The sequence below is a fragment of the Methylobacterium gregans genome (genome assembly GCF_022179245.1).
Classification (GTDB): domain Bacteria; phylum Pseudomonadota; class Alphaproteobacteria; order Rhizobiales; family Beijerinckiaceae; genus Methylobacterium; species Methylobacterium gregans.
In genome coordinates this window covers 1-82,266 of record NZ_BPQM01000008.1, presented here as the reverse complement: position 1 = coordinate 82,266, position 82,266 = coordinate 1, and the positions used below count along the sequence as shown (strand labels likewise).

Here is an 82,266-nt window from a genome sequence, read left to right as displayed (position 1 = left end):
GCAGCGGCGGCCGAGGCGGCGGGGACGCTGGCACAGGAGGCCAAGACCTTCCAGTTCCAGCTCGCCCGCGCCTTCCACCGCCGCAGCGCGCAGAACCTCGGCGCGCGCCTCGACAACGCGGCGGCACAGTACGATGCGGTGTTCACGACGCTGGATCGTGCGCTGGCTTGAAGGTCCTCCTGTGCGGTGCGGACCCCCTTTCCCCGCACGCGGGGAAGGGGGGCTCCACCCGAGCCGAACAGATCGCTTGGGGCACCCGGTGGTCGACCGCTACCGCATCCCGCGTTCGCTGACCGGGTCATCCGATCGAACCCGCTCCGAGATCCAGCATGGCCCGCATCCGCGCCGTCGACGGCGTCCCGCCGCTGCCCGTCGGCGGCCCCTGGCAGCTCGCGACCACCCCGTCCGGCACCTGCGCGGGGCCGGACGACCTCGCCGGGCTCGACGGCTGGATCCCCGCCCGGGTCCCCGGCACCGTCGCGGCGGCTTTGCGCGAGGCGGGCCTGTGGTCCGAGACCGAGCCGGCCCCGATCCATGACCGCGACGTCTGGTACCGCACCACCTTTCCGGGTACCGGCCGTGCGCGCCTCGCCTTCGAGGGATTGGCGACGCTCTGCGAGGTCTGGCTCAACGGCGCACCGATTCTTGCCAGCCGCTCGATGTTCCGCGCCCACGCGATCGCGGTGGATCTCGCTGGAGCGAACGACCTCGTCCTCTGCTTCCGCGCGCTGAAGGCCGAGCTCGACCGGCCGGCCAAGCGCGGGCGCTGGCGTCCCCGTCTCGCGACGCCCGGCTCGCTCCGCCACGCGCGCACGAGCCTCCTCGGCTTCATGCCGGGCTGGTGCCCGGGGATCGATCTCGCCGGTCCGTACCGTCCGATCACCCTGACGCCGCTGCCCGCGGACGCGCCGGAGCTCGCGGCAGCCGACCTCCGTGCCAGCCTCGACGGCGAGACCGGGCGGCTCGTCGCGCGGCTCCGCGTCGAAGGCCCGGTGGAGCGGGCCACGCTCCGCTGCGACGGCCGCGCCGTGGCGCTCGCGCGGACCGCGCCGGATCTCTTCGAGGGCGAACTCCTCCTCCCCGGCATCGCCCCCTGGTGGCCCCACACCCACGGCGAGCCGCGTCTGCACGCGGTCGCGGTCGATCTCGACGGCCGCACCCACGATCTCGGCCGCACGGGCTTCCGCAGCCTCACCCTGACCCGCCCGTTCGCGGAGGGGTTGGGCCTCGCGGTGAACGGCGTGCCGGTCTTCTGCCGCGGCGCCAACTGGATGCCGCCGGACCTCGTCGGCCTCGGCTGCGGCGCGGAGGACGCCCGCCCGCTCCTTGATCTCGCCCGCGAGGCCGGGATGAACATGCTGCGGATTTCCGGCATCACGCTCTACGAATCTCTCGCCTTCCACGATCTCTGCGACCAGATGGGCATCCTGGTCTTCCAGGACCTGATGCTCGCCAACTTCGACTATCCGCACGACGATCCCGCTTTCCGCGAGGAGTTGGAGGCCGAGATCGCGGCCCTCCTCGACCGGACCCAGCTCTCGCCTGCGCTCTGCGTGCTCTCCGGGGGCAGCGAGGTCTGGCAGCAGGCCGCGATGCTGGGCGCGCCGCAGGCGGTCTGGGCGGATTCCTTCGCGGGCGAGCGACTTCCGATGCTGGCCGGGGCGGTCCGGCCGGACCTTGCGGTGGTGCCGAACTCGCCCTCGGGAGGGGATCTGCCCTTCTCCACGATGGCCGGCGTGACGCATTATTACGGCGTCGGCGCCTACCGCCGGCCCCTGGAGGATGCGCGCCGGGCCGAAGTCGGCTTCGCCACGGAGTGCCTCGCCTTCGCGAACCTGCCCGAAGAGCCGAGTCTCGCCGCGATGAGCCTCGGCGACATGGAAGCGCAGCGCTGGAGCAACGGCATCCCGCGCGACCGGGGAGCGGACTGGGATTTCGAGCAGGTGCGCGACCATTATGTCGGCCTGCTGTTCGGGGTGGATCCGGCGGCCCTGCGCCGCGCCGATCCGGAGCGCTACCGTGACCTCGGGCGGGCCGCGGTCGCCGAGGTGGTGGAGGCGACCTTCGCCGAGTGGCGCCGGGCGCGCTCCGCGACCCGGGGCGGCCTCGTCTGGTTCCTGCGCGACCTCGCCCCCGGGACGGGCTGGGGGATCGTGGACGCGCGGGGCCAGCCGAAATCGGGTTGGTACGCCCTGAAGCGGGCCCTCCGTCCGGTGCAGGTCACGCTCTCCGACGAGGGGCTGAACGGGCTCCACGTGCACCTGCACAACGAGACCGCAGCCGCGCGCGACCTCACCCTGCGCCTCGCCTTCACGGATGCGGCGGGCCGCGCGGTCGCCAAGGCCGAGCGCGCCGTCACCCTTCCGGGTCGTTCATCCCAGACCCTCTCGTCCGCGGAACTCCTCGGCCGCTTCTTCGACGCCACCGACAGCTACCGGTTCGGGCCGCCGGCCCACACGCTCGGACATGCGAGCCTCTGCGAGCCGGCCGGCGCGGTCATGGCCGAGGCCTTCCATTTCCCGGGGGGGCGCCGGATCGAGCCGGCCGAGACCGGCCTCGCGGTGACCGCGGAGGGGGCTGCGATCCGCATCCGAGCGGAGCGCCACGCGCTCGGCGTACAGGTGGAAGCGGAGAGCGCGCGACCCGACGACACGGGGTTCCATCTCGCCCCCGGCACGGAGCGGCTGATCGCCTTCCCAGGGGTGATGCACCTGCCGCGCGGCCGGGTGCGGGCGCTCAATGCCCGCGAGACGGTGGGGTTCGGACACGGCGACTGAAGTCGCGGGATCCCGGAGGGCCGTCAAGGCCCGCGGGCGGGTTCTCAGGGCAGCGCCCCGAGGCCCCGCGGCTCAGGCTGCGGCAGGGTGCGGGCGGCGAGACAGGCGAGTGTCGCCAGCGCGAAGATCAGGCCGAAACAGATCCCGGTCGCCTCCGCGCCCGTCCGGAGCGCCGCGGTGAGCGGCGCGGCGACCAGAAGCCAGCGCTCACAGGCGCGCAGACCGCCGGCCTGCCGGGCCGCGACCACGAGCAGCACCGTGGCGGGCACGAGCGGCGCGAGGTCGTAGACCGGCACGTAGGGCGAGAGCATCGGCGCGGCGGCGAGCAGGGTCGCGGCGCGTAGGAGCGGGTCGGGGCAGGTCGTCCAGACCCGCCAGGCCAGAGCCAGGGCGCCGAGGCTCGCCGCGATCTGGACCGTCCAGGCCAGGGCGAAGGGACCGCCGGCCAGCCGCACCGCCCCGTAGGCGCTGGCGTTGAGGTCGAGGCCCGCCGCCGCCTGGCGCAGGATGATGCGGTCGGTCTCACCGAGCGTTCCGAGAAAGCCGAGCCACGGCGCGGTGCCGAAGGCCAGGAGCGCGGCGAGGCAGAGCGCCAGGACCGTACCGATGCAGGCGCCGAGGCAGCGCCAGCGCCCGGTAGCGAGGAGCAGCAGGGGGGGCAGCGCCGCGAGCTGCGGCTTGTAGGCGACGAGGCCGAAGCACAGCCCCGCCACCAGCGGGCGCCGGTCGACGAGAAGCGCCCCGAGGGTCAGGAGCCCCGCCGTGAAGAGCCCGTTCTGCCCGTAGGCGAGATTGCAGAAGACCAGTGGGTGGGCGAGCCCGATGATGATCGCCGCCCGGCCACCGGCGAACCGGAGGGCGAGGGCGAAGAGAGCCGTCCCCGCGAGCGTCCAGGCCAGGAAGGCGCTTGGCGGTGGCAGGGCCGCCACCGCGGCGGCGGGCAGCAGGAAGACCGGCGGGTAATGCCAAGCGAAGCGGCACTCCGGTCCGAAGGCCTCGCGCAGGTTCTGGAGATGGCGCGGCAGGTCGTAGGGCTCGGCCGCCGCGCCGCGCAAAGCCGCCTGACCGGCCGCCCAGACCTGCGTGAAGTCGACGCCCATCACGTTGCCGGTGCAGTCGCGCCCCGGCACCGGCCCCATCTCGAAGCCGAGGAGGACGATGCCCAGCATGACGGGCAGGAGCCAGAGGCTCGCCCGCAGCGCGAGCCGGTAGAGCCGCGTGTCGCTGCGCGCGAGGTCGCGCAGATCCGCGATCGCGGCGTGAAGACTCGCCTGAAGATTCGAGGGCGCGCGCAATCCCCACTCCCGCGGACGGTCCCGATTGCGCGTAGAATGCGCCCGGCCGGTTCCGGCGCGGTTAACGCGGACGGGGCTTCAGCCCGCCCGCAGCTCGTCCTCTAGGAAGGCGCGGACCTCGGCACGGTCGATGCCCGGCGCGATGAAGCTCCGGCCGATGCCGCGGGCGAGGATGAAGGTGAGGGCACCGTCGCGCACCTTCTTGTCCTGGGCCATGGCGTCGAGGAGGGCGTCGGCGTCGCCGCATCCGCCCGGCACCTGGGCGAGGCGGGTCGGCAGGCCGGCGAGCGCGAGGTGGTTGGCGACCCGGCCCGCCTCCTGGCCCGAGCAGAGCCCGAGCCGGGCCGAGAACCGGAAGGCCAGGGCCAGCCCGATCGCCACGCCCTCGCCGTGGACGAGGCGGGCGGAATCGTAGCCGGTCAGGCGCTCCAGGGCGTGGCCGAAGGTGTGGCCGAGGTTGAGCAGGGCGCGCTCGCCGTCCTCGCGCTCGTCGCGCACGACGACGCCGGCTTTGGCGCGGCAGCAGATCGCCACCGCCTCGTCGCGCTCGGGCCCGCCGGAGAAGATGCCGCGCCAGTTCGTCTCGCACCAGCCGAAGAAGTCGGCGTCGCCGATGAGGCCGTACTTCGCGACTTCCGCGTAGCCCGCCCGCATCTCGCGCTCGGAGAGCGTGTCGAGGGTGGCGGTGTCGGCGAGCACGAGGCGCGGCTGGTGGAAGGCGCCGACGAGGTTCTTGCCGAGCGGCGAATTGATCCCGGTCTTGCCGCCGACCGAGGAATCGACCTGGGCCAGCAGCGTCGTCGGCACCTGCACGAAGCGCACGCCGCGCCGGAGCGTGGCGGCCGCGAAGCCCGCCAGATCCCCCACCACGCCGCCGCCGAGCGCCACCACGAGGTCGCCGCGCTCGATCTTCAGGGCGAGCAGCCCGTCGCAGACAGCCGCGTAGCCCGCGTAGGATTTCGAGGCCTCGCCCGGCGCCACCACGATCAGCCCGGCGCGCAGGCCCGCCGCCTCCAGGCTCTCGCGGATCCGCGCTCCGTAGAGTTCGGCCACGGTCTCGTCGGTGACGATGCCGGCCGCCCGCGCCCCCAGCGCGGCGGCGCGCGCACCGGCTTCCGCGACGAGGCCGCGCCCGATCAGGATGTCGTAGGCGCGGCCCCCGTCGAGGGGCACGTGCACGGCGAGAGGAGCGTCGGACATGGGGGCGGACATGGCTTGAATGACTGTCTACTGCGCGGCGACCGCGGGGCGCGCCGATGGGTCGAGATGGGCCACGAGGGCTTCGAGCACGTCGTCGACCACCCGGTCGTGGGAGACGTCGCGGGAGAGCACCTCCACGTCGGCCTCGGCATAGACCGGGTGGCGCGCCTCCATCAGGGCCCGCATCGTCGCCTCGGGATCCTCGGTCTCGAGGAGCGGGCGGTTGCCGCGCTTGCGCACCCGGCGCATCAGCACGTCGAGCTCGGCCTTCAGCCAGACCGAGACCCCGGACTCGCCGACCCGCGCCCGCGTCGCGTCGCGCATGAAGGCGCCGCCGCCGGTGGCGAGCACGAGCGGGCCGGCGCGCAGCAGGCGTGCGATCACCCGCTCCTCGCCATCGCGAAAACTCGGCTCGCCGTAGATCGCGAAGATGTCCGGGATGGTAAGGCCGGCCGCAGCCTCGATCTCGTGGTCCGCGTCCTTGAAGATCAGGCCGAGGCGCTGGGCCAGCCGCCGGCCGACGGTGCTCTTGCCCGCCCCCATCAGACCGACGAGCACGATCGACCGGGTCCCCAGGGCCCGGCGCAGGCGCGCCTCGATCGGTTCTCCGCCCGGCTGAGCAGGCTCGTTCATCGCAGCAGACTTCGCATGGAACGGCGGGTCTTAGCGCGTTTGCCGGGGACAGGGAACGGCCGGAGACCCATCACGGCCGCGCTTCGCTCGGAAGCTGTGGCCTCGGGTGTGGTACACGGGCCCTTGCCATCGGGGCGGGCGCGTGGTGCAACGCGGGAGCCCCGGGTTGCTCGACCCCCCGGCCTGCCGGCGCCGCTCCCGCTCGACCGAGATTGTCCCGACGTGCCGACCCTGTTCCGTTTCTTCGCGACGCTGGCGATCCTCGCCGGTCTGGTCTTCGCCGGGATGTTCGCCCTGGCGACCTTCGTGAAGCCGACCCCGCGCGAGATGAGCGTGACGATCCCGCCGGCGAAGCTGCAGCCGCCGGCCAACCGGTGAGCCCGCCCGATCCGGAGATCGGCGCCTATCTCGACATGCTGGCAGCCGAGCGGGGAGCCGCCATCAACACGCTGTCCGCCTACCGGCGCGACCTCGACGATTATCGGGCTTGGCTCGCGGGGGGCGGGACCGATCTCGACGCGGTCGAGGCCGCGACGCTGCGGGCCTATCTGGCCGAACTGGAAACGCGCGGCCTCAAGGCCTCGTCGGCAGCGCGCAAACTGTCCTGCATCCGCGGCTTCCACAAATTCCTCTACGCAGAAGGTCTGGCGGAGACCGATCCGTCCGCGCCCGTTTCCGGCCCGCGGCGGCCGCAGGGCCTGCCGAAGGTGCTGGGCGTCGCCGAGGTCGACCGCCTGCTGGACGCGGCGCGTGCGCGGGTCGGTGCGTCGGAGCACCCGGGCGAGGCAGCCCGCGCGCGCCGGATGCTCTGCCTGCTCGAACTCCTCTACGCCACCGGCCTGCGCGTCTCGGAGCTGATCAGCCTGCCGCGCTCGGCCGCGACCACCCGGGAGCGCTACCTCGTGGTGCGGGGCAAGGGCGGGCGCGAGCGCCTCGTACCACTGACCGACCTCGCCCGCGCGGCGATGCGCGAGCATCTCGCCGGCCTGACGGGCGAGGGGCCCTGGCTGTTCCCCTCCGACAGCGAGAGCGGCCATCTCACCCGGCAGGCTTTCGCCCGCGACCTGAAGGTGGCGGGCGGAGCCGCCGGGATCCGCGCCGACCGGATCAGCCCGCACGTCCTGCGCCACGCCTTCGCCAGCCACCTGCTCCAGAACGGCGCGGATCTGCGCATCGTGCAGGAACTGCTCGGCCACGCCGACATCTCGACCACGCAGATCTACACCCACGTCCTCGACGAGCGCCTGAAGGGCATGGTGCGCGACCTGCACCCGCTGATGGACGAGTGAGGCGACGACCGAAGGCTGTCCCGGCGCCCACACGAAACGGTCACGATCGCCTGACATGACCCGCCCCGGCAGGACCGTCCTGCCCCGCTTGCGGTGCGCCGGTTCCTGGCGCATCAGGGTCGCCATTCCGGGGACGTGAGTGCCATGAAGAAGATCAGCGAGTTCATCTGGCCGCTCGTCGGCCTCGCGGCCGTCGTCGTCTCCGGCTACTTTCTCTACCAGGAACTGAAGACGACCTCGCTCTCGGCGATCTGGGGTGCGATCCTGGCGATCCCGCCGCACCGGATCCTGCTGGCCCTGGTCTCGACCCTCGTCGCCTACGCGGCACTTGCCTGGTACGACCGGATCGCGCTGCTGCATCTGGGCGTGCGCCACATCTCGTGGCTGTTCGTCTCGCTCTGCTCCTTCACCACCTACGCGCTCTCGCACAATATCGGTGCCTCGGTCTTCTCGGGCGCGCTGGTGCGCTACCGGGCCTACACCGCCAAGGGGCTCTCGGCCGCGCAGGTCGCGGTGCTGGTGGCGCTCTGCTCGTTCACCTTCTTCCTCGGCACGGTCTCGCTCGGCGGCCTGACCCTCGTCCTCGACCCGCACCTGCTCTCGCGGCTTGAGGGCAAGCTCCCGGCCGTCTTCACCGACCCGAAGACCGCCCTCATCGTCGGCATCGGCATGCTGGCCTTCGTGGCGCTCTACGTCGCCGGCTCGATCCTGCGTCTGCCGCCGCTGCACATCCGCTCGTTCAAGCTGGAATATCCGCGCCCCGGCATCATGGGCCGCCAGCTGATCGCCGCGCCGCTGGAGTTGTTGGGCGCTGCCGGCATCATCTACTTCGCGCTGCCCCAGTCGATGGGCGTCGACTTCCTCACCGTGCTGGCGATCTTCCTGGCCTCGTTCTCGCTGGCACTGGCCTCGCACGCGCCCGGCGGTCTGGGGGTGTTCGAGCTGGTCTTCATCACGGCGATGCAGATCACCGACAACGCGCAGAAGGACGCCGTGATCGCCGCGGTGATCATCTTCCGCGTGTTCTACCTCTGGCTGCCGTTGCTCGCCTCGATCGTCATCGTGCTGATGTTCGAGCGCTCGCGCCTCGCCGCCGCGGTCGGCAAGAGCGAGACGCCCGCCGTGCCCGAGCCGCCGGTGACCGCGCCGGGCCTCGATGCCCACGAGATCGAGCACAAGCTCAAGGAGAAGGCGGTCTGAGGGGGGGGCGGCCTGTCGTCGATTCGTCGCCTTGCAAGCGCGGGTCGGCGCCGCTACCGCAGGCCGGAAGATCATTCGATCAGCAGCCGATCAGCAGCGGAGCCAGTCACGACATGATCACGCGGCGCGACGCTTTGAAACTCACCGGGCTCGCCGTGGGCGCGGCCGTCATCCTGCCGAAGCTCGGCTTGCCCGCGCTGGCGCAGGGCCTGGACGCCGCCGCGCTGATGCAGCCGGGCCCCCTCGGCGACGTCTGGCTCGGACCGAAGGACGCGAAGGTCACGATCATCGAGTACGCATCGATGACCTGCTCGCACTGCGCCGCCTTCCACCGCACGACCTGGCCGGCGCTCAAGGAGCGCTACATCGACACCGGCAAGGTACGCTTCACCCTGCGCGAGTTCCCGCTCGACCCGCTGGCCACCGCCGCCTTCATGCTGGCCCGCTGCGACGGCGACGCGAAGTACTACCCCATCACCGACCTGCTCTTCGACCAGCAGGCCGCCTGGGCCTTCCAGCAGAAGCCCGTGGACGCCCTGGAGCAGATGCTGCGCCAAGCCGGCATCAGCAAGGAGAAGTTCGAGGCCTGTCTCAAGGACCAGAAGCTTTACGACGGCGTCAACGCCACCAAGCAGCGCGGCCTCGACACCTTCAAGGTCGATTCCACCCCGACCTTCTTCATCAACGGCGAGCGCTACAAGGGCGAGATGACGATCGACGGCATGGAGAAGGTGATCAAGCCGATCCTCGGCGCCTGATCCACGCGGCTGAGCTTATCCGCGGGCGAGCCGTCGATGCGGACCTCGGAAAACGCCAAAACATCAAATTTCGCAAGAACTTGATTGATGTCTTCCGCGCCTTGACACGCCATAGGGGCGAAACTATGGTGCGCCGCGCTTGAAGGGGGCAAGCCTAGTTTTCGGGTCCTCTCGACACTGTGAGGTCGCGCCGTGAGCGGCAACGACAGCAAGGACGAGGGGCAGGGAGACCGGGCGCCCAACGACAGCGAACTCTCCGCGAGGCTCAGACGTCTCGAGACGCAGATCGACCGGAAGCGGCCTTCCGCTGCTCCCGATCCTTCGCCGCGTCCAGGGCCGTCCGCGCACTCCTCCCTCGGGCAGGCGATGACGCTCTCCACAGAGTTCATCGCCGCCATCATCGCGGGCGGAATCCTCGGCTGGCTGTGCGACCATTTCCTCGGGACGAAACCCTGGGGGATGATCGTCCTTGTGCTGCTGGGCTTCGTGACGGGCGTCTACAACATCATGCGCCTGTCCGGCTTCTCGGGGACGAACGACCCTGGAGGCCCAAAAGATCGCAAAGGCCCTTGAGGGTCGACACGGATTCGGGTTAGCCGCCCGGGGCCGGCCGCTGAGGCCGCCCGAGCGCGCGAGGGAGCAGAAGCAAGAGCATGGCGGCCAGCATCGACCCGATCCACCAGTTCGAGCTGAAGCCGCTCGTCTCCCTGGGCCATATCGGCAACCAGGAAATCGCCTTCACGCAGTCGGCGCTCTACATGTTCGCCGCCGTCGGCGTCATCGCCTTCATCACCATCGTGGCCACTGCCGGCCGCTCGGTGGTGCCGGGCCGGATGCAGGCTCTGGCCGAAGTCTTCTACGAGTTCATCGCCGACACGGTGCACCAGGCGACCGGCGACAAGGAGCAGCGCTTCCTGCCGCTTGTCTTCTCGCTGTTCATGTTCGTTCTCGTCCTGAACCTGTTCGGGATGATCCCCTACGCCTTCGCGGTGACCAGCCACCTGATCATCACCTTCGGCCTCGCCTTCCTGGTGATCTCGACGGTCGTGATCTACGGCGTGATGAAGCACGGCAGCCACTTCCTCGGCCTGTTCATCCCGGCGGGCGTGCCCAAGCCGCTTCTGCTGATCATGGTGCCGATCGAGATTGTCTCCTTCATCTCGCGCCCGATCAGCCTCTCGGTCCGTCTCTTCGCCAACATCCTGGCGGGCCACATCGCGCTGAAGATCTTCGCCTTCTTCGTCGCGCAGCTCCTGCTCGCGGGCGCCTGGAGCATCCTCTCGCCGCTCCCGCTCTTCCTCACGATCGCGCTGACCGCACTGGAATTCCTGGTGGCGGCCCTGCAGGCCTACGTCTTCGCGACGCTGACGGCGGTCTACCTCGCCGACGCACTTCACCCCGGCCACTGATTTCCTCGGCCGGCCTCCCTCCGCGCAACGAAAATCGTTCGAAACCTCAGGAGTTACTCATGGATCCCGTCGCTGCGAAGTACATCGGCGCCGGTCTCGCCTGCCTCGGCATGGCGGGCGCGGGCATCGGCCTCGGCAACCTGTTCGGCCAGTTCTACGCCGGCGCGCTTCGCAACCCCTCGGCCGCCGACAGCCAGCGCACCAACCTGCTCCTCGGCTTCGCGCTGACCGAGGCGCTCGGCATCTTCTCGCTGCTCGTCGCGCTGCTCCTCCTCTTCGCCGTCTGAGGCAGGATCGCTCCGTCGCCGCGGGTCCGCCGCGGCGACGGGCACGGTTCAGGTGTTCCCCGCAAAGCTCCCGATCCCGCAAGCGGATCCTCCTCCGGCCACGGTGACGCGGCGGGAGCTTCGCGAGAGACACCGAGCGCTCCGGCGGTATCCCGCGGGCGCTCGTTTGTTTTGACATTCCTTTCAGGACGGGACCATGGCGCAGCCGAACCCTCTCACGACCCCGCCGCCCGGGACTGACACCTACGCGGGTAAAGGCGAGATCCTGCACCCGGCCGAGCAGCACGCCTTCCCGCCCTTCGAGACCCACACCTTCCTGGCGCAGATCGTCTGGCTCGCGCTGGCCTTCGGCCTGCTCTACTACCTGATGTCGAAGATCGCGCTGCCGCGCATCCAGGGCATCCTGCACGACCGCGCCACCCGGCTCTCGGCGGACCTCGACGAGGCCCAGCGCATGAAGGCCGAGGCCGATGCCGCGGGCGCGGCCTACGAGAAGTCGCTCAACGAAGCGCAGGGCAAGGCCCGCGAGATCGCCCAGGAGACCCGCAACGCGCTCTCGGCCGAGGCCGAGACCAAGCGGAAATCCCTCGAGGCCGAGCTGAACCAGCGGCTGGCCGCCTCCGAGACCACCATCCGCGGCCGCACCGAGCAGGCGATGGGCAACGTCCGCACCATCGCGGGCGAGACCGCAACCGCGATCGTCGAGCGCCTCACCGGCCAGGCCCCTGACCAGGCCAGCGTCGAGCGCGCCCTCAACGCCACCGCGCACTGAGTCGGAGACCCACAACCATGCTGCTCACCGCGGAATTCTGGGTCCTCGTCGCCTTCGTGGTCTTCCTGGCGCTCGCCGCCAAGGCCGGGGCGTTCAGTGCGATGACCAAGGGGCTCGACAGCCGCGCCAAGCGCGTGCGCCACGAGCTCGACGAGGCCAAGCGCCTGCGCGAGGAGGCTGCCGCCGTGCTGGCCGACTACAAGCGCCGCCGCACCGAGGCCGAGAAGGAGGCCGAGGCGATCGTGGCCAGCGCCCGCCAGGAGGCCGAGCGCGCCGCCGCCGAGGGTCACCAGCGCCTGAACGAGTTCGTGGCCCGCCGCACCAAGGCCGCCGAGTCGAAGATCGCCCAGGCCGAGGCCCAGGCCGAGGCCCAGGTCCGCGCCGCCGCGGCGGACGCCGCCGTGAAGGTCTCCGAGACCATCCTGCGCGAGCGCATGCAGGGCGATGCCGCGCAGAACCTGATCCGCGCGAGCCTCGGCGAGGTCCGGACCCGTCTGCGGGCCTGAAGGCCTGGACAACACATCGAAAAAAGGGCCGCCCCGCCGGGCGGCCCTTTCTCGTTTCAGAACGCCGCGTCAGCGCGGCGCCGATCCGGGCGCCCGACCCACAGGGTGCTCCGGCGCTCCGCCGACCAGGTCGGTCGTCTTCGGCAGCCCGCCCGTCGCGGGCGCGCTCGGATCGCCCAGGCCGCCGCCCGCCGCGCCCGCGGCGCTGGCCGTGCCCAGCCCGCTCGCGCTGCTGGACGCCGTCCCGTCGGTCGCACCGCCACCGGTCCAGCCCTCGGCGCGCCAGCCCTGCGCGCGCTCGTCGAGGTCGATCGAGCCGTGCTTGTCGAGAATCGCCAGTGCCCGGTCGGCGAGCCCGTCGTCCACGCGCGCGGTGACCAGCGTGCCGCCGCGCCGCACGCCCTCCGCGTAGGTCTCGGCCTCGTGCTGGCTGAGGCCGGCGCCGGTGAGGCCGCCGATCAGGCCGCCCGCCGCCGCGCCGACACCCGCGCCCGTCACCGTGGCGACGAGCCAGCCCGCCGCAACGACCGGGCCGACGCCCGGGATGGCGAGCAGGCCGAGTCCTGCGAGCAGGCCCGCTCCGCCGCCCAGCACCGTGCCGAGCGTCGCACCCGTGCCGGCGCCGTCGGCCGCGTCCGATTCCTCGGCGGGGGAGCGGGCCGCGGGCGCGCGCCCGCCGATCCGGTTGTCGGGATCGCTCGCGACGATGCTGATAGCGCCGTGCGGGATGCCCTCGGCCTCCAGCTTGTCGACGGCGCGGGCCGCCGCCTCGTAGTCGTCGAACAGGGCCGTGACGGCGCGTGTGGCCATGGGATGTCTCCGGTTCTATGTGGGGGCCGGCCGCTACTGGGCGGCGACGTGGCCGCGGTAATCCATCCCGATCCGGACCTGCTTGCCCGCGTGGGTCGCGGTGCCCTGCCAGATGCCCTGATCGGTCTTCTTGAGGTCGGTGATCTCAGCAAACCCCATCTTGCCGAAGCGCTCGCGCACCTGGGCCTCGGTGAAGCTGTTGGCCCCGGGCTGGAGCGGCTCGCCGACCGCGCCCTGTCCGTGCGGCGCCTCCGGTGCCGCCTGCGGTCTGGTCTGGGGCTCCTGTGCCGCCGCGCCGGTGACAGCGAGGGCCAGAAGGGCGGCGGGCAGGAGCAGGCTGCGCATCGGAGGCGTTCCTCGGGGTGGCGATCCTTTTGCGGCCGCCGGGCCTCGATCCCGCAACGGCCTGTCCTGTCTCAAGCCCCGGGCGCGTGCCGGGGTTCCGGTTAACGGACCGCTAACCATGCGCCCGGCAAATCTTGCCGGGTCCGTCCGATGCGGGCGCGGGCGTGCGGGACGACGGGCATGAGCGAGACGGCGGCGGTGCCGGCGAAGGGGGGGATGGGCGGCCTCGGGGGTGCGCTCTCCGGCTTCACGCTGCCCAATCGCGGAGACCTCCAGGCGCTGTCGAAGCGCTCGGACCTGTTCTTCGCCACCGCCGTGATGGGCATCCTGGCGGTGCTGATCTTCCCGCTGCCTGCGGTGCTGCTCGACCTCCTGCTCGCCGTCTCGATCATCATGTCGGTGCTGATCATGATGACGGGCCTGTTCATCGACAACCCGCTCGAATTCACCGTCTTCCCGACGCTGCTGCTCATCGCCACCATGCTGCGGCTGGCGCTGAACCTCGCCTCGACGCGCCTCATCCTCAGCCACGGCCACGAGGGCACGGCGGCGGCCGGCCACGTCATCGAGGCCTTCGGCAACTTCGTGATGGGAGGCAACTTCGTCATCGGGATCATCGTGTTCGCGATCCTGATCATCGTGAACTTCGTCGTCATCACGAAGGGCTCGGGCCGCATCGCCGAGGTCGCGGCGCGCTTCACCCTCGACGCGATGCCCGGCAAGCAGATGGCCATCGACGCCGACCTCTCGGCCGGGCTGATCGACGAGAAGGCCGCCAAGGCCCGCCGCGCGGCGCTGGAGGAGGAATCCTCGTTCTTCGGCGCGATGGACGGCGCCTCGAAATTCGTGCGCGGCGACGCGGTGGCGGCGCTGCTGATCACCTTCATCAACGTGATCGGCGGCATCATCATCGGCGTGGCCCAGCAGGGCATGCCCTTCGGCGCGGCGGCCAAGAGCTACACGCTGCTCACCATCGGCGACGGCCTCGCCTCCCAGGTCCCGGCGCTCATCGTCTCGACGGCCGCCGGCATCCTGGTCTCGAAGGCCGGCGTGAAGGGCTCGGCCGACAAGGCGCTCGGCAAGCAGCTCGCCCATTATCCGAAGGCGCTCGGCATGTCGGCGGGCGTGATGGTGCTGATCGGCTTCCTGCCCGGCATGCCGATCCTGCCCTTCCTTCTGCTCGCGGGCGGCGCCGGCTACGCCGCGTGGCGCATCGCCAAGACCGCCAAGGAGGCGCCGCCCCTCGACGCGGACGGAAAGCCCGCCGACCCGGCCGCCGCGGCCACCGCCAAGGAGGAGACGGTCACCGACCTCCTCAAGCTCGACGATCTCAAGCTGGAGATGGGCTACGCGCTGCTGGCGCTCGTCAACGGCGAGGCCGGCGACCGGCTCACCGATCAGATCAAGGCGCTGCGCCGCCAGCTCGCGGCCGAGCTCGGCTTCGTGATGCCCTCGGTGCGCATCCTCGACAATGTCCAGCTCGAGGCCAACGCCTACGTGGTTCGGGTCAAGGAGATCGAGGCCGGGACCGGCAAGATCTTCCCCGGCCAGTTCATGGCGATGGACCCGATGGGCGGCCAGGTGCAGCTGCCCGGCCAGCACATGCTGGAGCCGACCTTCGGCCTGCCCGCTACCTGGATCGACGCGGGGCTGCGCGACCAGGCCCAGCTCAAGGGCTACACGGTGGTGGATGCGGCGACCGTGGTCTCGACGCACCTCACCGAGATCATCAAGGCGCACGTCTCCGAACTCCTGAACCATGTCGAGGTGCAGAAGCTGCTGCGCGAGCTGCCCAAGGAGCACGGCGAGCTGCTGAAAGAGGTGGTCCCGGCGCAGATCTCGACCACCGGCATCCAGCGGGTACTGCAGTTCCTGCTCGCCGAGCGGGTCTCGATCCGCGATCTCGGGGCAATCGTCGAGGGCGTCGCCGAGGTGGCGGGCGCGGTGAAGAACCCGCGCGACATCGTGGAGCACGTGCGCGCCCGCCTCGGCCGGCAGATCTGCGCGCAGTACCAGGGGCCGGACGGCATGCTGCCGATCATCACCCTGTCGCCGGCCTGGGAGCAGGCCTTCCTCGATTCCATCGTGGGCGAGCGGGAGGAGCGCTACCTCGCGATGCAGCCGTCGAAGCTCTCCGAATTCGTCAACACGGTGCGCGACCGCTTCGAGCAGGCGGCGCGGCTCGGCGAGATGCCGGTGCTCGTCACCTCGGCCCAGTCGCGGCCCTTCGTGCGCTCGATCATCGAGCGCTTCCGTCGCGAGACCCCGGTGATGAGCCAGGCCGAGATCCACCCGCGGGCGCGGCTGCGCACCGTGGGATCGATCTGAGATCCATCACTCCGCCAAGGTCGTCACTCCGCCAAGGCCATCACTCCGCCAAGTCCAAAAAATGCCGGCCAGCCCGGTCGTCGATCTCGATGATCCAGAGGTCGGCGTCGAACCGCACCTCCTTCGTCAAGCGCTCCTCGACATCGAGCGGCGTCGCACCCTGCAGGAGCGGACTGAAGCGGCGCTCGCCCGGCCCGTCCTCGTCGAACAGGGCCTGGGGGGCGGGGCCGTAGAGGTCGGCGCTGCCGTCGAGGCGGTCGACCTTCACGAAGATCGCGCCGGCCTCCGCGGCGCCGCGGCGGCGCAGAGCGGCCGGGATGGCCGCCACGTCGAGGCGGCGCAGATGGGCGGAGACGAAGAAGTCGGAGCGCAGGCGCGGCATCGGGAAACCCTCGGGACGCGCCGGGATGCGCGCCGCCGGGCGGCGATGCAAGTCAGCGCCGTCCGCTGGAGCCTCAGCCCTGTCCGGCCTTCTGGGACAGCTCGCGGAGCGTCCGACCAGCCGGTTCCCCCTTCACGGGCAGCTTGGCGGCCCGCTCGAACTTCTCGATCGCCGCCCGGGTCCCCGGACCCATCAGGCCGTCGGCCTTGAGGGGGCCGTAGCCGAGCTTGTTCAGAGCCCGCTGAGCCTGGATCACGGCGCTGTCCTTCGGGCTCACCGAGGCCGTGGTCTCGTCGGAGCGGATCAGCGCGGCGATCGGGTCGGGCTTCGCGGCATCCTTGCGCGGTTCCGGCCTCGCCTCGGCGGTGCGGATGGGCTCGGGGCTGCGCGTGGCTTCCGCGGGGCGCTCGGGCGCCGGTTTCGCGGCCTCCCGCGCGAGCGGCGGCCGCGCCGCCCCCTCCTGGCGTGCTTCCTGCCGAAGCGCCGGCTTCGGCAGGATAGGAGCCGGGTGGCGGCCCGCCTGGGAGCCCAGCGCGTTCACGCAGACCGCTGTGACGGCGCCCAGCACTGCGAGGGAGCCCAGCACGCTGCCGGGCTGAGTCCGGCAGAGGCGCACCGTTCCGCCGATCCCGGAAAGAGCGAGCCCCCGCCAGTCGGTCGAGGCCGGGCGCCGCCGCGGCGCGGGGCGCCTCGGGGCCGCACCCGCATCCCGCCCGTCCTGCCGGAACGGGCGCTCGTCGCCCGCCACGCTGATCTCGCGATACTCGCGCATCCTCACTCCTCAATGGCACGGCCCCGGTCCCTGAACGGGACCGGGGCCTCTCGCGTGGATCCACCCTCAGCCGGCGCGTCTCAGGGGGAGGGGGGCCTCGGTTCCGGCAGGCGTGGTCTCGAAGAGGCCGAGCGGCAGGCGCACCACCGGGCCGACCGGCCGGGGCACGAGCCGGCGCACCGAGGTGGAGACCGGCGCGGGGGACGCCGGAGCGCCGACCGGGCGGCAGAGGCTGGGCAGCGTCACGGTGACGCTCGTGCCGATCTCCGGCGCGCTCTCGATGGCGATCGAGCCGCCGTGCAGGCCGACGAGGCCCTGCACCACCGAGAGGCCGAGGCCCGTGCCCTCGTGCGCCCGCTTGTAGTCGCTGCCGCCGCCCTGGAAGAACGGTGTGCCGAGACGGGGCAGGTCGGCCTCGCGGATGCCGGTGCCGGTATCCGACACGGCGATCTCGAGGCCCGCGCCCGTGCGCCGCAGCGCCAACTCGACGCGGCCGCCGCGGGCGGTGAACTTCACGGCGTTCGACAGGAGGTTGATCAGTATCTGGCGGCAGGCGCGCGGGTCGGCGGTGATCTCGACGGGGCCGCCCGCGGCCGGGGGCACCAGGGTGATTCCGGCGGCGTCCGCGCGCAGCCGCATCAGGTCGCAGCAGCTGCGCACCAGGTCGGCGGCGTCGACCGGCTCCGGGGCGTAGTCGAAATTGCCGCTCTGGATCCGGCTCATGTCGAGGAGCGAGTTCACCACGTCGAGGAGGTGGCGGCCGGAGGTCGCGATGATGCCCGCGTATTCCCGCGCCTGATCGGGCCCGAGCGTGCCCGCACCCGCGCCACCCAGAACCTCCGAGAAGCCGATGATGGCGTTGAGCGGCGTGCGCAGCTCGTGCGTGACGTTGGCGAGGAACCGGCTCTTGATCTCGTCGGCCCGCTCCGCCTCGGCGCGGGCGCGCTCCAGCTCCTCCGCGTGGCGACGATGCTCGGTGACGTCGCGGGTGACGGCCACGACGCCGACCGGCCCCTCGCCGATCCGCGCGATCCGGTGGGCGCGCATCTCGGCGTGGATCAGGCGGGCGCCGTCGGACCGGTCCGCGGCGGGCTCGACGTGGAGGCGGAACGGTACGGTCGCGGGCCGGCCAGTCGCTGCGACGTCGCTGAGCGCCTGCAGGAAGGCCGGGCGGTCGGCCACGTGCACGCGCTCCAGGAGCCCGTGGGCGCGCAGCGCGCCGGCCTCGACGCCGAGAAAGCGCGAGGCCGAGGCGCCCGCCTCGATGACGCGGCCGTTGGCGTCGTGCCAGGTGACGAGGTCGTCGATCGCCGAGAGCAGCAGGCGGTCGCGCGCCTCGTTGTCCTGCAGGCGCTGGCGCACGCGGTTCTCGTGGCGCAGGTGGCCGACGAGCTGCGCCGCGACATGGCCGATCGCCGTGATCACGAAGACCGGCATGGCGATGGAGGCCGAGAGGTCGAGCACGGGGGCGGCGGGCATCCAGCTGCCCGCGCAGGCCACGACCAGCGCGCCGAGCGCCGCGATCGCCGCCGCCGAGATCGCCGAGCGCTTCGAGCCCGAGATCGCGGCCTCCAGCGGGATGGCCACCAGCCAGACCGCGGCGGCCGAGCCGGCGCCGCCCGTGAGACCCGCGAGGCAGACGACGAGGCCGGTCAGCCCCGCCGAGGAGATCGCGTGCGCCATCCAGAGATGACCGGTGCGCGCGAGGATCACGGCGGCCAGCACCGGCAGGAGCAGGCTCGCCACGGCGAGACCCTCGATCACCGAGGGCACACCGCGCCAGACGAGATAGGGCGGCAGGGCCGCCATCATCACGGCGCCGGTCGCCAGCCGTGAGATCAGGAAGCGCTCGTGGCGGAAGCGCACGGCCTCGTCCTGCACGGAATCGTGCACGAGGCCCGCGAGGCGCGCGTCGATCAGCGAGGGCAGAACATCTTTGATACGCAAGACTGACACGCAAAACGCTGGGCCTCTCGGCCCCGGCGTCCCCGGCTCGACTTCGAACGACGGGCCGACCGTCGCAGGGGGCGCTTAAACGAGTGTTGCCCGGGTCCGCCGATCGCCCGGGATGCTTTCCGGCAGGTAACCAGGCCCGTGCCGATTGGACGGCCGCGTATTCACCATGTCGAAGGATTCGGGCGCCGCGTTGAGAGGTGTTTCAGATCCGGCGCGGCAGGATCGCGCGACTTGGCTCAGGATTTTCGCGAGGACGTGCCCATGTCCTTCCTGCTGCGCGCCGTGCTGGTGATCGGCGCGCTCTCCTATTTCGCGCTGAAGCGCGGCGAGCCGGGCTCGCTCTCCCACGCGATACCCTCCACGGAGGCGGTCGCGGCGGTGCTGGCCGGTGCGGCCCCGGCCGCGATCCAGGCCGGCACCGCCGCGCTGCCGCCCGAGACCCGCGAGCGCGTGGCCCGCGAGGCGCTGGCCGGGCTGATCCGGCGGGCCGGGCAGCCGGTCCCGGAGATCCCGGAGCCCACCTCGCGCGACACCCTCTCGCCCACCGATCGAGCCCCGGCTTGGCGTGGGATTGAGGCGCGCTGAGCGCGGCTTTGCTATAGGGCGCCGAGGGCTCCCGGGCGGGAGCGGCGGGTGGGAGCCTTGCTGATGGTCGGGGGATGCGGGGGGCGGGGGCTTCTCGCCGCACTGATGATCGCGCTGCCCCTCGGGCTCTCCCTCGGGCTTTCCGGACCAGCCGGCGCTCAGGACCTGCTGCCGGCCTCTGTCCCCTACGCCCGCAGCCCCGGCTGCCCGGACGTGCGCATCGCGATGCCGCCGGCCACCCACGCCCTGCCCGGTGGGGTGCAGCTCTCGCCGCGGCCCGCCGACATTCCGGTGGGGCAGGGGGAGAGCGCGATCTGCTTCGCCTACGCCACCGCCGACATGATCTCCCAGCGGGTCGGGCGCGCTGTCTCGCCGCTGGACGTCGCCACCAAGTTCTACTTCGCCGATCCCGAGCGCCTCGCCGCACTCCCCGATCCGCGCATCGCCCAGCACCTGCGGGCGCATCCGCGCTTCCGCGAGGACATCGCCTGGAGCCGCAACGCGGTCGATATCGACCCGACCCGCAACCCGCGCCACGAGCCCTATTTCGACAAGCTGGAGGGCGGCGAGGAGGACGCGGCAGCGCTGCTCTACAACCTCGACGGTCTCTGCGACGAGCGCGACCTGCCCTCGCACGAGGGCTACGCGCACCATACCCGCTTCTTCCTGGCGCAGCGCTACGGCTCCCATGTGCGGGCGCCGAACCAGTGCTTCCGGGCGACCGGCGCGACCGTGGACCGGCTGCGGAGCCGCCGGGCCGACGCCTTCAACGCCGCCTGGATGCGGCGGGTCGCGTCCCTCTGTCGGCGCCGGCCGTCGCCGGTGCCGCTGCTGCCGGTCTCCTACCGGGTCGCCTCGAACCAGCTTGAGTTCATGGAGATGCTGGAGACCGGCAAGGTCCCGTCGCGCGCCCGGATCGACCGGATGCTCGCGATGGTCGACTACGCCCTCGACCACCGCCGGGCGCCCACCATCGGCTACAGCTGGTACATCCTGGAGGCGCGCGACCCGAAGGACCCGGACCTCGCCGCCGACCATTCGAGTACCGTGGTGGGCCGCCGCCGGGTCGGCGGGCGCTGCCAGTACCGGGTTCAGGACAATACCGGTGCTTACTGCGCCCACATGCGCCCCGGCATCCGCGAGCGCTGCGAGGACGGCCGGATCTGGCTGTGGGAGGAGGAACTGCGGCACACGCTCTACAGCGTGATCTACCTGCGCTGAGGAGCGGAGCTGCCGCACGATCGGGCCGGTTGCCTCGGCGACCGCAAGCGGCTGAAGCTACGGCCCTTTCCGGGACGCCTGGAACGCAGTGGAAGGTGACCCAGGATCCAGACAATCAGGTCCCGCACAGCGGCATCCTTCAGGAGCGCTGCAGCAGACGGACGCTTCGCGCCTTCCCGCGCTGGATCTCGGATCACCCTCCGCTGACGCTCCGGGCGTCCGGGAAAGGGTCCTCCCGAGATCCGACCCCGCCCGGAAGCGGCCTCCTTCAGATCGCCGCGCGGGCCATCTCGCGGCGGCGCGTGGCGCCCGAGGCCTCGCGCAGGGCGGCGACCGTCTCCTGCGCGCCCGCATCGGACGCCTCCGCCGCGGCGGCCTGAGCCAGGCGATCCAAGGTGGGGGCGGGCAGGCGCACCAGTACGATCGTGCCCTGATCGACCTCGGAGCGGATCCGCAGGGAGCCGCCGTGCAGCTCTGCCATCGAGCGCGCGATGGCGAGGCCGAGCCCCGAGCCCTTGTGGCTGCGGGTCATGTTGGTCTCGACCTGCACAAAGGGCTGGCCGAGTCGCGGCAGAATGGTGCGCGGGATGCCGATGCCCGTATCCTCCACGAAGATGTGCGTGCAGTCGCCGGCCCGGCGCGCCCGCACCACGACGCTGCCCTCCGCGGGCGTGAACTTCACGGCGTTCTGCAGGAGGTTGGTCAGGATCTGGTGCAGGGCGCGCTCGTCGGCGAGCACGGTCAGGTCCGGCGCGATGTCGAGGCCGACATGGAGCGATTTCGCCCGCGCCGCCTCGGCGACCAGCTTCAGCGCGGCGCCCACCGCCTGCTCCGCCGGGATCTCGCGGGGGGCGAGGCGGACGCGGTGCCCCTCGATGCGGGACATGTTGAGGATGTCGTCGATGACCGAGAGCAGGTAGTGCCCGCTTTCGCCGATGTCGCGGCAGTACTCGGTGTAGCGCGGCGAGCCCAGGGGGCCGAACACCTCGCTGGCCATCACGTCCGCGAAGCCGATGATCGCGTTGAGCGGCGTGCGCAACTCGTGGCTCATGTTGGCGAGGAAATCGGATTTCGCCTGACTGGCGGTCTCGGCGGTGGCCTTCTGGTCGAGGTAGCGCTCGGCGAGGTCGGCGAGCTGCTGGGTCTGGACCTCGAGGGTGCGGCGGGAGCGCTTGAGGTCCTTGACCGTCTCGATCAGCTCGCGCTCGGAGGCGACGAGCTGCTCCTGGTGGCGCTTGAGACTGGTGATGTCGGTGCCGACCGAGACGTAGCCGCCGTCCTTGGTGCGGCGCTCGCTGATCTGGAGCCAGCGCCCGTCCGTCAGCTCGGCCTCGAAGGTGCGGGCCGTGGCCGCGCCCGATTCCGGTAACTCGCGCCGGATCTGGGGCAGCATGCCCCGGCTCATCACCTCGGCGTAGCGGCGCCCGGGCTGTGCGTCTTCCGGGTTGAGGGCGTGCAGGTGGCGGAATTTCGAATTGCACAGGACCAGCTTGTTCCCGGTGTCCCAGAGCACGAAGGCCTCGGAGATCGCCTCGATCGCGTCGCGCAGGCGCATGTCGGCGGTGGCGCTGGTTTCGGCGAGCTGGTGCTGCTCGCTCACGTCAATGGCAATGCCCACGAGGTGGCTGCCGCCGTCGGCGGCGTCCGGCACCACCTCGGCGCGGGTGCGCAGCCAGACATAGGCACCGTCGGCGCCCCGCATCCGGAAGGCATGGTCCACGGTGGTCTGGTTGGCGGCCAGCCCCCGGGCGAGGCTGTAGAGGTCGCCGTCGTCCGGGTGGACGAGGGCGTTCACCGTGCCGAAGGAAAGGTACTCGTGCTCGCGCCGGTAGCCGAGGAGCGCGTACATCGAGTTCGACCAGTAGATCCGCCCGCGCGGGATGTCCCAGTCCCAGAGGCCGCAGCCGCCGCGCCCGAGGGCGATGTCGAGGCGCTGGCGGATCTGCTCGCAGACCCGGTCGGCCGATTGCGCCCGGCGGCTCTGGAGCCCGTAGGCCACGGCAACGCCGAGGATGACGAGGATCGCGGCTCCGACCAGCACCGCTTGGTCGCGGGCGCGCTCGCGCCAGCCGGCCAGCAGCGGCGCGAGGGGTTGGACCACGGCGAGGCGCTGCCCGTCCGGCAGGCGCCGCATCGCGGCGAGCGCCGTCTCGCCCCCTGGGATCGTCAGGGTGAGGGTTCCGGCGCGCTGTCCGAGGGCGGTCAGCGCCTCCGCGTCTCCAAGCACCTGCGCGAGCCGGTCCGTGCCGGCCGGCAGCGGCGGCTGTGCCACGACGACGCGCTCGTCATGGGAGACCAGCAGCAGGCGCCGCTCGATCCGGGCCTGACCCGCCGCGAGAGCCTCAAGGTCGAGAGAGCCGCCCGGCAGCGCGGCGGCAAGCCGGAGCGTCGTGGCGATCTCGCTCGCGGCGGCTGCCACGATCTCCTCGCGCTCGCCGCGGACATGGACGACGGTGAGGCCGACGAGGCAGGCCAGGAAGCAAGAGAGCAGAGCAGGGATGGCGTAGCGCAGGCCCGCTTCGACCCGGGCGAGGCGACCGCTCCTGGCGCGGGCCGGCCAGCGGACGCCCAGGATCGTGTCCGCACGCGCGGAGAGGGAAGCGGAAGCCGCCTCCGGCATGTCCGGACCTCGTCCCAGGGGGGAAATCGGGATGTCGGGAGGCGCTCCGCGCCGTCCCGAATCTGGATTCAATATGCCCCGCCGCGGTCGCGATTGTCCACGGATTTTTGCGGTCTCAGCTTGACACGGAGAGGCTGTGGCCGAATCGCCCCACCGCCCTTTTCGATATGGTTTACAGATGGTTAACTGGTGCCAGACTCCGGGCCGCGATGTCGGCGACGTCCCGCGACAGGCTAGGGATCGCCTTGATCCGCTTGAGGATTTCCTCTGCCTGACAACCACGCGATTTTTTTAGCCGACGCCAGGATCCGAAGGCCGTGAGCAGCTTGGCGGCGACCTGCGGATTGGTCGTATCGAGCGCCGCCACGGTGTCGGCGACGAGGGTGAAGCCGGCCCCGTCCGCCCGGGCGAACTGGGTCGGGTTGCCGAAGGCGAACGAGCCGATCAGCGCCCGGACGCGGTTGGGATTCGTCATCGCGAAGGCCGGGTGCGCCTTCAGGCGCTCAATGCGCGCGAGGGTGCCGTCCTCCGGAATCATCGCCTGGACGGCGAACCACTTGTCGAGGACGAGCGGCTCGCTCGCGTAGCGCTCGGCGAAGGCGGCGAGCGCGGCCTCCCGGGGCTCGCCGGGAATCAGCGCCAGCGTGCCGAGCGCCGCCAGGCGGTCGGTCATGTTGGTGGCCGCCGCGAGCTGCGACGCGGCGCGGACCGCACCGGTCTCCGGGTCGCCCGCCGCCACGAGGTCGAGGGCGGCGTTGCGGAGCGCACGCCGCCCGGCCGCCGCGGCGTCGGGGCTGTAGGGCGTGCCCGGCGCATCCGCGAGCGCGTCCCAGAGCGCGTCGAGCCGCGGGCGGAGCGCACGGCCGAGATCGCGGCGGAGCGCGGTGCGCGCGGCGTGGATCGCGTCCGGATCGACCTCCGCCCGCATCTCGTTGGCGACCTCGCCCTCGCTCGGGATTGCGAGCGCCAGGGCCGCGAAGGCCGGATCGCGTGCGCCCTCGCGGTCGAGGAGCAGGCCAAGCGCCTCCGCGAAGGCGGTCGCCAGGCCGCCGCCGCGCATCAGCCCGTGCGCCACGCTCTGGGCAGCCTGCCAGCGGTTGAACGGGTCGGTGTCGTGGGCGAGCAGCCGCAGGTGGTCGGCCTCGGAGAGATCGGCCTGGAGCCGGACCGGGGCCGAGAAGCCGCGCAGCAGCGAGGGCACCGGCGGCTCCGGCACCTCCGCGAAGCGGATCGTCGCCTCCCGGGCGCCCAGCACGTAGACCCCGTCCCGCACCTCCGGGCAGACCGCACCGTCGAGGGCGCCGCCCGCGCCGACGAGGCCGAGCGCCACGGGGATCACGAGAGGTTCGCCGTCGTCGAAGCTCTGCTTCAGCGTCAGGTCGTAGCGCCGCGCCGCCGCGTCGTAGCGGCCCGAGGCCGTCAGGAGCGGCGTGCCGGGCCGGGCGTACCATTGCGCGAAAGCCGCTAGGTCGCGCCCGCTCACCGCCTCGAACGCCGCCAGGAAATCCTCGACCGTGGCCGCGCGCCCGTCGTTCTCCGCGTAGTAGCGGTCCATGCCGGCCCGGAAGGCCTCGGAGCCCAGCAGGGTCTTGAGCATGCGCACGATCTCGGCGCCCTTCTCGTAGACGGTCGCCGTGTAGAAGTTGTTGATCTCGGCGTAGGCCGTCGGGCGCACGGGGTGGCGCAGCGGCCCGGCATCCTCGGGAAACTGCCGGGCGCGCAGGGCCCGCACCTCGCCGATCCGATGCACCGCGCGCGAGCGCATGTCGGAGGAGAATTCCTGGTCGCGGAAGACCGTGAGGCCCTCCTTCAGGCAGAGCTGGAACCAGTCGCGGCAGGTGACGCGGTTGCCCGACCAGTTGTGGAAATACTCGTGCGCGATGATGGCCTCGATCGCCGCGTAGTCGGCGTCGGTGGCGGTCTCGGGCGACGCAAGCACGTACTTGTCGTTGAAGATGTTGAGGCCCTTGTTCTCCATCGCCCCCATGTTGAAGTCGGAGACGGCGACGACGTTGAACACGTCGAGGTCGTAGGGGCGGCCGAACGCCTCCTCGTCCCAGCGCATCGAGCGGATCACCGCGTCGAGGGCGTAGGCGGCGCGCTCCTCCTTGCCGGGCTCGACGAGGACGGCGACCCGCACGTCCCGCCCCTCCATCGTGCGGAAGGTGGTCTCGACGGATCCGAGCCGTCCGCCGACCAGCGCGAACAGGTAGGCGGGCTTCGGGTGCGGATCGTGCCAGACGGCGTAGTGCCGGTCGGTGCCGGGGACCGAGCCGCTCTCGACCGGGTTGCCGTTGCCGAGGAGCACGGGCGCCGCGTCCCGCTCGGCCTCGATCCGGGTGGTGTAGACCGAGAGCACGTCCGGCCGGTCGAGGAAGTAGGTGATGCGGCGGAACCCGTCCGCCTCGCACTGGGTGCAGTAGACGCCGCTCGAGCGATAGAGCCCCATCAGCTTGGTGTTGGCGGTGGGGTCGATCTCGGTGACGACCGTCAGGGTGAAGGGGCGCTGCGGCGGCTCGGCGATCTCCAGCCCCTGCGGTCCCGCCGTGACGCTGCCGGGCGCCGGCGGTGCGCCGTCGAGGTCGAGCGCGACGAGGCGGAGGTCGTCCCCGTCGAGCCGCAGAGGCGCCCCGGCCGCGCCCGCCGGGTTCGGGCGCAGGCTCAGCACCGCCGTGATCCGGGTGCGGTGCGGGTCGAGCTGAACGTCGAGATCGACCCGGTCGATCAGGTGGTCGCTCGGCCGGTAATCCGCGAGGTGGATCAGCGGGGGCGTCTCGGTGCGCATCGTCTCGGGTCTCCGCTCGGGCCGGTCTGGTGGAACTTCTAGGCGGCTCCGGCGCCCCTGTCGCGCAGCGTCCCGTCCGCCATGCACCGCTGCCGCGCGGCGGCTTGCTTGATTTCCCGGGCGGGATCGCGGAAAGGGTCTCACGGCAACGGGTTACCCGCGCACAGCCGGCTTATCGTCCGCTGGCACAACACACGGATCGAAGGCACGCATGGCGAACGTCGTCGTCGTAGGCGCCCAGTGGGGCGACGAGGGGAAGGGCAAGATCGTCGACTGGCTCTCGGAGCAGGCCGACATCGTGGTGCGCTTCCAGGGCGGGCACAACGCGGGCCACACCCTCGTCATCGACGGCGTCACCTACAAGCTGGCGCTGCTGCCCTCCGGCGTGGTGCGCGGCGGCAAGCTCTCGGTCATCGGCAACGGCGTCGTGGTCGATCCCTGGCACCTTGTGGACGAGATCGCCCGGATCCAGCAGCAGGGCGTCGAGGTCTCGCCGCGCTCCCTGCGCATCGCCGACAACGCCACGCTGATCCTGCCGCTCCACCGCGAGCTCGATCATTTCCGCGAGACCGCGAATGCCGGGCTCAAGATTGGCACGACCAAGCGCGGCATCGGCCCGGCCTACGAGGACAAGGTCGGCCGGCGCGCGATCCGCGTCGTCGACCTCGCCGATCCCGAGACGCTGCCCGCCAAGATCGAGCGCCTGCTCGCCCACCACAACGCGCTGCGCCGCGGTCTCGGCATCGACGAGGTCGATGCGGGGGCGCTGCTCGGCGAGCTCAAGGCGATCGCGCCGACCATCCTGCCCTACGTTGCGCCGGTCTGGTCGCTGCTCGACGAGGAGCGCCGCCACGGCAAGCGCATCCTGTTCGAGGGCGCGCAGGGCGCGCTCCTCGACGTGGACCACGGCACCTACCCGTTCGTCACCTCGTCCAACATCGTCGCCGCCCAGGCCGCGACCGGTTCGGGCCTCGGGCCCGGCGCGATCGGCTACGTGCTGGGCATCGCCAAGGCCTACACGACCCGCGTCGGCGAGGGGCCGTTCCCGACGGAGCTGTTCGACGAGATCGGCGAGACGATCGGCGCGAAGGGCCGCGAGTTCGGCGTCAACACGGGCCGCAAGCGCCGCTGCGGCTGGTTCGACGCGGTGCTGGTGCGCCAGACCGTGCGGACGTCGGGCATCCACGGCATCGCGCTGACCAAGCTCGACATCCTCGACGGCTTCGAGACCATCCGGATCTGCACCGGCTACCGCCTCGACGGCCAGACCATCGACCACCTGCCGGCGAGCCAGGCGGCTCAGGCGCGCGTCGAGCCGATCTACGAGGAGATCCCGGGCTGGGCCGAGACGACGGCGGGCGCCCGCTCCTGGGCGGAGCTGCCGGCTCAGGCAATCAAGTACGTGCGCCGGATCGAGGAACTGATCGGGGCGCCGGTCGCCCTGCTCTCGACCTCGCCGGAGCGCGACGACACCATCCTGATGCACAACCCCTTCGAGGACTAGGCAGCGCGAGCTTCGGGCGCGGCGCGTCCGAAGCCAGCCCGTAGGGGACCGGACCGGGGACGATGGCCGATTACTACCCGCTGCTGGCGCGCGCCCTCGACGCGCTGCCCGACCGGACGCCCGCGATGCGCCGGGCCGTCTACGACCGGGCGCGCAACGCCCTGGTCGCCCAACTCCGCTCGATCGACCCGCCCCTGAGCGAGGACGACATCGACACCGAGCGTCGGGCGCTCGACACGGCGATCACCCGCCTGGAAGCGACCTACGACGTCCCGGCCGCGGCCAACGATCCGGCTCCGAAGCCGGCCGCCGCCGGACCTTCAGGCATCGGGCCCATCCCGCCGGCGGCCCCGTCGAAGCCGCCGGAGCCGTCTCCGCGGACGCCGGAGCCCATGCCCGCACCGGCGGATCCGGCGCCGCTTCCGGCGCCTCCGCCCGCTGTGCCGCAGCCGGCCGCGCCCGCCTTCGCGGAAGCTGCCCCGCCCGAGCACCCGGCCGAGCCCTTCCTGCCGCCCGCGCCGCCGCCCCATTTCGTCCCGACGCCGGCCGAGCCCCCGCGGGAGCCGGCGATCCCGATCGCGCCGCCACGGCCGGCCGCCGAGGGGACGCCCGCGCCGGAGCCCGTCTCGGAGCCGATCCCGCAGCCCGAGCCGACGACCGCTCCGGAGCCGGCGGTCTCGCCCGAGGTCGCGAACGGACGCCAGCGCCCGCGCATCGACGTAGTGGCGCCGCGCAACCGCTCGCGCCTGTTGCGCAACGCCTTCGTGGGCGTGGTGCTCACCTGCGTGATCGGCGCGATCGCAGTCGCGGCCTACCTGCTGCGCGACCGGCCCACCGAGTTGCAGGCTACCGGACCGAGTAGCGCGGAGACGCAGCCCGAGGGTGGGGACGCGAAGTTCGCGGACCGGGTCGGCGGCGAGTCGGCGCCGGCCGAGCGCGTGGCGCCCGCCGAGACGCGTGCTCCGGCCCAGGGGGCCAACCAGGGGGCGGCTCCGGTGCCAGCCCAGCCCGATCTGGCCGTGGCGCAGCGCGCCACGCTGTTGGAGGAGGGCGTCGGCGGACCCGACGCGCAGCCGGTGACGAACCAGGGCCGCGTCCTGTGGCGGCTTGAGTCGGTGAGCGGCGAGCAGGGTCAGCCCCTGCAGACCGCGATCGTCGCGACGATCACGATCCCGGACGCGCTCACGCTGACAATGACGATCCAGCGCAACCTCGACGCCACCTTGCCGGCCTCGCACACCGTGAGCCTCGCCTTCAGCCCCGCGGGGCCGGAGGCAGCCAAGCGCACGGTTCAGGATGTCGGCCTGCTGCAGGCCAAGGACGAGGAGGGCGCGCGGGGCTCGCCCCTATCCGGCCTGCCGGTGCGGGTGCGGGAGAATCTGTTCCTGATCGGCCTCTCGTCCCTGCGCAACGACGTCGACCGGAACACGGACCTCCTGCTTCACCGCAACTGGTTCGATCTGGGTCTGCGCTACGCCAATGGGCAGCGTGCGGTGGTCACCTTCGAGAAGGGCAATACCGGCGCGCAGGTGATGCAGCGCGCCTTCGAGCAGTGGCGCTGAGCACAAGCGGGCGCTGGGGCAAGCCGGAGGCCACCTTCCGGCCTCCGACGCGTTGACGTACGGTAGGCCGGCTCCGACCCGTCGAGGTCCGCATGAAGAACCCAGCTCTGAGCGTCTGGCTCTCGGCCGCCAACCGCGCGGCCGGGTGGTGGATCGGCACCGCCACATCCATTGCGCGGCGTCAGCAACAGCTGGCGCTCGCGGAGATGACCAAGGCTGCCACAGGCAGGAAGCCCCCGCGGAAGCGCTCGACCAAGCCGAAGCGCCGGACGTAGAGCGGAATTCGCCCCCGCCCCTGCAGCATGCACGGCGAGCGTGGGACGGCGCCCCGTCAGAGCCCGACCCGACCGGAGGCGGGATCAGCGGCCGCCGCTCGAACCACCCTTCGCGCCCGGCGTCGCGCCCGAGCCCGCATCGTTCGCGCCGGTGCTGTTGGCCGTACCGGACCGGCTCAGGCCGCCGGTCGAGGGGCCGCTTCCGGCCGCGCCCGGCGACGACCCGGAGCCCGCATCGTTCGGGCCCGTACTGTTCATGGTACCCGAACGGGTCTGCCCGGAGCCCGTCGCGGGACTGCCCTCGGCGGCATAGGCGGCGGTCCCGAGCACCAGCGTGACGACGATGGCGCGTATCATGGCCCTCATGGCGGCCTCCCTGTCTCTGCTTGTCTCAGCCAACCGCCCGCTGGATCGGGCGTTCCGGGGTAGGTCCTCTGCACCCCCGGGGGGTCGCCAGGCGCGTTGCCGGACGTGGTGTCATGGGACCCAACGAACACCCTGTGGCACTTGCCCGAAAACGGCCGGGTTCTGCGGCCGATATCGGCGCCGAAGCGGTCCTCTGGGCAGAGACGCGCCCGGGATGGAAGGCCAGATGCCCCATCTCGCTCGAACGAGCGTACCGCCACGCTGAAACCGAACTCGCGTCCCTCCGTTTTCAGGCGATGAACGCGCATCTGCCCGCCCCATCTCCCGTCGTGCTGGTCGTCGAGGATGAATCCCTCGTCCGCATGGTTGCCGTCGATATCCTGGAGGACGAGGGCTTCACGATCTTGGAGGCGGCCAACGCCGATGAGGCGTGGGCCATCCTGGAAGGCCGTGCCGATATCGGCGTGCTGTTCACCGATGTGAACATGCCTGGGATGATGGACGGGCTCGCTCTCGCCACGCTGGTCGCGGAGCGTTGGCCGCATATCCGCCTGGTGATCACCTCTGGCAGGCGCGGGTTCGGCAATTCCGAGATGCCCGACAACGGGCAGTTCGTTCAGAAGCCCTACCGTCAGATCGACCTGATGAGCGCGATCGCGCACGCCGCCTGAGAAACGGTTCTCGGCAGGCTGGACCGGGTAGGACGACTTCAAGGTTCCGGACGCGCGTGACCGGGGGCTCGATCCCTCGTTGCAGGCCGCTTCGGGGTGGGAGACCGCCTCGCCGAGAACGCGCCGCATTTGCGGTCGCGGGCGGTAACGCCCGTGGAGTGGAGACTGGATCCCGGGCAGCCAAGCGCCGGACATGCCCGCCCGAACCGGGATGCCGGCCTCCCCTTGTCGGAATTGCTTCGAGGCCGCAATGGCCCCGCCGAACGCATGGCCGGCTGTCAACCACCGGGCGTCCAGTCGATCGCTGGCGTCTGTGAGAGGATGCGCCACGACAGGCTTCGCCCCCAGCACCGTTCGAATTTGCACCTCGCATTCTCCGAGCGAGGTGCAACCGCCAGAAAGGCGACCTTCGCCTCATGCAGGTCCAGGGGAGTCGTCGGTGCGGGCTTTCGTCGCTGATGAACTGCAATCTCACGATCAGATTGGATCGCGTTGATCGTGACGCCGCATAGCTCAAGGCCAGTAGGTCGAGATCCCATGGATCATCAGAAATATTGACGTCTTCGATCGATCTTTGCTCACTGTGCAGACATTTGCCAATAATATGCGCAACGCAATGGCCGCCCTGCAGCGCCTTTCGTCTTTGCCTCCGCATGCCGCCGCTCGACAATTGCCCCGTCTCTCCGTGGGAGTTCGTGAACGATGGGCCATCTTACGCGGCGCGGCTTCGTCGGATCTGCGGCGCTGCTTGCAGCCCCCGCGATCGTGCGGTCCGCCTTTGCGGCCGACACCGTGAAGCTCGGCTGCCTGTTCTCGTCGTCGGGCACGATGGCGAATATCGAGGGCCGGCTGAACCACGTCGTCCGCATGGCCGCCGACGAGATCAACGGCCGCGGCGGCGTCAACGGGCGCCGCATCGAGGTGCTGACCTCCGATCCCGCCTCCGACTGGCCGCTCTACGCGCAGATCGGCCGGCAGATGCTGCAGCAGGAGCGGGTGGCGGCCCTGTTCGGCTGCTGGACCTCAGTGTCGCGCAAGTCCGTCCTGCCGGTGGTCGAGCAGAACGACGGGCTGCTGTTCTACCCCCTGCATTTCGAGGGCGACGAGAACTCGAAGAACGTCGTCTACGTGAACTCGCCGCCCGCCAGTTCGGTGCTGCCGGCAGTCGATTACCTGATGGGCCCGGACGGCGTCGGCGCCAAGCGCTTCTTCATGATCGGCTCGGACTACGTCTGGCCGCGCACGATCAACAAGCAGCTCAAGGGCTACTGGAAGAGCAAGGGCATCCCCGAGAGCGCGTGGCGCGAGGAATACGTGCCCTTCGGCTTCTCGAACTTCCAGACCCTCGTGAACCAGGTGCGCAGCTTCGCCAGCCAGCCGGGCGGCCAGCCGATCGTCGTGCTCACCGTCGTCGGCTCGTCCATCCCGGACTTCCTGCGCGAGTTCGCCAACCAGGGGATCGCCGCCACCGACGTGCCGATCCTCGGCCTCGACATGGTGGAGGCCGATCTCGAAGGGCTCGATACGGGACAGCTCGTCGGCCACCTCAATTGCTGGGCCTATCTTCAGGCCGCCAAGGGCGAGCGGAACCAGAGATTCCTCGCCGACTGGGCCGCCTACGTAAAGGCGAAGGGCGTCCCCTTCAGCGCCGACACCGTGATCGACCCGATGGTCTCGGCCTATGACAGCGTCCATCTCTGGGCGCTGGCTGCCGCCAAGGCCGGCTCCTTCGCGGTGCCGGAGGTGCGCAAAGCCTTCGCGGGGCTCAGCTTCGCCGACCCTTCCGGCTACACCCTGACCATGACGGGGGAGAACAACTACGTCTCCCGCGGCGTCTTCATCGGCTCGGTCAACGAGCGGCGCGGCTTCGACGTGCTCTGGCAATCGCCCGACGCCCCGAAGCCGGTCCCGTTCAGCCCCTACGGCTGAGTGCGGGGCCCTGCGATGAATCGGGTCCGTGCCGTCCTCGCGGCGCTCGCGATGCTGGCGCTGCCGGCGCTGCCGGCCGCCGCCGCCCCCCTCGAACGGGCGGCGCTGGCGGCGGATCTCTGCGGCGACGCGGCCGCCCAGGCGCGCGGGGCGGAGGGCGTGGTGCGCGCCGCCGCCGACGCCTCGGCCGAGGATCTGAGAGCGGCCGGCCATCTGCTGGCGGCGCTCGCCGAGCGGCGCCTCGCCTGCGGGAGCGCGGGCGCCCTGCTGCTCGACCGCGCGGGCGCCCCGGACGGGCAGGACGCGCTCACCGGCGCGACACGGCCCGCCGCCGAGGCGCGCGCGCCGGTGCTCGGCCTGCGCCAGCGCGCCCTCGTGGAGACCGCGCGCGCCGCCGTCGCGCTCCTCACGGCCGAAAGCGTCGCCGCGCGCGCTGCCGGGCTTACCACCCTGGAGCGGCGCGCCGGCGCGGTTCCCGACGCGGTCCTGGAGCGGGCGCGGGACGCCGAGAGCGATCCCGGGTTGCGGGCCTCGATTGCGGGCGCGGCCCAGGCCGCCGCCCTGTCATCGGCCGATCCGGAGAAGCGCCGCACCGCGGTCGCGGCGGTGGCAGCCGCCCCCTCTGGGGCCTCCCTCGCGCGGCTCCGGGCCCTGCGGGGCGAGCCCGCCGCCGCGTCCGACCCGGCCTTCGCCCGGGCGCTCGACGCCGGCATCGCCTCGGTGGAGCGGGCGGTGCGGATCGGGGACGGCCTCGCGATTCTCTACAACGCCTTGAGCTTCGCCAGCATCCTGTTCATGGCCGCCGTGGGCCTCGCGATCATCTTCGGCCTGATGGGGGTGATCAACCTCGCCCAGGGCGAGTTCATCATGCTGGGCGCCTACGCCACCTGGGGCGTGCAGGAGGCCTTCCGGCACGTCGCGCCCGGCCTCCTCGATCTCTACCTCATCGCGGCGATCCCGGTGGCCTTCGGGGCGACGGCCCTCGTCGGCATCGCGGTCGAGGCCCTCGTCCTGCGCCACCTCTACCGGCGCCCGCTGATGAGCCTGCTCGCCACATGGGCGGTCAGCCTGTTCTTGGTGAACCTCGTGCGCGTCGCGGTCGGCACCCAGAACCTGCAATTCGCGATGCCGCCCTACGTCAGCGGTGGCGTGCCGCTCTACGCCGACTTCGTCGTCACCTGGAACCGGCTCTTCGCCATCCTGTTCGCGGCCGCGACCCTCGCCCTGACCCTGGTCGTCCTACGGCGCACGCCGCTCGGCCTCGACATCCGCGCCGTGACGCAGAACCGCGACATGGCGGCCTGCCTGGGACTGCCCACCCGCCGGATCGACCGCCTCGCCTTCGGCCTGGGCTCCGGGCTTGCCGGCCTCGCGGGCGTGGCGCTCTGCCCGATCTACAGTGTCAATCCCGGCATGGGCTCCGGCTTCGTCATCGACGCCTTCATGGTGGTGGTGCTCGGCGGTGTCGGCAGCCTTGCTGGCACGCTGGTGGCCGCCCTCGGGATCGGCGGCGCCAACGTGCTGATCGAGCCGCTCTCGGGCGCGGTCGCCGCGAAGGTCATCGTGCTCGTCGGCATCATCCTGTTCCTGCAGCGCCGGCCGGAAGGCCTGTTCGCGGCGAGGCGGCGGCGATGAGCGGCGCGGTGCAGACGGGTCTCGCCGCCTCCGCCCGCGTGCGGCGCGCGCCGCGCGATCCCCTAATCGCGGTCCTCGTCGGCCTCTGCCTCGCCGCCGCGATCGGCCTCGTGCTCGGCCGGCCCGCCCCCTACCTCGTCAACGCGGTGGGCCAGCTCGCCGCCTTCGCGATCCTGGCGGTCTCCCTCGATCTAATCTGGGGCTATCTCGGCATCCTGAGCCTGGGGCACGGGCTCTTCTTCGCGATCGGCGGCTACGTCTGCGCCATGCATCTCCTGGCGCACGGGACCGTCGTGACCGGCACGCTGCCGGATTTCGTGCAGTTCATGAGCTGGAAGGGCCTGCCGGCCTACTGGGCGGGCCTGGAGCACGCGCCCTACGCCCTCCTCCTGGCGCTCGGGCTCGCAGGGCTCGTCGCCTTCCTGTTCGGGCTCGTCGCGTTCCGCTCGCGCGTCAACGGCGTCTACTTCTCGATCATCAGCCAGGCGCTCGTCTACGTCGCGATGCTGCTGATGTACCGCAACGACACCGGGCTCGGCGGCAACAACGGCATGACGGGCTTCCCGCTGCTCTTCGGCTGGCCGATGGGCTCGGCCGGCGCGGTCACCGGCCTCGCGGTGGCGGCGCTCCTCGCCCTGGCGGCGGTGCTCGCGGGCACGCGCCTACTCGTCGGCAGCGCGCTCGGGCGCCGGATGCTCGCCTGCCGCGACGACGAGACCCGGCTGCGCACGCTCGGCTACGCCACCACCCGGCTGAAGCTCCAGGTCTGGTGCCTTTCGGCGATGATCGCCGCGCTCGCCGGCATCCTCTACGTGCCGCAGGTCGGCATCATCAACCCGCGGGTGCTCGCGCCAGATCTCTCGATCGAGATCGCCGTCTGGGTGGCGATCGGCGGGATGGGCCGGCTCGGCGGCGCGGTGATCGGCGCCGTCCTCGTCAACGCGCTGAAGTTCTGGCTGAGCGCCGCGATGCCGGAGGCGTGGCCCTTCCTCCTCTCGGGCCTCGTCCTCCTCGTCGTACTGGTCCTGCCGAACGGGCTCCTCGACCTCGCGGGCCTGCGCCTGCGGCCGACCTGGGCGCGGGGCGCCCGATGAGCGCTCTCGTCGTCGATGGGCTGACCGTCGCCTTCGGCCGCTTCCGGGCGCTCGACGCGCTCTCGCTCGCCGTCGATCCCGGCGAGGTCCGCGCCGTGATCGGCCCGAACGGGGCCGGAAAGACCACGCTGCTCGACGTGATCTCCGGCATCACCAAGCCGGTCTCGGGCCGGGTGATGCTCGGCGACCGGCTCGACCTCACGCGGATCTCGGAGGCCGCGATCGCGCGGGCCGGGGTGCGGCGCAAGTTCCAGAAGCCCAGCGTCTTCCCCGCGCTCACCGTGCGCGAGAACCTCGCGATCGGCTGCGGGCCGGAGCTCGCCCCGGGCCTGCGCGCGGAGCGGATCGCGGCGGTGCTCGGCGAGGTCGGCCTCAATCCTCGCGCCGCAGTGCCGGCTGGCGCGCTCGCCCACGGCGAGAAGCAGTGGCTGGAGATCGGCATGGTGCTGGCCGCCGAGCCCAGGCTCCTGCTCCTCGACGAGCCGGTGGCCGGGCTCTCCGACGCCGAGACCCGGCGCACCGCCGAGCTGATCGGGCGCCTGCGCCGGCCCGACCGCGCGATCCTGGTGATCGAGCACGACATGGGCTTCGTGGAGGCCATCGCCGACAAGGTGACGGTGCTGCACGAGGGCCGCACCCTCTACGAGGGTGGGATGCGGGGCGCCCGGGAGGATGCCCGCGTGATCGAGGTCTTCCTCGGCCGATGATGAACGCGACCGCACCCGCCGCCCTCGCCGTCGAGGGCCTCGACCAGCATTACGGCAGCGCCCAGGTGCTGCGCGGCGTCGGCCTCGCGATCGAGCCCGGGGCCTGCCTCGCCGTGCTCGGCCGCAACGGCGCCGGCAAGACCACCCTGCTGCGCTGCCTCGCCGGCCTGATCCCGGCGAGCCGCGGCGCGGTCCGCCTCGACGGGACCGACGTGACGCGCTTTGCCCCCGACCGGCGCGCGCGCGCAGGGCTCGCCTACGTCCCGCAGGGGCGCGAGATCTTCCCCGACCTCTCGGTCGCCGAGAACCTGCGGGTCGCCGCCCGCGCGCACGGGCTGGAGCGGACCGACGCGGTGGACGAGGCCGCCGCCCTGTTCCCGGCTCTCCGCGGCCTCTGGGGGCGGCCCGGCGGCAACCTCTCGGGCGGGCAGCAGCAGCAGCTCGCCATCGCCCGCGCGCTGGCGACCCGCCCCCGCGCGCTCCTCCTCGACGAGCCGACGGAGGGGATCCAGCCCTCGATCGTCGCGGCGATCGAGACTGTGATCGCCGGGCTGAAGGGCCGGATCACCGTGCTCCTGGTCGAGCAGTATCTCGATTTCGCGCTCTCGGTCGCCGACGCCGTGGTGGTCCTCTCCCGCGGCAGCGTCGTCGAGCGCGGCGCGCGCGGGACCCTGAGCCACGCCGACCTCTCGCGCCACATCGCCGTCTAGCTTCCCCCGAGGAGACCCCCGTGCCCACGCATCACGAGATCCCCGCCACGCCCGAGACGATGGTGCTCGGCTATTTCGACGCCGCGCTCGCGCCCGTGCTCACCGTCGAGTCCGGCGACACCGTCACCCTGCACTCGCACCCGGCGGGCGGGCGCGAGTCGCTCCACCCCGACCCGGCCCGGGTGCCGGCCGACCTCACGGTGGCGCTCGACAGGCTGAAGCCCGGGCCCGGCCCGCACTTCGTCACCGGCCCGGTCCGCGTGCGCGGCGCGGAACCGGGCGACATGCTGCAGGTCGACATCCTCGACCTCAAGTTCCGCCTCGACTGGGGCTTCGTGGCGATCCTGCCGCTGCTCGGCACCCTGCCGGACGAGTTCACCGACTACGAGACGGTGCACGCCGACATCGACGTCGCGCGCGGGGTCTGCCGCTTGCCCTGGGGCACGGAACTGCCGCTCGACCCGTTCTTCGGCATCCTCGGCACCGCCCCGCCCGCCGCCTGGGGCCGGGTCGGCACGCCGGTGCCGCGGGCCTTCGGCGGCAACATGGACAACAAGGAGATGCGGGTCGGCACCAGCCTCTTCCTCCCGGTGTTCAACCCCGGGGCCGGCTTCTACGCGGGCGACGGGCACGGCGTGCAGGGCGACGGCGAGGTCTGCATCACCGCGCTGGAGACCGGGCTGACCGGCACCTTCCGGCTCACCGTGCGCAAGGATCTCCCGGGCGCGTGGCCCTTCGCCGAGACCCCGACCGACCTGATGTCGATCGGCCTGCACGAGAGCCTTGACGAGGCGATGCGCCAAGCCGTGCGCGAGATGGTGCGCCTCGTCTGCGCGCGCACGAACCTCACCCGCAACCAAGCCTACATGCTCTGCTCACTCGCCGGGAACCTGCGCATCACGCAGACGGTGGACGGCAACAAGGGCGTGCACATGCTGATGCCGAAGGCGGCGCTCGCGCCGAAGGGTTGAGCCGAGGGCGGTGTCGGGGCCTCCCCTGGAGGAGGTCCCGCGCCGCGTCCGGTGTCGTTGGCCGCCACACATCCTCAGTTCGCCGTCCGCACGAACGCGAAGCGGCCCACGCAGGCCTCGGCCCCGCGATGGCGCGGGCCGGGCCGCGGCGGCGCCGTCCGGTCGGACGGGACGGACCGCGCCGCCAGAGCCGCGCGCAGCCGCTGCACCTCTGCCCGCAGGGCCGCGTTCTCCCGCTCCGCCCGGTCGAGCCGGGCGACCCCCGCGGGCTTGAGCCCGCCGAGCCGCCGCCGCCAGCGGTAGAACGTCCCGAGCGAGACATGGGCGCTCGCGCAGATCTCGGCGATCGGTATACCGCGCTCGGCCTCGCCCAGCAGGAAGGCGATCTCCTCGTCCGTGTGCAGGGATCGACGCATACAGGACCTCCCGGTTCGACAGTCGCGAGTGCACCCCTCGGTTGTGGGCGAGCAAGAAGCGGACCGCCCGATCCGGCAATTTTGACGTTTAGCGGCGGCGGCGCCCGCCGGACGGGCCGGCGGGCGCCGATTTGCGCAAGGGCCGGCCGGCCTGCAGCCCATTTCACCTTGGGATTTCAAACACCACGCCGGACAATCCTCGGGCGAGCGACGCCGCCTGAGGAGTTCCGATGGACCCCACGCCGACACCCGACAGCTCCGCCGATCCGAAGACTGCCCCCGTGCAGCTCGCGCTGCGCGGGATCCGCAAGAGCTTCCAGGCCAAGGCCGGCCCGGTCCCGGTTCTCGACGGTCTGAGCTTCGACATCCACGAGCGCGACTTCGTCAGCATTATCGGCCCGTCGGGCTGCGGCAAGACCACGGTCTTCAACGTCATCGCGGGGCTGCTCGAACCGGATGCCGGCACGATGCTGTTCCGCGGGCGGCCTGTGCCGGGCCTGCGCGGCCGGGTCGGCTACATGATGCAGAAGGATCTGCTGTTCCCCTGGCGCACGGTGCTGCAGAACGTGATGCTGGGCCTGGAGATGAAGGGCACGGACCCGCGCGAGGCCACCGACACCGCCCGCCGCTACCTCGCCCAGTTCGGCCTCGGCGGCTTCGAGAACGCCTATCCGAAGACCCTCTCGGGCGGCATGCGCCAGCGCGCGGCGCTGATCCGGACGCTCATCATGGATCCGGACATCCTGCTCCTCGACGAGCCGTTCTCGGCGCTCGACTACCAGACCCGCCTCTATCTTGAGGGCGTGCTGCTCGACGCGGTGGAGCGCTTCGGCAAGACGGTGGTCCTCGTCACCCACGACATCGACGAGGCGGTGGCGCTGTCGAAGCGCGTCGTGGTGCTGGGCGGGCGGCCCTCGCGGGTGAAGAACGTGCACGCGATCGAACTCGGCGACCGCTCGCCGATCGGCGCGCGCAGCGACCCGCGCTTCTCCGAGTATTTCCACACCCTGTGCGGCGAGCTGGACATCCAGACCCGCGCGGGATCCGCCTCCACCGCCCGCGCCGAGGCCGCCTGATGACGACGCACGCCCTGAAATCCGCCGCGGCGCCCGAGGCCGAGCGCCCCGCCGCGCTCCGCCGCGGCCCCGGCCCGCTCGCCCGGGCGGTCGACACCACCCTCGGCCGCGGCCTGATCCAGGCCGCCGCGGTGGCCGTGTTCTTCGCCGCCTGGGAGATCGCGGTCGATGCCGGCTGGCTCACCGAGTTCCTGGTCGGCGCACCGTCCGGAATCTGGCGCGTCTTCCGTGCGAGCCTGATGGACGGCAGCCTCGCGGTCGACACCTGGTACACCCTGGTCGAGGCTATCCTGGGCTTCGTCATTGGCACGGCTCTCGGCTCTCTGGCGGGCCTCGGGCTCTGGTACTCGGTCCTCGTCGCCCGGGTGGTCGAGCCCTTCATCGTGGCGATCAACTCGGTGCCCAAGATCGCGCTCGCGCCGATCGTGATCCTGTGGTTCGGCACCGGCTTCGTCTCGAAGGTGGCGCTCGCGGTCTCGCTCACCGCGCTGGTCGCGCTCATCGCCGCCTATCAGGCCGCGCGCGACGCCGACCCGGATCTGCAGGCGCTGATGGCCTCGATGGGCGCTACGAAGAATCGGATCTTCCGCTCGGTCATCGTGCCGTCCACGCTGCCGGCGATCATCGGGATGTTCCGGATCAATATCGGCTTCGCGCTGGTCGGCGCGGTGGTGGGCGAGTTCATCTCGTCCCAGCGCGGCCTCGGGCACCTGATCTACAACGCCTCGTCCCTCTACGACCTCAATACGGTCTGGGTCGGGCTGTTCGTGCTGATGTTCGTCGGCTTCGTCCTCTACCACGTCATCGACGTCGTCGAGCGCCGGATCCTGCCCTGGCGCCAGGTCTCGACCGCGGGCGGCATCCAGGTCTGACGCCTCTCCTCCCCTTCGTCCCCTCAGCCCAGGATCTGTCCCGATGAAGCCGCTGCGTCCCGCCCTGCTCGCCGCATTCCTCGCCTGCGCGAGCCCGCTGCCCGCGCTCGCCGCCAACCTGAAGGCCACGGTCTCCCAGGCCTTCCAGTCGATGCTCTACCTGCCGCTCTACGTCGCCATGGACGAGGGGCTGTTCGAGAAGGCCGGCATCGACGTCACCAAGGAGACCGCGGGCGCGCCGAGCGTCGCGCTCTCCGCCGTGATCTCGAAAAGCGCGCAGTTCTCGATCCACGGGCCCGAATGGACCGCGGTCGCGGCCTCCAAGGGCGCGCCCGTCAACGTGGTCGCCAACGTCGTCAACGGCGCCGCGGTCTGGATCGCCACGGCGCCGGACTTCCCCTGGACCGACGTGAAGAGCCTGAAGGGCCAGACCATCGTCACCGGCCTGATGCCGACCACCAGCACCTCGCTCTTCCTGAAGCTCCTGAAGGAGAACGGGATGAGCAAGGACGACGTGACGCTCACGCAGGTCGCGCTCGGCACCGAGCCGGGGCCGTTCCTGGCCGGCCAGGCCAAGGTCGCGGTGATGTACGAGCCCGGCCTCGATCAGGTCGTCGCCAAGGGCATGAAGGTGGTGCTGGGCTTTCCCGAGAAGTACGGGCCCTACGCCTTCTCGGCGGTGAGCGCCCGCAGGGACGTCGACCCGGCCGTCGCCCAGGCCTTCGTCAACGGCATGCAGGCGGCGATCCGGCTGATGCACGCCGAGCCTGCAAAAGCCGTGGCGGTCGCCAAGAAGCAGTTCCCGACCCTCGATCCGGCCGTGGTCGAGGCGGCGGTGAAGCGCATGATGAACGAGAAGGTCTATCCCGACAGCGTGGACATCACCCAGGAGGCGATGACCCTGGGCCTGGACACGCAGATTGCGCTGGGCAACCTCGCGGCCCAGCCCGATTACGCCACCTTCGTGCGGCGCGACTTCATCACGAAGGCGACGGCCGGCAATTGAGGAGCTGACGCGACCGTGTCGATGCACGAAATCGGCCTCGTCGAGGCGGTCCTGGCGATCCGCGCCGGCCGCCTCGACCCGGAGGCCTACGCCGCCGCCCTCCGTACGCGGGCACGGCAACTCGATCCCATCCTGCGCGCCTTCACCGTCCTGGCCGAGCCCGGCGCGCCGGCGGAGGGGCCGCTCGGGGGCATCCCGGTCGCCGTGAAGGACATCGTGGCGACCCGCGACCTGCCGACCGCGAACGGCTCGGCGATCGACGCGGATCACGTCCCGGAGGCGGATGCCTGGGTGGTGGCGCGCCTGCGCGATCTCGGCGCCGCGGTCCTGGGCAAGACCGTCACCACGGAGTTCGCGTGGCGCCATCCCGGCCCGACCCACAACCCCTGGCGGCTGGGGCACACGCCGGGCGGCTCGTCGAGCGGCTCGGCCGCCGCCGTCGCGGCGGGGCTCGCGCCGCTGGCGCTCGGCAGCCAGACCTTCGGCTCGGTGATCCGGCCGGCCGCCTTCTGCGGCGTCGTCGGGCTGAAGCCGAGCTACGGCGCGATCCCCCGGACCGGCGTGCATCCGCTCGCCGGATCCCTCGATCATGTCGGCCTGTTCACCCGCTCGGTCACCGACGCGGCCTTCGCCCTCGCGCTGCTCGCGGGCGCGAGCGACGCGGACCCGCACGGGCAGCCCCTGCCGCCGTTCCGCATCGACCCGGAGCAGGGCGTCGAGCCGCTTGCGGCCCCCCGCCTCGCCCTGGTCCGGATCGGACCCTGGGATCAGGCCGAGCCGGCGGCGCTCGCCTGCCTGGAGGCCGCCGCGGAACGGTTCCGGGCGGCCGGCGGTCGCGTCGAGAGCCTCGCCCTGCCCGCCTCCTTCGACGGGGCGGCCGAGGCGGCGCGCACGATTCTGGCCTGCGAGGCTTCCGCCATCTACGCGCCGCTGGTCTCCGGCCACCCGGACAAGGTCAGCGCACCGCTGCGGGACCTCGTGGACGAGGGCGCCGGCATCCCGGCCGGCCGCTACATCGCGGCGCGGCAGCTCCAGGCGGAGCTGCGCACCGGGTTCGGTGCGGCGGTCGCCGGCTTCGACGCGCTGCTCACGCTTCCGGCGCCCGGTGCCGCGCCGGAGGGTCTCGCCTACACGGGCGACCCCTCCTTCTGCGTGCCCTTCACCTATCTCGGCGTGCCCTGCCTCACCCTCCCGGCGGGCGATGCGCGGGGCCTGCCGCTTGGCATCCAGCTCGTCGCGCCCTACCGCAACGATCTGCGCCTGCTGCGGATCGCGCGCTGGTGCGAGACGGTCCTCGACCGCCCTCGGCGCTTCCCCGCTCTCTGATTTCCTGTCCGATACCCCGGCGCGCGGCTGCGCAGCCAGAAGGTTGTTCCATGCTCTCCCTGCTGTCCCTGCGCGCCGGCATCGAGGCGGGCACCCTCACGCAAGCGGGCGCGCTCGCGCTGGTGCGCGAGGCGATCGCGGCGCGCGAGCCGGATGTCGGGGCCCTCGTCAGCCTCGATCCGGACCCCGTCGTGCCGACCAAAGGCCCGCTTGCCGGCATCGCCTTCGGGGTGAAGGACGTGATCGACACGGCCGACCTGCCGACCCAGATGGGCTCGGCGGTCTACGCGGGCTGGCGTCCGCGGGCCGACGCGCCGGCGGTGGCGCGGCTGCGGGCGCTCGGTGGCGTGGCGCTCGCCAAGACGACGACGACCGCCTTCGCGTTCATGGACCCCACCGAGACGCGAAACCCGAACGCGCCGGGCCGCACGCCGGGCGGCTCCTCGGCGGGCTCGGCCGCGGCGGTCGCGGCCGGGATGCTGCCGCTGGCGCTCGGCACCCAGACCGGCGGCTCGGTGATCCGGCCGGCAGCCTTCTGCGGGGCCGTGGGCGTCAAGCCCTCGTTCCGCCTTCTGCCGACTGTCGGGATGAAGTGCTTTTCCTGGACCCTCGACACGCTCGGGCTGTTTACGGCGAGCGTCGCGGACGCCGCTCACGCGCTGGCGCTCCTGACCGACCGGCCCGATATCGAGCGGCTCGACGACGCACCGCCCCGCATCGGTCTCCTCGTGCCGGATTTCTGCCCGAGCCCGGACCCCGACGGCCTCGCCGCGCTCCGGCGGGCGGCAGAGGCCGCCGAGGCGTTCGGCGCGCCGGTACGGGACCTCTCGCTGCCGAGCCTCTACCGGGAGGCCTTCGGGCTGCACGGCACGATCCAGGATTTCGAGGGAATCCGTGCACTCGCCTGGGAACACACCCATCACCGCGCGGCGCTTCCCCCGCTGTTGCGCGCACAGCTGGACGCGGCGGGCACGATCCCGGTCGCGGCCTACGATGCGGCGCGGCGGGTGGTCCGCGCAGCGCGGCGAGATTTTCGCACTGTGCTGAAGGATGAGGGCGTCGACGTCGTGCTCACCCTGCCGGCGCCGGGTGTGGCGCCTCACGGCTACGGCTCGACGGGCGACTCGCGCTTCAACCGGCTCTGGACGCTCCTCGGCGTACCCTGTGTGACAGTCCCGGTGCCCGGCGACGGACCGCCGCTCGGCGTGCAGATGGTCGCCCCGTTCGGTGAGGATGCCCACGCGCTCGCAGCCGCAGCCTTCGTCGAGCGGGCCCTGTCACGCTGAAGACCGCGCTGGCGCAGCGCTCGCTGACCGGTTCGTCGGGAACGGACCTTCGGAGCGATCCCTCTGGATATGCGGAAGGGGTTGCTCCGCGATTTCCGAAGACGTCGCGGCGAACGTCTCCTCGCGCCTGATCCGAGCCCGGAAGCGGCCGGACTGCTTTCGGCCGCGATCGGTCGTTCCGGGCCAATCAGCGAGCCGATAAGCAGACCTTCCGAAGACCCGAACAGGGTCAGCAGTGTGGGTTGCACAAGTACGGATGAAACGCCGGAGCGGGGTGGTAAGCCGGGCGGGATGCCGCAGCCCTCACGGCCGCCGGCTTCCCCCGCGGGCGCCGGGCTGCGGCCTATGCGCTGTCCTGTTGGGCGGGATGCACCCCGGCTGCGGTTGCTATGAGAACGGCCTGAGGAAGCGTATGGGCACCGAGCGCCTCCATCAACCGAGCCCGATGGATCTCCACTGTGCGCGGGCTCAGGCCCAGCGCGCGGCCGATGGTCTTGTTGGTACCGCCCGCGAGCAAACCCTCCAGCACTGCGCGCTCGCGCGCCGACAGAGCCGCGACCCGATCATGGGCCACGTCGCGCGCACGTGTTTGGTTGGCGGCGCCGCGGATCTCGGCCAGCGCGGTCTTGACCGCGAACAGCAGCCCTTCCGACGTCCAGGGGGACTCGAGAAAGTCGACCGCTCCCGCCTTCATGGCGCGGACCCCGAAGCCGACGTCGCCCCCGCTCGTGCCGACCGCGACGACGGGCAGGTGCGCGCGTGCGGGTCTCAGCGCACTTGCAAGCACAAAGCTGCCGGCTTCCTGCAGGTCGAGCACGACGCAGCCCGGCATCAGCGAGCCCGCCAACTTGAGGAAGGCCTGAGTGTTCGCGAAGGCCTGCACCTCGTACCCACCGCCCTTTAGGGCGCCAACGAGGCCGCGCCGGGCCTCATCCCCGACCGCGACCACGTAGGCGCGCAGGCCGGTGTCGTTGGTGACGTCCTGCGCAATCCCGCCCACCATTCGGACGTGACCATCGACCGCCGGGATCGGGAAGAAGGTGTCCCGGATGCGGCGCACCGCGCCGTCCGAGGCGCGCTGGATCCGGTACTCCAACACGAGCGTTTCACCCCCACCGACGCGTTCCAGCGCCCGTGCGGCGGCGTCGCGGTCCTCCGGGTGAACGCTGGCAAGCCAACTGGCGACGTTTGGCATGTCCTCGGTGGCCATGCCCCAGACCTGCGTGAAAGCCGGGCTGAGGTAATCGAGCCGCCCATTCTTCAGGTCGGCGAGCCAGAGGACGTTCGTCGTGTGCTCGGCGAAGCGCCGGAAGCGCTCTTCACTCTCGCGTAGGGCCGCCTCGGCCTGATGGCGTTCGGTGACGTCGAGGGAGACCGCAAGCCCACCAACGATGGAGCCCGTCCCATCGCGCAGGGCGCTGACGACGTTGCGCACCCACACTGCCGTGCCATCCGGACGCAGGTATCGCTTCTCGATGGTGAAGGATGCGCCAGCCGCCATGGCGCGCCGATAGAGGGGCTCGTTGAACGCCCAGTCGTCCGGGTGGGTCAGCTCCTGCACGGTGCGGCCGAGCAGTTCGCCGCGAGTGCGCCCCAGGATCTCGCAATAGCGTTCGTTGGCGAAGCTCATCCGGTGGCCGGCATCGACGATGACGATGCCGGCCTCGGCCTGCTCGGCCACGGCTGGAAAGCGCTCCTCACTCTCGCGCAGCGCCTCGTCCGCGGTGCGCCGCTCGATCAGATCCACGGCCTGCCGGTGCTGCGAGATGATGACCGCCGCGGTCTGGGTCAGGGCGGCGGCCAGTTCGTGATCCCGGGGCGTGGCCTCACGCGGATCGCGGAAGTACATGGCGAAGGTGCCAACGACCCGCCCCGCTGCAGCTTCGGCCGGGAACGACCAGACGGCCCGGAAACCGTACTCTTCGGCCAACCAGAGCCACGGCTGCCAGCGTGGCTCCTTCCTGACGTCGACGGTGATCACCGGCTGGCCGGTGAATACCGCCAGGCCGCAAGCCAGTGAGTCCGGCCCGATCTTGAAGGCTCCCACGGACAGGGCATAGGGCTCGGGCATGCCGATGACGTGCTGCAGCCCGGTGCCGCCAGGGTCGGCAAGGTAGAAGGCGCAGCGAAGGTCGCTGCCGGTCCGGGAGCAGGCAGTGTCCACGAGGATGCCGAGGGATTCGGCGAGCGGCGCGCCGCCGACGGCGGCCCGAAAGGCGTCGGTTTGCGCCGAAAGCCATTCCGCGGGCTCGATCGGACTGCCGAATGCGTAGGAGCCGTCCGAGGCTTGGAACACGTTGTCCGATATGTGGTCCATGGTCATCCAAGGCATATCGAGCGGCGGGCAGCGTGTGCCGAGCGGCAGCGTGGGCTGGATGCGCGGACGCCCCGCCGAAGGTGTTGTTTGTTAGGTCTTCTCGCGGGGACGGACCATAACCTGGGAGAGTAACGCGTCGGTGTCCTCGGTCGTAGCTTCGAAGGCCATCTTGTCATCGAAGGCTGCTTGCTCCGCCACCTCCGCTGTCGAGCGGGAAGAGAAGCTTCCGGGAACCCGTTGGCGTGGACGTTCACGGCAGGCGCCCCGATCTGATGGAGGTGGGCCCTAGCGGAACGGTCCGAGAGCCGTTGGTCTCATCCCGCGTGAATGGTTCGGCGCGTCTTGCCGGCCATCGCGGTGAGGAACCGGGTGAGCCACACGTCGAGGTCCTGGCCTGGCGGCCCTCCAGCCATGCTCGCCTCCTGCCGTCGCCCCTAGAGGGTCAAAGCGCCCAACTCTCTCAAAGTGCCCCGGTCGTGCTAGCCGACCATCTCTGTCTGCAGGGCGCGGCTGGTGACCGCGACACGGTCCCGCCCGCCCCGCTTGGCGGCGTACAGCGCCACGTCGGCCCGCTTGAGCAGGCTGTCAATGCTGTCGCCCTCCGACCACTCGGCGAGCCCCAGGCTCACCGTGAAGCGCAGATCCTCTTGCCCAGGCACAGTGCTCATCGCACACTGGCGGCGGATGCGGTGCGCGATCACCGCCGCCCCAGCCAAGCCGTGCCCGGGCATCAGTGCCGCGAACTCTTCCCCGCCGAGCCGCCCCACGACTGCGCCGGTCTCCCGGAGGACCCGAGCGACGCAGCGGATCACCTGATCGCCGACATCGTGCCCGTAGCGGCCGAGTCCGTGAACGCCACGACGCTGTGGCGGCCGGCCACGAGCATCTCGGACACGATCTTGAGGATGACACGGCTCGGATCGATCAGGGCGACGTGCATGGCTGGGTTCCATCAGGCAGCGAGGAGGGCGCCGACCGGGCGGGACGGGTTTGTGCAACGGTCGTGGGCTAGGCGTACGACGCGGGTGTCGTCCTGAAGGAAAAGGGCGATCGTAACCCTTGCGCCCGAGCGCGATCTGCTCGAATCGGCGGTCGAAGCAGGACAGCGCCAAGCTCACCAGGACGACCCCGCCGAAGGTGCCGGCGGCCTTGTCGCTCCGCCGGCTGAGGACGATGATCGGCTTGGCCATGAGGTAGGAGATCAGCGGCGGGTCGACATGGAGCCCGAGGCCGGGATCTGCCTTGTGCGCCTGGACGTAGTCTTGTCCGGCATTGTTGAGGCGCCGCTGCGGCCAGCCGAGCGCGTCGTAGAAGGTGTTGCCGTACTCATCGAGGACGAGCATCACGCCGAGGTCCGTGGCGTTGACGGCCCGGTTGAATAGGATGCGCTGACGGAACCTGGGGCCGATCTGCCCGAGGTCGGGCAGATCGAGGTTCTCCACCACGCTGCGCAGCGCCAGGTCGATGAACTCGATGTAGCGGTCGATGCCACGCTCGATCACTTGAACGAGGTTCTTCGAGGTTTGCCCGGCCTTGTCCCAGGCGTCCTGCCGCAACTCGAGCAGCATCAGGGAGCAGACGGCACCCATCCCGAGGGGCACCAGAATGCCGATCCAGTGGCATGCGGTTGCGCTCATGGTCACGCGTCGGCGGGATAGCGCGAGGTGAACGCGGCGGCCACAGGCCGGAAGGCACTCACGACGGCGGGATCGAGGCGCCCTGTCATGCCGTCCAGGATCGCGAAGGCGTCGGAGGAGGACATGGGTGGCTTGTAGGACCGGCGCTCGATCAAGGCGCCGTAGATGTCGCAGACGGTGACGAGCCGCACGAGGTCGGGGATGTCGTCTCCCTTGAGCTTGTCGGGATAGCCCGACCCGTCGAGCATCTCGTGGTGGGAGCGCACGACGGCGAGCATCTCCGGGCCGAAGCCCTCGCCGGCGAGCATCCGATACCCGTGCTCGGGATGCAGGCGGACTACCGCCATCTCGGCGTCGGTGAGCTTGCCCGGCTTGTTGAGAATGGCGGAGGGCACCTCGATCTTGCCGACGTCGTGCAGGAGTGCCGCTTTGGTCAGGCGGTGGCAATCCTGCTCGCCGAGCCCGAGGCTTTGTGCGAAGGCGGCGGCCAACCCCGTGACCAGGCCGGCGTCCGACAGGGCATCGACCGGGCTTACCGCATCGAGAGCGTCACACACACGCTTTCGACCGGAATCGGCGGCGCCACGACGACGCTGACCCTGAAGCAGCCCGGCGACGAGGCGGGAACGGCAAAGCGGAAGGCGGGCGACGCCGAGGAGGTGCCCTTTGCACCAGCCGCGTCGCGCAGGCCTTCGCGAACTCGCCCTCGGCCGGGGAAAGCTGATGCAGCCGGGCTCATACGGGTACCTCCGCTTATTCACCACGTATCCAGGAGCGCAACTCCTCAGCGCGCCCGGCACTGTCGCGGCGGGCTCTTCCTTGCCCGCTGTCCTCGTCCGGGACGTTCTGCATGGCCCGCTCCTAGTCGTATCGAGCTTGGATTGCCGGAGCTTGCTATAAAATGCATCGTGGCGTTGGCCTGATCGCGGCTATCGCAACAGCGGCTCTGATCCTCCAAAATCCGGAAACGCTGTGAGCACTTGTGGGAGTGGTCACCTGTGGAACCAGGGGTGCGCACCATATTCAAATCCGAGTTCCTTCTCGGCAGCAACCTATCGACGGCGTCGTTTGCTGAGGGTGCCATGGGACGAGACTTGAGGATCCCGCTCGATGCGCGCGCATTCCATGGTTTCGCGCACAATTCCACGCTCGGGACCGAACGTAGTAAGCCTTGAGAGCTGGTGGCGGCCCTCTATAGCCGTCGTCGTGCTCGCGAGCCGAGAATAAGACCTTCGCAAGGCGCGCGCTTGCCGGCAGATGAACGGCGGAAGAGCGCCCGGTTTCGGAGGAGCGTTCGCGATGGCGGTCTATCTGATTTTTTCGGAGAGCAATATCTCCGTGACGGGAACGGCGGATAACGACCGCTTCGTTCTCTCGGGACTGTCCTCGAACGACACGCTCTCCGGGGGCGAGGGCAACGACACCTTCGAGATCTCCGCGACCGGGCTCGGCAACGTGATCTACGGGAACCAGGGTAACGACAGCGTGTCGGGCACGGCGGGCGCGGGGGCGCTGCGCCTCTACGGCGGCCAGGGCGACGACACGATCGACTCGATCGGGGGCAACGACACGATCTTCGGCAATCTCGGCCGCGACCTGATCGATGGCGGGGCCGGCAACGACGTGATTTACGGCAACCAGGGCGACGATACGATCGACACGAGCGCCGGCCCGGCCGGGCAGGACACGGTCTACGGCGGCCAGGGCAACGACCTGATCAACTACAGCCTCGCGACCGGTGCCGACCGCCAAGTGATCTTCGGCAATCTCGGCGATGACGTCATCGCGGGCGGCCAGGGCACCAACCTGATCTACGGCAACCAAGGCAACGATGTCATCGACCTCATCGGCACGGCCGACACGGTCTATGGCGGACAGGGCGACGACACCATCGTGTCGCGCACCTCCGGCTCAGCGACCGGGCTGATCTACGGGAACCTCGGGAACGACCTCATCTACGGCAATGACGGCTCCGACACGGTCTATGGCGGCGGGGGCAACGATACGATCGTGGCGGGCTCGGGGCCGGCCGCGTTCGACGGCGGGGAGGGCGGCGACCTGATCGTCGGAACGGGCGCGGCGGCCGGCTCGCGCTTCAGCGGCGGGGCGGGCAACGACACCATCGTCGGCTCGGGCGCCGCCGACACGATCACCGGCGGTGCGGGCGCCGACAGCCTCATTGCGGGGGGCGGGGCCGACTTCTTCGTCATCGCCCATGGCGACGCGGGCGCGACCGAGGCCACCGCCGACCGGATCTCCGGCTTCCAGTCCGGTACGGACAGGCTTGATCTCGGCGAGGACGGCACCGCGCAGAACTTCGTCAGCGGGACCAGCAGCACCGTGAACGACTTCGACAGTGCCCTGGCCTTCGCCGACACGCTCCTGACCGGCCGCACCTACGCCTACGTCACGAGCGGGACGGCTGGCGCGGACGGCTACCTGTTCGTGGACGAGACCGGCGACGGCCGCGCCGACGCGGCCCTGATCCTCCAGGGCAGCGGCGGTACGACGCCGACGCTGAGGCCAGCCGACATCGTCTGAGCGTCTCCGGCGGATCTCCAGCCGCGCCGTAGGTGCGGTGGAGGGGCCGTCCGGCACCGAGCCCACGGATCATGTTCCACCGGCCTCACTCGTGCTGTCCATTAGGCAGGGCCGTCGATCCGCGGACCGCTACGGTACCTGTCGATCGGCCGGGATCAACTCGAACCCGGCCGTCTCAAGGCGCCGCAGGAATCGGGCTATGACGTCGGCGAGCGGCCGCTCGTAGCGCACGCTCGCAGTGCGCTCTCTGCGGCCGGCCCAGTGCAGGTCGTCGGTCGCCGAATCCGGCCCCGAATCCCACGGTACCCGTCTCAGGACGGCGAGGAGAGGGGCCCGGAGCGTCGTTCACGGCCTCCGGCTTCCTGGGCCGCGCCCGCGCAAGTGCGGCCTGGACGCCGGTGAGCCAATCGGCCAGCATCTCGTGACGTGCGGCCGGCGCTGCGACTCAGGCTCCGGGCGTCCAGTCGATCTTAGGCTTCTGCGACAGGATGCGCTCGAAGTAGTTGGCCACCGCCTGCGCCCCGTCGGCATGCATCATGGCGACCGGATGGGCGAGGTAGGCCCGGGCCAGATCGAGCGGGATCTCGCCGGCCTGGAGCGCGCCGAGCACCGCGTCGATGAAGGCGTCGTTGGCCTCGTTGAAGTCGGACGAGAGCTTCTTGCGGTCGTTCAGGGCCTTGATCGGCATGGCGCAGTTCGCTCCTCTCGAAGGGCGAGCTCGGCGCCGGGATCGGACGGCCGAGGTCTCTACCCTTGGCGGCCGACCGGCATGCGTCATCCGACCACACGATTCGCTCTGGGGTCGTACGCTGCTTCCGCAACCCTGCTGCCAGCAGGGCTACAAACCAGCTAAGTGATTGAAGGGATTGGCGCGCCATCTATCGCTAAGCCATTGCTTGGCCTGAAATTCTCCTCAGATCAGTACCTTAAGCAGACGTCGGTCCTGCAAGCCGGTGATGCGAAACGCTATGGCACGGCTGGCCTGCCGCACCACGGATCGGAACGAGGCGCTCTACTTCCGCCGGGTCATTTCCGCCGAGTTGCACCCCTTCATGCCGGCCCCTTGGACGGGCAAGGCGAACTGGACCAAGAGCTTCCGGACCAAGGAGGCGCGGAAGGCGGTCCAGCCCTACCCACGCCCGCTGCCTCAGCGACTGCGAGTGTGATCTTGAGCGCCGTGGGCCTGCCCCCGGCATCCACCCGCGCGTGGATCTTGCTCGTCAAGCCGCCGCGCGGGCGACGCATGGCACCAGATCGGCCACCCTTTTCGGGCGCAGGCCGCGTGCTGGTGCACCCGCACGCTGCTAGCGTCGATCATCTGCAGGTCGCCATCGTAAGCTTTTGATGCCGGGTCCAATGCGTTGCTGGAGGCCATCGAATTTACCGGGGTTGCGGACTCTCGTCCGGCCGAGGGTTTCGTCGCACCGCTTCTCTGGGTCTGAGCCCTAGGCCAACCCTGCCGGATGAGGACAATTCTGCGCCACGGTGCGCGGGCCTTACGCGAAGGCTTCAGCTGCCGAAGCAGGGAGATGAGGCGCCTTTGTCGACGAGCAGCCTGCCAGGCGTTCAAGGGTGGCCCAGCAACATCGGTCCATCGTGCCCCTGCGGATCCGGGTCTTGCGGCCTTGCGGGACCGAACGAGGCCGATCACGGACGGGGGACGGCGAGGCAACATTTTGCAATGCCGCCGAAAGCGATATAAAAATCATTCCATGGCACCTGCCATGTGGTATGCCAACGATTGCACCCTCCGCCCACGAGATGGATACCCCCATGCACGCCTCGAGCGCCTCTGCGAACGATCAGGCTTGACCATGGACGCCGTGCACGATGTCGGACGCTGGGCAGATGCTGTCACGAGGGCTTATGCGACGGATGCGAAGCCGCCGCTCACGCAGGATCTCGTCAGGCAGGTTCACGCCACCCTGCTCGAAGCGCTCAAGTCCGCGGCAGGCCAGGGTCCGCTGGACAACGTCGTGGACCGGTTGAACGCTGCCCTCGACAGCTTCGAGGTCGAACTTGGGGCGGTTGCCGGTCCCCGCATCGCGTCCCTGGACGAGACGGCGGGGTCCGTCGTCATGGAGCACCGTTCCGAGGCCGGGCAGCCGCTTCGCGCCTTCGGCGGCCAGTAGCCGCGCCGTCAGGCGCATCAACCGTCTTTTACGAACAGCTGGAAACCAGATCGCGCCATGAGTGAGGCTCCCGGGACAGTCAGGCAGTTCGCGCATCCCGGCCGTGGCCGGGAGCGGGCGCGACCGGTGCCGAAGGGGCGGCAGGTCGAGCCGCGCGCGAAGATGGAGATCGAGGCGCTGCTCGGCGCGCGCTCGCGGCAGCGCGACCTCCTGATCGAGCACCTGCACCTGATCCAGGACACCTACGGCCAGATCAGCTCCGGCCATCTCGCGGCTCTGGCCGACGAGATGGGCCTCGCCTTCGCGGAGGTGTTCGAGACCGCGACCTTCTACGCGCATTTCGACGTGGTGAAGGAGGGCGAGGCCGCCATCCCCCGCCTCACGGTGCGCGTCTGCGACAGCCTCACCTGCGCGATGTTCGGTGCCGAGAAGCTGCTGGAGACCCTGCGGGCGGAGCTGAAGGGCGACGTGCGCGTCGTGCGCGCGCCCTGCGTCGGCCTCTGCGACCACGCCCCGGCCGTCGAGGTGGGGCACAACTTCCTGCACCGCGCGGACCTGGCCTCCGTGACGGCGGCGGTCGAGGCCGAGGACACCCACGCCCACATCCCGGCCTACACCGACTACGCGGCCTACCGGGCGGAGGGCGGCTACGCCACGCTGGAGCGGATCCGCAGCGGGGAGCTCTCGATCGACGACGTGCTGGCGGTGCTCGACGACGGCGGCCTGCGCGGCCTCGGCGGCGCGGGCTTCCCCACGGGCCGCAAGTGGCGCTCGGTGCGCGGCGAGCCGGGCCCGCGCCTGATGGCGGTGAACGGCGACGAGGGCGAGCCCGGCACCTTCAAGGACCAGCTCTACCTCAACACCGACCCGCACCGCTTCCTCGAGGGCATGCTGATCGGCGCCCACGTGGTCGAGGCGCCGGACGTCTACATCTACCTGCGCGACGAGTACCCGATCGCCCGCGAGATCCTGGCGCGCGAGATCGCCAAGCTTCCGCCGGGCGGCCCGCGCATCCATCTGCGGCGCGGGGCCGGCGCCTATATCTGCGGCGAGGAATCCTCGCTCATCGAGTCGCTCGAGGGCAAGCGCGGGCTGCCCCGGCACAAGCCCCCCTTCCCGTTCCAGGTCGGCCTCTTCAACCGCCCGACGCTCATCAACAACGTCGAGACCCTGTTCTGGGTGCGCGACCTCCTGGAGCGCGGTGCCGGCTGGTGGAAGAGCCACGGCCGCAACGGCCGCGTCGGCCTGCGCTCCTACTCCGTGTCGGGGCGTGTGCGGGAGCCGGGCGTGAAGCTGGCGCCCGCCGGCCTCACCATCCAGGAGCTGATCGACGAGCATTGCGGCGGCATGGCGGAGGGCCACACCTTCGCGGCCTACCTGCCGGGCGGCGCCTCGGGCGGCATCCTGCCGGCTTCGATGAGCGACATCCCGCTCGATTTCGGCACGCTCGAGAAATACGGCTGCTTCATCGGCTCGGCCGCGGTCGTGGTCCTGTCCGATCAGGACGACGTGCGCGGCGCCGCGCTCAACCTGATGCGCTTCTTCGAGGACGAGAGCTGCGGGCAGTGCACGCCCTGCCGCTCCGGCACGCAGAAGGCCCGCATGCTGATGGAGAACGGCGTCTGGGACACCGAACTCCTCGGCGAGCTGGCGCAGTGCATGCGCGACGCCTCGATCTGCGGCCTCGGCCAGGCGGCCTCGAACCCGGTCAGCACCGTGATCAAGTACTTCCCGGACCTCTTCCCGGGCCCGCGCGCCGTGGCGGCCGAATGACGACCACGAGCCTGAGCGCGAACCCGAAACCGACGCCCCAGCCTGGAGCGGACGCATGAGCAACGCACCCCACACGCACGGCGGCAAGACCGACGACAAGGTCGAGAAGGCCGAGATCCGGGCCGCCGCGCCCCAGGATGCCGGCGGGCCCGCGCCCGGCGCGGGTCCTGCCGCGGCCAGTTCCTACACGCAGGGCGTGAAGGCCGGCGGCCAGGCCGCGCCCGAGCCCTCCGGGCTGTTCGGCCTCACCGATCGCCCGACGGCGCCCCCGACGATCCAGTTCGAGTTCGACGGCCGCCAAGTCGAGGCGCAGCCCGGCGAGACGATCTGGGCGGTCGCCAAGCGGCTCGGCACGCACATCCCGCATCTCTGCCACAAGCCCGAGCCCGGCTACCGGCCGGACGGCAATTGCCGGGCCTGCATGGTCGAGATCGAGGGCGAGCGCGTGCTCGCCGCCTCGTGCAAGCGCACGCCGGCGGTCGGCATGAAGGTGAAGTCCGCCACCGAGCGGGCGACCAAGGCCCGCGCCATGGTGCTGGAACTGCTCGTCGCCGACCAGCCGGAGCGGGCGACCTCGCACGATCCGACCTCGCATTTCTGGATCCAGGCCGATCACGTCGAGATCAGCGAGAGCCGTTTCCCCACGGCCGAGCGCTGGACCGGCGACTTCAGCCACCCCGCCATGAGCGTCAATCTCGACGCCTGCATCCAGTGCAACCTCTGCGTCCGCGCCTGCCGCGAGGTCCAGGTCAACGACGTGATCGGCATGGCCTACCGGGCGGCCGGCGCGAAGGTCGTGTTCGACTTCGACGACCCGATGGGCGGCTCGACCTGCGTCGCCTGCGGCGAGTGCGTGCAGGCCTGCCCCACGGGCGCGCTCATGCCCTCGGCCTATCTCGACGCCGAGCACAACACCCGGACGGTCTATCCCGACCGTGAGGTCAAGTCGCTCTGCCCCTATTGCGGCGTCGGCTGCCAGATCTCCTACAAGGTCAAGGACGAGAAGATCGTCTACGCCGAGGGCCTGAACGGCCCGGCGAACCACAACCGCCTCTGCGTCAAGGGCCGCTTCGGCTTCGACTACGTCCACCATCCCCACCGGCTGACGAAGCCGCTGATCCGCCTCGACAACGTGGGCAAGGACGCCAACGACCAGGTCGATCCGGCCAATCCCTGGACGCATTTCCGCGAGGCGACCTGGGAGGAGGCGCTCGACCGCGCCGCCGCCGGGCTCGTCCGGATCCGCGACACGCACGGGGCGAAGGCGCTCGCCGGCTTCGGCTCGGCCAAGGGCTCGAACGAGGAGGCCTACCTCTTCCAGAAGCTGGTGCGGCTGGGCTTCGGCTCGAACAACGTCGACCATTGCACGCGCCTCTGCCACGCCTCGTCGGTGGCGGCCCTGATGGAGGGGCTGAACTCGGGCGCGGTGTCCGCGCCGTTCTCGGCGGCGCTCGACGCCGAGGTGATCATCGTCATCGGCGCCAACCCGACCGTGAACCACCCGGTCGCCGCGACCTTCCTCAAGAACGCGGTGAAGCAGCGCGGCGCCAAGCTGATCATCATGGATCCGCGGCGGCAGACGCTCTCGCGCCACGCCTACAGGCACCTCGCCTTCCGCAACGGCACCGACGTCGCGATGCTGAACGCGATGCTGAACGTCATCGTGGAGGAGAAGCTCTACGACGAGCAGTACATCGCCGGCTACACGGAGAACTTCGAGGCGCTGAAGGAGAAGATCGTCGACTTCACCCCGGAGAAGATGGCGCCCGTCTGCGGCATCGACGCCGAGACCCTGCGGGAGGTCGCGCGCCTCTACGCGCGGGCCAAGTCCTCGATCATCTTCTGGGGCATGGGCGTCAGCCAGCACGTCCACGGCACGGACAATTCCCGCTGCCTGATCGCGCTGGCCCTCATCACCGGGCAGATCGGGCGCCCCGGCACGGGCCTGCACCCGCTGCGCGGCCAGAACAACGTGCAGGGCGCCTCCGATGCCGGCCTGATCCCGATGGTCTATCCCGACTACCAGTCGGTCGAGAAGGCGGCGGTGCGTCAGCTCTTCGAGGAGTTCTGGGGCCAGTCCCTCGACCCGCAGCGGGGCCTGACCGTCGTCGAGATCATGCGGGCGATCCATGCGGGCGAGATCCGCGGCATGTTCGTCGAGGGCGAGAACCCGGCGATGTCCGATCCCGACCTCAACCACGCCCGGCACGCGCTCGCGATGCTCGACCACCTCGTGGTGCAGGACCTCTTCCTGACCGAGACGGCCTTCCACGCCGACGTGGTGCTGCCGGCCTCCGCCTTCGCCGAGAAGGCGGGCAGCTTCACCAACACCGACCGGCGCGTGCAGATCGCCCAGCCCGTCGTCGCGCCGCCCGGCGACGCGCGCCAGGACTGGTGGATCATCCAGGAACTGGCCCGGCGCATGGGCCTGCCCTGGACCTACACGGGACCGGCCGACATCTTCACCGAGATGGCGCAGGTGATGCCCTCGCTCGCCAACATCACCTGGGAGCGCCTAGAGCGCGAGGGGGCGGTGACCTACCCGGTCGACGCGCCCGACCAGCCCGGCAACGAGATCATCTTCTACGCCGGCTTCCCGACCGAGAGCGGCCGCGCCAGGATCGTGCCGGCCGCCATCGTGCCGCCGGACGAGGTGCCGGACGCCGAGTTCCCGATGGTGCTCTCGACGGGGCGCGTGCTGGAGCACTGGCATACCGGCTCGATGACCCGGCGGGCCGGCGTTCTCGACGCGCTGGAACCCGAGGCCGTGGCCTTTATGGCGCCGAAGGAACTCTATCGCCTGGGTCTGGAGCCGGGCGACACGATGCGGCTCGAGACGCGCCGCGGCGCCGTCGAGCTGAAGGTGCGCTCCGACCGCGACGTGCCGACGGGCATGATCTTCATGCCCTTCTGCTACGCCGAGGCGGCCGCCAACCTGCTGACCAACCCGGCGCTCGACCCGATGGGCAAGATCCCGGAGTTCAAGTTCTGCGCGGCCCGGGTGACGGCTGTTCACACGGTACCCGTCGCCGCAGAGTGAACGCTAGCTAGGCTCCCCTCTTCTGGCGGCGCGCACTGAAAGTGCCGCCAGGCCCTGCCATTTGACACTGCGAAGTTGGACGAGGCCTCGGTTCACCGACTGCAGCCAACGAGTCTGTGATCCCGTGCGGACATTCGAGCTGCCTTCGCCGAAGGTCCGCATGGGGTGACGAGTTTGCACACCGCTTGTTCGGCTTCGCGCCATAAGCGGCCTTTCAAACAGAGCCCTCGGAATGGCCGCTTAACCTCCGAAAGCTGCCATTGGCATGGAGTGGCAAGTCCCGGCGGCCACAAAATCCTCGAACCGGTCTCTGCCTTAGCTTTTCGAGCCGCGGGACAGATCGCTCAGGCGATCCCGTCGCGCGGTGATGCGAGTGCGGGCATCAGGTGCGCCGTCTGCGGTCCACCTGCCTCGGCAGCACCGGGAAAAGCACTGGTGCCGCGGCCAGGATCGGCTTCCACGTCGCGCTCCAATTCTCCATCGGAACCGGATCGGAGCGGTGGACGAGGTCGAGGAACGCCAAGCCCGCCTCCGCCGTCGCACGCTTGACCAAGGGGTTCAGCGGCCCGCCGTTCCGGAGGGAGCGGTCGGTGAAGACGCTGTGCGAACCACCCTGGAACACGACGAGGGCCTTTTGCGCCGTGGGAACGGCGTTGAAGACATCGACGCGGTCCTGCACCGGGGAATAGCGGCCGGGTATGCGGATCGTGTCCTCCGTCGTGGTCACGTGGAGGGTGGGGACATTCACCGAGGCAAGGACCGCGGCGAGATCGGCCTCGCCGTAGAAGGGCGGTGCCGATATGACGATGCTCGCCGTGAAGCGCGGGTCCCTGTGCCCGACGGGTTTCCCGTCCCGGATCACTTGGGCGCCGGTGAGGATCAGGGTGGTGTTCGCCCCGTAGGAGTGGCCGGCCGCGACGATGCGTTTCCGGTCGATGGCGGCATGGAAGGGATTGTCACGGTTGAGCAGTCGGTCGAGGCCGAAACTCACGTCCCGGGTCCGCTCGATGGCCTCGCGCTCGTCCGCCGCGCCGTCGAGGCGGTCGAGAAGCAGGAGCGGGTTACCCTCCCAAAGAGTCTGGTCGCTGCCGACATGCTGGATATGCAGGCTGGCGGTCCCGCGAGCCGACCATCCCTCGCCGAGATAGCTGTAGCCTTTTCGCGTGCCGCCGAGCCCATGGGAAAAGACGATCAACGGGATCGGTCCCTTTATGTCGGAGGTGGCAGGCCAGTAGAGCCGCGCCGGCACCGCGCGCTGACGCGAGGGGTCGACCCATTCGAAGTCGATGAACCGTGCCTCGGCGGACGAAGGCAGGGCCCCTGCCGGAAGGGGCGCGAGCCAGGCTCCAGCACTCGCCGCCAGGGCCATCGCGCCGAAGCGGCGGCGGCTGAGGCCGCGGGAGCTCGGCTCCGGGAGAGCGCCTGAACGTTTCGCGACATCGGCAATGGTGTTCATGAAGGTCTCGCGACGATTGATGGGCAGGTTGATCGGGATGGACCCTGGCGGCTCGTGTTTGGCACCTATACGGACGTCGATGGGTGTTTGGCCGCCATCCGGAAGCGCCGACGCCATGCCTCGCTCATGACAAGCGATGGAAAGCGTCTGCTCCGCGTCCCGGAAGAGGGCGGCCGACAACCTCGCCGACGACCGCGAGCCTCCGCCGTTCGGCGAGCGCATGCACGACCATCTCCCCGCTGCGCCCCCTCAGGGCATATTGTCCCAAGGCTTCCGCTTCGATGCCGTCCGGGAGCACGGGGATTCTGGAAAGGACGGCTTCCGAAACGAGCACGGACCGCTTCGTCTCCCTGCACAGGCCTTCCAATCGGGCGGTCGCGTTCATGACGTCGCCGAAGTAGGCGATCTTGTGCCGGTCGACGCCTATCTCGGCCGTGACGACACTGCCGCCATGGAGAGCCGCGCGAAGTTCCGGGACAAGTCCGAACCTTCTTGTCCATCGGTCACGGTCATCGCGGAGCGTTTTTCGGATCGCGAAGACGCAGTCGATGCACCTCGCCCGCTCGACGCCCTGCATCAGCGGCCATGAAATGATCACCTGATCGCCAATGTAATCGTCGATCTGACCGCGGTGCCGGCGAATCGGTTCGGCAATCGTCTCGAAGACGTCTTTCAGAAGTTCCTGCGCCGCGAAATCCCCGTGCTTCTCCGCATAGGTGGTCGAACCGACGAGGTCGAGGAACAGGAAGATGCGCTCCTCGCTTCGTGGGCGGTGATAGCGTCCGAGGATCAGGTTGGTGAACGTCCTGCTTCCGATCAGGTCACGCACGCGCAGCACGCCGATGAGGAGGGCCGACACCGCCATCGCGTAGAGCACGGCCTGGGGCCGGGGTGTCACGAGCTCGGCCAGGCTCTTGGCCGTCAGCCCCAGGGCTCGGACCGCGAGGCCCGTCGCCGACATTCCTACGACGATCACGAGAAGCAGGCTGATCTCCGCCGCTGCGAAGTACGCCAGGGAGGGTAGTCGCCGCAGGCAGGTCGTGTACCGGGGGAACAGGGCACCGCGCTCGTAGGCGATGGCAAGGACGCCGATGCACGTGCCGTACGTCACGCCGAGCACGGCCGGCCCCTCGTGGAACAAGATACCATACAGGGCGCCGAACGCGGCGCTGGCGGCGGCGATGACGATCCAGAACGTGAGCGAGCCGTTCGTCATCGTTTCCATCCGAGTGGGAGGCGATCTGGGATGGCCGGGACACGGCCATGTGCATGGGATCGTCGGGATCGGGTTCGTCGAGGCGTCCTACCGTGCCCGGCGCAGGATGATCGGTTGGCCGAGAAGCGGGATACCGAGGTACCCGCGCAACTCCCTGTGCCCGTTTACCAGCGAGACATATGCCGAGTAGGTACGACCGGACGAGCCGTCGTAGAGGCTCCCTCCTTCCCAGTACCGGCCTTCCTGATCCCATCTCAGGCCGGACAGGATGACCGTGCCTCGCAGGTTGCGGCCACGCAGGGCCGGATCCGGGTTCAGGGTATCGGCCCGGAAGGTCCTGCCGTCAGCTTCCATGACGCGTGCGCTATGGATGATGCGGGCCTCGTAGGTCTTGTCCACCTCATGGACTTCGAACTTGAGCTGGCCGTCGTCCTCGGCCCACACGCCGAGGATGTCCTGCGCCGAGGACGTCTGAGCGGAGGCCGGCCCCGTCGGCAGTCCCACTAACAGCCCAGCCAGGATCGCGGCCCATGGCAGCCACCATCTCGATCCCGGCATCCGGCGGCTCCTGTACTGGTCGACGTTTGATTGGGAGGGCTCGCCCAATGACCGGGACCTATTGGAAAGCCGCGCCGGACAACCGTTCGGCCTCGGTCCACAACCGAGCCGCAATGGCCTCGTCCCGGGCTTGGGCCGGAATGGCGGCAGGGCCGGGCGCGCCGCGGGTCTCGCCCAGTCGCGTCGGGCCATAGTATCCCCCGCCCGACGCGAGCGGCGATGACGCGGCATACAGGGTCGGCAGGGCTCCCTGCGCCGCCGGCTGGAACAAAAACCACAGGTAGGTCCGCATGATGCCGGCGAAGCTCCGGCGACCTGAGCCGTTCGGCAACAAGTCCGTCCGCGAGATCCCGGGATGCGCGGCAAGGCTGGTTATCCCCCAGCCGTTCGCGTCGCTGCGCCGCTGCAGTTCGAGCGCGAACATCAGGCACGCGAGCTTTGACTGGCTGTAGGCCGCCATCGGGCGATAAGCGCGCTCCGCCTGCAGGTCGTCGAAGTCGATGCGGCCGCTCCGTGCCGCCACGCTCGACAGCGTGACCACGCGGGGCTCGCGCCCCCGCCGCAGTAAAGGTAGCAGGTGGGCGGTGAGCGCGAAGTGTCCGAGGTAGTTCGTTGCGAACTGCAACTCGTAACCATCGCTTGAGGTCTTGCGCGTCGGCGGGTTCATCACCGCGGCATTGTTGATCAGCAGATCGACGCCCTTTAGGTCGCCCACCATGCGCTCGGCGAAGGCGGCAATCGAAGCAAGGCTTGCCAGGTCGAGAATCTCGAAGCGGACCCTGCCGTCCGGCGACTTTTGCCGTATCGCCGCGATGGCTTGTGCACCCCTAGCCGGGTTTCGCCCGGCGACGATGACCTCAGCTCCCGCCTGCGTCAGTGCGAGCGCATCCTCGAACCCGAGGCCCCCTGTCCCGGTCACGATAGCAACCCGTTCCGACTGGGACGGCAGGTCCTTCAACGCCCAGTCAGACATCTGGGTTTTCCCCTTGCCCAAGGCCGAATCGCACTCGATGCAAAAATATTCTCGCACCGAGTGCAGCTTTGTATGTGCGGAATCGCATGCCAGAACGCGGGCATGGACATCGTGTCATCGAAGCCGAGTGGCCTGCGTGCGCGTAAGCGCCAGGAAACGCTGGAGCGGATCGCGGAAACTGGCCTGAGGCTCTTCAGCCGGAACGGCTATGAGGCGACGACCCTCGACGCCATCGCCGAGGGCGCCGGAATTTCACGTCGGACTTTCTTCCACTACTTCAAGTCGAAGGAGGAGATCCTTCTGGATTGGCAGTTGCGGGGGTTCAGCGCATCCCTTCGCAAGGCTGTCCTAGCACAGCCTGCCGGAAAGGTACCGGTGGAAGTGGTCCGCGATGCCATGCTGATGCTATCCGTTGGCTTTCGGACCCAGGAATTCATCAGCATCGACCGAGTTCTGAGGTCCAGCGAAACTCTCAAGGCGCGTAAGCAGGCGACCTATGGCCTGCATGAGCAGGCTTTGTATGCGACGCTTATGGAGCGATGGCCGGATCCTGACCGTGGCGCGACCCTACGACTCGTCGCGATGGCCTCGCTCGGCGCCATGCGTCTGGCAATTGAGGCGTGGATACAGGCGGGTGGAGATCGGCCGGTGGATTCCTTCCTGCACGCTGCGTTCGACGGGCTTGCATCCGAGTTCGGAAAGCCTTCTCGATAGCTTAGGACCCCATGCGGATGGACCCGCCGGGATCCGTTTGCGTCGTAAGTGTTCCCGGGGCACCGGCCTGGAGAGCTCTGAGCGTCAATCTGTTACGGTGAAGCGAGAACGCGATCTGTCGATGCCGGCCAACGACGGTCGGCGGGAGGCTGGCATGAAGCGATGCCTCGTCCTCGTGTTGGCAATGGTCCTGGCTGCCCAGCCGGCCTCGGCAGACCCGGTGGAGCTCTCCACTTTCCGCGACTTGGCGCGGCCGGAGCCCGCCCTGCAGGTCGCGTACGGCGAGGCTCCCGCTCAAGGCGTGGACGTGTTCCTGCCGGACGGTTCCGGCCCGCATCCGGTCGCGGTCCTCATCCACGGCGGCTGCTGGAGTGCGACCACCGCCGGTCGCGAGCAGATGCGCCATCTGGGGCCGGAGCTGACGCGGCGCGGCATCGCCGTGTGGAGCATCGGATACCGCCGCGCCAATGAGGCCGGCGGTGGCTATCCCAGCACCTACCAGGACGTAGCCTCCGCGCTCGACCGGCTCGCAGAGGAGGCGCCCACCCACCGGCTGGATCTCTCGCGGGTGGTGCTCGCCGGACACTCGGCGGGCGGCCATCTCGCGCTGTGGGCGGCCTCGCGCGGCTCGCTTCCGACCGAGAGCCCCATGTACGGGGCACCTCGGTTCGTGCCACGCGCCGTCATCAGCCTGGGCGGCGTAGGCGACATCGCAACGTTCGCCCGGTTCGTCCCGGTGCTGTGCGGACCCGGCATCGCGGAACGGCTCGCGCCTGCGGACAAGCTCGCGGAGGTCTCTCCAGCAGCCCTCAAGCCGTCAGCCGGGTCGATCGTCATGGTCAGCGGCGTGCTGGACCGGCTGGTGCCGCCCTGGGTCGCCTACGACTATGCCCGAGCCCTGCGGGGCAGGTCCGCGATCGAGCCAAGGTTGGTCAACGTCCCGGATGCCGGCCACTTCGACTTGGTCACACCGTCCGCCCCGGCCTGGCAGGAGGTCGGTCATTTCATTGAGGAGGCTCTTGCGGCCCCATAGACGGCATGCCCGCTGCGACCGAGGAACCTCCCGCCCTCGCTAATCCGGTTCACCTCGTTTCGAGACACCTTGAGCGTAGCCGCCTGAGCGCGCAGGCGGGCGCCCATCGCCCCGGTTGGTTCCTCGACCGTGCCGGGCATCTGGCCGCACCAGCGAGCGGCAGCGCCCGATGGCATCTGCCAAGGTGAGCGCTTACCTGCCGCTCAGCCGGCAAGCGGCACCGTGAATGGCGCAGTGAATGGGCACGGACATCGACGACGATACAACGTGGCTGGTGCGTACCCTGGCCCAAGAACCCGCAGGGTCTGACGCGGCCGTCGCGCTCATGGTCGAGCGCCTGCGCCGCATGGAGGAGGAAGCTCGCCTGGGCGGTGCGAGCCGGCAGGCATTGCAGAAGATTATGTCCGCCCGACGCGTTCTCGGGGACCCCGCCGACTTCGGGACGGTACCGACCGCCTTCAGCCCCGAGTAATCGCTCAGGCAGCCGATCGGTTGGGCGTTCGTCGCCTCAGTCAGGAAGCCGCCTGACACCCACGAGCATTTCCCCCACGCTTGGCATACACCGGTGAGGAGTCACCTGCACCACCCGCGTGGTCCTCACCACTCCGAGGACGTCTTCGGCGCCAAAAGGCAGGCAGACGATCTGCCCCACGCCATCGCGCCAGGAAGCTGCCTCAGCGTCCCACCAGCGCCCGTCTGCGATATGCCAGACGGCTTGCCCGTGCGGGCGCCGGCAGACCTCGCAGCGCCCGCCCACGCGTCGGAAGCGGATCGCGGCCGAGAGCTGCGGCCAGTTGATCGGGTAGAAGAAGCGGTGCTCGCGCCGGATCGGCATGCCGCCATCCTGGATGCCTGCCCAGCATTCTCGTACCGCCAAGCTTGAGCCCACGCTAGTGAGTCTGGATAATCGGTTGCATCAAGCCTACTCTTCGAACCGTGCCGACAGCGCCGTAGCGCGTCGGTTGATCCTCTGAGGGTGCGCCTGCGCGCAAAATCGAGAGGAGCCCTAGACGCGGATCTGCCCCTGTTCCGCTGAGCAAGGGAGCGTAACCGCTCAGCAGGTACTGGCGATGCACACCCGATTTCGGCCTGTCCGCTTCGCCGAGAGTTCGCGTTCGAGCTCACGGTTTCGTTCGCTGGCGCGGGCAGTTTCAGCAGCCAAGGCAGCCACAGCCTGGATCAGGCTCTCAGGCGTCGCGTCAGCGTTCATGCGCCCTGCCCAGTGCGCGAGAGAGGAGCCGCAGCTGTGCAGACCACTCTGACTGCTTGCAACCTTCTCGGCCAGATCGTGTGCGACCTTGGTAAGCGCGTCAGCCTCGCTGCTGACTGTTTCCATCTCGGCTAATCTCTCGTTCGTACTCATAAAGGCACCGCTGAGGCCTTCGAGCAACTCATCCGATATAGGCTGTCCATTCGCCATAGACGCATTAAGCTGCTCATTGAGGTGTAAGTTTGAGCGGCAGTAATACACAAATAGGACCTGGTAGGCTCGAATGGCAAGCCACAAGGGAGGGCAGGTCCATTTGTTTGCTGGCTCCTCATTTTGAGTGATCATAGTCTGAAGATAAGCATATATACCTCTAGCTGAAATGCATTAATGAAATTTAACATCAGCATAATGCAGGTTTCCTACGCTTTTATCCTCCTCGCGGTGTCGCCGAGCCATGGGCGAGAACAGCAGGTCAGAGGTTGATGTCAGCGGCACACTCGTTCGTGGCAACATCGATCGCGTTTTCCAGGCGCGAGACTGCTGCAAGCTGCTGCCTGAACGGTGCCCTGCAGCCGTGCAGCCGCTCTACGTGTTCGACGCCCGCTGCGATAAAGTAAAGCGGATATCTAGAAATATCTTCAAATCCAGCTGCGTCCGCCATGTCGTACACATCGATAAGCTTGCGATGGGCACGCTTGAGGGCGTGGTACGACTTAATGAGAGCAGCTTCGCAGCATGTCATGCGTTTCTCTCCCAGGGGGTGATGCTCAGTCATTTGGCTCGCTGATTATCGAGAAGGCCTACGAGTGGCGGATAAGAGATTTCAAGACGAGGGCATCAAGACTGCTGGATAAAAAGTATTGTCACCTCGAGACACTCAGCAGATCCTGCGCGCGGATCTCGAGGCAGGGAAGCCGCCCCTGCCGAACAGCTCAGGGCGGGTAGTACGTCAGCTCGGCAATCCAGTTGTGGTTGGGCCCTGCATGCTCGGCAGTGCGATGACCGCTGACATGGGCGTGGCGCCCAACATGCAGCGACGCGACAAACCCGAGCAGCAGGACAAGAACAAGCGTGACAGTGTCCGTATACCGGCGTGCGCTGTGGATGCCGATGCACCCAAGGGTAAAGCCGGCTGCAAGGAGAAGCGGGATGAGCGTGTCGCGCGACATCAGAGGTATCGTCGTGCGCCTCGAAGCCGGCGTCTTGCTATCTGCCCTGCGTCCAAGTGGGACGCGAGATCGCAAATAATAGACGTCCGAGAGGGCCTGGAGCATCCCTCCGTGCCTTCGCAGCCCTTTATTCCGCCGACGCAATCGAGATCGCGGAGGCGGCATGAGCGCGGTGCTGTTGGCGTTAGGCTGCGAACCGCTGCTGGCGAGCTCCAATCATCTCGTCGCTCCGCCAAACTACCTCACAAACGCCAGAGCCGAAGCAGGGCGCATTCAACCCGAAGGTGTCCGGCACCTCCGCCGTATCCAGGAAGAGGAGCCTAACTCCGACTTCCGAAAGGACGTACACGACACACGGCAGCGTCGTGTGCTCGTTAACGGTGATGACGCCGCTTTGGTTCACGTAGGCACGCGGTCCGCTTCAACGATCAAGCATTCTTGCGCCCCGGGAAAACAGTTTGACGGAGCAGTATGGACGAAACGCCCGAAGGAACCGTGTCCAACAAGCATCGACTTTCATGAGGATTTTGGGCTGATCTGGCCCACTGCATCGCACTCCGGCAAAGCCGGGGGCTTTTTATGATCTGGGCCGCTCAAAGCTGCTGTAGGGATCGCTCACGCAGTCCCACTCTTGACCAATACCTACAGGTATTCCGCGCTCTGCTCGCGGTCGAGCTGCCGGTCAATCTCGGCGAGGCCGATGCCGCGATCTGGTTCTCGCTCTTCTCGGTCGATAGCCTGCGCGCTCACACGGAGGCCTTGGAGCGACTGTCGCGATCCAAAATCATTTGGCAAATTTTCGACATCTGGAAAACTTTGATCAGTCAACATTCACACAATACGGCGCAAATTTCTACGTATCTCGCTACCTCAGATTGTCTATATCGCAACCTGGTGAGGGTACGGCGGTGGTTGACCGAACTGGGCAGGCGTACTCTCGCGGGCTCATGACCGGAGGATGGTCATGTCGCGGAAGAAAAAACGCTGGGCGAACTTGAGGAGATGCTCCTCGCGCGTTTGCGCGAACTGCCAAACGGCGAGCGTGGCGAGGGAGTGAACATCGTGATGTCGGATCGCGAGGATGGCGATCCGGGCGTCGGTGTTTCTTGGAATGGAACCGGCGCGAACATGCGCCCGCTTATCGGCCATGCCATCGCGTATGGCAGCGTGCTGGTTCAGCAATACCAGGTCATAGACGATCCAAAGGATGAAGCGTTGGCTCACGCGACGAGCTCCATCTGAGCAGGCAGCTGCTCCCAAGCACCGGGCGTCTGCATGGCTTCCCAGTGGTCGGCCATGCCGCGCGGTGTGTTCTGCGGGCGGCTGTGGTTCTGCGCGATGTTGGTGCTGTCGATCGAGGCGAACGACCACTCCCGGCCGGCGCACTGCATGCCGCGCAGCAAAACCGCGTCCGACCGCCCTCATCGCTGAGCTACCGACCGACCGCTCCCCTCAGCTACTCGGATCTGGCATTCCGGCTACCCATGGCAGCGATCATGCAGTAGTCTCGCAGCTGGCCCGGCCCGAAATGCCGGTCAGGTCAGGTCGTGCGATAAAGCACATTCGGCGACGCTGGACTTGTTATAATGTATTCATCGTGGCGCGCGCATGAGCTTTGTGCGCGCATAGTTTATTTGCAGCATGACAAGCCTGTTCCACTATGCTTTAGGTGCACTTGGGTGGGGCGCACTCGCGGTCTGGCGGGCAATGGCACACACCTGGTACGTCACAGCTATTGTCTTGGCGGTGGCAGCGCAAGCGGCCTCGGCCGACGACGCATTTCGCGGCCGAGCTACGGTTCTCGATGGCGACACCCTCGTAGTGCGAGGCAAAGTCATAGGGCTGCGCGGTGTTGTGGCGCCGCGGTCAACGCAGACCTGCGAGACAGCAGGAGGGCAGAGATACCTCTGCGGGAAGATCGCGGCTGAGGCGCTCGCGGCCCGGATAGGCGACACAAGCCTTGCCTGTGTCGTCGGCCAAGCCGATCCGCACGGACGCGCGCTCGCCACATGCCGCAAGGATGGCGAGGATCTTGCCGCTTGGCTGGTGTCTCACGGCTATGCCGTGGCCGATCGCCATGCCTCAACCGACTACGTTCCAAACCAGAAGCAGGCCTGGGCGAAGCGCAGAGGCCTGTGGGCGGGCGTCTTTGAAGATCCGACCACGCAGGAGCGGCAGGCGTACTCCGCAAAAAGCCACGTCGTCGATGCGGATCCTGTCGATCCCGTGACCACGGCTGCAATACCTGCATCCGTGAGGGGGAAGCGTTAGTCCGGGTGTCTCGGCCAGCCACGATCTAGACTGTGGAGATCGCAGTTTCAGCTCAACGCAGAGGGGTGGCTTCGAACCCGCTTAACGAGATCGGAGCGCAGGCTCCACTCCTGCAACGGAGATGAGCCATGCGGTCGTGGATGGCGGTAGGCGCGGCGGCTGTGGCCCTGGCGGCCAGCATTCAGCCGCAGAGGCACGTGGACATGGGTTTGGCGGCCTATTCTGAGGACGCGGCACCCGACCCGAGCGCGGCAAAGGAGGCCGGACACCGATCTCGGCTACCAGGCCGAGGCCGACGCACGACGAGTTTGTAAGGGCTTGGCCCGCCCGGCTGCCCACGCAGTGCTCATGGCCGAGCGCACAGGCGGCATAACCGGTTTCTCGGCTTGCACACGCCCGAGGGAGACCAGTGCGACGTGCGCAAACATGATTCGCCATGACATGCTGATATCACGGCCGCTTCTTCCAGGTCCGCTTTTGGCCTCAAAGCGGACATCCGAACGGGTAGGAAGGATGGTCGGGAAGGGGTCGTTCGGCACCCTGGGGGCGCGTGCACAGGGCCCAGATGTGCTTCGGCTTCAGGGGCGGTTTGGGGCTGACGATACGGCCACGGTTCCATCATGAGTTCGCATGCCGCTTGTATGGCTATGTGCCAAGAGCCGCCTGCCGAACTTGCGCATCTAACGGTCCGCTCATGAACTAGACGCGGATACCTCTGGACTACGTCGTGCACGTGTCGGCTGGGTTCCTAGCCGAACGCGGTGCCAGCTGGGGCCTGCACTCTGTGCAGGGCCGCCCTGCGCAGTTATGGCCCAATGGAAAGTGGCTTGGAGGCACCGCTGCTCTTGCCGCACGAGCCGGGCTGCAGTTTCCTTCCGGCATGATCCAATCCTAACTTCTCACTCCGGAAGGAAGATCTCGCGATAGTAGCTCGGCACGGACACGATCCCAACAATCCTCTCGCCGCTGACCTGAAGTTCCGATAGCCGACCTCCCACAACCGAAAACTCGAGCGCTCTCGCCTTTGGTCCGTTGGGATGCGTCGTGTGGACGAGGTCGTCGACCTGATCGACCTTGTAGATGCGGTAGAAGGTGGGTTTCAGCGCCGAGTAAACGCGCGGCTCGATGTGCTTTCGGACCCCGACCCCGCGCTCGTAGGCGATCTGCACTTGGATATGGTCGCCGGCGTCGGACGCTATATTCCAGCGCTCCTCCACGGAAGCTGGCACATCACCCTGGTTGCTGGACCTGCGCTCGACTGCAGCACGAGCTGGCTTGTAGACGCCATAAGCTCCTGGGGCGCTGGCCGGTGGGGCTGCTAATCCGTCGATGATGACAAAGGCTGTCAGACCCTCTTGCTCGTTTTTGGCTGGGACGGCCACAACAGCAAAGCGGTCACGTGCCGGAAGTGGCTGTCCGTTTGTGTCGCTGGCCGCAATCCCCTCAATCAGCACAATGACGAGGTTCGCGTCCTGCAAGAAGCCCGTGGCGGGCTGAGGGACCCATCCGTCTGGCAAGAGCCGCTGTAGTGCCTCTGTGTCGGCCTTTAGCCAGACGTAGAGGCGTTCCTCAGTGCTCATATGCGTGCGCATCATTCGCTCCCCGCCCCGCCGATTTGATGCACAGACCGTCGTGTTTCTCGGCTCCGAACAATCAACAGCTCGCGCCGCTCCGGCACTTAGGAATGCTCCGATCAGAGTGATCAGGATTGTGCGCATAGCCGTCTCCGACGAACGGGATGATGCGCGTCGACAAGAGCGATGGCCAGCCTTCACAAGCTCTGGGCCTACGATCGGCCTCAGCCCCGGCCTCCGTTATTGTCGCGAGATGGAACCTGACCCCGCAAGGTGCCACCAGGACCTATGCAAGTGTTCGGTTAATGCAAATCTGCGCGGCATCTCAGAGCTGCTCAAGCGCCGGTACATCCCCCCCGAACCAGTTGCTTCTGATCAGCCGTTCCGCCTCGCTTGCGGCGGCTTTATCGCCTCGCGCCTCGGCCACCCTCAGCAGGCCTACGGCCGCCCAACCGTTGTTTGGCGAATGTCCGAGCGCCGTGCGAAGCGCAGCCTCTGCCTCGTCCAACCGTCCTTGCGCCAACAGCGCTGCACCAAGCGATTGGTGAACGGGGTAGTACCAAAAAGGTGGCTCCATATAGGGCAGCAACTCCTGGATCGCCGCAGCCTCCTTGAAGAGGGCAGTCGAGCGGGCATGATCGCGGGTGCTCTGGGCTACCCTGGCCTCTACGAGCTTCGCGGCGATGGCAAGAACGTCCGGTGCCGGGACGCCCACAGACACAAGGGCGGCGATCTCCGACCGCTGAGCCAGCTTACGGATCTCCGCGGCTTCCGACTGTGCTTGGTCAGCCTGTCCGAGCCGCGCGAGGGCAATGCCGCGGGCGTAGTGCCAAGTCGCGCGAACGAGCGGGAAGTTCGTGGCGGGGGCAGGCAAAGCCAAAATGGTGTCTGGGGACGAGAACCGCGCATGAGCGCTGTAAGGCGCAGCGGCGATCGGCTGCGACCACGGGACCTCACGCTGAGCTCGATCCGACACCATCCCGGCGAGCTTTTCGGCCGCGGCGAGCGCGGTCTGCCCATCTCCGCCCATCATGGCCGACGCGAGAAGGAAGTGGACGTTGTGGGCGTAGTAGGCCTCCGAATAGAGGAGGCTCGCGCCGCCTCGCCGGATCAGCGCCTCGTCAACGGCGGCGGCCTGTAGGTTCGCGTCGAGGCTCTCGCGCCAGCGTCCGACGCGATACCAGATGTGGCTCGGCATATGCACGATGTGTCCGGCGCCCGGCATTAGGCCGGCCAACCGCTGGGCATGTGGAATGGCTCGTTCGGGTCGATGGGACGCCTCGACTGCGTGGATGTAGAGGTGAACGGCCCCGGGGTGATCGGGTGATGGAGCGAGGGCTCCTACCTGGCGCTCACCAAGCACGCCTTCGATCAGTTCGATCATCCGCCCTGCTTCGCCTTTGGGGGTCTGGCCATTGTCCGTCCAGTAATCCCACGGACTCAGGTTCATCAGAGCGTCTGCCGTGAGCAGCGCCACTTCCGGGCTCTCGGGGAAGCGGGCCTGCACGCCCTTCAGCTCGTCGGCATAGGCGTGGTCGAGTGACCTGCGGTCGACATTCTCATCGGGTGAGTAGCGCTTCGCGAGCGCAGCGATGAGCGCCGCGCTAATCGGTCCCGAGGATGGGGCCAAGCGCTTCGCTTCATTGAGGGCAACTAGTGCTCGCGCATTCGCGTCGGCCTCGATCGGGAAGTTGATGTGCGGGCCAAGCACCCAGGCCTCGCCCCAGAAGCACATGGCGCAGCTCGGATCGAGCGTCTGTGCAGCCCGGAACGCCCGAGCAGCCTCGGCGTGATTGAACGCCCAGGCAAATCGATAGGCCTGATCGAAATAGGCAGCCGCCTCGGCGTGTGCCGGGCGGGCCTCTGGCCAAGTGTGCCGACCAAGGTTGTCATAGAGCGGCGGCGGCTCGGAAGAGGTCGGCGCGGCCGCTCCTTTCGGCAGGTCGTGGCTATAGGTCCCGAGTTCGTTACGGGCGGCTGGGCGGGGATGACCGTGGTTCTGGGCCTGCGCGGTCACAATTCTGACTGAAGCGCCCGAAGGCCTCGGCTGGAGCAAGGTGTGGAGAAGCCGCACGCGCGGGCTGTCGTGACTTCCGAGCGGGCAAGCGATGCCTTCGCTTTCCACCAATAATACGCTGATCACGGTGGTCGTGATGAGAGCGCGGCCGATGGGCCACGAAGACCGTTGGACGACGTCGATCATCGGAACCTCCAGAGTTCACCGACCTTCGCCTGGTTTCGATCCTTCGCCTGATGCTGACATGCCTGCGCCTCGGCTGAAGCACAGAATTTCTGCAGCGTAGGTCTGGCCGTTGCCGACCATCGGCCTTCGCGCCGATCAGAGGACACGAAGGTAGAGGGGCCACTCCCTCAGGATGTCCGCCCGTGTCTTTTTGATGTCAAGTGTACCCTTGCCTGCGCCGCCCTCTTCCCCGTCGGCCAAGCCGAAGGGGCGCTCATGCCGCTTCGCCGGGCAGCTCGACCTCTTCGTAGCCGAAGGCTAAACCATCAAAGCGCACAATCGGCGTTGCCTCCGACGGTCAGGTCCTTCAGGGGCTGCACGATGTCCGTCCTGACCGACCGCCAACGCATCGAACTCGCGCTGCCCGCCTACCTGCTGTTCGCGCTCAGCAAGCTGCCGGGTGTGTTCGCGCCGTCCGATCCGGCTCTAGCCGAGCGAGCCGAGGCCGACATCGCTGCGCTGTGTGAGGACTTGCGCATCGCGTGCATGGAGCCGTTCACCGATCTGGCTCCGCGCAAGCAGCAGGCGCTCCTGCGCCGGCTCGATCGCATCGGAAAGGATGTGATAGCTGAGTGGGCGGATCGGTTCTCGCTCAGCCTCGTCTTGACGCTCTGGTACTTCCTGAAGGACCTAGTCGACCGGGAGGTGCTGATCCTGTGGCAGGGCTCGGCCATGGATCGGGCGGTGCACACGCTGCTACCGATGTTCGAGCATGGCTTCGAGCCGCAGAAGCCGGACGCCGCAGCTCAAGGGCAGGCCATCCGTCTGCTCGCGCGTCTGCGTGCCGAAGGGCTCTACGGCTGATTGGGCACGTAGCAACTTCGCTGTAGCCTTCCATACTGCGCTCTCTAGCGAACGGACTCTCCTAAGCGTGAGGGGATGCTTGCGACCTCCTCCGGACTTTCAGCGGAAGTCCCGCGAGGGTCCACTTGGGGTCAGGAGTTCGTATGGCGACTTGTCGGCTACGCGCCAAAAGCCGACCTCTATCCTTGGGCTGCATCAGGTACGCTTTTCGGCCATGAGCAGACCTTCTTGGCAAGCCGAGAAGGCCGATCCCCGCTCTTATAACCGACCCGCGAGGGTCAGCCACACGACCGTAAGCTCGACCGGGTGGAAGTCGACGCTAAAGCCGACGCTGGTGCGCAGCCCGTCGGTCTAGGTGAGCGGTTCTCCTCGTAGGAGCGGGCAAGAGGAATACGAACTCTGCCTAAGTATTATATCCGAGGGAGGGTTTGAAATTCTTAATCTGTATCGAGATGCGCTTCAAATAATTTGCGATCGAACTTCGTGCTCGATGCAAATTTTTCTGTTGATAGGAATGTACGGTCATAATTTTATCTTATTGCCCTCGGAATGTCAATCGTAATCTTTGTTCCAATGTTTTCTTCGCTTTCCAACTCAATCCGTCCATGGAGCGTTGAGGTGACAAGATTGTAGACGATGTGCAGACCAAGGCCCGTGCTGCCCTTATCACGCCGCGTGGTGAAGAACGGATCGAAGATCCGCGGCAGGTTTTCCATTGGAATGCCCTTGCCATCGTCGCGGAAGACGAACCGGATCTGCGCGTCGCCAAGGCGGGCCACATCAATCGTGATTTTGCCTGCGTGACCGTCGGGAAAGGCATGGATCACGGCGTTCAGCGCGAGATTGCTGACGACCTGCGCGAGGGCTCCTGGATAGGAATTGAGGACGATCCCGTCGGCGCAGGTGAACCTGACCTGGTGGCCCTTGCGGCGCAGGAGTGGACCGAGGGTACTGACCAACTCGACGAGCCAATCCTGGACTTCGAAGTTGCGCAGGTCCCCCGCCGCCTGGTCGGTCGCGACCTGCTTGAAGTTCTGGATCAGGTCGGCGGCGCGCATGAGGTTCGAGAAGACAAGGGCCGATCCTTCGCTCAGCCGCTCGATGCCCTGGATCAGGTCCGAGCGGCGGACCTGTCCCGAATTGACCGTTCGGCGCAAGTCCGCGAGATTGTGGTCGAAGGCAGTCGAGGTCGTGAGCGCCAGGCCGATTGGCGTGTTGATCTCGTGGGCGACGCCCGCCACCAGCTGCCCGAGCGCGCCGAGCTTCTCCGCCTGGATCAGATGGGCTTGTGCCGCGCGCAGCTCGGTGAGCGTCGCCTCAGAGCGCTCCTTTTCGACCTGCAGCTCCTGTCTCGTCCGGAATTGGCGTCGCGCGCGGAATTCACGGGCGCCGACACCGTAGAGCGAGAGCGCGTAGGCCGCGCCGATCTCGGCGTTGTTGACCAGGGCCAAGCTGGGGTTGTCGTGCGTCGCCACCGTCTCGAAGAGGGCAAAGCAGGTCCATGTCAGGACGGCGAAGACACCGAACGAGGACACCCGCAGGGGGAGCAGCGTCGACACGAACAGGATGACCACGATCATGCCCGCGGCGCCGTGATCGAAGCTCGGCCGGAGGAAGACGTAGATCACGCTGAGCATGCAGCCCGGAACGACACAGTACACGAGGTAAATCTGCTCTGCCCAAGGCTGCATGTCGGGCCGGGCGAGCAGGAGGGTTGCCGGCAGTAGAACCAGAAGCGCGACGCCGAGCCGGATCGCGGTGGCCACGGCCCAGGCATCCGGGCTGAGGATCCAGTCCATAGCCGAAAAGGAACAGTACACGAAAGCGCCGAGCACCATCGCGGCCCGGGTGCGGCCCAGGTCGTCGAGGGTGAATTGCTGGACGAATTGCCTCTCCTCGCGGGAGTCTTCGAAACGGAGGCCGAGCTTGAGCAGCAGCCTGGGAATCCAGTCTCCCCATCTGGGCTGAAGATTGTTAGGGCTCATGCCAAGACGAGGTCCCGATACATTGTCCGAACGGAAGCGCGCCTGCCGCGCCGATCGCACCTCTGACGCAACAACCCGCGCAACACGGCTGCAACGCGCCGCTCCTACATGGCTGCCGACAGTACGGCCAGCGAAGGCCGCGCGGGGAACGACAATGCTTCAGATCATCACCAGACTGATTATCGTTGGCAGCAGCATGCTCGCTATGGCCTACGCGCCCTCGCTCTCGCCCGCGAGCGCGGCCCCGGTCGTACTCATCCGCGTCCCGGCATGTTGAGGGCAGTAGCCATGAACGTCCTCGCCACCCTCATCCTCTGCAACTTCGTCAGCGCGACGATCCTGCCCCTGACCGTGCTGATCAGTGATTGAACTTGCGCTGCTCGGGACGCTAATCGCCGTCCGGGCGGAAGACGTAGCCCAAGCCCCGCACGGTGCAGATGAATCTGGGATTGGCCGGATCCGGCTCGATCTTCTTGCGGATCCGGTTGATCCGCACGTCGATCGCGCGGTCGAATGCGTCGGGGTCGCGCGCATCTGCAAGGTCGAGCAGACGCTCCCGGGACAAGGCCCGCTTCGGGTGGTCGGCGAAGGCTTTCAGCAGATCGAATTCCGACCGCGTGAGGGCCTGCTCTTCGCCGCGCTCGTCGCGCAAACGCAGGGAGTCCAGTTCGAGCCACTTTGTGCCGAAGCGGACCAGCCGCCCCACTTCCGGGGCCGGCGCTGTTTCAGCGGGAACGCTAGCCGCCGCTCCCTGCACCCGCCGCAGAACCGAGCGCACGCGGGCGACGAGTTCGCGCAGCTCGCACGGCTTCGGCAGATAGTCGTCGGCGCCCAGCTCCAGCCCAACCACGCGGTCGATGGCGCTCGCCGTGGCAGTGAGCATGATGATCGGGATCACCGATCGCGCCTTCAGGTCGCGCACGATCGAGAGTCCGTCCTCGTCGGGCATGTTCAGGTCGAGCACCACGAGATCCGGCGTGCGCTGCGCGATCGCGGTCCGCAGGGAACGCCCGCCGTCGCAGAGAGTAACTTCGAATCCGTGCATCTTGAGATAATCGCCGACCATCGCGCGAGCGTCAGCCTCGTCATCGACGACAAAGATATGGGCTGCGCCTGTACTCATCGATCCCGTCGGCACCCGGCGCCAATCGTCGTCGCGCGACTGCGCGACGGACTGATCAGCTGGATCAGGTATACAGCATGGCCAGGCCAAGCCAAGCTGCAGGGTCAGAGCTCGACCACATTGTCCCAAGCGGATTTGCTTGTTGCCCCACTGGTCTGCTCGCATAAGGACGGGCCCTTGCTGAAAATGGAATTCTGTTGCTGACACGGGCGGCACGGAGTCTATCTTTCGCCACCATCCCCGATCGTTCCATCCGGGCCGGTCAGGATGGTTGCCGTGTGCGGGCGTGCGCAATCCATGGATGACGATATCCTACACCTGATCCCGGACGAGGCGGACGAGGCGGTCCCCCACGCCCGGCCCTGGACGATCGCGGTGATCGACGACGATCCGGCCGTGCACGATGGCACCCGTTACGCGCTCGGCGGATACGCCCTCGATGGACGCGGCCTCGAGATCCTGTCGGCCCACTCCGCCGCCAAGGCGCGCACGCTCCTATCCGAGCGGCGCGACATCGCCGTCGTCCTGCTCGACGTGGTGATGGAGACGGACGATGCCGGCCTCCACCTCGTCGAGTACATCCGCCGGGACCTCGGGAACGAGACAGCGCGCATCATCCTGCGCACCGGGCAGCCCGGTCAGGCCCCCGAGCGACGGGTGATCGTCGACTACGACATCAACGACTACAGGGCGAAGACCGAGCTCACCGCCGACAAGCTCTTCACTAGCCTGACCGCGGCCCTGCGGGCCTACCAGCATCTCAAGCGCCTCGACGACACCCGTCGCGGCCTGGAGATCATCATCGATGCCGCCCCGACGCTGCTCGACCACAAATCGCTGCAGCGGCTGTCCGAGGGCGTGCTCACACAAGTGGCCTCCCTGCTTAACGTGGCCTGCGCGGGGATCCTCGTGCTTCGCGAGAGCGACGCCTCCGCGCAGCGCTTCTCGGTGCTCGCCGGCTCCGGCCTGTACAGCGACTACGTCGAAAGGAACCCTCCTTGGCCGCTCGACCCGCACATCCAACCGATTGTCGAGATCGCCTTCGAAGAACGGCGCAATAATTTTGGCGACCATTGGTCGACGCTCTACTTGCAGACCGCGAGCGGCAGCGAAATCGTCGCGCTGATCGACACCGATCGCCCGCTCTCGGACACCGACCGGGCGCTCATCGCGTTGCTGACCAGCCGCCTCTCGATCGCCTTCGATAACGTCATCCTCTACGAACAATTGCAGCGGGCGAACGTCACGCTGGAGCAACGGGTGGTGGAACGCACCGCCGAGCTGATCCGGGCCAACCGGCGCTTGGCCGCGCAGCGCTCAGACCTCCGTCGCGCCAACAGCCTCAAGACCGAGATCCTCGGCACCGTGGCGCACGATCTCAAAAACCCGCTCTCGGTCATTCTCGGGCGCTCCGAGATGCTGACAGACCTGATCGCCCTGGACCGCGCGCCGAAGGATCAGCTCGCCACCCAGGTCACCTACATCCGCACTTCGGCGACCCGCCTCCTCGGCATGATCGACACCCTGATGGCGGACGCAATGACCGATGCGCTAGACATCACCCTGAGGCGCGAGCCGGTCGACCTCGCCGCGCTCGCCCGGGAGGTCTGCGAGGCGAACCGGCCGCTCGCAGAGTCCAAGAGCCAGCTCCTCCAGCTGGACCTACCCGAGGAGGCCTATATGTGCGGCGATGCCGAGCGCCTCCGGGAAGCCGTCGACAACCTCGTCTCGAACGCCATCAAGTACAGCTTCGTCGGAGGCACCATCACAATCCGCGTCGGGCGCGATGCGAGCGAGATCGTGTGCGCGGTCACCGATCACGGGCCAGGCCTCTCGCCCGAGGATGCGGGGCGCCTGTTCGGCCGCTTCCAGCGTCTCTCAGCCAAGCCCACGGGCAACGAGGGATCGACCGGCCTCGGCCTGTCGATTGTCAAGCGCATCGCCGAACTCCACCGTGGGCGCGCCGAGGCCTCCAGCGAAGGGCCGGGGCGCGGCAGCACCTTCTCGATCCGGTTCCCCTACGATGCCGTCGCACTGCTATAAGCCGGGCCGGACGCGCATTGTTGCGTCGCTCGTGCGGCAGCGAAACACTTCTCCGCCGGAACCTTCCCGAGACCGCGCGCGACGCAACACGGCCGTGAACAGGCCTGCTTAAACCCCGCGATCAGAGCGGGGCCCTGCGTCCCCGGAGAACATCGTCGGAGGGGATCATGGGCCACATTCTCGGTTTGGCGTCGGCCAGCGCGGCACTCACCACGGCCCTGGGCCTGCTCACCGGGATCATTCTGGAGCCCACGCTCCCGCCGCGGGCGCTCACCGCCGCGTCGACCGAAGCTGCCCCCGCCCGCGCGGTCCGGACAATCCCCATCGACGGCCGTTACGGTGGCGCCGCGGCCATGATTTCGCGTTGAGGGCGGGCGGGATGCACATTTCACAGGACGGCATCGCCGCCTCCGCGGACCGCGCTCTACTTCGGGCCGTGCTTAGGACCGGTGCACGCCTCGCCGATGGTACCGGCCGGGCGCCGCCGACGCTCCAAGAGAGGTTCGGCGTTGCGCCCCCAGCGTCCCATATCGCGGTCGCAGGGCCTCCCGCGGAGGATCGTGGCAGGCTCCCGAGCCGCCCCTCAGCGCGCGGTTCTGCGTTGGAAGAGGCGCAGCACCGCGTTGCCCCGAGCCACGGCGGCGTCGAGCGCTTGCTGCGGTGACTTAGCCCCGGCGAGCGCTGCCTCGATCTCCTCGGCCCAGAGGTCGCGAATCTGCAGCATGTTCCCGAGTCGAAGGCCTGCCGAATTGCGCGTCGGCTCCCGGCGCATGATCGCCCGGACCGCCACTTCGAGCTTCGGGTTCTGCGCGTAGAAGCCGGTGCGGCGCGCATCCTCGTAGGCGGCGCGGGTGACAGGGACGTAACCGGAGTTCTGGTAGAGCAGTGCCTGTTGTGGGAAGCTTAGCACGAAGTCTAGGAACGCGGCCACGCCCGCGTACTCGTGAGGCGTCTTGCCCTGCATAACGTAGAGCGAACCGCCGCCCAGGATCGCGTTCTGCGGCTCGGCGACGATGTCGGGATAGTAGGGCATTGGGCGGATCGTCCAATCGAACCGCCCGCGGACCGAGATCGAGCCGTACATGCTCGATGATGTCAGGAAGATCCCGCACTCGCCCGCGATGAAGCGCGCCTCTCCCCGATTGGTCCGACCTGCATAGGTGAATACGCCCGCGCGGTGCAAGTCGACGATGTTCTGAAGGTGTCGCACCTGGAATGGTCGGTTGAAGGCGAGCTCGGTGTCGAAGCCGTCGAGACCGTTCGAGCGTGTGGCGATCGGCCGATCGTGCCAGACCGAGAGCTGCTCGATGTGAGCCCAGGTGGGCCAAGCGGTCGAGAGCGCGCAGCCGGAGGGGTTCGCCCGATGCAGGGCTCGGGCGGCCTCGAAGACCTGCGGCCAAGTCGCGGGCAGCTGGTCGGGATCGAGCCCTGCCTCACGGAAGCGGTCGCGGTTGATCCACATCACCATCGAGGAAATGTTGAACGGCAGGGAAAGCATGCTGCCGTCCCGCCCGAGATAGTTCGTCGCGATCACCGGCAGGAAGGCCTCCGGGGCGATCGCGCGGTCGGCCTCCCGCATGACCTCCGAGACGGGCCGCACAGCACCGATAGCGGCGGCCATGGTGCCGTTGCCGACCTCGAAGACCTGGAGAAGGTGTGGGCCCTCACCTGCCCGATAAGCCGCGATGCCTCCGTTGATCGTCTCGGCGTAGGGCCCCTTGTAGATCGTGACGATCCGGTAGGCGCCCTGCGAGGCGTTGAAGTCGTCTGCGATGCGCGCCACCAGCGCGCCGTTCGCCCCGTCGAGTGAGTGCCAGAGCTGAAGCTCTGTAGTGGCGCATGCGAGACCCGGCAGCACCGCCAGGACAAGGCCGAGAAGGAAGCTGATCGTCGGGATCGTCCGGCTCCATATTCGAATCGACATCAGCCCAGGCGGCGAGGAAGCTGGAGACGCAGGGCCGTCCCGTGCCCGGGATGGCTGTGCAGGGCGATGCTTCCGGCAAGTCGGCCGACGACGAGGTTGTGGGCAATGTGGAGCCCGAGTCCCGTGCCGCCGCGGGCCCGCGCCGTGGTGAAAAATGGATCGAAGACCCGGCCAAGATGTTCGGGCTCGATACCAACCCCATCGTCGGCAATCTCGATGGTCAGCCAGTCGGGGGACGGAGTCACTGTCACGGTTACGCGGCCACCCTGGCGGTCCCGCAATCCGTGGTCGATCGCGTTCTTGATCGCGTTGGTCAGCACCTGGGCTAGGATTCCCGGATATGTGTCGAGGACTGTCCCCGGTGGACATATCGCCAGGATCTCGTGCCGCCCCGGGCGGGCGAGCGGGCGCAGGCTCTTCAGGAGATCCTCGATCCAGGCGCCGAGATCGATCTCCCGCCGTTCCTCTAGGGCCTGGTCGGCGGCAACTTGCTTGAAGCTGTGGAGGAGGCTCGAAGCCCGCATCAGGTTCGCCGTCAGGAGGCGGGATCCCTCGTGGATGCGGCCCGCATAGTGCAGGAGGCGAGAGCGTGAGAGTCGGTTGTCTTCCACGAGTTGCTGGAAGCTCTCCGAGTCGGCCTCGATCTGCGTCGAGGTCGTCAAGGCGATCCCGAGCGGCGTGCTGATCTCGTGGGACACGCCCGCCACCAACTGCCCGAGCGAGGCGAGCTTTTCCGACTGGATCAGGTCGTCCTGGGTCCGGCGCAACTCCGCCAGCGCCTCGTCGGCGCGCCGGGCCGCGTCGCGCCAGCCCTCCTCGCGGCGCCTCAGCTCGGCCAGAAAAGCGTTCGAAGCCCGGGCGATGTCGCCGAGCTCGTCCCGCCGCGTAGCGAGGGCGACATGCCCGATCGCCCGATCTATCCTCGCCCGCACCAGGGTCTCCTGAAGTGTGCGCAGCGGCCGGGTGATCGAGCGGGCGACCCCAACCACGGCGACCGTGCCGATGAGCAGTGCGCCCGCGGTCCCAGCGAGGAGCAGTCGGCGAATCGACGCGCCGAACCGCTCGGCGTCCTCGATGAAGGCCTGCGCGAGCGCGCGCGCGTTCTCGCTGATCAGCACCGCGCGCCGATCCATGTCGGCGATAAGAGCGTTTTGGTCGACTAGCTTCGCGACGGTTGCCGCGAGTTGCTCCCGCCAACCTTCGATCGCCGCACTCATCCCGCCGCGGATGCTTAACGGCATCGCGAGCGACTGTGCGCGACGAGCAAGTTCGGCCCCTTCCTGGACGGCGGACGACGCTTCCGCGATGCTGCGGCGCGCGAGCGCGGATGTTGATTGCTGCGCGAGGCGCAGAGCGGCCAGTGCTAGGCTCTGTGCGGTAAGTTCCGCCTCGTTCGACGTGACGGAGTTCCGGATCAGGCTCGCGACCTCGGATTGCAGCGACTGCTGCTGCGCTCGATTTACCCGGATCAGCCGATCGCACCAGATGATAAGATCGTTACCCGACTGCGTAGCACGGGTGAGCTCGAAGCCCTCCGCGATGACGCGGGTCAGGCCCGCCGAGGTCTCGCTCCTGACGCGGTAGCTCTGCAGCAGCACCGCCAGCTCGGCCGCTTCCGGAAAGCGCGCCTGCTTCCGCAGGACGTCCTGCAGCCGCATGCCGGCCTCGTTGAGCTGGCGAATGTCGCCGTCGAGCTCGTCGAACTCGATCTGAAAGACCGGTCGCCCGATGCGGGTCTTGTTCAGCTCGACGGCCGAGATCGCCTCGCGGAGGTCGCGCAGAGCGCTGACCAGAACTTGGTTTTTCTCGAGGGCCGCATCCTTGCTCGTGAGCACGGCGACCAGCGTACCGTTCTCGCCTTGCTGCCGTTGCCGCTCGGCATCGGTCAGCATGACAAGCGTCTCGGCGCGGTGGGCCATCTGTTCAGTGGACGTCCCGAGCTCGCTGTCGAGCCGGACAAGCGACCGCATCTGGCTTGAGAGGGCCGCGAGGTCGCGCCGGACCGTCTCGATGCGGCCAGCCTGTTCAGGGGTCCGTGCCACGCGCGCTAGCTGATCCAGCTGGCGCGTGGCGGCAGAGACGAGGCCGTCGAAGCGTTGGCGCGAGGCTTCGCGATCGACGACCACTCGTCCAATATAGTCGTCGCGAGCCTTGTTGAGCGATGTGAAAGTGTGGAACGTCTCGCTCGAAAGTACGGTTCCGTCCCGCGCTCGCTCCGCTTGGATTAGAAGTGCCCATGCGGCAAAGGCGATCAGGATCGCGATGACGACTGGGATGGCGCCGACGACAAAGACGCGCTGTGCGATGCCAGCCGAGCGAACGGAGTCCGGCAAGAGGTACGCTTTCTACTATGTTAGCACGAACACTGCGTATCGCATGCCCGCCGCATCCGTCCATACCCGGTCTGTCTGCTAGACTTGGCTCGGTGATGGCGTCGCCCCCAAGCAGCGTCTGTCGCTTGCTCGGTAGATGGCACGGTGCACGCAACACGCGAAGCAATCATCGCGACATCAAGCGCGCTCACAAGCCCCGCTCACGGCAGGACCGCAATAGGGCCGTGACACCGAGGGGCTTCTAAGATGACAACCAAGACAAAAATCTGGGGCATGAATGCGGCTAATCGCATAGTGGTCTGGGCCCTGCTGGCGAGCCTGGCGACTGCGCTCCTGCAATATGTCGAGGCCGCGGCTCTGCCCGCGCATTTCGTCTGACGGCCAAGGGCGAGTTATTCGGCCCGAGGCCCTGAAGCGAAGTAAGCCATAGGATAGTTCACGCCGGTGAGACGACCCGCCGGCTGCCAACCTCTTGTCGCACAAGTGGTTCAGAACTGGGTGCAGGCCCTGGCCTGAGCGAGATGCGACGAAGCTGCCGCCGATCAGCATGTGAGCAGGACGGCCACCCGTGTCCACCGAACCCATCAAGGGACCGGCCTCGTACTTCCCGTCCATTGAGAAGAGGTACGGCCGCCCCATCGGCGAATGGCAGCAGGTCGTCCGGGACCAGCTATACGACAGCCTAGCTGGACAAGGGTCGCAGGTGCAAACAAAGCATTGCTGTGGCTCTTCGCGGTGAATGTGTAGCTTCAGTGCGTGCGGTGAGATTCGATCCAAGCTTGTCGGCCGCATGCGTTCGCTTCGAACCAGCACCTTTCCTAGTCGCGGCGCGTTCTCCTGTCGCTAGGAGGAGAACCAACTA

General features: G+C 68.9%; 74 protein-coding genes and 2 pseudogenes. 44 read left to right on the top strand and 32 right to left on the bottom strand.

What is annotated here, in order from left to right; all coding sequences use genetic code 11:
• Both MFF54_RS02280 and MFF54_RS02275 read left to right on the top strand, forming a co-directional pair.
• Positions 1–171, top strand: a 171-nt coding sequence (locus tag MFF54_RS02280) for a DUF1839 family protein (RefSeq protein ID WP_283206242.1), incomplete at its 5' end; no start/stop codon positions are given.
• Between the two features lie 158 nt (positions 172–329).
• A complete protein-coding gene (locus MFF54_RS02275) occupies positions 330–2,777 on the top strand; it encodes a glycoside hydrolase family 2 protein (protein WP_238300935.1) in 2,448 nt (815 codons plus the stop codon).
• Between the two features lie 44 nt (positions 2,778–2,821).
• On the opposite strand, the gene MFF54_RS02270 is transcribed toward MFF54_RS02275, so the two are convergent.
• Complete coding sequence (locus tag MFF54_RS02270) at positions 2,822–4,072, bottom strand: glycosyltransferase family 87 protein (protein ID WP_238300933.1); 1,251 nt, start codon at positions 4,070–4,072, stop codon at positions 2,822–2,824.
• A gap of 78 nt (positions 4,073–4,150) precedes the next feature.
• Positions 4,151–5,905 (bottom strand): annotated as a pseudogene (gene aroB / locus MFF54_RS27755) (3-dehydroquinate synthase).
• A 222-nt stretch (positions 5,906–6,127) separates the two neighbouring features.
• Here aroB and MFF54_RS02255 point away from each other — a divergent pair.
• The 9 genes from MFF54_RS02255 to MFF54_RS02215 all read left to right on the top strand — a co-directional run bounded on the left by MFF54_RS02255 (position 6,128) and on the right by MFF54_RS02215 (position 12,126).
• Positions 6,128–6,283, top strand: a complete 156-nt coding sequence (locus MFF54_RS02255; protein ID WP_066927583.1) for a histidine kinase — start codon at positions 6,128–6,130, stop codon at positions 6,281–6,283.
• Positions 6,280–7,194, top strand: a complete 915-nt coding sequence (locus MFF54_RS02250; RefSeq protein ID WP_283206241.1) for a site-specific tyrosine recombinase XerD — start codon at positions 6,280–6,282, stop codon at positions 7,192–7,194. The genes MFF54_RS02255 and MFF54_RS02250 overlap by 4 nt, the downstream gene beginning before the upstream one ends.
• Positions 7,195–7,338: 144 nt before the next feature.
• Complete coding sequence (locus MFF54_RS02245) at positions 7,339–8,394, top strand: lysylphosphatidylglycerol synthase domain-containing protein (protein ID WP_238300927.1); 1,056 nt, start codon at positions 7,339–7,341, stop codon at positions 8,392–8,394.
• Between the two features lie 113 nt (positions 8,395–8,507).
• Positions 8,508–9,152, top strand: coding sequence for a thioredoxin domain-containing protein (locus MFF54_RS02240; RefSeq protein WP_238300925.1), 645 nt, complete (start codon positions 8,508–8,510; stop codon positions 9,150–9,152).
• A 192-nt stretch (positions 9,153–9,344) separates the two neighbouring features.
• On the top strand, positions 9,345–9,725 hold the full coding sequence (locus MFF54_RS02235; protein ID WP_238300923.1) for an AtpZ/AtpI family protein: 381 nt from the start codon (positions 9,345–9,347) through the stop codon (positions 9,723–9,725).
• Between the two features lie 80 nt (positions 9,726–9,805).
• Entirely contained in the window at positions 9,806–10,561 is a 756-nt protein-coding gene (locus MFF54_RS02230) for a F0F1 ATP synthase subunit A (RefSeq protein ID WP_238300922.1), read from the top strand.
• A 59-nt stretch (positions 10,562–10,620) separates the two neighbouring features.
• Complete coding sequence (locus MFF54_RS02225) at positions 10,621–10,848, top strand: F0F1 ATP synthase subunit C (protein WP_066922442.1); 228 nt, start codon at positions 10,621–10,623, stop codon at positions 10,846–10,848.
• Between the two features lie 196 nt (positions 10,849–11,044).
• A complete protein-coding gene (locus MFF54_RS02220) occupies positions 11,045–11,620 on the top strand; it encodes a F0F1 ATP synthase subunit B family protein (protein ID WP_238300921.1) in 576 nt (191 codons plus the stop codon).
• 20 nt (positions 11,621–11,640) lie between these two features.
• On the top strand, positions 11,641–12,126 hold the full coding sequence (locus tag MFF54_RS02215) for a F0F1 ATP synthase subunit B family protein (RefSeq protein WP_238300944.1): 486 nt from the start codon (positions 11,641–11,643) through the stop codon (positions 12,124–12,126).
• 69 nt (positions 12,127–12,195) lie between these two features.
• Here MFF54_RS02215 and MFF54_RS02210 read toward each other — a convergent pair whose 3' ends face one another.
• On the bottom strand, positions 12,196–12,936 hold the full coding sequence (locus tag MFF54_RS02210; RefSeq protein WP_238300920.1) for a general stress protein: 741 nt from the start codon (positions 12,934–12,936) through the stop codon (positions 12,196–12,198).
• A 33-nt stretch (positions 12,937–12,969) separates the two neighbouring features.
• On the bottom strand, positions 12,970–13,281 hold the full coding sequence (locus MFF54_RS02205; protein ID WP_238300919.1) for a hypothetical protein: 312 nt from the start codon (positions 13,279–13,281) through the stop codon (positions 12,970–12,972).
• A 180-nt stretch (positions 13,282–13,461) separates the two neighbouring features.
• Between MFF54_RS02205 and flhA the strand changes: the two genes are divergently transcribed.
• A complete protein-coding gene (flhA, locus tag MFF54_RS02200) occupies positions 13,462–15,609 on the top strand; it encodes a flagellar biosynthesis protein FlhA (RefSeq protein WP_238300918.1) in 2,148 nt (715 codons plus the stop codon).
• A 40-nt stretch (positions 15,610–15,649) separates the two neighbouring features.
• Here flhA and MFF54_RS02195 read toward each other — a convergent pair whose 3' ends face one another.
• From MFF54_RS02195 to MFF54_RS02185, 3 genes are all read right to left on the bottom strand, one after another.
• Positions 15,650–15,991: a DUF1491 family protein gene (locus MFF54_RS02195; protein ID WP_238300917.1), complete on the bottom strand. Its 342-nt coding sequence runs from the start codon at positions 15,989–15,991 to the stop codon at positions 15,650–15,652.
• Between the two features lie 73 nt (positions 15,992–16,064).
• Positions 16,065–16,763 carry a peptidoglycan-binding domain-containing protein gene (locus tag MFF54_RS02190; RefSeq protein ID WP_238300915.1) on the bottom strand — a complete coding sequence of 233 codons (699 nt, stop codon included), beginning with the start codon at positions 16,761–16,763 and terminating at the stop codon, positions 16,065–16,067.
• Positions 16,764–16,829: 66 nt separating this feature from the next.
• Positions 16,830–18,719 carry a PAS domain-containing sensor histidine kinase gene (locus MFF54_RS02185; protein ID WP_238300913.1) on the bottom strand — a complete coding sequence of 630 codons (1,890 nt, stop codon included), beginning with the start codon at positions 18,717–18,719 and terminating at the stop codon, positions 16,830–16,832.
• A 231-nt stretch (positions 18,720–18,950) separates the two neighbouring features.
• On the opposite strand from MFF54_RS02185, the gene MFF54_RS02180 reads away from it, so the two are divergent.
• Both MFF54_RS02180 and MFF54_RS02175 read left to right on the top strand, forming a co-directional pair.
• Positions 18,951–19,304, top strand: a complete 354-nt coding sequence (locus tag MFF54_RS02180) for a hypothetical protein (protein ID WP_306423944.1) — start codon at positions 18,951–18,953, stop codon at positions 19,302–19,304.
• A 63-nt stretch (positions 19,305–19,367) separates the two neighbouring features.
• The gene (locus MFF54_RS02175) at positions 19,368–20,525 is read left to right on the top strand and encodes a hypothetical protein (protein WP_238300911.1); all 1,158 of its coding nucleotides are present in this window, start codon (positions 19,368–19,370) and stop codon (positions 20,523–20,525) included.
• 268 nt (positions 20,526–20,793) lie between these two features.
• Here MFF54_RS02175 and MFF54_RS02170 read toward each other — a convergent pair whose 3' ends face one another.
• Together MFF54_RS02170 and pepN are read right to left on the bottom strand one after the other, a co-directional pair.
• Positions 20,794–23,145 carry a PAS domain-containing sensor histidine kinase gene (locus MFF54_RS02170; protein WP_238300909.1) on the bottom strand — a complete coding sequence of 784 codons (2,352 nt, stop codon included), beginning with the start codon at positions 23,143–23,145 and terminating at the stop codon, positions 20,794–20,796.
• A gap of 172 nt (positions 23,146–23,317) precedes the next feature.
• Positions 23,318–25,930 (bottom strand): aminopeptidase N, encoded by a 2,613-nt coding sequence (gene pepN / locus MFF54_RS02165; protein ID WP_238300907.1) that lies wholly within the window; start codon positions 25,928–25,930, stop codon positions 23,318–23,320.
• A gap of 211 nt (positions 25,931–26,141) precedes the next feature.
• Here pepN and MFF54_RS02160 point away from each other — a divergent pair, with 211 nt between their 5' ends.
• Positions 26,142–27,434 carry an adenylosuccinate synthase gene (locus MFF54_RS02160; RefSeq protein WP_238300905.1) on the top strand — a complete coding sequence of 431 codons (1,293 nt, stop codon included), beginning with the start codon at positions 26,142–26,144 and terminating at the stop codon, positions 27,432–27,434.
• A gap of 62 nt (positions 27,435–27,496) precedes the next feature.
• A complete protein-coding gene (locus tag MFF54_RS02155) occupies positions 27,497–28,996 on the top strand; it encodes a histidine kinase (RefSeq protein WP_238300903.1) in 1,500 nt (499 codons plus the stop codon).
• Between the two features lie 359 nt (positions 28,997–29,355).
• On the opposite strand, the gene MFF54_RS02150 is transcribed toward MFF54_RS02155, so the two are convergent.
• Positions 29,356–29,637, bottom strand: a complete 282-nt coding sequence (locus tag MFF54_RS02150; protein ID WP_238300902.1) for a hypothetical protein — start codon at positions 29,635–29,637, stop codon at positions 29,356–29,358.
• Positions 29,638–29,750: 113 nt separating this feature from the next.
• Between MFF54_RS02150 and MFF54_RS02145 the strand changes: the two genes are divergently transcribed.
• The 7 genes from MFF54_RS02145 (at position 29,751) to MFF54_RS02115 (ending at position 37,354) form a co-directional block, all read left to right on the top strand.
• A complete protein-coding gene (locus tag MFF54_RS02145) occupies positions 29,751–30,308 on the top strand; it encodes a response regulator (RefSeq protein ID WP_370880277.1) in 558 nt (185 codons plus the stop codon).
• A 702-nt stretch (positions 30,309–31,010) separates the two neighbouring features.
• Positions 31,011–32,237 carry a transporter substrate-binding protein gene (locus MFF54_RS02140; RefSeq protein ID WP_238300900.1) on the top strand — a complete coding sequence of 409 codons (1,227 nt, stop codon included), beginning with the start codon at positions 31,011–31,013 and terminating at the stop codon, positions 32,235–32,237.
• Between the two features lie 15 nt (positions 32,238–32,252).
• Entirely contained in the window at positions 32,253–33,872 is a 1,620-nt protein-coding gene (gene urtB / locus MFF54_RS02135; RefSeq protein ID WP_238300899.1) for an urea ABC transporter permease subunit UrtB, read from the top strand.
• On the top strand, positions 33,869–34,966 hold the full coding sequence (urtC, locus tag MFF54_RS02130; RefSeq protein ID WP_238300897.1) for an urea ABC transporter permease subunit UrtC: 1,098 nt from the start codon (positions 33,869–33,871) through the stop codon (positions 34,964–34,966). Before urtB ends, urtC begins: the two co-directional genes overlap by 4 nt.
• Entirely contained in the window at positions 34,963–35,673 is a 711-nt protein-coding gene (locus MFF54_RS02125) for an ABC transporter ATP-binding protein (RefSeq protein WP_238300894.1), read from the top strand. Before urtC ends, MFF54_RS02125 begins: the two co-directional genes overlap by 4 nt.
• Positions 35,670–36,383 carry an urea ABC transporter ATP-binding subunit UrtE gene (gene urtE, locus MFF54_RS02120; protein ID WP_238300893.1) on the top strand — a complete coding sequence of 238 codons (714 nt, stop codon included), beginning with the start codon at positions 35,670–35,672 and terminating at the stop codon, positions 36,381–36,383. Before MFF54_RS02125 ends, urtE begins: the two co-directional genes overlap by 4 nt.
• A 20-nt stretch (positions 36,384–36,403) precedes the next feature.
• Positions 36,404–37,354, top strand: coding sequence for an acetamidase/formamidase family protein (locus MFF54_RS02115; protein WP_238300891.1), 951 nt, complete (start codon positions 36,404–36,406; stop codon positions 37,352–37,354).
• A gap of 74 nt (positions 37,355–37,428) precedes the next feature.
• Here the strand turns inward: MFF54_RS02115 and MFF54_RS02110 are convergent, their stop codons facing one another.
• Positions 37,429–37,770 carry a transposase gene (locus tag MFF54_RS02110; protein ID WP_238300890.1) on the bottom strand — a complete coding sequence of 114 codons (342 nt, stop codon included), beginning with the start codon at positions 37,768–37,770 and terminating at the stop codon, positions 37,429–37,431.
• 230 nt (positions 37,771–38,000) lie between these two features.
• Here MFF54_RS02110 and MFF54_RS02105 point away from each other — a divergent pair, with 230 nt between their 5' ends.
• Genes MFF54_RS02105 through MFF54_RS02085 form a run of 5 tightly spaced genes read left to right on the top strand, consistent with a single transcriptional unit; the run spans position 38,001 to position 43,336 of the window.
• Positions 38,001–38,846: an ABC transporter ATP-binding protein gene (locus tag MFF54_RS02105; protein ID WP_238300889.1), complete on the top strand. Its 846-nt coding sequence runs from the start codon at positions 38,001–38,003 to the stop codon at positions 38,844–38,846.
• The gene (locus tag MFF54_RS02100; RefSeq protein ID WP_238300888.1) at positions 38,846–39,718 is read left to right on the top strand and encodes an ABC transporter permease; all 873 of its coding nucleotides are present in this window, start codon (positions 38,846–38,848) and stop codon (positions 39,716–39,718) included. Before MFF54_RS02105 ends, MFF54_RS02100 begins: the two co-directional genes overlap by 1 nt.
• Before the next feature lie 43 nt (positions 39,719–39,761).
• The gene (locus tag MFF54_RS02095) at positions 39,762–40,724 is read left to right on the top strand and encodes an ABC transporter substrate-binding protein (protein WP_238300887.1); all 963 of its coding nucleotides are present in this window, start codon (positions 39,762–39,764) and stop codon (positions 40,722–40,724) included.
• A gap of 21 nt (positions 40,725–40,745) precedes the next feature.
• Positions 40,746–42,050, top strand: coding sequence for an amidase (locus tag MFF54_RS02090; RefSeq protein WP_238300939.1), 1,305 nt, complete (start codon positions 40,746–40,748; stop codon positions 42,048–42,050).
• A gap of 50 nt (positions 42,051–42,100) precedes the next feature.
• Positions 42,101–43,336, top strand: a complete 1,236-nt coding sequence (locus tag MFF54_RS02085; RefSeq protein WP_238300886.1) for an amidase family protein — start codon at positions 42,101–42,103, stop codon at positions 43,334–43,336.
• Positions 43,337–43,679: 343 nt separating this feature from the next.
• Here MFF54_RS02085 and MFF54_RS02080 read toward each other — a convergent pair whose 3' ends face one another.
• The 3 genes from MFF54_RS02080 to MFF54_RS02070 form a co-directional block, all read right to left on the bottom strand.
• The gene (locus MFF54_RS02080) at positions 43,680–45,659 is read right to left on the bottom strand and encodes a PAS domain S-box protein (RefSeq protein ID WP_238300884.1); all 1,980 of its coding nucleotides are present in this window, start codon (positions 45,657–45,659) and stop codon (positions 43,680–43,682) included.
• 473 nt (positions 45,660–46,132) lie between these two features.
• Complete coding sequence (locus tag MFF54_RS02075) at positions 46,133–47,290, bottom strand: diguanylate cyclase (RefSeq protein WP_238300882.1); 1,158 nt, start codon at positions 47,288–47,290, stop codon at positions 46,133–46,135.
• 2 nt (positions 47,291–47,292) lie between these two features.
• Entirely contained in the window at positions 47,293–47,847 is a 555-nt protein-coding gene (locus MFF54_RS02070; RefSeq protein WP_238300881.1) for an HD-GYP domain-containing protein, read from the bottom strand.
• A gap of 742 nt (positions 47,848–48,589) precedes the next feature.
• On the opposite strand from MFF54_RS02070, the gene MFF54_RS02065 reads away from it, so the two are divergent.
• Positions 48,590–49,831, top strand: coding sequence for a calcium-binding protein (locus tag MFF54_RS02065; protein ID WP_238300880.1), 1,242 nt, complete (start codon positions 48,590–48,592; stop codon positions 49,829–49,831).
• 445 nt (positions 49,832–50,276) lie between these two features.
• Here MFF54_RS02065 and MFF54_RS02060 read toward each other — a convergent pair whose 3' ends face one another.
• Entirely contained in the window at positions 50,277–50,519 is a 243-nt protein-coding gene (locus tag MFF54_RS02060; protein WP_238300879.1) for a hypothetical protein, read from the bottom strand.
• 280 nt (positions 50,520–50,799) lie between these two features.
• On the opposite strand from MFF54_RS02060, the gene MFF54_RS02055 reads away from it, so the two are divergent.
• Complete coding sequence (locus MFF54_RS02055; protein WP_238300953.1) at positions 50,800–50,997, top strand: hypothetical protein; 198 nt, start codon at positions 50,800–50,802, stop codon at positions 50,995–50,997.
• On the opposite strand, the pseudogene MFF54_RS02050 reads toward MFF54_RS02055, so the two are convergent.
• A pseudogene (locus tag MFF54_RS02050) lies at positions 50,993–51,188 on the bottom strand (IS5/IS1182 family transposase); the annotation flags it as partial. The gene MFF54_RS02055 and the pseudogene MFF54_RS02050 sit on opposite strands and share 5 nt — an antisense overlap.
• Before the next feature lie 457 nt (positions 51,189–51,645).
• Here MFF54_RS02050 and MFF54_RS02045 point away from each other — a divergent pair.
• The 3 genes from MFF54_RS02045 to fdhF are packed head-to-tail and all read left to right on the top strand — an operon-like array spanning position 51,646 to position 56,776.
• The gene (locus MFF54_RS02045) at positions 51,646–51,963 is read left to right on the top strand and encodes a hypothetical protein (protein WP_238300878.1); all 318 of its coding nucleotides are present in this window, start codon (positions 51,646–51,648) and stop codon (positions 51,961–51,963) included.
• A 57-nt stretch (positions 51,964–52,020) separates the two neighbouring features.
• A complete protein-coding gene (locus tag MFF54_RS02040; protein ID WP_238300877.1) occupies positions 52,021–53,736 on the top strand; it encodes an NAD(P)H-dependent oxidoreductase subunit E in 1,716 nt (571 codons plus the stop codon).
• A gap of 55 nt (positions 53,737–53,791) precedes the next feature.
• Positions 53,792–56,776, top strand: a complete 2,985-nt coding sequence (gene fdhF, locus MFF54_RS02035) for a formate dehydrogenase subunit alpha (RefSeq protein ID WP_238300876.1) — start codon at positions 53,792–53,794, stop codon at positions 56,774–56,776.
• A 382-nt stretch (positions 56,777–57,158) separates the two neighbouring features.
• Here the strand turns inward: fdhF and MFF54_RS02030 are convergent, their stop codons facing one another.
• The 4 genes from MFF54_RS02030 to MFF54_RS02015 all read right to left on the bottom strand — a co-directional run bounded on the left by MFF54_RS02030 (position 57,159) and on the right by MFF54_RS02015 (position 60,979).
• Entirely contained in the window at positions 57,159–58,349 is a 1,191-nt protein-coding gene (locus tag MFF54_RS02030) for an alpha/beta hydrolase family protein (protein WP_238300874.1), read from the bottom strand.
• Between the two features lie 7 nt (positions 58,350–58,356).
• Positions 58,357–59,448, bottom strand: a complete 1,092-nt coding sequence (locus MFF54_RS02025; RefSeq protein ID WP_238300872.1) for an adenylate/guanylate cyclase domain-containing protein — start codon at positions 59,446–59,448, stop codon at positions 58,357–58,359.
• 87 nt (positions 59,449–59,535) lie between these two features.
• Positions 59,536–60,006 carry a DUF2147 domain-containing protein gene (locus MFF54_RS02020; RefSeq protein ID WP_238300870.1) on the bottom strand — a complete coding sequence of 157 codons (471 nt, stop codon included), beginning with the start codon at positions 60,004–60,006 and terminating at the stop codon, positions 59,536–59,538.
• Between the two features lie 58 nt (positions 60,007–60,064).
• Complete coding sequence (locus MFF54_RS02015; protein WP_238300867.1) at positions 60,065–60,979, bottom strand: SDR family oxidoreductase; 915 nt, start codon at positions 60,977–60,979, stop codon at positions 60,065–60,067.
• 102 nt (positions 60,980–61,081) lie between these two features.
• Here MFF54_RS02015 and MFF54_RS02010 point away from each other — a divergent pair, with 102 nt between their 5' ends.
• From MFF54_RS02010 to MFF54_RS02000, 3 genes are all read left to right on the top strand, one after another.
• Positions 61,082–61,693, top strand: coding sequence for a TetR/AcrR family transcriptional regulator (locus MFF54_RS02010; RefSeq protein ID WP_238300866.1), 612 nt, complete (start codon positions 61,082–61,084; stop codon positions 61,691–61,693).
• A gap of 121 nt (positions 61,694–61,814) precedes the next feature.
• The gene (locus MFF54_RS02005; RefSeq protein WP_238300865.1) at positions 61,815–62,726 is read left to right on the top strand and encodes an alpha/beta hydrolase family protein; all 912 of its coding nucleotides are present in this window, start codon (positions 61,815–61,817) and stop codon (positions 62,724–62,726) included.
• A gap of 238 nt (positions 62,727–62,964) precedes the next feature.
• Positions 62,965–63,198 carry a hypothetical protein gene (locus MFF54_RS02000; protein ID WP_238300864.1) on the top strand — a complete coding sequence of 78 codons (234 nt, stop codon included), beginning with the start codon at positions 62,965–62,967 and terminating at the stop codon, positions 63,196–63,198.
• 36 nt (positions 63,199–63,234) lie between these two features.
• On the opposite strand, the gene MFF54_RS01995 is transcribed toward MFF54_RS02000, so the two are convergent.
• The 4 genes from MFF54_RS01995 to MFF54_RS01980 all read right to left on the bottom strand — a co-directional run bounded on the left by MFF54_RS01995 (position 63,235) and on the right by MFF54_RS01980 (position 65,105).
• Complete coding sequence (locus tag MFF54_RS01995; RefSeq protein WP_306423943.1) at positions 63,235–63,561, bottom strand: hypothetical protein; 327 nt, start codon at positions 63,559–63,561, stop codon at positions 63,235–63,237.
• A 219-nt stretch (positions 63,562–63,780) separates the two neighbouring features.
• Entirely contained in the window at positions 63,781–64,062 is a 282-nt protein-coding gene (locus tag MFF54_RS01990; RefSeq protein WP_238300863.1) for a hypothetical protein, read from the bottom strand.
• 346 nt (positions 64,063–64,408) lie between these two features.
• On the bottom strand, positions 64,409–64,711 hold the full coding sequence (locus MFF54_RS01985; protein ID WP_238300862.1) for a hypothetical protein: 303 nt from the start codon (positions 64,709–64,711) through the stop codon (positions 64,409–64,411).
• Positions 64,712–64,868: 157 nt separating this feature from the next.
• On the bottom strand, positions 64,869–65,105 hold the full coding sequence (locus MFF54_RS01980) for a hypothetical protein (RefSeq protein ID WP_238300861.1): 237 nt from the start codon (positions 65,103–65,105) through the stop codon (positions 64,869–64,871).
• A 163-nt stretch (positions 65,106–65,268) separates the two neighbouring features.
• On the opposite strand from MFF54_RS01980, the gene MFF54_RS01975 reads away from it, so the two are divergent.
• Complete coding sequence (locus tag MFF54_RS01975) at positions 65,269–65,688, top strand: hypothetical protein (RefSeq protein ID WP_238300860.1); 420 nt, start codon at positions 65,269–65,271, stop codon at positions 65,686–65,688.
• A 362-nt stretch (positions 65,689–66,050) separates the two neighbouring features.
• Here the strand turns inward: MFF54_RS01975 and MFF54_RS01970 are convergent, their stop codons facing one another.
• Together MFF54_RS01970 and MFF54_RS01965 are read right to left on the bottom strand one after the other, a co-directional pair.
• Positions 66,051–66,329: a hypothetical protein gene (locus MFF54_RS01970; RefSeq protein ID WP_238300857.1), complete on the bottom strand. Its 279-nt coding sequence runs from the start codon at positions 66,327–66,329 to the stop codon at positions 66,051–66,053.
• Complete coding sequence (locus MFF54_RS01965; RefSeq protein ID WP_238300951.1) at positions 66,326–66,508, bottom strand: hypothetical protein; 183 nt, start codon at positions 66,506–66,508, stop codon at positions 66,326–66,328. Before MFF54_RS01965 ends, MFF54_RS01970 begins: the two co-directional genes overlap by 4 nt.
• Positions 66,509–66,746: 238 nt before the next feature.
• Here MFF54_RS01965 and MFF54_RS01960 point away from each other — a divergent pair, with 238 nt between their 5' ends.
• Positions 66,747–67,376 (top strand): thermonuclease family protein, encoded by a 630-nt coding sequence (locus MFF54_RS01960; RefSeq protein ID WP_238300855.1) that lies wholly within the window; start codon positions 66,747–66,749, stop codon positions 67,374–67,376.
• An 899-nt stretch (positions 67,377–68,275) separates the two neighbouring features.
• Here the strand turns inward: MFF54_RS01960 and MFF54_RS01955 are convergent.
• Positions 68,276–68,968: a hypothetical protein gene (locus tag MFF54_RS01955; protein WP_238300854.1), complete on the bottom strand. Its 693-nt coding sequence runs from the start codon at positions 68,966–68,968 to the stop codon at positions 68,276–68,278.
• A gap of 307 nt (positions 68,969–69,275) precedes the next feature.
• The gene (locus tag MFF54_RS01950) at positions 69,276–71,153 is read right to left on the bottom strand and encodes a tetratricopeptide repeat protein (RefSeq protein WP_238300852.1); all 1,878 of its coding nucleotides are present in this window, start codon (positions 71,151–71,153) and stop codon (positions 69,276–69,278) included.
• A gap of 360 nt (positions 71,154–71,513) precedes the next feature.
• On the opposite strand from MFF54_RS01950, the gene MFF54_RS01945 reads away from it, so the two are divergent.
• Positions 71,514–71,996, top strand: coding sequence for a hypothetical protein (locus MFF54_RS01945; RefSeq protein ID WP_238300851.1), 483 nt, complete (start codon positions 71,514–71,516; stop codon positions 71,994–71,996).
• Positions 71,997–72,526: 530 nt separating this feature from the next.
• Here MFF54_RS01945 and MFF54_RS01940 read toward each other — a convergent pair.
• A complete protein-coding gene (locus MFF54_RS01940) occupies positions 72,527–73,981 on the bottom strand; it encodes a sensor histidine kinase (protein ID WP_370880279.1) in 1,455 nt (484 codons plus the stop codon).
• Positions 73,982–74,089: 108 nt separating this feature from the next.
• Here MFF54_RS01940 and MFF54_RS01935 point away from each other — a divergent pair, with 108 nt between their 5' ends.
• Positions 74,090–74,350: a hypothetical protein gene (locus tag MFF54_RS01935; RefSeq protein ID WP_238300850.1), complete on the top strand. Its 261-nt coding sequence runs from the start codon at positions 74,090–74,092 to the stop codon at positions 74,348–74,350.
• A gap of 19 nt (positions 74,351–74,369) precedes the next feature.
• Here the strand turns inward: MFF54_RS01935 and MFF54_RS01930 are convergent, their stop codons facing one another.
• Entirely contained in the window at positions 74,370–75,104 is a 735-nt protein-coding gene (locus tag MFF54_RS01930; protein ID WP_238300849.1) for a response regulator, read from the bottom strand.
• Positions 75,105–75,401: 297 nt separating this feature from the next.
• Between MFF54_RS01930 and MFF54_RS01925 the strand changes: the two genes are divergently transcribed.
• Positions 75,402–77,147 (top strand): ATP-binding response regulator, encoded by a 1,746-nt coding sequence (locus tag MFF54_RS01925; protein WP_238300848.1) that lies wholly within the window; start codon positions 75,402–75,404, stop codon positions 77,145–77,147.
• A gap of 167 nt (positions 77,148–77,314) precedes the next feature.
• Positions 77,315–77,515, top strand: coding sequence for a hypothetical protein (locus tag MFF54_RS01920; protein WP_238300847.1), 201 nt, complete (start codon positions 77,315–77,317; stop codon positions 77,513–77,515).
• Between the two features lie 215 nt (positions 77,516–77,730).
• Here the strand turns inward: MFF54_RS01920 and ugpB are convergent, their stop codons facing one another.
• Both ugpB and MFF54_RS01910 read right to left on the bottom strand, forming a co-directional pair.
• Positions 77,731–79,071: a sn-glycerol-3-phosphate ABC transporter substrate-binding protein UgpB gene (gene ugpB, locus MFF54_RS01915; protein ID WP_238300846.1), complete on the bottom strand. Its 1,341-nt coding sequence runs from the start codon at positions 79,069–79,071 to the stop codon at positions 77,731–77,733.
• A complete protein-coding gene (locus MFF54_RS01910) occupies positions 79,071–81,404 on the bottom strand; it encodes a sensor histidine kinase (RefSeq protein ID WP_238300845.1) in 2,334 nt (777 codons plus the stop codon). Before MFF54_RS01910 ends, ugpB begins: the two co-directional genes overlap by 1 nt.
• 246 nt (positions 81,405–81,650) lie before the next feature.
• Here MFF54_RS01910 and MFF54_RS27580 point away from each other — a divergent pair, with 246 nt between their 5' ends.
• Both MFF54_RS27580 and MFF54_RS27750 read left to right on the top strand, forming a co-directional pair.
• Entirely contained in the window at positions 81,651–81,782 is a 132-nt protein-coding gene (locus MFF54_RS27580; protein ID WP_283206240.1) for a hypothetical protein, read from the top strand.
• A gap of 190 nt (positions 81,783–81,972) precedes the next feature.
• Positions 81,973–82,143: a DUF4287 domain-containing protein gene (locus MFF54_RS27750; RefSeq protein WP_370880280.1), complete on the top strand. Its 171-nt coding sequence runs from the start codon at positions 81,973–81,975 to the stop codon at positions 82,141–82,143.
• Positions 82,144–82,266: the final 123 nt, after the last annotated feature.

Bases quoted from the DNA above. Each gene is read 5' to 3' on its own strand.
- MFF54_RS02275 (WP_238300935.1), top strand. From the start codon at position 330: ATGGCCCGCATCCGCGCCGTCGACGGCGTCCCGCCGCTGCCCGTCGGC.
- MFF54_RS02245 (WP_238300927.1), top strand. From the start codon at position 7,339: ATGAAGAAGATCAGCGAGTTCATCTGGCCGCTCGTCGGCCTCGCGGCC.
- MFF54_RS02240 (WP_238300925.1), top strand. From the start codon at position 8,508: ATGATCACGCGGCGCGACGCTTTGAAACTCACCGGGCTCGCCGTGGGC.
- MFF54_RS02230 (WP_238300922.1), top strand. From the start codon at position 9,806: ATGGCGGCCAGCATCGACCCGATCCACCAGTTCGAGCTGAAGCCGCTC.
- MFF54_RS02225 (WP_066922442.1), top strand. From the start codon at position 10,621: ATGGATCCCGTCGCTGCGAAGTACATCGGCGCCGGTCTCGCCTGCCTC.
- MFF54_RS02220 (WP_238300921.1), top strand. From the start codon at position 11,045: ATGGCGCAGCCGAACCCTCTCACGACCCCGCCGCCCGGGACTGACACC.
- MFF54_RS02210 (WP_238300920.1), bottom strand. From the start codon at position 12,936: ATGGCCACACGCGCCGTCACGGCCCTGTTCGACGACTACGAGGCGGCG.
- MFF54_RS02205 (WP_238300919.1), bottom strand. From the start codon at position 13,281: ATGCGCAGCCTGCTCCTGCCCGCCGCCCTTCTGGCCCTCGCTGTCACC.
- flhA (WP_238300918.1), top strand. From the start codon at position 13,462: ATGAGCGAGACGGCGGCGGTGCCGGCGAAGGGGGGGATGGGCGGCCTC.
- MFF54_RS02195 (WP_238300917.1), bottom strand. From the start codon at position 15,991: ATGCCGCGCCTGCGCTCCGACTTCTTCGTCTCCGCCCATCTGCGCCGC.
- MFF54_RS02190 (WP_238300915.1), bottom strand. From the start codon at position 16,763: ATGCGCGAGTATCGCGAGATCAGCGTGGCGGGCGACGAGCGCCCGTTC.
- MFF54_RS02175 (WP_238300911.1), top strand. From the start codon at position 19,368: ATGGTCGGGGGATGCGGGGGGCGGGGGCTTCTCGCCGCACTGATGATC.
- MFF54_RS02170 (WP_238300909.1), bottom strand. From the start codon at position 23,145: ATGCCGGAGGCGGCTTCCGCTTCCCTCTCCGCGCGTGCGGACACGATC.
- pepN (WP_238300907.1), bottom strand. From the start codon at position 25,930: ATGCGCACCGAGACGCCCCCGCTGATCCACCTCGCGGATTACCGGCCG.
- MFF54_RS02160 (WP_238300905.1), top strand. From the start codon at position 26,142: ATGGCGAACGTCGTCGTCGTAGGCGCCCAGTGGGGCGACGAGGGGAAG.
- MFF54_RS02155 (WP_238300903.1), top strand. From the start codon at position 27,497: ATGGCCGATTACTACCCGCTGCTGGCGCGCGCCCTCGACGCGCTGCCC.
- MFF54_RS02150 (WP_238300902.1), bottom strand. From the start codon at position 29,637: ATGAGGGCCATGATACGCGCCATCGTCGTCACGCTGGTGCTCGGGACC.
- MFF54_RS02145 (WP_370880277.1), top strand. From the start codon at position 29,751: ATGGGACCCAACGAACACCCTGTGGCACTTGCCCGAAAACGGCCGGGT.
- MFF54_RS02140 (WP_238300900.1), top strand. From the start codon at position 31,011: ATGGGCCATCTTACGCGGCGCGGCTTCGTCGGATCTGCGGCGCTGCTT.
- urtB (WP_238300899.1), top strand. From the start codon at position 32,253: ATGAATCGGGTCCGTGCCGTCCTCGCGGCGCTCGCGATGCTGGCGCTG.
- urtC (WP_238300897.1), top strand. From the start codon at position 33,869: ATGAGCGGCGCGGTGCAGACGGGTCTCGCCGCCTCCGCCCGCGTGCGG.
- MFF54_RS02125 (WP_238300894.1), top strand. From the start codon at position 34,963: ATGAGCGCTCTCGTCGTCGATGGGCTGACCGTCGCCTTCGGCCGCTTC.
- urtE (WP_238300893.1), top strand. From the start codon at position 35,670: ATGATGAACGCGACCGCACCCGCCGCCCTCGCCGTCGAGGGCCTCGAC.
- MFF54_RS02110 (WP_238300890.1), bottom strand. From the start codon at position 37,770: ATGCGTCGATCCCTGCACACGGACGAGGAGATCGCCTTCCTGCTGGGC.
- MFF54_RS02105 (WP_238300889.1), top strand. From the start codon at position 38,001: ATGGACCCCACGCCGACACCCGACAGCTCCGCCGATCCGAAGACTGCC.
- MFF54_RS02100 (WP_238300888.1), top strand. From the start codon at position 38,846: ATGACGACGCACGCCCTGAAATCCGCCGCGGCGCCCGAGGCCGAGCGC.
- MFF54_RS02095 (WP_238300887.1), top strand. From the start codon at position 39,762: ATGAAGCCGCTGCGTCCCGCCCTGCTCGCCGCATTCCTCGCCTGCGCG.
- MFF54_RS02090 (WP_238300939.1), top strand. From the start codon at position 40,746: ATGCACGAAATCGGCCTCGTCGAGGCGGTCCTGGCGATCCGCGCCGGC.
- MFF54_RS02085 (WP_238300886.1), top strand. From the start codon at position 42,101: ATGCTCTCCCTGCTGTCCCTGCGCGCCGGCATCGAGGCGGGCACCCTC.
- MFF54_RS02080 (WP_238300884.1), bottom strand. From the start codon at position 45,659: ATGACCATGGACCACATATCGGACAACGTGTTCCAAGCCTCGGACGGC.
- MFF54_RS02075 (WP_238300882.1), bottom strand. From the start codon at position 47,290: ATGAGCGCAACCGCATGCCACTGGATCGGCATTCTGGTGCCCCTCGGG.
- MFF54_RS02065 (WP_238300880.1), top strand. From the start codon at position 48,590: ATGGCGGTCTATCTGATTTTTTCGGAGAGCAATATCTCCGTGACGGGA.
- MFF54_RS02060 (WP_238300879.1), bottom strand. From the start codon at position 50,519: ATGCCGATCAAGGCCCTGAACGACCGCAAGAAGCTCTCGTCCGACTTC.
- MFF54_RS02055 (WP_238300953.1), top strand. From the start codon at position 50,800: ATGGCACGGCTGGCCTGCCGCACCACGGATCGGAACGAGGCGCTCTAC.
- MFF54_RS02045 (WP_238300878.1), top strand. From the start codon at position 51,646: ATGGACGCCGTGCACGATGTCGGACGCTGGGCAGATGCTGTCACGAGG.
- MFF54_RS02040 (WP_238300877.1), top strand. From the start codon at position 52,021: ATGAGTGAGGCTCCCGGGACAGTCAGGCAGTTCGCGCATCCCGGCCGT.
- fdhF (WP_238300876.1), top strand. From the start codon at position 53,792: ATGAGCAACGCACCCCACACGCACGGCGGCAAGACCGACGACAAGGTC.
- MFF54_RS02030 (WP_238300874.1), bottom strand. From the start codon at position 58,349: ATGGCGTCGGCGCTTCCGGATGGCGGCCAAACACCCATCGACGTCCGT.
- MFF54_RS02025 (WP_238300872.1), bottom strand. From the start codon at position 59,448: ATGACGAACGGCTCGCTCACGTTCTGGATCGTCATCGCCGCCGCCAGC.
- MFF54_RS02020 (WP_238300870.1), bottom strand. From the start codon at position 60,006: ATGCCGGGATCGAGATGGTGGCTGCCATGGGCCGCGATCCTGGCTGGG.
- MFF54_RS02015 (WP_238300867.1), bottom strand. From the start codon at position 60,979: ATGTCTGACTGGGCGTTGAAGGACCTGCCGTCCCAGTCGGAACGGGTT.
- MFF54_RS02010 (WP_238300866.1), top strand. From the start codon at position 61,082: ATGGACATCGTGTCATCGAAGCCGAGTGGCCTGCGTGCGCGTAAGCGC.
- MFF54_RS02005 (WP_238300865.1), top strand. From the start codon at position 61,815: ATGCCGGCCAACGACGGTCGGCGGGAGGCTGGCATGAAGCGATGCCTC.
- MFF54_RS02000 (WP_238300864.1), top strand. From the start codon at position 62,965: ATGGGCACGGACATCGACGACGATACAACGTGGCTGGTGCGTACCCTG.
- MFF54_RS01995 (WP_306423943.1), bottom strand. From the start codon at position 63,561: ATGCCGATCCGGCGCGAGCACCGCTTCTTCTACCCGATCAACTGGCCG.
- MFF54_RS01990 (WP_238300863.1), bottom strand. From the start codon at position 64,062: ATGGAAACAGTCAGCAGCGAGGCTGACGCGCTTACCAAGGTCGCACAC.
- MFF54_RS01985 (WP_238300862.1), bottom strand. From the start codon at position 64,711: ATGACTGAGCATCACCCCCTGGGAGAGAAACGCATGACATGCTGCGAA.
- MFF54_RS01980 (WP_238300861.1), bottom strand. From the start codon at position 65,105: ATGTCGCGCGACACGCTCATCCCGCTTCTCCTTGCAGCCGGCTTTACC.
- MFF54_RS01975 (WP_238300860.1), top strand. From the start codon at position 65,269: ATGAGCGCGGTGCTGTTGGCGTTAGGCTGCGAACCGCTGCTGGCGAGC.
- MFF54_RS01960 (WP_238300855.1), top strand. From the start codon at position 66,747: ATGACAAGCCTGTTCCACTATGCTTTAGGTGCACTTGGGTGGGGCGCA.
- MFF54_RS01955 (WP_238300854.1), bottom strand. From the start codon at position 68,968: ATGCGCACGCATATGAGCACTGAGGAACGCCTCTACGTCTGGCTAAAG.
- MFF54_RS01950 (WP_238300852.1), bottom strand. From the start codon at position 71,153: ATGATCGACGTCGTCCAACGGTCTTCGTGGCCCATCGGCCGCGCTCTC.
- MFF54_RS01945 (WP_238300851.1), top strand. From the start codon at position 71,514: ATGTCCGTCCTGACCGACCGCCAACGCATCGAACTCGCGCTGCCCGCC.
- MFF54_RS01940 (WP_370880279.1), bottom strand. From the start codon at position 73,981: ATGAGCCCTAACAATCTTCAGCCCAGATGGGGAGACTGGATTCCCAGG.
- MFF54_RS01935 (WP_238300850.1), top strand. From the start codon at position 74,090: ATGGCTGCCGACAGTACGGCCAGCGAAGGCCGCGCGGGGAACGACAAT.
- MFF54_RS01930 (WP_238300849.1), bottom strand. From the start codon at position 75,104: ATGAGTACAGGCGCAGCCCATATCTTTGTCGTCGATGACGAGGCTGAC.
- MFF54_RS01925 (WP_238300848.1), top strand. From the start codon at position 75,402: ATGGATGACGATATCCTACACCTGATCCCGGACGAGGCGGACGAGGCG.
- MFF54_RS01920 (WP_238300847.1), top strand. From the start codon at position 77,315: ATGGGCCACATTCTCGGTTTGGCGTCGGCCAGCGCGGCACTCACCACG.
- ugpB (WP_238300846.1), bottom strand. From the start codon at position 79,071: ATGTCGATTCGAATATGGAGCCGGACGATCCCGACGATCAGCTTCCTT.
- MFF54_RS27580 (WP_283206240.1), top strand. From the start codon at position 81,651: ATGACAACCAAGACAAAAATCTGGGGCATGAATGCGGCTAATCGCATA.